The sequence below is a fragment of the Bdellovibrionales bacterium genome, assembly GCA_041662785.1.
Lineage (GTDB): Bacteria > Pseudomonadota > Alphaproteobacteria > UBA9219 > UBA9219 > UBA8914.
The window spans coordinates 112,591-207,865 of record JBAZRW010000003.1; the positions used below are offsets into that span (position 1 = coordinate 112,591).

81 protein-coding genes and 7 tRNA genes are annotated in these 95,275 nt (G+C 53.2%); 63 read left to right on the top strand and 25 right to left on the bottom strand.

The features are described 5' to 3' along the window. The first annotated feature begins 105 nt into the window (after nt 1-105). From purC to WC612_03965, 4 genes are read left to right on the top strand one after another with little or no spacing between them, the layout of a single operon-like run. A complete protein-coding gene (purC, locus tag WC612_03950) occupies nt 106-894 on the top strand; it encodes a phosphoribosylaminoimidazolesuccinocarboxamide synthase (protein ID MFA6279931.1) in 789 nt (262 codons plus the stop codon). A gap of 10 nt (nt 895-904) precedes the next feature. Next, complete coding sequence (gene purS / locus WC612_03955; GenBank protein MFA6279932.1) at nt 905-1,144, top strand: phosphoribosylformylglycinamidine synthase subunit PurS; 240 nt, start codon at nt 905-907, stop codon at nt 1,142-1,144. A 43-nt stretch (nt 1,145-1,187) separates the two neighbouring features. Beyond that, the gene (locus WC612_03960; GenBank protein MFA6279933.1) at nt 1,188-1,538 is read left to right on the top strand and encodes a hypothetical protein; all 351 of its coding nucleotides are present in this window, start codon (nt 1,188-1,190) and stop codon (nt 1,536-1,538) included. A gap of 3 nt (nt 1,539-1,541) precedes the next feature. Then, nucleotides 1,542-2,123 carry a YceI family protein gene (locus WC612_03965; GenBank protein MFA6279934.1) on the top strand — a complete coding sequence of 194 codons (582 nt, stop codon included), beginning with the start codon at nt 1,542-1,544 and terminating at the stop codon, nt 2,121-2,123. On the opposite strand, the gene WC612_03970 is transcribed toward WC612_03965, so the two are convergent. The 3 genes from WC612_03970 to WC612_03980 form a co-directional block, all read right to left on the bottom strand. Further along, nucleotides 2,097-2,909 (bottom strand): hypothetical protein, encoded by an 813-nt coding sequence (locus WC612_03970; protein ID MFA6279935.1) that lies wholly within the window; start codon nt 2,907-2,909, stop codon nt 2,097-2,099. The genes WC612_03965 and WC612_03970 overlap by 27 nt on opposite strands. A 29-nt stretch (nt 2,910-2,938) precedes the next feature. Continuing rightward, the gene (locus WC612_03975; protein ID MFA6279936.1) at nt 2,939-3,391 is read right to left on the bottom strand and encodes a hypothetical protein; all 453 of its coding nucleotides are present in this window, start codon (nt 3,389-3,391) and stop codon (nt 2,939-2,941) included. 223 nt (nt 3,392-3,614) lie between these two features. Next, a complete protein-coding gene (locus WC612_03980; protein ID MFA6279937.1) occupies nt 3,615-4,100 on the bottom strand; it encodes a hypothetical protein in 486 nt (161 codons plus the stop codon). 171 nt (nt 4,101-4,271) lie between these two features. Between WC612_03980 and htpG the strand changes: the two genes are divergently transcribed. The 5 genes from htpG to WC612_04005 all read left to right on the top strand — a co-directional run bounded on the left by htpG (nt 4,272) and on the right by WC612_04005 (nt 8,174). Continuing rightward, nucleotides 4,272-6,152, top strand: a complete 1,881-nt coding sequence (htpG, locus tag WC612_03985; GenBank protein ID MFA6279938.1) for a molecular chaperone HtpG — start codon at nt 4,272-4,274, stop codon at nt 6,150-6,152. 333 nt (nt 6,153-6,485) lie between these two features. Beyond that, nucleotides 6,486-6,561 (top strand) — tRNA-Asn (locus WC612_03990). Nucleotides 6,562-6,582: 21 nt separating this feature from the next. After that, the gene (locus WC612_03995; protein MFA6279939.1) at nt 6,583-7,053 is read left to right on the top strand and encodes a hypothetical protein; all 471 of its coding nucleotides are present in this window, start codon (nt 6,583-6,585) and stop codon (nt 7,051-7,053) included. Between the two features lie 78 nt (nt 7,054-7,131). Then, nucleotides 7,132-7,761 carry an NUDIX domain-containing protein gene (locus tag WC612_04000; GenBank protein ID MFA6279940.1) on the top strand — a complete coding sequence of 210 codons (630 nt, stop codon included), beginning with the start codon at nt 7,132-7,134 and terminating at the stop codon, nt 7,759-7,761. Nucleotides 7,762-8,084: 323 nt separating this feature from the next. Further along, nucleotides 8,085-8,174, top strand: a tRNA-Ser gene (locus WC612_04005). A 412-nt stretch (nt 8,175-8,586) separates the two neighbouring features. Here the strand turns inward: WC612_04005 and WC612_04010 are convergent. Further along, nucleotides 8,587-8,901 (bottom strand): hypothetical protein, encoded by a 315-nt coding sequence (locus tag WC612_04010; GenBank protein MFA6279941.1) that lies wholly within the window; start codon nt 8,899-8,901, stop codon nt 8,587-8,589. Between the two features lie 392 nt (nt 8,902-9,293). On the opposite strand from WC612_04010, the gene WC612_04015 reads away from it, so the two are divergent. The 4 genes from WC612_04015 to WC612_04030 all read left to right on the top strand — a co-directional run bounded on the left by WC612_04015 (nt 9,294) and on the right by WC612_04030 (nt 12,427). Continuing rightward, on the top strand, nt 9,294-10,073 hold the full coding sequence (locus tag WC612_04015; protein MFA6279942.1) for a 3-hydroxybutyrate dehydrogenase: 780 nt from the start codon (nt 9,294-9,296) through the stop codon (nt 10,071-10,073). Nucleotides 10,074-10,161: 88 nt separating this feature from the next. Continuing rightward, the gene (locus WC612_04020) at nt 10,162-10,527 is read left to right on the top strand and encodes a hypothetical protein (GenBank protein MFA6279943.1); all 366 of its coding nucleotides are present in this window, start codon (nt 10,162-10,164) and stop codon (nt 10,525-10,527) included. 1 nt (nt 10,528) lies between these two features. Continuing rightward, nucleotides 10,529-12,007 (top strand): hypothetical protein, encoded by a 1,479-nt coding sequence (locus tag WC612_04025; GenBank protein ID MFA6279944.1) that lies wholly within the window; start codon nt 10,529-10,531, stop codon nt 12,005-12,007. Between the two features lie 120 nt (nt 12,008-12,127). Beyond that, nucleotides 12,128-12,427, top strand: coding sequence for an NADH dehydrogenase ubiquinone Fe-S protein 4 (locus WC612_04030; GenBank protein ID MFA6279945.1), 300 nt, complete (start codon nt 12,128-12,130; stop codon nt 12,425-12,427). Nucleotides 12,428-12,952: 525 nt separating this feature from the next. Here WC612_04030 and WC612_04035 read toward each other — a convergent pair. Beyond that, complete coding sequence (locus tag WC612_04035) at nt 12,953-13,261, bottom strand: hypothetical protein (protein ID MFA6279946.1); 309 nt, start codon at nt 13,259-13,261, stop codon at nt 12,953-12,955. Between the two features lie 140 nt (nt 13,262-13,401). Here WC612_04035 and uvrC point away from each other — a divergent pair, with 140 nt between their 5' ends. Together uvrC and pgsA are read left to right on the top strand one after the other, a co-directional pair. Then, the gene (gene uvrC / locus WC612_04040; protein MFA6279947.1) at nt 13,402-15,288 is read left to right on the top strand and encodes an excinuclease ABC subunit UvrC; all 1,887 of its coding nucleotides are present in this window, start codon (nt 13,402-13,404) and stop codon (nt 15,286-15,288) included. Nucleotides 15,289-15,415: 127 nt separating this feature from the next. After that, the gene (gene pgsA, locus WC612_04045) at nt 15,416-15,967 is read left to right on the top strand and encodes a CDP-diacylglycerol--glycerol-3-phosphate 3-phosphatidyltransferase (protein ID MFA6279948.1); all 552 of its coding nucleotides are present in this window, start codon (nt 15,416-15,418) and stop codon (nt 15,965-15,967) included. Here pgsA and WC612_04050 read toward each other — a convergent pair. From WC612_04050 to WC612_04060, 3 genes are all read right to left on the bottom strand, one after another. Beyond that, entirely contained in the window at nt 15,964-17,124 is a 1,161-nt protein-coding gene (locus WC612_04050; protein ID MFA6279949.1) for an MFS transporter, read from the bottom strand. The genes pgsA and WC612_04050 overlap by 4 nt on opposite strands. A gap of 448 nt (nt 17,125-17,572) precedes the next feature. Continuing rightward, nucleotides 17,573-19,390, bottom strand: a complete 1,818-nt coding sequence (gene sppA / locus WC612_04055) for a signal peptide peptidase SppA (protein ID MFA6279950.1) — start codon at nt 19,388-19,390, stop codon at nt 17,573-17,575. A 42-nt stretch (nt 19,391-19,432) separates the two neighbouring features. Next, nucleotides 19,433-20,272 carry a prephenate dehydratase gene (locus WC612_04060; GenBank protein ID MFA6279951.1) on the bottom strand — a complete coding sequence of 280 codons (840 nt, stop codon included), beginning with the start codon at nt 20,270-20,272 and terminating at the stop codon, nt 19,433-19,435. A gap of 120 nt (nt 20,273-20,392) precedes the next feature. Here WC612_04060 and hisN point away from each other — a divergent pair, with 120 nt between their 5' ends. The 11 genes from hisN (at nt 20,393) to lpdA (ending at nt 30,481) form a co-directional block, all read left to right on the top strand. Continuing rightward, nucleotides 20,393-21,187 carry a histidinol-phosphatase gene (gene hisN, locus WC612_04065; protein ID MFA6279952.1) on the top strand — a complete coding sequence of 265 codons (795 nt, stop codon included), beginning with the start codon at nt 20,393-20,395 and terminating at the stop codon, nt 21,185-21,187. Then, the gene (locus WC612_04070) at nt 21,184-22,155 is read left to right on the top strand and encodes a flippase-like domain-containing protein (GenBank protein MFA6279953.1); all 972 of its coding nucleotides are present in this window, start codon (nt 21,184-21,186) and stop codon (nt 22,153-22,155) included. The genes hisN and WC612_04070 overlap by 4 nt, the downstream gene beginning before the upstream one ends. A 93-nt stretch (nt 22,156-22,248) precedes the next feature. Next, nucleotides 22,249-22,803, top strand: coding sequence for a Panacea domain-containing protein (locus WC612_04075; GenBank protein MFA6279954.1), 555 nt, complete (start codon nt 22,249-22,251; stop codon nt 22,801-22,803). Between the two features lie 5 nt (nt 22,804-22,808). Then, nucleotides 22,809-23,189 (top strand): hypothetical protein, encoded by a 381-nt coding sequence (locus tag WC612_04080; GenBank protein MFA6279955.1) that lies wholly within the window; start codon nt 22,809-22,811, stop codon nt 23,187-23,189. An 86-nt stretch (nt 23,190-23,275) separates the two neighbouring features. After that, a complete protein-coding gene (eno, locus tag WC612_04085; GenBank protein MFA6279956.1) occupies nt 23,276-24,553 on the top strand; it encodes a phosphopyruvate hydratase in 1,278 nt (425 codons plus the stop codon). Nucleotides 24,554-24,596: 43 nt separating this feature from the next. Continuing rightward, entirely contained in the window at nt 24,597-24,911 is a 315-nt protein-coding gene (locus WC612_04090) for a septum formation initiator family protein (protein MFA6279957.1), read from the top strand. A 113-nt stretch (nt 24,912-25,024) separates the two neighbouring features. After that, nucleotides 25,025-26,032 (top strand): pyruvate dehydrogenase (acetyl-transferring) E1 component subunit alpha, encoded by a 1,008-nt coding sequence (pdhA, locus tag WC612_04095; protein ID MFA6279958.1) that lies wholly within the window; start codon nt 25,025-25,027, stop codon nt 26,030-26,032. Between the two features lie 24 nt (nt 26,033-26,056). Then, complete coding sequence (locus WC612_04100; protein MFA6279959.1) at nt 26,057-27,427, top strand: pyruvate dehydrogenase complex E1 component subunit beta; 1,371 nt, start codon at nt 26,057-26,059, stop codon at nt 27,425-27,427. 132 nt (nt 27,428-27,559) lie between these two features. After that, nucleotides 27,560-28,423, top strand: coding sequence for a 2-oxo acid dehydrogenase subunit E2 (locus tag WC612_04105; protein MFA6279960.1), 864 nt, complete (start codon nt 27,560-27,562; stop codon nt 28,421-28,423). Nucleotides 28,424-28,538: 115 nt separating this feature from the next. Then, entirely contained in the window at nt 28,539-29,090 is a 552-nt protein-coding gene (locus tag WC612_04110; GenBank protein ID MFA6279961.1) for a GNAT family N-acetyltransferase, read from the top strand. Then, nucleotides 29,087-30,481: a dihydrolipoyl dehydrogenase gene (gene lpdA, locus WC612_04115; protein MFA6279962.1), complete on the top strand. Its 1,395-nt coding sequence runs from the start codon at nt 29,087-29,089 to the stop codon at nt 30,479-30,481. Before WC612_04110 ends, lpdA begins: the two co-directional genes overlap by 4 nt. 247 nt (nt 30,482-30,728) lie before the next feature. On the opposite strand, the gene WC612_04120 is transcribed toward lpdA, so the two are convergent. Further along, on the bottom strand, nt 30,729-31,442 hold the full coding sequence (locus WC612_04120; GenBank protein MFA6279963.1) for a Bax inhibitor-1/YccA family protein: 714 nt from the start codon (nt 31,440-31,442) through the stop codon (nt 30,729-30,731). Nucleotides 31,443-31,675: 233 nt separating this feature from the next. On the opposite strand from WC612_04120, the gene WC612_04125 reads away from it, so the two are divergent. After that, nucleotides 31,676-33,757 (top strand): mechanosensitive ion channel domain-containing protein, encoded by a 2,082-nt coding sequence (locus tag WC612_04125; protein ID MFA6279964.1) that lies wholly within the window; start codon nt 31,676-31,678, stop codon nt 33,755-33,757. Here the strand turns inward: WC612_04125 and trpA are convergent. The 4 genes from trpA to WC612_04145 all read right to left on the bottom strand — a co-directional run bounded on the left by trpA (nt 33,754) and on the right by WC612_04145 (nt 39,434). Continuing rightward, nucleotides 33,754-34,584, bottom strand: a complete 831-nt coding sequence (gene trpA, locus WC612_04130; GenBank protein MFA6279965.1) for a tryptophan synthase subunit alpha — start codon at nt 34,582-34,584, stop codon at nt 33,754-33,756. The genes WC612_04125 and trpA overlap by 4 nt on opposite strands. Further along, the gene (gene trpB, locus WC612_04135; GenBank protein MFA6279966.1) at nt 34,584-35,807 is read right to left on the bottom strand and encodes a tryptophan synthase subunit beta; all 1,224 of its coding nucleotides are present in this window, start codon (nt 35,805-35,807) and stop codon (nt 34,584-34,586) included. Before trpB ends, trpA begins: the two co-directional genes overlap by 1 nt. 168 nt (nt 35,808-35,975) lie before the next feature. Then, nucleotides 35,976-36,833, bottom strand: coding sequence for a transporter substrate-binding domain-containing protein (locus WC612_04140; protein ID MFA6279967.1), 858 nt, complete (start codon nt 36,831-36,833; stop codon nt 35,976-35,978). 21 nt (nt 36,834-36,854) lie between these two features. Beyond that, complete coding sequence (locus WC612_04145; protein ID MFA6279968.1) at nt 36,855-39,434, bottom strand: ribonuclease E/G; 2,580 nt, start codon at nt 39,432-39,434, stop codon at nt 36,855-36,857. Nucleotides 39,435-40,064: 630 nt separating this feature from the next. On the opposite strand from WC612_04145, the gene rpoB reads away from it, so the two are divergent. The 5 genes from rpoB (at nt 40,065) to WC612_04170 (ending at nt 50,349) form a co-directional block, all read left to right on the top strand. Continuing rightward, entirely contained in the window at nt 40,065-44,330 is a 4,266-nt protein-coding gene (gene rpoB, locus WC612_04150) for a DNA-directed RNA polymerase subunit beta (protein ID MFA6279969.1), read from the top strand. A 12-nt stretch (nt 44,331-44,342) separates the two neighbouring features. Beyond that, nucleotides 44,343-44,633: a GIY-YIG nuclease family protein gene (locus WC612_04155; protein ID MFA6279970.1), complete on the top strand. Its 291-nt coding sequence runs from the start codon at nt 44,343-44,345 to the stop codon at nt 44,631-44,633. Between the two features lie 184 nt (nt 44,634-44,817). Then, nucleotides 44,818-45,147 carry a hypothetical protein gene (locus WC612_04160; GenBank protein ID MFA6279971.1) on the top strand — a complete coding sequence of 110 codons (330 nt, stop codon included), beginning with the start codon at nt 44,818-44,820 and terminating at the stop codon, nt 45,145-45,147. A 26-nt stretch (nt 45,148-45,173) separates the two neighbouring features. Then, nucleotides 45,174-49,361, top strand: coding sequence for a DNA-directed RNA polymerase subunit beta' (gene rpoC, locus WC612_04165; GenBank protein ID MFA6279972.1), 4,188 nt, complete (start codon nt 45,174-45,176; stop codon nt 49,359-49,361). A 373-nt stretch (nt 49,362-49,734) separates the two neighbouring features. Beyond that, on the top strand, nt 49,735-50,349 hold the full coding sequence (locus WC612_04170; protein MFA6279973.1) for a hypothetical protein: 615 nt from the start codon (nt 49,735-49,737) through the stop codon (nt 50,347-50,349). 213 nt (nt 50,350-50,562) lie between these two features. Here WC612_04170 and WC612_04175 read toward each other — a convergent pair whose 3' ends face one another. Continuing rightward, on the bottom strand, nt 50,563-51,030 hold the full coding sequence (locus WC612_04175) for a carboxymuconolactone decarboxylase family protein (protein ID MFA6279974.1): 468 nt from the start codon (nt 51,028-51,030) through the stop codon (nt 50,563-50,565). Nucleotides 51,031-51,128: 98 nt separating this feature from the next. Here WC612_04175 and lipA point away from each other — a divergent pair, with 98 nt between their 5' ends. Together lipA and ung are read left to right on the top strand one after the other, a co-directional pair. Next, a complete protein-coding gene (gene lipA / locus WC612_04180) occupies nt 51,129-52,055 on the top strand; it encodes a lipoyl synthase (protein ID MFA6279975.1) in 927 nt (308 codons plus the stop codon). After that, the gene (gene ung / locus WC612_04185; protein MFA6279976.1) at nt 52,045-52,728 is read left to right on the top strand and encodes a uracil-DNA glycosylase; all 684 of its coding nucleotides are present in this window, start codon (nt 52,045-52,047) and stop codon (nt 52,726-52,728) included. Before lipA ends, ung begins: the two co-directional genes overlap by 11 nt. A 23-nt stretch (nt 52,729-52,751) precedes the next feature. Here ung and WC612_04190 read toward each other — a convergent pair. Further along, nucleotides 52,752-52,825: transfer RNA gene (locus WC612_04190), tRNA-Gly, on the bottom strand. 627 nt (nt 52,826-53,452) lie between these two features. Here WC612_04190 and WC612_04195 point away from each other — a divergent pair. The 6 genes from WC612_04195 (at nt 53,453) to rplA (ending at nt 57,018) form a co-directional block, all read left to right on the top strand. Beyond that, a tRNA-Trp gene (locus WC612_04195) sits at nt 53,453-53,528 on the top strand. A 42-nt stretch (nt 53,529-53,570) separates the two neighbouring features. Then, entirely contained in the window at nt 53,571-53,768 is a 198-nt protein-coding gene (gene secE / locus WC612_04200; GenBank protein ID MFA6279977.1) for a preprotein translocase subunit SecE, read from the top strand. A 12-nt stretch (nt 53,769-53,780) separates the two neighbouring features. Further along, entirely contained in the window at nt 53,781-54,311 is a 531-nt protein-coding gene (nusG, locus tag WC612_04205) for a transcription termination/antitermination protein NusG (protein ID MFA6279978.1), read from the top strand. Nucleotides 54,312-54,331: 20 nt separating this feature from the next. Continuing rightward, nucleotides 54,332-55,192 (top strand): transporter substrate-binding domain-containing protein, encoded by an 861-nt coding sequence (locus tag WC612_04210; GenBank protein MFA6279979.1) that lies wholly within the window; start codon nt 54,332-54,334, stop codon nt 55,190-55,192. Between the two features lie 680 nt (nt 55,193-55,872). Further along, the gene (gene rplK / locus WC612_04215; protein MFA6279980.1) at nt 55,873-56,304 is read left to right on the top strand and encodes a 50S ribosomal protein L11; all 432 of its coding nucleotides are present in this window, start codon (nt 55,873-55,875) and stop codon (nt 56,302-56,304) included. 3 nt (nt 56,305-56,307) lie between these two features. Beyond that, entirely contained in the window at nt 56,308-57,018 is a 711-nt protein-coding gene (gene rplA, locus WC612_04220) for a 50S ribosomal protein L1 (protein MFA6279981.1), read from the top strand. A 560-nt stretch (nt 57,019-57,578) separates the two neighbouring features. On the opposite strand, the gene fabG is transcribed toward rplA, so the two are convergent. Further along, nucleotides 57,579-58,325, bottom strand: a complete 747-nt coding sequence (gene fabG / locus WC612_04225; GenBank protein ID MFA6279982.1) for a 3-oxoacyl-[acyl-carrier-protein] reductase — start codon at nt 58,323-58,325, stop codon at nt 57,579-57,581. Nucleotides 58,326-58,348: 23 nt separating this feature from the next. Beyond that, complete coding sequence (gene fabD, locus WC612_04230) at nt 58,349-59,293, bottom strand: ACP S-malonyltransferase (GenBank protein MFA6279983.1); 945 nt, start codon at nt 59,291-59,293, stop codon at nt 58,349-58,351. A 112-nt stretch (nt 59,294-59,405) separates the two neighbouring features. Here fabD and rfaD point away from each other — a divergent pair, with 112 nt between their 5' ends. Together rfaD and rfaE1 are read left to right on the top strand one after the other, a co-directional pair. Next, nucleotides 59,406-60,389 carry an ADP-glyceromanno-heptose 6-epimerase gene (rfaD, locus tag WC612_04235; GenBank protein ID MFA6279984.1) on the top strand — a complete coding sequence of 328 codons (984 nt, stop codon included), beginning with the start codon at nt 59,406-59,408 and terminating at the stop codon, nt 60,387-60,389. Nucleotides 60,390-60,735: 346 nt separating this feature from the next. After that, a complete protein-coding gene (gene rfaE1, locus WC612_04240) occupies nt 60,736-62,193 on the top strand; it encodes a D-glycero-beta-D-manno-heptose-7-phosphate kinase (GenBank protein ID MFA6279985.1) in 1,458 nt (485 codons plus the stop codon). A gap of 10 nt (nt 62,194-62,203) precedes the next feature. Here rfaE1 and WC612_04245 read toward each other — a convergent pair whose 3' ends face one another. After that, entirely contained in the window at nt 62,204-62,824 is a 621-nt protein-coding gene (locus WC612_04245) for a GGDEF domain-containing protein (protein ID MFA6279986.1), read from the bottom strand. A gap of 111 nt (nt 62,825-62,935) precedes the next feature. On the opposite strand from WC612_04245, the gene purE reads away from it, so the two are divergent. Continuing rightward, the gene (gene purE / locus WC612_04250; GenBank protein MFA6279987.1) at nt 62,936-63,538 is read left to right on the top strand and encodes a 5-(carboxyamino)imidazole ribonucleotide mutase; all 603 of its coding nucleotides are present in this window, start codon (nt 62,936-62,938) and stop codon (nt 63,536-63,538) included. 1 nt (nt 63,539) lies between these two features. Then, nucleotides 63,540-64,628 carry a 5-(carboxyamino)imidazole ribonucleotide synthase gene (locus tag WC612_04255; GenBank protein ID MFA6279988.1) on the top strand — a complete coding sequence of 363 codons (1,089 nt, stop codon included), beginning with the start codon at nt 63,540-63,542 and terminating at the stop codon, nt 64,626-64,628. Between the two features lie 214 nt (nt 64,629-64,842). On the opposite strand, the gene WC612_04260 is transcribed toward WC612_04255, so the two are convergent. The 4 genes from WC612_04260 to WC612_04275 form a co-directional block, all read right to left on the bottom strand. Beyond that, a complete protein-coding gene (locus tag WC612_04260; GenBank protein ID MFA6279989.1) occupies nt 64,843-68,115 on the bottom strand; it encodes a DEAD/DEAH box helicase in 3,273 nt (1,090 codons plus the stop codon). Nucleotides 68,116-68,194: 79 nt separating this feature from the next. Further along, nucleotides 68,195-69,184, bottom strand: a complete 990-nt coding sequence (trpS, locus tag WC612_04265; GenBank protein ID MFA6279990.1) for a tryptophan--tRNA ligase — start codon at nt 69,182-69,184, stop codon at nt 68,195-68,197. Nucleotides 69,185-69,405: 221 nt separating this feature from the next. Beyond that, on the bottom strand, nt 69,406-70,980 hold the full coding sequence (murJ, locus tag WC612_04270) for a murein biosynthesis integral membrane protein MurJ (GenBank protein ID MFA6279991.1): 1,575 nt from the start codon (nt 70,978-70,980) through the stop codon (nt 69,406-69,408). 9 nt (nt 70,981-70,989) lie between these two features. Beyond that, nucleotides 70,990-71,766: an A24 family peptidase gene (locus WC612_04275; GenBank protein MFA6279992.1), complete on the bottom strand. Its 777-nt coding sequence runs from the start codon at nt 71,764-71,766 to the stop codon at nt 70,990-70,992. A gap of 108 nt (nt 71,767-71,874) precedes the next feature. On the opposite strand from WC612_04275, the gene WC612_04280 reads away from it, so the two are divergent. Next, the gene (locus WC612_04280) at nt 71,875-72,624 is read left to right on the top strand and encodes a fasciclin domain-containing protein (GenBank protein ID MFA6279993.1); all 750 of its coding nucleotides are present in this window, start codon (nt 71,875-71,877) and stop codon (nt 72,622-72,624) included. Between the two features lie 256 nt (nt 72,625-72,880). On the opposite strand, the gene WC612_04285 is transcribed toward WC612_04280, so the two are convergent. Further along, nucleotides 72,881-72,957, bottom strand: a tRNA-Pro gene (locus WC612_04285). Between the two features lie 182 nt (nt 72,958-73,139). Here WC612_04285 and WC612_04290 point away from each other — a divergent pair. Next, nucleotides 73,140-74,057 carry a hypothetical protein gene (locus tag WC612_04290; GenBank protein MFA6279994.1) on the top strand — a complete coding sequence of 306 codons (918 nt, stop codon included), beginning with the start codon at nt 73,140-73,142 and terminating at the stop codon, nt 74,055-74,057. Nucleotides 74,058-74,337: 280 nt separating this feature from the next. Here WC612_04290 and WC612_04295 read toward each other — a convergent pair whose 3' ends face one another. Next, nucleotides 74,338-75,357 carry a polyprenyl synthetase family protein gene (locus WC612_04295; protein ID MFA6279995.1) on the bottom strand — a complete coding sequence of 340 codons (1,020 nt, stop codon included), beginning with the start codon at nt 75,355-75,357 and terminating at the stop codon, nt 74,338-74,340. Nucleotides 75,358-75,417: 60 nt separating this feature from the next. Between WC612_04295 and WC612_04300 the strand changes: the two genes are divergently transcribed. The 16 genes from WC612_04300 (at nt 75,418) to WC612_04375 (ending at nt 94,595) form a co-directional block, all read left to right on the top strand. After that, entirely contained in the window at nt 75,418-76,188 is a 771-nt protein-coding gene (locus tag WC612_04300) for a methyltransferase (GenBank protein MFA6279996.1), read from the top strand. Nucleotides 76,189-76,258: 70 nt separating this feature from the next. Continuing rightward, nucleotides 76,259-77,803, top strand: a complete 1,545-nt coding sequence (gene guaA, locus WC612_04305; GenBank protein MFA6279997.1) for a glutamine-hydrolyzing GMP synthase — start codon at nt 76,259-76,261, stop codon at nt 77,801-77,803. 1 nt (nt 77,804) lies between these two features. Continuing rightward, nucleotides 77,805-78,410, top strand: coding sequence for a hypothetical protein (locus tag WC612_04310; GenBank protein ID MFA6279998.1), 606 nt, complete (start codon nt 77,805-77,807; stop codon nt 78,408-78,410). 70 nt (nt 78,411-78,480) lie between these two features. After that, nucleotides 78,481-79,365, top strand: a complete 885-nt coding sequence (locus WC612_04315; GenBank protein ID MFA6279999.1) for a F0F1 ATP synthase subunit gamma — start codon at nt 78,481-78,483, stop codon at nt 79,363-79,365. Nucleotides 79,366-79,367: 2 nt separating this feature from the next. After that, a complete protein-coding gene (locus WC612_04320; protein ID MFA6280000.1) occupies nt 79,368-79,871 on the top strand; it encodes a hypothetical protein in 504 nt (167 codons plus the stop codon). Nucleotides 79,872-79,912: 41 nt separating this feature from the next. Further along, nucleotides 79,913-81,346, top strand: a complete 1,434-nt coding sequence (gene atpD, locus WC612_04325) for a F0F1 ATP synthase subunit beta (GenBank protein MFA6280001.1) — start codon at nt 79,913-79,915, stop codon at nt 81,344-81,346. A 14-nt stretch (nt 81,347-81,360) separates the two neighbouring features. Next, entirely contained in the window at nt 81,361-81,750 is a 390-nt protein-coding gene (gene atpC / locus WC612_04330) for an ATP synthase F1 subunit epsilon (protein ID MFA6280002.1), read from the top strand. Nucleotides 81,751-82,703: 953 nt separating this feature from the next. Continuing rightward, entirely contained in the window at nt 82,704-84,713 is a 2,010-nt protein-coding gene (hyfB, locus tag WC612_04335; protein MFA6280003.1) for a hydrogenase 4 subunit B, read from the top strand. Further along, nucleotides 84,710-85,654, top strand: coding sequence for an NADH-quinone oxidoreductase subunit H (locus WC612_04340; GenBank protein ID MFA6280004.1), 945 nt, complete (start codon nt 84,710-84,712; stop codon nt 85,652-85,654). The genes hyfB and WC612_04340 overlap by 4 nt, the downstream gene beginning before the upstream one ends. A 1-nt stretch (nt 85,655) precedes the next feature. Continuing rightward, entirely contained in the window at nt 85,656-86,333 is a 678-nt protein-coding gene (locus WC612_04345) for a hypothetical protein (protein MFA6280005.1), read from the top strand. Further along, nucleotides 86,330-87,796 carry a hydrogenase 4 subunit F gene (locus tag WC612_04350; protein ID MFA6280006.1) on the top strand — a complete coding sequence of 489 codons (1,467 nt, stop codon included), beginning with the start codon at nt 86,330-86,332 and terminating at the stop codon, nt 87,794-87,796. The genes WC612_04345 and WC612_04350 overlap by 4 nt, the downstream gene beginning before the upstream one ends. Next, nucleotides 87,793-89,400 (top strand): NADH-quinone oxidoreductase subunit C, encoded by a 1,608-nt coding sequence (locus tag WC612_04355; protein MFA6280007.1) that lies wholly within the window; start codon nt 87,793-87,795, stop codon nt 89,398-89,400. Before WC612_04350 ends, WC612_04355 begins: the two co-directional genes overlap by 4 nt. Nucleotides 89,401-89,455: 55 nt before the next feature. Then, nucleotides 89,456-89,965, top strand: coding sequence for an NADH-quinone oxidoreductase subunit NuoB (gene nuoB / locus WC612_04360; protein MFA6280008.1), 510 nt, complete (start codon nt 89,456-89,458; stop codon nt 89,963-89,965). Nucleotides 89,966-90,237: 272 nt separating this feature from the next. Beyond that, entirely contained in the window at nt 90,238-90,780 is a 543-nt protein-coding gene (locus WC612_04365) for a hypothetical protein (GenBank protein MFA6280009.1), read from the top strand. A 47-nt stretch (nt 90,781-90,827) separates the two neighbouring features. Further along, nucleotides 90,828-92,855, top strand: a complete 2,028-nt coding sequence (locus WC612_04370; protein ID MFA6280010.1) for a TonB-dependent receptor — start codon at nt 90,828-90,830, stop codon at nt 92,853-92,855. Between the two features lie 168 nt (nt 92,856-93,023). Continuing rightward, nucleotides 93,024-94,595, top strand: coding sequence for a HAMP domain-containing methyl-accepting chemotaxis protein (locus tag WC612_04375; protein ID MFA6280011.1), 1,572 nt, complete (start codon nt 93,024-93,026; stop codon nt 94,593-94,595). A 72-nt stretch (nt 94,596-94,667) separates the two neighbouring features. Here the strand turns inward: WC612_04375 and WC612_04380 are convergent. Then, a tRNA-Leu gene (locus WC612_04380) sits at nt 94,668-94,754 on the bottom strand. A gap of 203 nt (nt 94,755-94,957) precedes the next feature. Between WC612_04380 and WC612_04385 the strand changes: the two genes are divergently transcribed. Next, nucleotides 94,958-95,034: transfer RNA gene (locus tag WC612_04385), tRNA-Arg, on the top strand. Nucleotides 95,035-95,275 lie beyond the last annotated feature (241 nt).

Below are 95,275 nucleotides of genomic sequence, written 5' to 3' on the forward strand. Positions count from 1 at the left end.
CCCATCATTGTCATCGGCCCCGTAGCCTGTTATACCTATCCTTGTCGGGGCTGCGAGTCGTTGCCCTGTTCCTATGGCTAAGTGGTTGAAAGTATGAATTTCCGCATGAGCAGACGCCGCCGCATCTTTGAGGGCAAGGCCAAGGTTCTGTTCGAAGGGCCAGAACCCGGAACCTTAGTGCAGTATTTCAAGGATGACGCCAGCGCCCATAATAACCAGAAAAAGGGCATTGTGACGGGCAAGGGTGTCCTGAACAACCGTATTTCCGAATATCTGATGACCAAGCTGAACGATATCGGCGTGCCGACGCATTTCATGCGCCGCCTGAACATGCGTGAGCAGCTGATCCGCCAGCTTGATATTATCCCGATCCAAATCGTCGTGCGCAACGTCGCGGCGGGCAGCTTTGCCAAGCGCCTTGGTATTCCCGAAGGCACGGCGCTGCCGCGCTCGATTGTCGAGTTTTATTACAAGCAAGCCGACCTGAACAACCCGATGGTATCCGAAGAACACATCACGGCCTTTGGTTGGGCCAATCCCTATGAGCTGGACGAAATCATGTCGCACACGCTGCGCGTGAACGATTATATGTCGGGGCTTTTCCTTGGCATTGGACTGCGGCTTGTGGATTTTAAGATGGAGTTTGGCCGCATCTGGGATCACGATGAAATGCGCATCGTGCTGGCGGACGAGATGACCCCCGATAATTGCCGTCTGTGGGACATCAAGACGAACGAGAAAATGGACAAAGACCGCTTTGTCGAGGATCTTGGTAAGGTTGAAGAGGCCTATCAGGAAGTGGCGCGTCGCCTTGGCATTTTGCCCGAAGGCCTGAACCCCACGGGCGATAATACGCCGACCAACAACAATATCACCTCATTCAACGAAAGATAGGTTGCTCCCCATGAAAGTTCGCATTGATATTATGCTGAAGAACGGCGTTTTGGATCCTCAAGGCAAGGCGATTGGTCATGCTTTGGGTGCGCTTGGTTTTGCGGGCGTTGAAGACGTGCGCGTCGGCAAAACGATTTTTGTCACGACCAGCGAAACGGACGCCGCCAAAGCCACCGAGGCCGCCAAGGCGATGGCCGAAAAGATCCTTGCCAACCTTGTGATCGAAGATTTCACTGTCACGGTTTTGTAAAGCCTTTGTTTAAAGAACACCCTTCAATGGTGGAGATTTCAGGATGAAAGTCGGTCGGTTTCAATTTCTTCTTCTTGCTCTTCTGGTCGGGGCTTTAGGCGCTTGTTCGTCCTATCAAGCGGGCAATGAGCAGCCGCCAATGGAACCTCAAGTTTTTCCTTTTGTCCGCCTTTCGCCTTCGCCTCCACCGCCATCGCCTATTGAGGTCAGGCCTGAAATGCTTAACCCGATGCAACAAGTCTGGCGGTCGGGCTACTGGTCTTATGATGGTTTTACCTTTAGCTGGGTTGAAGGCTCTTATATCTTTAAGCCCAACCCCACGGCGGCGTGGACGCCAGACCGTTGGGAGCATCGCACCTTTGGCTGGGCCTTTATTCCAGGCTATTGGCAATAGACCATGCGGACGCGTCTTGCCACCGTCCTGTTTCTGGCTTTTATCGGGATGATTTCTGCGCCTTCCGTCAGCGCGGCTGCGGGGACGTATTATGCGCCGCCCCAGCAGTGCAAGACGTCATTTGTTGTGACGGATATGGCCTCAAAACAGCTCTTTTCCGGCGACTTTCAGGATGCCACGGGCAGCTTTCACTATGACGAAGGCACTCACACCGTCAGCCGCCTGCGGTTTGCGATTGATGCGCGGAGCCTGCAAGCGCCCCAGACCTCGCGCAGCCGCAGCGCTGAGATGTTCGCGATCACCCAAAATCCCGAAATCAGCTTTGCCTCGGACGCGCCTGTGACGCTTAAGGATGGTGCGGGCGCGATTAAGGGAACCTTGACCCTGCACGGCAAAAGCCAAGCCGCGAGCTTTGACGCCACGCTTGCCAAGGCCGAGGGGAGGGGGCAGCTGCGTCTGACGCTTACGGGCAAGGTCAAGCGCGAGGCCTATGGCATGACCGTCGACCCCACGCCAGAGCAGCCGGAAACGGGCCTAGGCGACACGATCGCCTTAACCCTAGAGATGCAAGGCATCACGCCCTAAGGGGTGTGGAACGGACGGGGACAGCGGGCGGGTCGCGCTTGCTGCGTGCTTGGTCAGGATTTCTTTTCTGGCTTTCTTAAAAGCCAAACGGGCGGTTTTTGACTTTGCCCTAAAGGCCGCCTTTTCACCATTGCGCCAAGCCAAGAAGAAATCACGCTCGTTCTTGTAAAGGGCTTTTACCTCGTTGTCGTTGCTGGCTCGTGCATGGGTGCGAAGGTCAAGCAAATAGGTCGCGCACGAAAGGGCAAAAACTTCCTTTGCCCCCAGTTTGCGAAAATCACGAAACATGGCGGCATCGCGTTTGTTGACTATTTCAAGATGTGGGTTGTCCAACATGCCAAAGAGCTCTTTTGCACGAAAGGATGATTTTTCATGAGCGCCACAGGCCAGCGTCACCGCTTCTTTGAAAGGAGTTGTCCTTGAAAACTTATCAGAAACATAGTCCCATACTGGTTTTTCTATTAATGCCGCAAATCTCCGGCCAACAATTTTGACTGCATCTTTGATGAAATCTGTAGACCTTAGGTAGCTAAATAGAGGCGTATCATCTAAACGGTTTGCGTGAAGGCGCGTCGCTTCATTGGACGCCAGCTTCCAGTTAGGAATGGGTGAGAAGCTTGGGTCATTTCTATTGAGCCTTACGATTTTGACAATAGCTTCATCTGGTCCAGCATAGAACAATACGCAACCCAACACGGGCTTTTTAAAGGCAAAGCCCCCAGCATGTATTTTAAGGTCTATGATCTTTTTGCAAAAAATAGCAGCTAGCGCGTTCATATTAGGCATAGCGTTCCCCTAATGTTAGGTTGCTATGCTTAAACGAAGTCGTATTTGAAGCCTGCATGCGCCGAACGCAGGCACTTACCTATTTTTTTGATGAGTTTAGGAGGGGTCGTTAAGTTGTATGCTTTTTCTGATAGAGTAACTTCATTTTCTCCCCATATAGGATAGTAAAAATCATTGGTCTTATTTGGAATATCTGTGACAAGCTGAGCCGCACCCGCAAACACGCGAATTGATTTTCCGTCATCTGATTTTTTGATTTTTACAGAATACACACCATTAGGAACATTTTGGAAGTTAGACATACGAACAAGCCACACCCCATTGTTATCTTGGGGGTGACGTAACTTGTCCGGTTCCTCATTTACAAAGCCAACAAAGTCGACTGTTTCAGCCATATGAATACTGCTTTCTTGCACCCATGGCCTAAGGCCACCATAGAGCGCCGGATTAATTTCGTAATTCTCATCTCTTGCTTCTAACATAGAGGCCCCCTCTAGCTTTTCAAAATGGTTTCGTCATTCAAGAATGGTTGCGCTCATCCCTGCGCGTAGCGATAGAATAGCAAAAAGCCCGAGCAAAAACAATTTTGCTATTACTTTCAATATGTTATTAATATCTTGTTAAGCATAGAGAGGGCGTTTTTAAGAAAGACCCTTTGAAAAATCGTTCTTATTCAAAAAGCCGTTAACCACAAAACATCGCTCCCTAAGGGGTGGGGGATTGTTTGGGAAGGGATTCTTTCTGAACATTCAAAATGCGATGAGCGATGACAGGAAAGAACGGCAAAGCATCACTCCAATTCTCAATGGCCTTAATGGGGGTTTGTTGCTTGGCATGCTGAATGAATTGGGCGACTTTTTCTTTCCCATCAACCGAATGAATGGCGATCTTGGGTAGCGGTTTATGAACCTCTTGGCTAACAGCATGCAAATCATTTAACAAAGCCTCTGTTGCCCTTTTACCGTCCTTATCATGAATATAATCCAGAACGACAAGACATAATCCAGCGTCGCTTTTGTGGGCTTCTTGTACTTTGTGACGGAAATCATCAAAGCGACAGACAATAAGTTTGGAAAGTCCAGAATACTTCTCAGGAAAATTACGAGCCAAATCTTTTGAAATAATTCGGACACAATGCCGACCGGACAATTGATAAGATACATAGATAACTGAAGAAAATGGCTCGCTCATTTAAGATATCTCCTTTGTTTGCTCGCATGATAGTAAAGGAGCGCTGTGGCCGATGCAATAATATAGTGTTTCCCTATCAATATCCTCATAACTATGGTTAATATCGCTCTTGAAATTCTTATCATTGAGCCCCATATAAGCCTCATGTTTTTTGAATAAGGGAGATTCCTGATGACCGAAGAAAGAATGGCCTTTAAGGCCGAAGTCAGCCGCCTTTTGGATATCGTCGTTCACTCGCTTTACAGTGAGAAGGAGATTTTCCTGCGCGAGCTGATCTCTAACGCTTCGGACGCGTGTGACAAGCTGCGCTATGAGGCGCTTACGGTTCCGGAATTGACGGGCGAGGACACGGACTTCAAGATTACGATTTCATCCGACCCCAAGGCGCGCACCATCACGGTTGAGGATAACGGCATTGGCATGACTCGCGATGAGCTGGTGGACAATCTGGGAACGATTGCTCAGTCGGGTACGGCCTCGTTTATCAAGGGCATGGAGGCCGCTCAAAAAGGCGACATTACGCAAATTGGCCAGTTCGGTGTTGGCTTTTACGCCGCCTTTATGATCGCGCAGGAAGTGGAAGTCCTGAGCCGCAAGGCTGGAACGGAAGAGACATGGTGCTGGCGCTCGGACGGGCGCGGTGAGTTCGCTGTCGAGGAGGATACCAAGGCCTCGCGAGGCACGACGATCACGCTCTATCTGAAGCAAGGCGAGGACGAGTTCATCAGTCCCGAACGCCTGCGCGGCATCATCAAACTCTATTCCGACCATATCGCTCTGCCGATTTTTTTGAATGATGAGGAAGCGCCCGTCAACCACGCCAGCGCCCTATGGCTACGCGCCAAAAGCGATATCACCGCCGATCAATACAAAGAGTTTTATCACCATGTCGGCCATGCGTTCGAAGAACCCGCTATGACGATGCACTGGAAGGCGGAAGGCAAGATTGAATACACGGGCCTTCTGTATGTTCCGGGCATGAAGCCCTATGATCTCTTTGATCCTAAGCGCCGCCACGGCGTGAAGCTGTACGTCAAGCGTGTGTTTATCACGGACGAGGCCGAGGGTCTTGTGCCGCCGTACCTGCGCTTCCTACGCGGCGTGATCGATAGTGAGGATTTGCCGCTGAACGTCAGCCGCGAGATGCTGCAAAACAATCCTATGCTGACAAAAATCCGCCAAGGCGTCACGCGCCGCGTGTTGGGGGAGCTTGTCAAAGAAGCGGAGAAGGACAAAGAGACTTACGCCAAAATCTGGGACAATTTCGGCGCGGTTTTGAAAGAAGGCGTCTATGAGGACACCGAGCATCGCGAAACGCTGCTGAAGCTTCTGCGTTGCCGCACCACGCATGAAAGTGGCCTCACTTCACTGGCCGATTACGTTTCCCGCATGAAGGAAGGCCAAGACTCCATTTTCTATATGAACGGCGACAATTTAGAGAGCCTTGCCCGCAGCCCGCATCTGGAAGGCTTTAAGGCGCGTGGCATCGAAGTGTTGCTACTGACGGAAACCGTGGATGATTTCTGGCCGACGGCCGTGGCGACGTTTGAGGAAAAACCGTTCAAGTCCGCGACCCGCGCAGGGCAAGACCTCGACAAAATCGCCAAGACGGACAAAACTGACGAAGCAAAAAAAGAAGAAGCGCCTGCGGACTCGGTTAGCTCGCTGATCACAGCGATGAAGATGGCCTATGGCGAGCAGGTCAAGGACGTGCGCGTGTCTGACCGCCTGACCGATAGCCCCGTTTGCCTTGCGGCGGACGAGGGCGACGTCGATATTCATCTGGAGCGTTTCCTGAAACAGCACAACCAAATCCGCACCGCCAGCGCCCGCATTCTGGAGATCAACGCCAGCCATCCGCTTATCAAGAAGCTGGCCGATAAGGCCGCTGGGTTACTCGAAGGTTCTGCCGAAACGAAGGCAGGCGGAGCCTCCTTAAACGATATGGCGTGGCTGCTTTTGGATCAGGCGCGGTTGATGGATGGCGAGCCTTTGGCCGACCCCGCCGCCTTCGCCCGCCGCATGGCTGAGATGCTGGGCAGGGCGGTCTAAGGGTAATCGCGTGTCATCCCCGCGATTTTCCTTTAGCGTCATCCCCGCCCCGCATCAAGTGCGGGGCAGGCTCCAGCGGGGATCCCGTTTATTTTAAAAAGAACAAAATAGGCTTTGTCGAAGAATTTTAAAACCAAACGGGATCCCCGATCTTCGCCTTGCTGGCGCAAGGCTCGTCGAGGATGACGGAAAGGAGTAGGGGTGACGGGCGTGTCAAAACTGTTAGGCAAGGAGCCTAAAAAGCCTTGTTTTAACCTGTTTTAGCCCTTCTGCTCAAAAAAGGTAAGATTTGGGTTGCATGGCATAAAAACACCCATTATAGATTGCCGCGCTTCCCCGGTAGCTCAGTTGGTAGAGCAGGTGACTGTTAATCACCTTGTCGGCGGTTCGAGTCCGTCCCGGGGAGCCAGTTTTACGAGGAGATCATATTATGGCAGGCTTCTCATTCCTTTCGAAATTACGTGCGCGGCACGCCGCCAAAAAGGCTGCCCGCCAGATTGAAAAAGAAGCTCAAAATCTTCTTGACGCTGCCACTAAGGCTGAGGGAGGGAGTCCCTTTGATAATCTTCAGGCTTTCGTGCTTTGCTATCAGGCGATGGACGGTCGCGATCTTTTGGCCGAGGCGAACATAAATAAGTTTTATGCTCTCCCTGTCGAGGTTAGAAATAGCATGCTGACAGATAAAGAGTATGGCGAGTACGGCGCTACTTCCGTTGCCATGCGCGATGACGTTAATGTCATGCTGACTCTTCGTTTAGTGGCGCAAGAGATATGTCCCAAGGTCAAGGCCCTAAGAGATGGCGATCTTGCCCGTCTTTCAACTGAAGCAACGAGGGAGGCTATCAGCGCCCGTTATCCCTCCATGCCCCCACAACGAATTGACGCTATTCTCAAGCTTTAAGGCTTGTTGGCGCGAAGGGGTCTTGACATTCCTATGCTGTCAAGGTGTTGTCGGGGGGAACTTCCATTGTGAGCCGTTATGTCCGACAAAAAGTATGAAATCATTCACCGCGAGGCTCTGTTTCAGGGCTATTTTCGCGTGGATCGGTTCCATTTGCGTCAAGAGCTTTATGCAGGCGGCTGGAGCGATGTTTTCTCGCGCGAGGTGTTTGAGGGCGCACGCAACGCCGCCGCCGTCCTCCTTTTCGATCCCCATCAAGACAAAGTCATTTTGATCGAAGAGTTTCGCGCTGGCCCCATGGCCAAGGGCGACGATCCCTTCCTGATCGAGGTTGTCGCGGGCGTGATCGGCGCCGATGAAACGCCAGAGGTGACGGCCCGCCGCGAATCTACGGAAGAGGCGGGCTGTGAGGTGACGGATTTGCAGAAAATAGCCTCGTATTACCCCAGTCCCGGTTGTTTGTCGGAATACACGACCCTGTTCGTGGGACGCACTAAGGCCCCCGAAGATGGCTCTATTTATGGCCTCGCCCATGAGGGGGAGGATATCAAAGTTGTGGTTTTAGAGGCTATGCAGGCCATTAACCTACTGTATTCTGGAAAACTGCGCGATGCGTCCAGCGTGATCGCGATGCAGTGGTTTGCCCTTCACCATACGGAACTTCGCTCGCGCTGGCTGGTGAGCGACACCAGTACGATGATCATTTGATTTTTCTGTAAGGCCTCGGTATAAACAGCGCTCTTTTGGATTGCAGTCTTTTCTGAATTATGTTCAGAAGATGAAAAAAGGAAACGGGACCCCCGCTTTCCCCCTACGCTGCTTCGCAGCTTCGGCGCGACAGGTCGCGGGGGTGACGGTTATGGGGTGGAACTAAACATTAAACCCGTCATTCCCGCGAAAGCGGGAATCCAGTTTGTTTTCTTTTTTATGATCATTTTATCTGACATTAGGTTATATAGGTTACGGACGGACGGGTGGTCGAGTGCCCGCGAACGTAAGTGAGCAAGAGAGAAGATATTTTTGAGTTGTGCGGACGGGTGGTCGAGTGGTTGAAGGCTCCGGTCTTGAAAACCGGCGTGGGGGTAACTCCACCGTGGGTTCGAATCCCACCCCGTCCGCCATAAAGCAAAAGGCCCCTTTGGGGCCTTTTGCTTTATGAAGAACATGGTCGCGCTGAAGCACCTGCTCGGGTTCGACAGCCAATCATGCATGGTTCTGGGCACTTCAGATAAGCATTTGTCTGCCAGCTTTCGTGCAACGAATGCTTAAGTGCGCAGTTATGTTAAAATTGGTTGCACCACACCTTGGCTGACACATTTTTTGAACGTCGCATTTTAATCAAGATCAACGAGTCAGAGCGTGCACACGCGCTCTTGCCGATGACCATCGCTTGATGCGCGAAGCGCTTATTGCAATAGACATTCGCGACACGCAAGTGCTTGATGCGCATGGGCTGGCCAGCCGTCGCAAAGCCCAGAACCCGCGCGGAAATCTGCGCCGTTCGGCAGCTTGGCTAGGTTCCTCTCCAGCGACTTATGGAGTCAACTTACCCAAAGATATCTGGGCTCTTACGAGATTGGCAAAGGCATTGGCGTTTTGTGCCTTTCCATGATGGCTCTCGTTTTCTGTGGATCCCACAAAACTAGCTTGCTTTAATATTTCAATCTGTGAGTCTTTTGCCAAAATCGCGCCACCTTTGACTTCCGCTTCGACCGCAGTCAAATTTGCATACGCATTTATAGCAGCACCGCTCGCCACTTGACTTTCGCGATATTTTGCACTCTTAAGCATAGCCTCTTTGAGAATTCTGAATTTACCCAATATGTCTTCGTAATCTTCTTTTTCCATTTATCCTCTCCTCACAAATTGAAATTCTTGTCTGATCATTATAGCACGCAGTCATGAAACTATATAGATTAATTTCTAGGACAGTCCCTTAACCTTAATGATCCACTGGAGCCCAGGTTTACCGCCTTTGCTCCGCCTGTAAAGCAAAAGGCCCCCTAGGGGCCTTTTGCTTTATGAAGAACAAGGTAGAGCTGAAGAACCCACAAGGGTTCGACAAAACGCCAAAGGCGTTTTGGACGATGGAGCAAAGCGACATCGCCCGAAGGGGCAAAAACGCGAGAAGCGAGCGTTTTTGATCAATCCCACCCCGTCCGCCATTACAAAAGACCCTAATCAATTTTTAACCTCCTTTGCCTAGGCTTCGCCAACATTGCAGCAAGGGAGGCGTCGCTATGCTTAAGGGTAAAACAGCCATCGTTACAGGCTCCACCAGCGGTATCGGGTACGGCATTGCCCGCTCTCTTGCCAAAGAGGGCGTGAACATCATGCTCAACGGTTTTGCGGATGAGGCGACGGTAACCGCCGCTAAGGCCGAGATTGCCGGCTTGGGTGTGCGCGTTGAATACAGCGGCGCAGACGTTGGCAAAGTTGATCAAATCAACGCGATGATGGACGCGACGCTCGCGGCCTTTGGCTCTATCGATATCGTCGTGAATAACGCTGGTATCCAGTTTGTTGCGCCCGTCGATCAATTCCCCTTGGAGAAATGGGACGCTGTCCTCGCGACCAACATGTCGTCCGTGTTCTATACAACCCGCAAGACGCTGCCCCTTATGCGTGAAAAGGGTTGGGGGCGTATTATCAACATTTCCTCGGCACATGGGCTTGTCGCCAGCCCAAACAAAATCGCCTATGTCGGGGCGAAGCATGCTGTTTTGGGCATGACCAAGGTTGTGGCTTTGGAGGCGGCAGGCAGCGGCGTGACGTGTAATGCCATCTGTCCCGGATGGGTTCTAACCCCCTTGGTTCAAGCACAGATCGACGCTATCGCGCAGCGCGAGGGTCTGACGAATGAGGAAGCCTCGGCCAAGCTTTTGTCGGAAAAACAACCCTCTAAGCAGTTTGCTTCGCCAGAGGACATTGGGGCGCTGGCCGTATTCCTGTGTTCTGACGCGGCGCGACAAATCACAGGCGCAAGCTATACCATCGATGGCGGCTGGACAGCGGTTTGAGGGCGGGCGCGGTCTATAATTAAGCTTTTATCAACCAGTGTCCCCTATCCTTAAAGTAGGGTATTTATCTTAACGTTGGAGGCTTGTCATGCGTTTCGTATCTGTTCGTTTTTTGATGATTTCCGCTTTCGTGGTGATGGCCCTTGCGCCCTGCGTTGCGCAGGCAGCGGTCGCTTCGCCTGCTACTATGCAGATGTTGCCACCGACAAGAATGGATAAGGATGATGGCCAATGTGATTCTGGAAGTAAGCGTGTTTTGGTATGGGATGGAGCGCAAGGTCGTTCCATCAAATGTGCGACTGGTTTTATAGTCGAGGGAAATAACAATGTGAGTCCGGCAAAAGTAACTATTCAGGGGCTTACAACGGCAAGTGGCGGACTTGTTTTGACACCCGTGGCGGTTGATCCTCCTTCACCTGCTCTTGGGCAGATATGGGTTAGGTCGGTTCCATAAAATGAGCAAAACATCCTATAAATGGCTTCCGGTTCTTTTTCTCGCCGCTGCGATAATGCCGGCGGGGGAGGCTTGGGCTTGGGGCAATCTGACGGGCGGCGACCATGGCGGCGCGGCGTGGAATCCCGCGAACGGTACAAAAATCGCGGGCATTCACACCAACATCGGGGTGTTTACGGTGGCGGGTGGCGCAACCGTATCCGTTCAGCCATGGGATGGAGCCAATTATGGCAATGTGACAATTAACGCGACCAATATCACAATTGCGGGAACGCTGACGGCGGCAGGCGCAGGCTATGGTGGCGGCGGCGGTGGCGGCGGTGGCGTAGGTGTTACGGGACCCAGTGCGCCCCCTATTCAGTGCCGCCCCTACACTAATGGGGCAGCAGGCGTGGGTATACAAGGCGGCGCTAATGGGACATTAGGATCAAAGGGTTTTGGCACTTATGGCTTTTCTATCGGCGGAGCTGGAGGTGCGGGGGGGGGCGTCTATGGCGGGAATGGCGCCACGGCTGTTACCACGCCCGACACGGGCTTGGGGGCTCGTCTTAATGGATTGGCTGGCGGCAAGGGCGGGTATGCGCTTGCTGGTGGACAGGGAGACACAACGACCGATGAATCCTTGCGGATGGGATCAGGCGGTGGTGGCGGTTCGGGCGGCGCGAGTGCCCGTGAAATGGTGTTTTGCAGCGTTGGTGGATCGGGAGGTGGCGGCGCGGGTGGTTCCGGTGGTGGCTTTATCAAGTTGGTTGCTTCAGATAACCTGACGGTGACAGGAGCCATTCAAACCAATGGAAGGGGGGGTGGTAATGGTGGTTTGGCGACGAATGGACAAATTGACGGGACTGGTCTTACCACGACATTGGAGTGTGATTTGGTCGGCTCCGGTGGGGCGGGTGGAAACGCTGCTGCAAAGGCCTCTGGATCAGGTTCGGCAGGTATTTGGGGATATTATACAAGTACGGCAAAAATTCCTGCGAGTTGTTCTAACACTGGCTTAGTTTATAATTGTTCAGGCATTACTGGTAATCCTAACACCTCTGAAAGTCATCAAGGCGGCGATGGTGGCGCTGGCGGACATGGCGCGGGCGGTGGTCTCATGCTGAAGGCGGATACGCTTTCCGTGACAGGAACCCTGAATGGTCTTGGTAGTGGGAGCGATACGACGAATGCCGGAACATTGAAGGCCTTTTACTGTACGTTGGCAGCGGGTGTGCCCTCTGGCAATTATGGGCGTTATTATCACGCGGACGCCGCCTGCTTTAGCGACAGCGGCATTCGGTATCAAGACTCAACGCTTGGCAAAGTAAGTATCGCGGCCAAGAAAACGGGGACATCGCCCGTGAAGCTGTATAACACCATTGGTGGCGTGAACAAGGTCGTCAACGTCGCAACGGTGGCCACAACGGATTCAAAGGCCTCTAAATTGCGTGTTAAGTTGCCTGATGGTACGATCAAGGCGCTTCGCGTTTATCCGTGAGGTGTAATTGAGGCGATAAAAGAAAAGGGGGGGCTTTTAAACAAGTCCCCCTTTTCTCATAAAATCTTAACATTCTTTCTATAGCGTGCCCTTCACGTTAAATTATAACTGGGGTCGTCCTTGCGCGTCTTGATTTACAAACCCGCTAAGTCTGCCACACAGTCGCGCTGCGCCTTTGGTGAGCGCTGGCTGATTGAGCCGCTTAAGGAATCCCCGCGTGAGGTTGAGCCGTTGATGGGCTGGACCAGCGCGGGGGATCCGTTGTCCTCGCTGACGGGACGGCTGAGCTTTTCCTCGCCGCAGGAAGCCTCAACCTTTGCCGATCAGCAGGGCTGGAGCTTTGAGATTATAACGCCCCAGCAGCGCCGCGTTCGCCCCAAAAGCTACCTTGATAATTTCAATGCGGATGGGCATCGATAGGGGTTGAGACGCCCTTTAAAAAGTAACCATACTTCATGTGGAAAGTGCATCAACGTTAAGGCGGTTTTAAGCGTGCTGTGGGTGTGTCAATTTCCTGCGCTACCAGTGGTAGGAAAAACGCTTTAAGGCCATTCAGCGCTCACCCAAACGCAAATGCGGGGCTGTCTAAAAGCATATTGAGCTGACATAGGTATTTTGGCGGTCAAAAGGGGTGTTTTTGACTCATATCCGAACCATTTAATTTCCGTATTTCTCCCGCCGTCATCGCGAGCGGAGCCGCAGGCGGAGCGTGGCGACCTGTCGCGCCGAAGCTGCGAAGCAGCGTAGGGGGATCCAGCTGCGCGGCGTCCGCCGCGCATAAGACTCATACGCCGCGCTAGCCTGCCCCGTGCTTGACACGGGGCGCGGCGCTGGATTGCTTCCCCCCGCCTTCGCGGGGGTCGCAATGACGCGGGATATTATAAAAATTATTCGGTTTGACCTAATCTTTCCCCCTTTATCATTATCACGAGGGGCCATCCCGCGTTACGAGGGCCTAGGTTCCGATTTTGTCTTTGGCGGCTTGATGATAGGGGGGGTGGAGGAGGCAGTCGGGGCAGGGCTTTTGGGATGTTCGTTGAAGAGTTTATCCCACTTACCTTTTGCATAGAGACAGCCATACCCCAAGACAGTGCCACTGACTAATGCCCCGACGAGTATTGCCGCGTTCATAAAGGGGTGCGAGACAAAATCTTTTCCAACGGAAGTATCGAGTAAGAAGGAGCCCCCGATCACAACAACCGACATGCCTGCAAGCCAAAGACAGGTTTCCTTTGCGGCCTTTTTGAAATCCATGATCGCCTCCATTTTCAGTAAGGCTACACTGCGCTTCTTCTGCATAAATCTCAAGACCGTTAACCAATTGTTTTTAGTTTCATGCGGTGGGGAAGGTCGGTATGGTTAAAGGGATGGATTAAACCAAGGCCTTTTGTTGTATGACGGACTCTCTATCCTCTGACAGGTTGCGTAAGGGCGCGGGCGGCTATGAGCGCGGCGCGGTGGCGATCCGTGAGCAACTGAAAACCATGCCCGAAAGCGCGGGCGTGTATAGGATGCTCGCCGCCGATGGCGCTGTCCTTTATGTCGGCAAAGCCAAGAACCTGAAGCGGCGCGTTGTGTCCTATACGCAGCGCGCGCGTCTGCCCAACCGCTTGCAGCGCATGGTGGCGCAGACTCGCGGCATGGAAATCGTGGTGACGCACACGGAAGTTGAGGCTCTCCTTTTGGAAGCCAATCTGATCCAGCGTTTTATGCCGCCGTTCAATGTCCTTTTGCGCGACGATAAAAGCTTTCCGTTTATCTTTATTCCGCGCGATCATCCTTTTCCGCCGATGATGAAGGTGCGCGGCAAAGCCAAGCGCAAGGGTTGGTCTTTCGGCCCCTTTGCCAGCGGCGGCGCGGTGACGGAAACGCTGATCCTTTTGCAACGCGCTTTTATGCTGCGCACCTGCAGCGATGGCGTGTTCGCGCAAGCGCGTCGGCCTTGCCTTCAATACCATATCAAGCGCTGCACCGCGCCGTGTTGTGGCAAGGTGGGCGAGGCCGATTATACCCAGCAGGTGGCAGAGGCTTGCGCTTTCCTCAGCGGCTCTAGCCAAGCGGTGCAGGAAAAGCTGGCCGCGCAAATGCAAACGGCCAGCGAGGCGCAAGCCTATGAACGCGCCGCCGCCTTGCGTGATCGCATTCGCGTGCTGACCAGTGTGCAGACCAAGCAGGATATCAATGTCGCAGGCCTAGGCGATGCCGACGTGATCGCGATCCACAGGCAGGGCGGCATGACGGCGGTGCAGGTTTTCTTTTTCCGCGCGGATCGCAATTTTGGCACGCGCGTTTATTTTCCCGCGCACGATAAGGGCGTGGAAAGCGGCGAGGTTCTGGCCGCGTTTATCGCGCAGTTTTATGCGGAGAGGGAGCCGCCGCCGCAGTTGTTGCTTAGCGAAGTGCCGGATCAGGCGGCCTTGCTGGCGCAGGCGCTTAGCGAAAAAGCGGGACGCAAGGTTTCTTTGCTCGTGCCCCAAAAGGACAAGAAGAAAAGGCTTGTCGATCATGCTTTGGCGAACGCGGCGCAGGCTTTGGCGCGGCATCAGGCGGATAGCGCGGAGCAGAAAAAGCATCTGGCGCAGGTGGCCTCCATCTTCAACCTTAAAAAACCGCCGCAGCGGATTGAGGTTTATGACAATTCGCATACCTCTGGGACGTATGCTGTTGGCGCGATGATCGCGGCGGGCGAGGCGGGGTTCCTCAACAAAACCTATCGCAAGTTCAACATAAAAACCGCGCAAAGCAACGACGATTTCGCGATGATGAGCGAGGTTCTCACGCGGCGCTTCGCCCGTCTTTTGGATGAAGACCCGCAGCGGCAATCGGGGCTATGGCCGGACTTGCTCCTCATCGATGGCGGCGCGGGGCAGGTGGGCAAAGTCCGCGCCGTGTTGGCGGAGCTGGGCGTTACAGATGTCGCGCTGGTCGGCATTGCCAAAGGGCCTGACCGCAACGCGGGGCGCGAGCGTTTCTTTGTGGAAGGCAAAGCGCCGTTTACGCTGCCCGCCGATGATCCGACCCTCTACTACTTGCAACGCCTGCGCGATGAGGCTCACCGCTTTGCCATTGGCACGCACAGGGCGCGGCGGGCGAAGGCCTTTACCGCCTCAGGGCTGGATGAAGTCGTGGGCATTGGTGCAGCGCGAAAACGCGCCCTTTTGAACGCTTTTGGGTCGGCAAAGGCCGTCTCTGGCGCAGGAATCGACGACCTTTCACGCGTTTCCGGCATCAGCCCCGCCTTGGCCAAGAAAATATATGACAGTTTTCATGAAAAAGGGTAGGGTGGAATCAAGCGCGTCATCCCCGCGAAGGCGGGGATCCCATTTGTTATTGCAATTGTAGAAGAAACCAAATGGGATGCCAGCCTGCGCTGGCATGACAGAGATACTTTTACGGTAGCCAGTGACTATGTTCAATTCTCTCGCCAATAAGCTCACCCTCACGCGGATCGTGTTGATCCCGTTGATCCTGCTTTTGCTTGTCTTGCCCTATGGCTGGGCGGCGTGGGCGGCATGGTTCTTCTTTACGATTGCGGGAGTCACGGACTTTCTAGATGGCTATATGGCGCGGCGCGATAATCAGGTTTCGCGCATCGGGCAATTTCTCGATCCCATCGCTGATAAGCTTCTTGTCTCTGCCGTTCTGCTGCTGCTGGTCTATAATCAAAAGATAACAGGATTCACGGTTCTGCCTGCTGTCATTATCTTGCTGCGCGAGGTCGCGGTGTCGGGTCTGCGCGAGTATCTGGCGGGTCTGAGCGTCAGCGTGCCTGTCAGCCAATTGGCCAAATGGAAAACGACGATCCAGCTGGTTGCGTTGGGCTTTCTTATCATCGGGACAGAAAACTCGCCGTTTATGATTCCTTCGACGCTGATTGGCGACACACTGTTGTGGATGGCGGGAGGCTTGACCGTCATCACGGGGTATGACTACTGGCGCGCCAGCCTGAAGCATTTTTAAAGAGCGCGGCGGCCTAGTCCCTTGCGCTTGGGGCGCATGCCAAGGACAAACAGGCCACTAAAGGCCAATCCCAAAGCCGGATACAAAACAGGGCATAGAAAACTGACAAGGATGCTGGCTCCATAAGCAGGAAAACGTCCCGACGCGATCACCACTTCGCGTGCCATTGTGGCGGCGGCCGAGCGGCGTTTTTGCCAGCGACCGACTTCCATCGGACTGACAAAATTGCTGCCAAAGGTCAGGAGCGCCATACCAAAGGCTAGAAGCCACGGAAACGGCTGTGCCGCGGCAAGGAAAAGCCAGCCTGCGATCATCGCGCCGCCGCCCAGTTGTCCTGCCTTGATGCCGCCTTTTTGAATGAGCCAGCCTGCGATGGGCGTGAGCAACATGCCGATCATGGGGCGCAAGGACATATTGATGCCCGCGCCCAGCGGCGAGATTCCCATCACTTCCATCCAAATGGGCATTGTGCCGTCGCTCATAACCGTGAACAGGCCATTGAAAAAACTAATGCGCGTTGAAGGCTTGTTATAGTTGATCAGGCTGCGAACTTTTGCAAAATTGTCTTTTGAGGTGATGGGATAATACAGAAAGAAAGCGCCAAGGATCGTAGACAAACTGCCAAGTAGGACGGCGGGATAATAGTATCCGTATTGCAGCGCAAAGCCGCCGATAAGCAGGCCGATGGAATAGCTGAAGATAATGATGTAGCTGTTCAACGCAACTTCATTGCCGCGATTGTCGCGCGTCTGGTTTTTGGCGAAGCGGTAATTGTGAAGCGCCATAAAGGGCGAAAAGGCAACCGTAATAGCCAGCGCGTTGACAAGGCCAGAGCTTTTATCCACGAAGAAAAGACTAAGCCCCACAAGCTGGATAATCATCAAAAGCCAGCGTGAGCGATAACGCTCCAGAAACCAGAAGACAAAAGGAATAGCCAGAAAAGCCAAGAGAGCCGTCCGCGCCATCTGAAAGGCGAGACTGTGAACCAGCCCTTCGGTTGCCATCGCGTAGTTGAGCGTAAAAGAAAGGTTGCCATAACCAAGGTTAGCCAGAAAGCCAATGATCATGATCTTCGCCCGCGTCTTATCATGCCACGGCGTAAGATAGGCTCCCTTGGCCATGCCTCTGGCTTTATGATAAAAACGGCGGGCGTTCATGGGGTAGGAATCTTTTTCATGTGTAATTAAAAATCCTGCTTAGTTAGCCTTTTTATACCAACGGATATAATTAATGACACATGGACGGACAAACCCCCTTTCGTCATCCCGCTGAAAAGCGGGATCCAGCGCCGCGCGTCTGCGCGGCATAAGACTCTTATGCGCCGTGGACACGGCGCGACTGGATACCGGCCTTCGCCGGTATGACGCTAAAGGAAAAAGCTTTCCATAAGAGTCAGTATTTATAGCCGTTGGTATTATATCCCTTTTTTTTCTTCAAGAGTTGGGATAATCGGACAAGAAAATCAAAAGAAAACGGGATTCCCGCTTTCGCGGGAATGACAGGAGTTGTGTTTATTTTTAACCTTCTATCGTCATCCCCGCAACACCTTACCATAGTGTTGCACTTCGTTTGTGAACTTAGGGAATCCCGTTTGTTTTCTTTGCATCAGTTATTCAAAAATGACCGAGGCAGCTTGGCCGTGATCGCGCCGTGATCGTCCAACGCGCCGATGACGGGGTGAAGGGCCGCGCTGACGCGCTGGAAGTCTTGCATAAAGCTGAGCACCATCGCGCCGCCAAAGCGCAAATTGTGCAGAATGCGGATCGCCAGCGTTTCCGGTGTTTCGGGCGCGGGGAACGGCTTAAGATAGACTCGGTCGGTTTCTTGTAGCCCCATCGTTTTCTTAAGGCTGGCGATGGTGAAGTCCATCCCGCCCAGCTCATCCACAAGGCCGACCTTGACGGCTTGCTCACCCGTAAACACGCGGCCCTTGGCAACATCGGGCATTTTCTCGAGCGGGATTTTCCGCGCTGCCGCGACGTTGTCCGTAAAGGCCTTATAGGTTTCATCGAGCATAACGTTCATACGCTCACGCCCCTTGGCATCAAACGGCGTGCGCATCGACCAAAGCGAGGCGTTTTTATCCGCGCCAACGGTGTCGATTTTAACCCCAAGTTTGTCAAGGAGTCCGCCGATCACAAACTTGCCCGCGATGACGCCGATAGAGCCCGTAATCGTCGCCGGATCCGCCATGATACGGTCGGCGTTCATACTGATCCAATAGCCGCCAGAGGCAGCCATGCCCCCCATCGAAACATAAACAGGCTTTTTGGATTCCTTGGCCTTGATCATAGCGCGGCGAATGGATTCCGACGCGACGGGCGAGCCGCCCGGACTGTTCACGCGAAACAGAATGGCTTTGACATCCTTATCTTTAGCGGCATCTTCAAAGGCCGTGACAAGGGATTGCGTGTCGATCACTTCCTCTTGCGCAAGGCGATAGGGGCCTTCGGGCGGCGTGTCCACAATCATGCCTTCGGCATAGATAAGAGCAATCGTGCCCTTGGGTTCGTCCTTCAGCTCTTGGTTATGGAAGTAAAGGTAATAGGACGGATCAACCGAGGTCGTCTCTTTGCCCAATTTGTCATCCAGCTCTTTGAAAAACTCGTCCTCATAACCGATCTTAGTGACAAGCCCCTCCTTCAGGGCTTCGTTGGCTGTATAGGGGCCGTTCGCCAAAAGCGTCTTGGCCTTGGCGGGATCGACCTTGCGACCTTGCTCTACCATCTTGGCGACTTGATCGTTCAGGCTGAACAGCATGCTTTCCATGTTGGCGCGAACGGGCGCTGAGAAATTATCGCGGGAGACATTTTCCATAAAGGATTTGTATTCCTCGCGGCGCATAAAGTCGGCCTCGATGCCAAACTTGCCCAAAGCGGTCTTGCCAAAGGGCGCTTCGATAGACAGCGGCGACAGCGCCACCGCGCCGATAGGCTGCAGCCAGATGTTGTCGAAATGGCTGGCGAGGGCGTAAAGGCTGCGTCCCGGTGCAAAGTCGCCATAGCTGGCGGCATAGGCATAGGTGGGCTTGCCGCTGGCGCGGAAATGATCCAGCGCGACAGCAATCTCCTGCGCGTGGACAAGCTCTGGCGACTCCGCTGGACCAAACTGCGCGATGACGCCTTTGACCTTGGGATCGTTCTTGGCGTTTTCCAGCGCGCGCACAATCGTGAGAAGGGGCGTTTCATTGTTTTCGCTAAGGAGGGCGGGGAGCGATAGGCTGAAATCACGCGCTTGCTCAACGATGGGCGCGTTAAAATCAAGCGATATCACCATGGCTTTCGGCGCTTCCGGCGCTTTCTTTTTCGGATGGAAAAAGTTCCATGTCGCATAAGTGCCTGCGATCAGTACTATGACGGCGATGACTCCCAGCGCGGCAAAAAGACGTAAAAGGAATTGTTTGACGTTGTCGTTGAGGGTCATGGGACAGCCTGCTTGGGGTGAGAAAAACGATAGAAGGGAATTTTATCCCTTTTTCCTAAACGCGCTGGCGGGATAGGTTCCAAGGATTTTCGTTTCATGCGCAAAAAAAGCCAATTCCTCTAATGCGTTTTTAAGAGGCGTTTCTTCGGGATGCCCTTCGACATCCACATAAAACTGCGCGGCGGTAAAGCGGCCATCCACCAGATAGCTTTCCAGCTTGGTGATGTTCACGCCGTTTGTTGCAAAGCCGCCCAGCGCCTTATACAACGCCGCTGGAACGCTGCGCACGCGAAAGAGCAGCGTGGTGACGCAAGGAACAGTATGTGGCGCCGGAACTTCGGGCTTGGCGGCAAAAATCAAAAAGCGCGTCGTGTTGCCTTCTTTATCCGCGATGTCGGCGGCAAGGCTTTGAAGGCCGTTAATCTGGCCCGCCAGCTCGGACGCAATTGCGGCGATGCTTTTATCGCCCAGCCTTGGAAGCTCAGCCGCGCTGCCCGCCGTGTCCGATTTGTGGACGGGGGTCATGCCGCGCTCACGCAGCCAGTTGCGGCATTGGCTAAGCGCCTGAACATGGCTATGGACTGTTTTAATGTCGCTCAATTTTGCGTCCGGCAAAGCCAGCAAGTGATGCACGACGGGCTGGTAATGCTCGCCGATGATCGACAGTGTGCTGTGCGGTAATAGGTAGTGGATATCCGCCACGCGCCCCGCTATGGCGTTTTCGACGGGCAGCATGGCCAGCTCGGCCTTACCATCGTAAACAGCCGTAAAAACGTCCTCGAACGTGTCACAGGGCAAGGTTTCGTAGTCGGGCGTTGCCGCGCGGCAGGCCAGATCGGAATAGGCGCCATAATCGCCCATAAAAGCAATGCGTTTGGTCATGGCTTTCAGGTGCTCTCTTTTGGCCTTTTCGTCAAGAGACGGCGGGCTTTTTTTACGGCTTTTCTTTCCATGAGAGGGGCTGTAGTCTTTCATAACAAACGTAGAAGGACTCTTCCCCCCATGCCCCTTTCTTTCTGTCCCCCCGAATTGCTGGCTTTGGCGCATCAACTGGCCGATGTCAGCGGCGATGTGATTCGCAGCTTTTACCGCACGTCCATGGCCGTTGAGGGGAAGGTCGACCTTTCCCCCGTGACGGCTGCGGATCGCAAGGCCGAGCAGGTTTTGCACGTTATGCTGGCGCAAGAACGCCCCAACGACGGCATTATTGGCGAGGAGTTTGGGGTTGAGCGTGAAAACGCCGAATATGTGTGGGTTATTGACCCCATTGATGGGACTCGCGCCTTTGTCTCTGGCAAGCCTTTGTTCGGGACTTTGATCGCCTTATTGCATGAGGGTGTGCCCGTCATGGGCGTGATCGATCAGCCTATCTTGAAGGAGCGCTGGATCGGCGCGGCGGGGCATGAAACAACGCTGAACGGGCAGCGTTGCCGCACAAGGCCTTGCAGCCAGCTGCATGACGCGATTGTCTGCATGGGGCCGCAAGCCTTTCCGTTCGGTAATGCCGTGTCGTTGGATGCCTATCGCCGCGTGGCGAAGAAGGCCAAGACGACGACGGTGGGTGGCGATTGCTATTCCTATGGCCTTATCGCGTCCGGCCATATTGATTTATGTATTGAACATGATTTGAGCCTGTATGATTTCGCCGCGCTTGTTCCCGTGGTGGAGGGGGCAGGGGGCTGCATAACGGATTGGCAGGGGCAAAAACTAACCCGCGAGTCCAAAGGTCAGATCCTTGCCGCCAGCGATAGCCGTCTTATCGAAGAAACCGTCACGTTGCTTGAAGGCGTTTTATGATCCGATTGGCGTCGTTTTTGGGGCTGATCGGGCTTGTCATTGCAACCTGTGTGATCGCTTGGTCGGGCTATGATCAAGTCCTGCAAGCGCTGCAGCAGGCCGGCTGGGGCATTGTCTGGACAAGCCTTTTCCATATTGTGCCGATGATGGCCTGCGTCCTTGGCTGGCAGGCCTTGCTGCCCGGACGGATTAAAGCGGGCAAACTTTTCTTCCTCTATGTCCTATGGATCCGCGCTTCCATCAACAATTTGATGCCTGTCGCCCGCATCGGCGGCGAGATCGTCTCGGTGCGCGTGATGATGAAACACGGCATGCGCAAATCGCCCGCTATCGCTTCCACCGTCGTCGAAATCACAACCTCCGTCATCGCGCAATTCGTCTTTGTTTTGCTGGGCGTTTGGCTGTTTTTGATGCGTGTGGCGGATCAAAGCGTGACCGCGCAATTGCTGTGGGGTCTTGTGATTACCGCGCCCGTCATCGGCGCGTTGCTTTATGTGCAGAAAATCGGCTTTTTCGGTCTGTTTGAGAAGCTTTTTCGCGCGCTTTTTCGTGACAAATGGGCCCGTTTTGCGGGCAGCGCCGCACGGCTGGATCACGCCGTCCGCACGATGTATCGGCGGCGCGGCAAGGCCTTTTACTGCTTTGTGATGCAGCTTATCTCATGGGCCTTGTGCAGCGTCGAGATTTGGTTGGCCCTGCATTATCTAGGACATCCGCTTTCGCTTTTGGAAAGCATGATGATCGAGGCGCTGATCCAAGCCACCAGCAGTGCGGCCTTTGTCGTGCCCGGCGCGTTGGGCGTGCAGGAAGCGGGATTCCTTTTGTTCGGCTCTATGCTTGGGCTGACGCCGGAAATTGCCGCTGCGCTCGCCGTCATTCGCCGCTGCCGTGATCTTCTTCTTTACGTTCCGGGCCTTATCGTCTGGCAGGTGCAAGAGGGGCGCTGGCTGCTGGAGAAGAAGAATTAATATAAGCTTTTGTTAACTATAGCCTTGTTACGCTATCATATCGACTTTGTTTTGTGATACAATGATGATTCTTAAGTCATAGGAATGAATACAATGAAACCATGGTTCAACGCTAGAAAAGCCGCTCAAGTGGCCGCCTTTTTTGCTCAAAAGGAGGGTGGGAGAATTAATGTCCTCAAGTTGACAAAGCTCGTTTACTTGGCCGACAGAACCCATATGAAAGCATACGATTATCCAATTATTGGCGATGAGTTTGTTTCAATGCCTCATGGGCCAGTTAATTCAATGACATTGAATTACATTGATGGGTGTGTGTCTGAAAATAGTGGATGGGATGAATTCATAACAGATCGTGATAGACACTGTGTTGGATTGACTAATATAAACACTACCGTTGATGATTTAGATGAGTTGAGTGAATCTGAAATAGCCACGCTGCAAGCCGTGTGGATTGAATTTGGCCATATGGGGCAATTCGAAATACGGGATTGGACGCATAAAAATTGCCCCGAATGGGAAGATCCTGACGGTTCGTCGAATCCAATCCCCTATGAACGTGTTTTTAAATATCTTGGAAAAACAAATGTTGAGTATTTGGGAGAGCGAATTAGGGAGGAAAGATGTGTGCGTGAAGCTTTTGTGGAATAAGCACGATGAGTTATTTCCCACAGAAAAAAGGAACCTTGCTGGTTCCTAGCGGTAATAAGAACCATTTGCACGTTATTATGACAGATTCATGCGCTGAGCATAAACATTTACTCGTCAATGTTTCAACAATCTATCCTGAAACGTATTATGACAATGCCTGTGTTATTGAGATAGGAGAACATCCCTTTATCAAGCATCCAAGCTATGTCGTTTATCGTCAGGCAAGAATTGATAGAACTGAACATTTGATCAAATGCGTCAATGGGTGGGTGTTCAGACCAAGTCAGCCAGTGAGTGACGCTCTTTTGGAAAGAATTTTCGAAGGCTTTTTTCTCTCCCCCCATGTTTCAAGGTTGATCAAGAATTATCTTAGACAAACTTCTTAATTTTTCCCTCCTCCTTGTCTTTTGCGGGCAAGAGTGGTTAACTCTCCTTCTCATTCAAAAAATATCTCAACAGGGAGTCCTTACCTATGTCCACCATTCTTCATGTTCATGGCCGCGAAATTCTTGACAGCCGTGGCAACCCCACGGTGGAAGTCGATGTAGAGCTGGAGTCTGGCGCTTTTGGTCGTGCCGCCGTTCCTTCGGGCGCATCGACAGGCGCGCATGAGGCGGTTGAGCTTCGTGATGGTGATGCCGAGCGTTATCTGGGCAAGGGCACGATGCGTGCGGTTGAGCATGTGAACGGCGAGATTGCGGATGCCGTGATCGGCTATGATGCTCTTGATCAAATTGGCCTTGATGGCGTGTTGATCGAGCTGGACGGCACACCCAACAAGTCGCGTCTTGGCGCAAACGCCATTTTGGGCGTGAGCTTGGCGGCTGCGCGAGCCTCAGCGATGGAATGCGATCTTCCCTTTTACCGTTATGTTGGAGGGACGGCGGCTTCCTTGCTGCCTGTGCCCCAGATGAACATCATGAATGGCGGCGCTCATGCCGATAACCCCATCGATATCCAAGAGTTTATGATTATGCCCGTCGGCGGCGAAAGCGTCACCGATGCGATCCGTATGGGCGCGGAAGTTTTCCATAGCCTTAAAAAGCTGTTGAAGGACGCGGGTCTGAACACCAACATCGGCGACGAGGGCGGCTTTGCGCCGAACCTGCGCTCAGCCGATGAGGCGCTTACCTATATCATGCGCGCCATTGAAAAGGCCGGCTATGCGCCGGGTGAGGATATCATGATCGCGCTGGATGCCGCCTCAAGCGAGTTCTTTAAGGACGGCCACTATGCCTTGACGGGCGAGCGCAAGACCTTAACGGCTCAGCAAATGGTTCGTTATTATGCCGATCTTTGTGACAACTTCCCCATTATCTCCATCGAAGACGGCATGGCCGAGGATGATTTTGAGGGCTGGGAGATGATGACCGAGGAGTTGGGCGAGCGTATCCAAATTGTTGGCGATGACGTTTTTGTCACGAACCCTGTCCGCATCGCGGAAGGCATTGAACGCGGCATCGCGAACGCCGTTTTGATTAAGGTCAACCAGATTGGCACGCTTAGCGAAACGCTGGAAGCTGTCGAGATGGCGCACAAGGCGGGCTATCGCTGCGTGATGTCCCATCGCTCGGGCGAGACGGAAGATTCAACAATTGCGGATCTGGCTGTGGCGACGAATTGCGGGCAGATTAAGACCGGTTCGCTCTCACGCTCGGATCGCTTGGCCAAGTACAACCAATTGATGCGGATCGAAGAGCAGCTGGGCAAAATCGCCCGCTTTGCCGGAACGTCCGTCTTGATGGGCTGACGCTGCGCCCCCCATGGTCAAGCGCCGGAAAAAACATAAGTGGGTGGGACAGCTTTTTTGGTCGTTGATCGGGGCCTCCTTGGTGGGGTATTTCCTTTATCATACGGTGCAGGGCGACCGTGGCTGGTTCGCCATGCTGCGCGTTCAAAACGAGATTAAAATCGGCGAGGCTAACCTTGCCCGTTTGACGAAGGAGCGGGAAGAGCTGGAACACCGCACGACGTTGCTCCGTGATAAGAGCATGGATCCCGATTTGCTGGATGAAAAGGCGCGTGAGCTTCTTAACTATTCCAAACCCAATGAAATTATCATCCTGACGCCACAGGATAAATCACCTGATTTACCAAAATCTCCCTGACCTTTTGCTGCATTGCACACTCAGGGGTTTGCTTTTTTGGGTAAGACTGGCTAATCCCTTGTCTGTGAATAAGTTATAGTTTTGGAGCCTTAATGAGTCATAGGAAACAAGATATGAAATCATCTGCCAGTCTTAAAACTGTTGAGTCCACTTCCAGCCCAGCACAGAAGCTGGATCTCATTCGCTCATGGCGCGAGATGTTGCTGATCCGCCGCTTTGAGGAAAAGGCCGCGCAACTGTACGGCATGGGCCTGATTGGCGGCTTCTGCCATCTGTACATCGGCGAGGAAGCCGTGACGACAGGCGTTCTTTCTGCCATGAAGGAACAAGATTCCTGCGTCACCTCGTATCGCGATCACGGCCAAATGCTAATGATGGGTATGGACCCCAAGGGCGTGATGGCTGAGCTGACGGGCCGCATCGGCGGTTATTCCAAAGGCAAGGGCGGCTCGATGCACATGTTCAGCGTCGAAAAACATTTTTACGGCGGCCACGGCATTGTGGGCGCTCAGGTTCCCATTGGTACGGGGCTTGCGTTTGCCCATCGTTATAAGAAGGATGACGGCGTCTGCGTGACCTTTATGGGCGACGGCGCGACCAACCAAGGGCAGGTGTACGAAAGCTTTAATATGGCGGCTTTGTGGAAGCTGCCTATCGTGTACATCATCGAAAACAACCAATACGCCATGGGAACATCCAGAAAGCGTCATGCGGCGGGCGATCAAAGCCAGCGTGGCGAGGCCTATGGCATTCATGGTCATAAGGTCGATGGTCAGAATGTCGCCCAAGTCTATACGGCGGCGCTTGAGGCTATTGAACATGCCCGCTCTGGCAAAGGCCCTGTTTTGCTGGAGATGGACACCTACCGCTATCGCGGTCACGGCATGTCCGATCCTGCCAAATACCGCCCGAAAGAAGAGGTTGATGACTGGAAAGAAAACCGCGATCCTATCGACACGCTTCGCGCAAGGCTTTTGAAAGACAAGCTGGCGTCCGAGGACGATTTGAAGAGCATTGAGAAAGAGATCAAAAAGATCGTGACCGATGCCGCCACGTTCGCGCAGGAAAGCCCCGAGCCTGACCCGTCCGAGCTTTGGACAGACGTTTTGGCTGACGCGTAAATTAAAGGGAAAAGGAATAACGGTATGACCATTGAAATTCTGATGCCTGCCTTGTCGCCTACGATGACCGAGGGGACTTTGGCGCGTTGGGTCAAGAACGAAGGCGATAAAGTCCGCAGCGGCGATGTGATCGCGGAGATCGAAACCGACAAGGCGACGATGGAAGTCGAAGCCGCCGACGAAGGCGTGATTGGCAAGATTTTAATCCCTGCCGGATCGCAAGGTGTGGCGGTGAATACGCCTATCGCGCTTTTGCTGGAGGAGGGCGAGGACAGCGCCGCGATGGCCCAGCATGAGAGCAAGGCTGCGCCTATGGCTTCTGCTGCTGACTTTGCATCCGCTCCCGCCGCTGTTGCTGCTGCGCCTGCCGCTGCGCCGATTGCTGACGATAGGACTTATGCAAAATACAAAACGCTGACGGTGCGTGAAGCCTTGCGCGAGGCGATGGGCGAGGAAATGCGCTGCAATGAAAATATCGTGTTGATGGGCGAGGAAGTGGCCGAGTACAACGGCGCTTACAAAGTCTCGCAAGGTTTGTGGGATGAGTTTGGTGATAGACGCGTGATCGACACGCCGATTACCGAGATGGGTTTTGCCGGCCTTGGCGTTGGCGCGGCCTTTGGCGGCCTAACGCCGATTGTTGAGTTTATGACCATGAACTTTGCGATGCAGGCGATTGACCAGATCGTCAACTCTGCCGCCAAGACGCGTTATATGTCCGGCGGCCAGATGGGCTGCCCCATCGTGTTTCGCGGCCCCAACGGCGCGGCGGCGCGCGTCGCGGCGCAGCACTCGCAGTGCTATGCCAGCTGGTACGCGCATATTCCGGGCCTTAAAGTTATCGCGCCTTATGACAGCGCGGATGCGAAAGGCCTTTTGAAGAGCGCCATTCGTGATCCTAACCCCGTCATTTGCCTTGAACATGAAATGCTGTACGGCCAAAGCTTTGAGCTACCCGATGATGAGGACTTCACGGCTCCCATCGGCAAGGCGCGGATCATGCGTGATGGCAGCGACGTGACCATCGTGGCTTTCTCGCGCATGGTTGGCCATGCGTTAGAGGCGGCAGAGGTTTTAGCCGCCGAAGGTATCTCGGCAGAAGTCATCAATATGCGCACGTTGAGGCCCTTGGATACGGACACCATCGTGCAAAGCGTGATGAAGACGAACCGTCTTGTGGCCGTTGAGGAAAGCTGGCCCTTCGCGGGGATTGGCTCTGAAATCGCGGCGCAGATGATGGAACACGCGTTTGACTATCTGGATGCGCCGATGGTGCGTGTCCATGGCGCGGATGTGCCGATGCCCTATGCTGCCAATCTTGAAAAGCTGGCGCTGCCACAGCCTTCGGACATCGTCGACGCTGTCCGGCAGGTTTGCTATAGAAAGGCGGCGTAAATCTGTTCCCTCCCCCTTGCGGGGCTTGACGCCGAAGGGAGTCAAGGCCGCTTGGCTGGTTAGGGAGGGGGGGGAGGAAAAGTCGAGAGCCCTTGCTCTGCATGAAGGGATATTTAAAGGAGACTATAGAATATGGGATCACCTGCAAAAGACCGCATCATCGCAAGCCCTCTGGCCAAACGTATCGCCGAGCAAAATGGCGTTGACCTGCGCCTCATCATGGGATCGGGGCCTAATGGCCGTATTGTCCGTGCCGACGTGGAAAGCGCTGGCGCTGGCCGTTTGTCTCTTGTGGCCGCGCCGATCACTGGCGAAGCGCCTTATGACGCGATCCCCAACAGCGGGATGCGCAAAACCATTGCTAAGCGCTTGTCTGAATCTAAACAAACCGTTCCGCATTTTTACCTGTCGGTCGATTGCGAAATTGACGATCTGCTGGCGCTTCGCGCCGCAGCGAATGAAGCCTCCGGCTCCAGAATCTCGGTCAACGATTGCGTAATCCGCGCGGTGGCTTTGGCGCTTAAAAAAGTGCCGGATGCGAATGCCAGTTGGACGAATGACGCCATCTTGCGTTATCGCCGCGCCGATATTGCGGTGGCCGTGGCCACGCCTTCGGGTCTGATCACGCCGATCATCAAGGGTGCGGAAGGTAAGCCGCTCGCGGCGCTTTCGGCTGAGATGAAAGACCTTGCCGCGCGCGCTAAGGAAGGCAAGCTTCGCCCCGATGAGTATCAGGGTGGTGGCTTTACGATTTCGAACCTTGGTATGTTTGGCGTGCGCGATTTTGCTGCCATCATCAATCCGCCACAAGCCTGCATTCTGGCCGTCGGCGCGGGCGAGCAACGTCCCGTTGTGAAAAACGGCCAGCTGGCTGTTGCCACCGTGATGACCTGCACACTGTCCGTGGATCATCGCGCGGTCGATGGTGCGGTGGGCGCTCAGTTCCTCGCGGCTTTCAAAACACTCATCGAAAAACCCTATGGGTTGGTAGTGTAGGGAACAATTAAACGGGATCCCCGCTTTCGCGGGGATGACGCTAAAGGGGAATTTTTCCATAAAAACCCCGTCATTCCCGCGAAAGCGGGAATCCAGTTTTTTTAAAGGAACAACCATGCTTCGTCTTATTCTTCCTGACACGCGTTATCTCGCCTCGTACGTTGCGGCGCTGAGGGAAGGTTTTCGCATTGGCGTTCGTGCTATTCCCTCTGAAGAGGAAATCCAAAAAATAGAGCAAGACCCTTTTGATCATTTGGAAGGGATCAATAGTCAAGGTGGTTTTTTTACGCCTCCCGATGGGATCGAGCGCAAGCGCGTGCCATATAATGATTATTGGCTAGTTAATGAGACGGATTTTATCGGCGCGATCAGTCTTCGTTATGAGCTGAACGACTTTCTTGAAATACATGGCGGCCATATTGGCTACGGCGTGCGTCCCTCCATGATGCGGCAAGGTTATGCAAAGAAGATGCTGGCGTTGGGTCTCTTAAAAATGAAGGCGCTTTGCATCGAGCGCGTTTTTGTTACTGCGGATGATGACAATCCCGCCTCATGGAAAGCAATTGAATCGAATGGAGGCTTCTTACAAGATAAAGCTCCTTCGATTTTTCACGAGGGACACGTAAGGCGTCGGTATGCTATCGACTTAACAAAGGAAAACTCATGACAACATCGGACATTATCATTATCGGCGGCGGGCCCGGTGGCTACGTTACCGCCATTCGCGCCAGCCAGTTGGGCATGAAGGTCACGCTGATTGAAGCGAACCATTTGGGTGGCATTTGCCTGAACTGGGGCTGCATCCCGACCAAGGCTTTGCTCCGCAGTGCTGAGATTGTCACGAACATCAAGCATGCCGCCGAATATGGGATTCAGGTCAAGGACTTCGGCTTCGATCTTAAGAAAATGGTTGAGCGTTCTCGCGGCGTGTCGGCGCAGCTGTCGGCGGGCGTCAAACACTTGCTCAAAAAGAACAAGGTTGAAGTCGTGGATGGCTTTGGCAAGCTGATGGGTAAGGGTAAGGTCGAAGTCACCAAGGACGGCAAGCGCGTCGCTGAATTGACCGCCAAACATATCGTTATCGCGACGGGTGCGCGACCTCGCGTGCTGGCGGGCCTTGAGCCTGACGGCAAATTGATTTGGACGTATAAGGAAGCGATGGTTCCCGATGCGTTGCCAAAATCGCTGCTGGTTGTCGGCTCTGGCGCGATTGGGATTGAGTTCGCAAGTTTCTATAACGCGCTGGGCGTTGCCGTCACGGTGGTGGAGGTGATGGATCGCGTCATGCCCATAGAGGACGAAGAGATTTCTGCCTTCGCGCATAAGGCGCTGGAGAAACGTGGCCTTAAGATCATTACGAAGGCCGTCGTCAAGAAGTTAGACAAGGCCAAGGACAGCGTGACCGCCACCATCGAAAAAGACGGTCGCGCGACGACGCAAACTTTTGATCGCGTGATCATGGCCGTCGGCATCGTGGCGAATATCGAAAACATTGGCTTGGAAAACACAAAGGCTGTGATTGAAAAAGGTCATATCAAAATTAATGAGTGGAGCGCGACGGACGAAGCGGGCCTCTACGCTATTGGCGACGTAACCGCGCCGCCTTGGCTTGCGCATAAGGCCAGCCATGAGGGTGTGATCTGCGTTGAGAAAATTATGGGCGCGAAGGATGTTCATCCGCTTGATCTTGGGAACATTCCGGGCTGCACCTATTGCACGCCGCAGGTTGCCAGTGTCGGCATGAGCGAGGCGAAGGCCAAGGCCGCCGGGTATCAGGTTCGCGTTGGGCGTTTCAATTTTATGGGCAACGGCAAGGCGATTGCGACGGGCGAGCCGGAAGGCATGGTCAAGACCGTGTTTGATGCCAAGACGGGCGCTTTGCTGGGCGCTCATATGGTCGGTGCGGAAGTGACCGAAATGATCCAAGGCTTTACGATTGGCCGCGCGCTTGAAACCACGGAAGCTGAGCTAATGCACACGGTCTTCCCGCATCCGACCATTTCGGAATCCATGCACGAAGCGGTGCTGGATGCCTATGGCCGCGTGGTGCATATGTAATACCAACAGCGATAAGAAAACTGACCCGCGAAGAAAAAAAGAAAACGGGCCCCCCGCTTACGCGGGAATGATGGGGTTTGTGTTTAGTTTTCTCCCCATAACCGTCACCCCCGCGAAAGCGGGGGGCCCGTTTGTTTTTCTTCCTACGCGAGTCATTTAATAGGCCCGTTTGTAAAAGCGTCCCCTTAAAAAAGGACACAAAAAAGGGGGCCACGCGCCCCCTTTTTCATAAGTTGTATCTCATCCGTTAGCGGCGATCCCCTGTCAGGCTGAGAAGGAATTGGAACGCGTTGATGAAGTTAATGTACAGGCTCAGCGCGCCGATGACCGCGAGCTTGTTGTTCGCCTCATCGCCCCAGCTGGCGTTATAGGTCTGCTTGATCCTTTGTGTGTCATAGGCGGTGAGGCCTGTGAAGATGACAACGCCCGCGACCGACACAATCCACTGCATCATGCTCGAGCCAATAAACAAATTGACCAGCATGGCGATGAACAGACCCATCACGCCCATCATCAAGAACGCGCCAAAGCTGGTGAGGTCTTTCTTAGACGTATAGCCCCACAAAGCCATACCACTAAAGGTCGCCCCTGTGATAAAGAAAGCCCGTGCGACACTGGCCCCCGTGAAGACCATGAAAATAGCGGCCATGGACAGGCCCATCGTGGCGCAAAAGAGCCAGAAGAGCGTTTGGGCTCGCGCTGCGCTAATTGTGGCCATCTTGAAGTTTAGATAAAAAACAAAGCCGAGAGGCGCAAGCATCGCTACCCATTTCAGCGGTGAGCCGAAAATGATCTGAGCTAGAGCCGTGTTGGCAACGATAAAGGCGACAAGACCTGTTAGGACAAGACCGCCCCCCATATAGTTAAACACACGCACCATATGCGCACGCAGCCCTTGATCAAACGTCATGGCGCGTGAAGGCGCAGAAGCGGTAGGATTACTGAAGAATGGATCGACCATAGTGATCAGCCTTTCAAAAATAAGTTGGTGACAGTATTAATATGGGCGTATTTTTCAGTTTTTCAAGAGAAATCGAAAGGAATAAGGCGTATCAATAGGTTGCAAAAGAAATAAGGACGTTTTGCCTTTTTGGTGGCGCATTTTCGCCCACTTTGTATGATGGTTAGGAGCGGCCTCGCCGGATTCCGAATCCTTATACCTAATACTATCGTTTTTAATACAGGATGCTTGCTATGAAGATGTTATCACGCTTTTTTCTGATCGCGCTTATCGCGCTGACCCCCTTGCTGGCGCAGGCCATGCCTTACCGTGAGCCGCCGATTCCCGTACGGAAGGGCATTACCCCTATCGCCGCAGAAATCGGGCAGCAGTTGCAGGCTCTTGTGACGGGCGATCCTAATGCTGTCGATATTGAGCCAGAGGAAACCTTTGGCACGCGCGCGTTGGGACTTGTTCTTAATGCGTTCAAATTGGTGGGCAGCGAAGGCGCGACCTTCTTTGATAATTTTGCAGCGTTGCCACAATTAGCAACATGGCTTGCCCAGCAAGCTAATGACCCGATCCTGCAAGCGCGGTGGATCGATACGGGCGCTCTGTTGCTGCTTGTCATCGGCGCGTCTTTTGCTGCCGGATGGCTGGCCGATCTTGTCTTTCTGGCCCTGCGTCACAAGATATATCACGCGACCTTTAAATCGCCGTGGAGGCGCTTTGGCGCCATCATGGGCTGGCTGGGGATTTCGCTTATTCCCGTTGTTCTATTCATTGCTGTGGCGGTCTTTCTGATCGACGCGCAAGATCCCACCAAGCTTGCGCGCTATATCGTGATGACGGTTGTGTACGCGTTGGCCCTATTGCGCTTGGTGCGCGTTTTGTTGCGCTTTTTCCTTGCGCCGCACGCGATTTCCTTGCGCTTTTTGCCGATCACGACAGAAGTGGCCTTGACAGTTCAAAGCTGGATCACATGGCTGGCCTCGGTCATGGTCACGGGTTTCTTTACGGCTGAGATTGCCAAGACGGTCAAGGTTCCGATGGCCGCGATTTCCGGCTTCACAAACCTTGTTGCCCTTATCGTCGTGGCCATGACGGTAGCGGTGATCGTGCGCAAAAGGGTGGCGATCTCGGCCTTTATTCGCGGCGATTTGACGGCGACGGGGGCACGCCATTCCCTGACGGGTGGTATACGCCTGTGGTTGGCGCGAACGTGGCATGTTCTGGCTATCTTTTATCTTATTGTCGGTTACATTGTAACGATGCTTGGCGCTGGCGGCGGTTTTACACTGTTGCAAAAGGGAACAATTGGCACGCTTCTTTTCCTTCTGGCGATGCGTTTTGCTTTTTATTGGATAGCGAAGCTGAAGTACCGCAAGGCCAATTCTTCGATTAATGCTGGCCTTTATCGTCCCGTCATGGGCGTTTTGCTGAAGATTGTAACGTGGGCTTTGGGGATGGCGGGTATAGCAGCTTCATGGGGCGTGGATGTTCCCGCCCTAGTCGCTAGCCCGTGGGGGCAGCGCGTTTTAGGCTCGGTCTTTTCTATCACCTCGATGTTGCTAATTGTTGTCTTGGTCTATGAGCTGTTGCACGCAGCCATTGAGCGCAAGCTGAACAAGCGCGATGCGCATGGCCGTGCTGTTCAAGCCAACGCGCGTGCAAGAACAATTCTTCCCATGGTTAAAATAGCAGCGGTGATGGTTCTGGCTGTCATCGTCGGACTTGTGACGTTGTCCGAGCTTGGCATCAACATCGCGCCCCTTCTGGCGGGCGCTGGTATTCTTGGAGTCGCCATTGGTTTTGGCTCACAAACGCTGGTGAAAGATTTTCTGACGGGTCTTTCGATTATTCTAGAGGACAATCTGGCCGTTGGCGATTGGGTGACCATTGGCGGGAACAGGGGCGTTGTCGAAAATCTGTCTATTCGTACGGTGCGGTTACGAGATATCAACGGATCGCTTCATATCATGCCTTTTAGTGCCATTTCGGTTATCACTAATGAATCGAAGATATTCTCCTATGCTATGATGGATGTCGGCGTTTCCTATGACAGCGATTTGGATAGAGTGATGGAAGTTATTCGGAAAACGGGCGATGTGTTGCAGGTTGATCCTGCTTTTCAAAGCATCATCTTAGAGTCAATAGAGGTGTTAGGCGTTGAGGCGCTAGGCGACTCCTCAATCGTGATCCGCAGCCGCATCAAGACGAAGGCGGGCAAGCATGCTGTTGTTCGCCGCGCATTCTTGCTGGCAATCAAAAAGGCCTTCGATGCCGAAAAGATTGAGATTCCGTTCCCGACAGTCAAGCATGTGAATGCGGATTAGCAGCGCTTATGCGCGCCTTGGGCAAGGGCGGCGGTAAAGGACAGAACCTCGCGCACAAGACCTTCGCGGGGATTGCCTGCGCCGTCCAAGCGCTTGGCGATATGCGTCATGATGGCGCTGCCTACGATCACGGCATCGGCGGCGCTTGCCATTTCATGGGCTTGCTCTGGCGTGCTGACACCAAAACCAATTGCGATGGGGAGCGTAGATTTCTCGCGCACACGCCCGATCAGATTGCCAAGGGAGGCGGCGGTTGCGGTGGCCGCCCCCGTAATGCCCGCAATAGAAACGCAGTATAAAAAGCCTTGAGCGTCTTTAAGAACTGTCGGTAAGCGTCCCGCGTCTGTCGTTGGCGTCACAAGACGGATCATCAACATATCGCGCTGAGCGGCGGGAAGGCGGAACTCCGCATCCTCTTCGGGAGGCAAATCGGGGATGATAAAAGCGTCCACGCCCGCTTTTCTGGCATCGTCCAGAAAGCGCATGATGCCATAGCTGTAAATTGGGTTGTAATAGCCCATCAGGATGATCGGCGTTTCGTTATCCGTTTTACGGAAGTCACGCACCATGTTCAAAATCTTAGGAACCGTGATGCCCGCTTTAAAGGCTTGCAGGTTCGCGGTCTGAATCGCAGGGCCATCCGCCATCGGGTCGCTGAACGGCATGCCGATTTCGATGATATCCGCGCCAGCCTTGGGAAAGCCTGCGAGGATCTCAGGGTAAAGCTCAAGGTTCGGGTAGCCCGCCGTGGCAAAGGGGATAAAGGCCTTTTGCCCCGCTTTTTTCAAGGTGGCGAACCGTGCGTCGAGGCGATTGATTGTGTCCATTAGATTATGACTCCAAGGCGGTCGGCGACAGTAAAGATATCCTTGTCCCCGCGTCCTGACAGGTTGATGACCATAAGATGATCTTTAGGGAGCGTCGGCGCGATCTTGGCGACATAGGCCAGCGCATGCGAAGGCTCTAGCGCTGGAATAATGCCCTCTAACTTGCTGCAAAGCTGGAAGGCCTCAACGGCTTCATCATCGGTGATCGAGACATAGGACACGCGACCATTATCGTGCAGCCACGCATGCTCTGGCCCTACGCCCGGATAATCGAGGCCTGCCGAGATGGAATGAGCCTCTTGAATCTGGCCGTCCTCGTTCTGCAAGAAATAGCTGCGCATGCCGTGAAGGATTCCAGCGCGACCCCCTGTTAGGGCGGCAGCGTGCATGCCCGTCGCAATGCCATGACCGGCGGCCTCAACCGCATGAATGGCGATGCTGGGTTCATTTAAAAACTCGTGGAAGAGGCCCATGGCGTTCGATCCGCCGCCAACGCAGGCGACCAGCGAGTCCGGCAGGCGGCCTTCGGCCTCCATCATTTGCTCACGCACTTCGCGTCCGATGATGGATTGAAAATCGCGCACCATGGCGGGGTAGGGGTGAGGCCCGCCGACCGTGCCGATGATATAGAACGTGTCATCGACATGGCTGACCCAATCACGCAAGGCTTCGTTCATCGCGTCCTTGAGCGAGCGTGAGCCACTTTTGACCGCGCGAACCTCTGCGCCCAGAAGGCGCATACGAAAGACGTTGGGGCGCTGACGCTCAATGTCCAGCTCGCCCATATACACAACGCAAGGCAGGTTGAAGAGCGCGGCGACGGTAGCCGTGGCCACGCCATGCTGACCCGCGCCTGTCTCGGCAATAATGCGGGTCTTGCCCATCCGCTTGGCCAGTAAGATTTGCCCCATGCAGTGATTGATCTTATGAGCGCCTGTATGGTTCAGCTCTTCGCGCTTCAAGTATATTTTCGCGCCGCCAAACTTTTCCGTCAGGCGCGGTGCGTAGTAAAGAGGCGAGGGACGGCCAACGTAATGCTTCAAGTAATAATCCAGCTCTTTTTGAAAGGCGGGATCGTCCTTGGTGGCGTTATAGGCTTTCTCAACCTCTAACACCAAAGGCATCAGAGTCTCGGCGACAAACCGCCCGCCATAGGGGCCGAAATGACCTTGCTCGTCAGGCACGCTGTGCAGTGTTTCCGTATCGGATAATATGTTTTTCATGGACGGCAGATTAGACAAAAGGAATGGAGAAAGAAAGGGTTAAAAAGAATAGGGGCGCTTGTGAAAAGCGCCCCTATTCTTTTTCTGTCTGCTGTTGCGCTCTATTGTCCGCTACCACCCGTTAGGCGTTTCCACCAGCCGCCTTTGGGCTGATCGCCACCGGAGGGGTTAATTATTGCTGTGTCGGTAGGGGGTGGAGACACGGGGAAAAGCATCTCGAACGGGCTCGTATTTCTTAAGAATACGATCCATCTGACCACTGTAGACAATCTCCTGCATTGCGTAATCAAGAAACTCCTTTGTTTCATAATCGCCTTTTTTGACGACCAAGGCGTTTCCAAAAATCCGTAATGGTTTGTCGATGCCGAGGGAGCGAACTGTCCCCGGATTCTTTTGCAAAAACTCGGCAGCCATGGAAGGTTCGGCAAAAATAACATCAGCTTTCTTCGTCACAACATTCTCAAAGTTTTGTGAAAACTGAGCTGTGTCAGGTAATGAGACACGCTCTAGCTCTGAAAAATCCGCACGGGCGATAGAATCCTCCATCGCGCCATCGACGACCGATAACCGCGCCTTTGCCGTTCTAAGATCATCAAGCGTGTGAAACCGATTATCATCTGAACGAACCCACGCTTGAATGGTGCTGTAAAAGGCTGGCTGAGAGAAGGAAGCAGCCAAAGCGCGGCTAGCATTCGGCCACAGTCCGCCGCAGAAAACATCAAAACGACCCGCATCCAATCCGGGCATGATGTTCTGAAAACCGACTTCTTCGGCCCATCGAATGCGCAAATCGGCATTACGACCAATTTGCTCCATGATGTCATAGAAAATGCCTGACAACTTTCCTGTGTTGGGGTCGAGGCGAATATACGGGGAATAGACCAGATATCCGCAACTGATCTCATGTGATGCGCGGATATGGTGCAGCGTTGAGGCGTTTCCATTTGCGTTTTGCTCTTGCGGTTTGCATCCACCAAGGAGTGAGATGCAAACGATAACTGCAAGTGATGCTTTACGAAAACTCATGTCCCCTCCTGTTAAAGCATCTTATTGTCCGCTACCACCCGTTAGGCGTTTCCACCAGCCGCCTTTGGGCTGATCGCCACCGGATGGGTTAACAACTTCATAGGATGAAGAGCCTTGTCCGACGGGTCTTGGTGTTGTGTCAAGATCATGAATGCTGGTTGGAATGAACGGCTTTGGCGCAGCGGCGCGTTCATGAGAGGCGCGTGGAGGGCGGCCTCCGCCATTCCCATTCCCCGTTGCGGGTGCAGCAGCGGCTTCGCCTGCTTCACGAGGCTCCCCGCCATTGCGGCGGCGACCACCGCGACGACCACGACGGCGACGGCTCTTGCCATCAGGATCAGTATCCTGCTCTTGCGCCGAGGGGCGAGGCGATGATTGCAAATCTTCGCCCAGATCAAGGGAGGACGTGTTCGCTTCAGGAGAAGCAAAAGGATCATCCGTGGATGCACGCGGCGTTTCACTGCCTCGCCCTCCACGACGGCTTGTGCTGGGGCGGCCCGCGCGATCATGTTTGCGGAAACGGCTGCGGCCCCCGCGGCGGCCTGTTCCTTCGGTTGAGCCTTCCTCTTGCGAGGGTGAGGGCGAGGAGTCCCCCTCAGTCTCATCACGGGACTCGTCATGCGAGAAGAGTGGCATATCGCGTTCGGTATCAGCAATGACCTGATCCGCGTTCACAGCCGGTTCGGCGCGGCGAGACGTGGGGCGACCCTTGGCGCGTTCCAACTTATAACCCGGAGGCGGGATCGCGTCGTCGTTTTGAATGACGATGGTCAGACCGTAGCGCGATTCTAAGGAGCCAACTGCGTCGCGCTTGTGGTTAAGGATATAGACGGCGACGTTGGTCGGAATTTGAACCGTGATCTCATTCGTGCGTTGCTTGATGGCTTCTTCTTCAATAGCGCGAAGAATGGATAGCGCCGCCGAGTCAGGCGAGCGAATATAGCCAGAGCCGGAGCAATGCGGGCATTTCTCAAAGTTGATTTCAATCAGGCTGGGGCGCAGACGTTGGCGCGACAGTTCCAGCAAACCGAAGGGTGAGATGCGGCCAATTTGCAAACGCGCACGGTCATTCTTCATCGATTCTTTGATGCGGCGTTCGACGGCGGCGTTATTGCGGCCATCTTCCATATCGATGAAATCGATAACGACTAGACCTGCCAGATCGCGAAGGCGCAGTTGGCGTGCGATTTCTTCGGCGGCCTCAAGATTGGTTTTAACCGCCGTTTCCTCAATATGGCGTTCACGCGTGGCGCGGCCAGAGTTCACGTCGATGGACACCAGCGCTTCGGTCGGGTTGATGACCAAATAGCCGCCAGAGCGTAGCTGCACAATCGGGCTGTTGAGCGTATCAATTTGGTTTTCCACTTGGAAGCGGATAAACAGCGGCGTCGGATCGTTATAGAGCTTAACCTTGTCGGCCTGATCGGGCATGACGGCGCGTATAAACTCGTGCGCTTTTTCAAAGCCCTCTTGGCCTGCAATCAAAATCTCGGCGATGTCTTGCGTGTACAAATCACGCACCGAGCGCTTGATTAGGTTCGCTTCCTCATAAATCAGCGTCGGTGCGCTGGAGGCCAGCGTTTGTTCGCGGATGCTGTCCCACATGGACAAAAGATATTCCAAATCGCGCTGAATGTCGGGCGGATCCTGTTCCATGCCCGCCGTGCGCAAGATGACGGCCATGCCTTCGGGGATTTCCAGTTGATCCAGAATCTCCTTCATACGGCGACGGTCTTGGTGATTGGTAATTTTGCGTGAGACGCCGCCACCGTGATCTGTGTTGGGCATCAAAACACAATAGCGTCCGGCAAGTGACAGGAAGCTGGTCAAGGCTGCGCCTTTATTCCCGCGCTCTTCCTTCACAACCTGAATGAGCATGACTTGGCCGCGCTTTAGGACTTCTTGAATCTTATAGCGGGGGCGATGCTGGCGCACGATGCGCTCGGTCACTTCGCCGCCAACGCTTTCGGGCGGCGCTTCGGGCATTGCGACCTCGGTCAGCGACCCCCCCCCGATAGCGGCGTTGCCAAAATCTGTGATCAGGCCGACGCTTGTGTCCTCATCGCCAAACGCATGAGCCAAGCTGCTAATAGGGGCAGACGACGGCTGGGCGGTTGGGGCTGCGGAAGACTCCTCCGCCAAAAGAGCTTCCTCAACGGGAGCTTCATCCTCGGTTGGAGACGTTGTGGCCTTATCTTGCGTGTAGTCTTTGTCGTCGTCATCGGCCTCATCAGGAGCGGAATCGTTCCCGTTAAGCTCAGAGTCGATATCCGTATCCTCTTGGTCTTCTTCGTCCATAGAGTCGTCGTCCGACTCTTCCTCATCATGGGGGCGATCCGCCATGGGGATGCGGAAGTAATCGGGATGGATTTCGCTGAAGGGCAAGAAGCCGTGGCGGTTGCCGCCGTACTCGACAAAAGCGGCCTGCAAGGACGGCTCAATGCGCATGACCTTGGCCAGATAGATATTGCCCCGCAAGATAGGCTTGCTGGCCAAACTAAAGTCAAGATCTTCTAATCTATTGTTATCTCTATAGCTTTCGACAATTGCTATACGAGTCTCTTCGGGATGCATGGCATCCACCAACATTCTTTTCGTCATTTATTTCTCCTACCGGCTTGTCGCGATAGAGCTTATAAAAGCATCTTACGCGCCAGCGTCCGGCAAATTCGTTACCCAAAAAACACAGGCGCCTTCTGACATCGGGGATTGGGAATACCCAAATCAGGGTTATAGGAGCGCCTATGAGCGCTTTGGCCACCGACATCTTGTTCATGCGCTTTGAGTTATTGTTTTGACTCTATTAAAGGGTCAACGCAGAAAAAGGTTCCGGCTTTCTTAAGCACTTTTTTGATCATAAACACAAAAGAGCCTTGACGCAATCGCTTATTGGGCTAATTTTTCCCGTTCCGCAAATAACGCTAATTCTTTGATTGTAAACGAAGAAATATCAAAGGCTTCATATATAGGAATATATGGCTATGTTTTTATGATAATATGACTATATGCCTAAAAATAATTTTTTAAAGTCCTAAATAGGTTGAATTTTATAAAATAAATTCCTTGAAAAAGGCTTAAAAAGCCGCCATACCCCCTTGACAATATCCTATAGGGTAGGAGGACATCGCCACGCACTCTTATGAGAGTGGGGCAAGTGTCCTTTATTTTGTTTTTGTTTAAGGGCGCTCCCATTTAAGGCGACGCGCCCGTTCGATGAAGAAAGAGGATACCATGGCGCAGAGCAATCCTGTCGTTTCCGCAAAAACCACCAGCGGCGGCATTAGAATTCGCAAAAGCTTCGGTCGCATTCCCGAAGTGGCTGAGATGCCCAACCTTATTGAGGTTCAGCGCCGCTCTTATGAGTATTTCTTGCAGATGGATGTTCCTCCTGCAAAACGCGACCGCGTTGGTTTGCAAGAAGTCTTGCGTTCGGCTTTCCCGATCCGCGACTTTGCAGAACGCGCCGTTCTGGACTTTGTCTCCTATGAACTGGAGCAGCCCAAATATGACGTTGAGGAATGCCAACAACGTGGCATGACTTTCGCCGCCCCCTTAAAGGTGACTTTGCGCCTGACGGTTTTTGATGTTGATGAGACTACGGGCGTCAAGTCCATCCGCGACATTAAAGAACAAGATGTTTACATGGGCGATATGCCTTTGATGACCGCCAACGGCACGTTCGTCGTGAACGGCACTGAGCGCGTGATCGTCAGCCAAATGCATCGCAGTCCGGGCGTGTTCTTTGACCATGATAAGGGCAAGACGCATGCTTCCGGCAAGTATCTGTTCGCCGCCCGCGTCATTCCTTATCGCGGTTCGTGGCTGGATTTTGAGTTCGACGCCAAGGATATGGTCTATGTCCGTATCGATCGCCGTCGCAAGCTGCCCGTCACCACGCTTCTCTATGCTTTGTATGGCGACGAGACGGAAAAGCTGCGCGTTAAGCGCGAGAAGGCTGGCAAGCCTTTAGAGCTTCATGAGATTCAAGGTATGGGCAAGGAAGAGATTTTAAGCTCTTTCTATGATCTCGTTCCTTATAAGAAGGTCAAGAATGGCTGGACGACTGCCTTTAATGCCGAGCGCGTCAAGGGTCAGAAGTTGGCCTCCAAGATTGTCGATGCCAAGAATGGCAAGACGGTTGCGGAAGAGGGGACTAAGATGACCCCGCGCCTAATCACCAAGCTGGTTGATGCGGGCCTGAAGGAAGTTTTGGTGCAGGCCGAGAACCTGATTGGTTCTTACCTTGCTACCGATATGATCGACGAGAAGACGGGCGTTGTCTTGTTTGAAGCGGGCAATGAGCTGACCGCCGAGATCCTTGAGCAGATCGAAGCGACGGGCGTGAAGGAAATCCAGTTGCTGGGTATCGATCACGTCAATGTTGGCCCCTATATTCGCAACACGATGGCAGCGGATAAGAATGTCTCACGCGAAGACGCGTTGATCGACATTTACCGCGTTATGCGTCCGGGCGAGCCCCCCACCGTTGAATCGGCAGAGGCTTTGTTCCAAGGCTTGTTCTTTAACCTAGAGCGTTACGATCTGTCGCCTGTGGGCCGCGTGAAGATGAACTCGCGCCTTGGTTTCAAGACCGACGATCAGGTTCGCGTTTTGCGCAAGGAAGACATCCTCAAGATCGTCAAGATCATGTGCGAGCTGAAAGATGGTCGCGGCGAGATTGACGACATCGATCACCTTGGCAACCGCCGCGTTCGCTCAGTCGGCGAATTGATGGAAAACCAATATCGTCTTGGTCTGCTCCGTATGGAACGCGCGATCCGCGAGCGTATGAGCAGCATCGAGATTGACACGGTCATGCCTCATGACTTGATCAACGCGAAGCCTGCCGCTGCCGCTGTGCGTGAGTTTTTTGGCTCCTCGCAGCTCTCGCAGTTTATGGATCAAACGAACCCGCTGTCTGAAATCACGCATAAGCGTCGCGTTTCGGCCCTGGGGCCTGGTGGTTTGACGCGTGAACGTGCGGGCTTTGAAGTCCGCGACGTGCATCCCACGCATTATGGCCGTATCTGCCCGATTGAAACACCGGAAGGTCCGAATATCGGTCTGATCAACTCGCTGGCCACCTATGCCCGTGTGAACCAATATGGCTTTATCGAAAGCCCCTATCGCCGCGTGAAGAGCGCCAAGGTCACGAACGACGTGGTCTATCTCTCCGCGATGGAAGAAGGCCAATATACGATTGCTCAGGCGAACTCAGAGCTTGATAAGAACGGCAAGTTTGTTTTGGAAATGATTGTTTGCCGTAAGAACGGCGAAGTCATTGTCGCCGCCGCCGAGGAAATCGATTTCATCGACGTCTCGCCCAAGCAAATCGTGTCCGTCGCCGCCGCGCTCATCCCGTTCCTTGAGAACGATGACGCGAACCGCGCTCTTATGGGCTCGAACATGCAACGTCAAGCCGTTCCCTTGTTGCGCAACGATGCGCCGCTGGTGGGTACGGGTATGGAAGGCGTTGTGGCACGCGATTCCGGCGTGGCCGTTGTGGCTCGCCGTTCGGGCATCGTGGATCAGGTTGACGCGACGCGCGTTGTTGTGCGTGCGACAGAAAATCCCGATCCAACCGCGCCGACGGTTGATATTTACAACATGTTGAAGTTCCAACGCTCGAACCAAAGCACCTGCATCACGCAGCGCCCGATTATCAAGGTCGGCGATCAGGTTCAGGCGGGGCAGATCATTGCCGATGGTCCTTCCACGCAGTATGGTGAGTTGGCCTTGGGCCGTAACGTGCTGGTCGCGTTTATGCCTTGGAACGGCTACAACTTCGAAGATTCGATCTTGATTTCCGAACGTATCGTCAGCGAAGACGTGTTCACCTCTATTCACATCGAAGAGTTCGAAGTGATGGCGCGTGACACCAAGCTGGGTCAGGAAGAAATCACACGCGACATTCCGAACGTCGGCGAAGAAGCCCTGAAGGCTCTTGACGAAGCGGGCATCGTGTATGTCGGCGCGGAAGTCAATCCGGGGGATATTCTGGTCGGTAAAGTGACGCCCAAGGGCGAAAGTCCCATGACGCCGGAAGAAAAACTCCTTCGCGCCATCTTTGGTGAAAAGGCTGCTGACGTGCGCGACACGTCGCTTCGTCTTCCGCCGGGTGTGACGGGAACCATCGTCGAAGTGCGCGTGTTCTCGCGTCGCGGCGTCGAGAAAGATCAACGTGCCATTGCGATTGAACGGAGCGAAATCGAACGCCTCGCCAAGGATCGCGATGATGAGCGTCTGATCATCGAGCGCGGCTATTTTGAGCGTTTGCGCCATCATCTGGTTGGGCAAAAGGCTTCGGCGGGTCCCAAGAATTTCCCGACGGGCAAAGCCATCACGGAAGAAATGCTGGCCGAGTTCACCAAGGGTCAATGGCGTCAGGTTAGCGTCAAGGACGACAAGGCGATGGAAAAGGTTGAAGCCATCGGTAAGGTCTTTGATGAACAGTTGAACGCTTTGAAGAAACGCTTTGAAGACAAGGTTGGCAAGCTGCAACGCGGCGACGAATTGCCTCCCGGTGTCATGAAGCTGGTCAAGGTGTTTGTGGCCGTGAAGCGCAAGCTTCAACCGGGTGATAAGATGGCCGGTCGTCACGGGAACAAGGGTGTCGTTTCGCGCATCCTGCCTGTTGAAGATATGCCTTATCTGCCCGATGGTCGCCCTGTTGACATCGTCCTCAATCCTTTGGGCGTGCCTTCGCGTATGAACGTCGGACAAATCCTTGAAACGCATTTGGGGTGGGCGTCGGCCAACCTTGGCCGTCAAATCGGTCAAGCGCTGGATGCCTATCAGCTTCAAATCGAGCAAGAGAAAAAGGCGTCGCTGGGCGATGTTCGCACTAAGCTTAAGGCCGTTTATGGCGATGACCTTTACAAGGCCGAGATTGCTGGGCTTTCCGACGAAGATACGGCTGGCCTTGCCAACAATCTGCGCGGCGGCGTTCCCTTTGCCACGCCCGTCTTTGACGGCGCGCGCGAGGCGGATATCGAACGCATGCTAGAGATGGCGGGTCTTGCCACATCGGGTCAGGAAACGCTGATCGATGGCCGTACAGGCGAAGCCTTCGACCGCAAGGTGACGGTTGGGTATATCTATATGCTCAAGCTGCACCATTTGGTTGATGACAAGATCCATGCGCGTTCCATCGGGCCTTACAGCCTTGTGACGCAACAGCCTTTGGGCGGTAAGGCGCAGTTCGGCGGCCAACGCTTCGGTGAAATGGAAGTCTGGGCGCTGGAAGCTTACGGCGCGGCGTACACGTTGCAGGAAATGTTGACGGTCAAGTCGGATGACGTGACGGGTCGTGCGAAGGTCTATGAGGCCATCGTGCGCGGTGACGACAACTTTGAATCCGGCATTCCTGAATCCTTCAACGTGTTGGTCAAGGAATTGCGTTCCTTGGGTCTGAACGTTGATCTGGACCAAAAGAAGCTGTTGGAGCTGGCGCAGGCTGAAGAAGATGCGGATGCCGCAGAAGCAGCAGCGGAATAGGACTATAATACAATGACTGGCGGATATTTTTATATTCTTGCCAGTCAGAGAAACGGGACACTTTATGTTGGCGTTACGAACGATTTAGCAAGACGCGTGGCGGAACATAAGGAAGGCAAGATAAAAGGGTTTTCGACGCGTTACGGGATTAAGACGCTGGTTTATTACGAAGTTTATGATCGCATTCTTGATGCGATTGCTCGTGAAAAAGGCGTCAAGGAATGGAAACGCGCTTGGAAGTTGGAATTGATCGAGAGCACGAATCCGGAATGGAGGGATTTGTATCTTGATCTAAACAAATAGCGTCATTCCGGCGCAAGCCGGAATCCAGCGCCGAGTGTCCACGAGGCGTATGAGTCATAAGCGCCGCAGACGCGGCGCACTGGATCCCGACTTTCGTCGGGATGACGCAAGGGATGAGGTTTGGCGAAATAGAGCGAGAGTTGTTATAACGAATACGATGCAGAGGAATAGGAGAATAATCGCGATGCCAATGACAAAGCAAATGCGTTTTGATGTGAGCAAACTGCCAGAAGGCAAGTATACGGCCTTTGTGCAGGCGCGTCTTGTTTCTGATTGGCAGCGAGTGGCCGAAGAGCTTGAGAAAGTTGGGGGTGGCATTTATGCGACGAATAATGTTTCGCGTATCGTGGATGTCAGGGGATGCAATAAAAAGGATCTTCTGGCAATAGCTGCTAGCGATTCCGCATGGCGAATTCTTCCCGTTCGCGAGGATAACAAAATTTTGGTGATGCGCGCACATGTTCACCATTTGGTACAAGGCAACAACCTACCTTCGAAATTGAATATCGCCTAAGCGAAGCGTCTTATCGGGAGCGACAAATGAACGATCTTATGAATATCTTTAATCAGCAAGCAGCGCCAGCCGCGTTTGACCAGATGCGTATTTCGATTGCATCGCCCGAGCGTATTCGCTCGTGGTCTTTCGGCGAGATCAAAAAGCCGGAGACGATCAACTATCGCACGTTCAAACCTGAACGCGACGGTTTGTTCTGCGCGCGCATCTTTGGCCCGATCAAGGATTACGAATGTTTGTGCGGCAAGTACAAGCGCATGAAGTATCGCGGCATCATCTGCGAAAAGTGCGGCGTTGAAGTCACGCTTCAAAAAGTTCGCCGCGAGCGCATGGGCCATATCGAGTTGGCAAGCCCCGTCGCGCATATCTGGTTCATGAAGTCGCTGCCTTCGCGCATCGGCCTTTTGATCGATATGACGCTCAAAGAAATTGAACGCGTTCTGTATTTCGAAAACTACATCGTGACCGAACCCGGCTTGACACCGCTTAAGCCACGTCAGCTGTTGTCCGAGGAAGACTATCTGACCGCACAAGACGAGTATGGCGAGGACGCCTTCACCGCCATGATCGGCGCGGAAGCGGTCAAGCACATGCTGTGCGGCATCGATCTGCATGAGGAAAAAGTCGCCCTTCGCACCGCGATGGGGGAGACAAGCTCAGACGCCAAGCGTAAGAAGATTGTTAAGCGTTTGAAGTGCATCGAGTCCTTCATTGATTCCGGCGCGCGTCCTGAATGGATGATTTTGGACGTTGTGCCTGTCATTCCGCCTGAATTGCGTCCTCTCGTTCCTTTGGACGGTGGCCGCTTCGCGACATCGGATCTGAACGATCTATATCGCCGCGTGATCAACCGTAACAACCGCTTGAAGCGCCTGATCGAGCTTCGCGCTCCCGATATCATCGTGCGTAACGAAAAGCGCATGTTGCAAGAGTCTGTCGATGCATTGTTTGACAATGGTCGTCGTGGTCGCGTCATCACGGGCGCGAACAAGCGTCCGCTTAAGTCGCTGTCCGACATGCTTAAGGGCAAGCAGGGTCGTTTCCGCCAAAACCTTTTGGGCAAACGCGTCGATTATTCGGGGCGTTCCGTTATCGTCGTCGGCCCAGAGTTGAAGTTGCACCAGTGCGGTCTGCCTAAGAAGATGGCGCTAGAGCTGTTCAAGCCGTTTATTTATGCCAAGCTAGAGCTGTACGGCATGGCCTCCACTATCAAGGCCGCCAAGCGCCTTGTTGAAAAAGAACGCCCTGAGGTTTGGGACATTCTTGAGGAAGTTATCCGCGAGCATCCCGTGTTCCTTAACCGCGCTCCGACGCTTCATAGACTTGGTATTCAAGCCTTTGAGCCGACCCTTATCGAAGGCAAGGCGATCCAGCTTCATCCGCTCGTTTGTACGGCTTTCAACGCCGACTTCGACGGTGACCAGATGGCCGTCCACGTTCCGCTTTCACTGGAAGCGCAGTTGGAAGCTCGCGTCTTGATGATGTCGACCAACAACATCCTGTCGCCTGCGAACGGCAAGCCGATTATCGTGCCATCGCAAGATATCGTTTTGGGTATTTACTACATCACGATGGAGCGTAAGGGCGAGAAGGGCGAAGGCATGGCCTTTGCCACGATTGGCGAGATCGAACAGGCTATCAATGCTGGCGTTATCACGCTGCATTCCGCGATTAAGGCTCGATATCATGGCGTCAATGCCAAGGGTGAGCCCGAGATCACGCGCGTCGAAACGACAGCGGGTCGCATGATGATGTCCGAGATTTTGCCTCGTCATCCCAATTTGCCATTCAGCCTGATCAATCGTCTTTTGACCAAGAAGGATTTGACGAACGTCATTGACGCCGTCTATCGCCATTGCGGTCAGAAGGAGACGGTTATCTTTGCCGATCGCATGATGGGGCTTGGCTATCGTAACGCTTGTCGTGCCGGTATTTCGTTTGGTAAGGACGATTTGGTTATCCCCGCCGCCAAGCCCAAGTTGATTAAAAAGGCGCAGGATCAAGTCAACGAATATGAACAACAGTATCAAGATGGTTTGATCACACGCGGCGAAAAATACAACAAGGTCGTTGACGTTTGGTCGTCTTGCACGGAGCGCGTCGCCGAAGAAATGATGAAGGGCATCTCCGACACCGGTCATGGCCACATCAATTCGGTTTACATGATGGCTCATTCCGGCGCTCGCGGTTCTGCTGCGCAGATCAAGCAGCTGGCCGGTATGCGCGGGCTGATGGCCAAGCCATCGGGCGAGATTATCGAAACGCCGATTATCTCGAACTTTAAGGAAGGCCTTTCGGTTCTTGAATACTTTAACTCCACTCACGGAGCGCGTAAGGGCCTGGCCGATACCGCTTTGAAGACTGCGAACTCTGGTTACCTGACACGCCGCTTGGTCGATGTCGCCCAAGACGCGATCATCACTCAAGATGATTGCGGTGCGACGGGTGGCCTGACAGTCAAAACAGTGATTGAGGGCGGCGAAGTGATTGCACCGCTTTCTGAACTGGTCTTGGGACGTACGACAGCGGAAGACGTTGTTGACCCTGAAACAAACCGCGTGATCGTTCCCAATGGTACGCTCATCGACGAGCCGTTGATGGAGAAAATCGACAAGGCGGGTGTTGATACCATGCTGATCCGCTCGGTACTGACATGTAAGTCTGAAACGGGCATTTGCGCCAAGTGCTATGGCCGCGATCTGGCTCGTGGCACAATCGTGAACATCGGCGAGGCCGTCGGCGTCATTGCCGCGCAATCGATTGGTGAGCCTGGAACACAGCTTACCATGCGTACCTTCCATATTGGTGGCGCGGCGCAACGTGGTGCGGAAGTCAGCTCGGTCGAAGCTTCCTTTGACGCGAAGATGACCCTGCACAACGCGACGCTCGTCACCAACAGCGAAGGCCGTCAGATTGTGATGAGCCGCAATTGCGAGCTTGTCTTGATCGATGAGCATGGCCGCGAGAAGGCTCGCCATCGCGTGCCTTACGGTACAAAACTGCTGGCCAAGGAAAACAGCAAGGTGACCAAGGGGCAGAAGATTGCCGAATGGGATCCGTACACGCTGCCGATCATCACCGAGAAGGAAGGTATCGTCAACTACGTCGATCTGATCGAAGGGTTGTCGGTACGCGAAGTGATGGACGAGGCGACGGGTATTGCCTCGAAGAAGGTCATCGACTTCCGTCAGCAAACGCGTGGCGCTGATCTGCGTCCCCGCATTATGCTGCAAGACGCGAAGGGCGAGCCGATCAAGCTGTCCAGCGGTGTGGATGCTCGTTACTTCCTGCCTGTCGATGCTATCTTGAACGCGCCGAATGGCTCGAAGGTTAAGGCGGGTGAGATTCTGGCGCGTATCCCACGCGAAGGATCGAAAACACGCGACATCACGGGCGGTCTGCCGCGCGTGGCTGAGCTGTTCGAAGCCCGCATGCCTAAGGATTTCGCGATTATCTCGGATGTTGAGGGTCGCGTAGAGTTTGGTAAGGATTACAAGACCAAGCGTCGCATCATCATTCGTCCCGTCGACGAAACGCTGGAGCCTCGCGAGTATATGATCCCTAAGGGCAAGCATCTTGCGGTTCAAGAGGGCGATTTGATTGGTCGTGGCGATCTTTTGATCGACGGCAATCCTGTGCCGCATGACATTCTGGCCGTGATGGGCGTAGAGGCTTTGGCCGCCTACATCATCAACGAGATTCAAGAAGTCTATCGTCTGCAGGGTGTGAAGATCAACGACAAGCATATCGAAGTGATCGTGCGTCAAATGCTGCAAAAGGTCGAGATCACAGAGCCGGGCGACACCACCTTCTTGCAAGGTGAGCAGGTTGATCGCATGGAGTTCCTTGATGTCAACAACAAGGCCGTTTTGGAAACCTTGCGTCCTGCTCAAGGCCGCGCGGTGCTGCAAGGCATCACAAAGGCCAGCTTGCAGACTCGCTCGTTCATCTCAGCCGCTTCGTTCCAAGAAACGACGCGCGTACTCACCGAGGCTGCCGTTGGCGGCAAGGTTGATACGCTCGAAGGGCTGAAGGAAAACGTGATCGTTGGTCGCTTGGTTCCTGTCGGAACTGGCTCGGTTGTCAATCGCTTGCGTCGCATTGCGGCCGCTCGCGATTTGGAAGGCGATCGTATGGATGCGCAGCGCGCCACTTTGCGTCAGGCTGAAGAAAAGGCTCGCGTCATTGCCGAAGTCGATGTGACAGAAGCGTAAGTTTGAATAGATAGACGTCGTTATCAAGAAGGCGGAAAAGGACAGGATTCTTTTTCCGCCTTTTTTGTAGGCAAAATGACTATTTATACCAATGAGCTTATGAACTGACGCGTAAAGAAAAAAGAAAACGGGATCCCCGCTTTCGCGGGGATGACGATAGCAGGATGAAATTAAACACAAAACCCGTCATTCCCGCGCAAGCGGGAATCCCGTTTGTTTTCTTTCTCAACGAGTCGTTTCATGAGCCGTTTGGTATTACTCACAAGCCTTAACGCTTGAAAGTAATAAAATTATGCCTCAAAAAGTCAGAAACAAGCTACAATGATTGAGCAATATGAGTGTTCAAACGATTTTGAAAGAGAGGAATTTTATCATGAACATCATTCAAGAAGATAAGGCGCCAACCGCTTTTCAAAAAGCTGCCAACGCGGTCACCCGTGTGGTGGAAGTTATTGGTTGGGATTTTACAACTATTGCTGCCGCGACAGGAGCAACTGCTGCTCTGACGGGAAGCGCTGCTGCTTCATGCGTTGCTATGTGTGTCGCCTCATTTTTTACTGATACTGGGCCTTATAATGATAGCTTTAGTCGGTATCTGATTAAAGCGAGTCTTTGTATTGGCGGTTTCATTTTTGCTGTGGGGGGAACACTCTTTAGTTCTTCCGCTGAAATGACTCGAAAAGCTGGAGAGGCGGCGCTTAATCAGGTTATTGAAACGGGCGCACCAAGCGTTTCTGTCCCCCTATCAACAAGAGATTTCATGACAGGCTTTGGTAAGAAGATTTCTGTGACGGGGACGGCTGAAACATTACGTCAAAATGACTCAGCGACATTTCTTCTGGCATCAGTCAACGGCAAACCGCACTATTATTTTATTCACAGAAATGCTGATGGCTCTTTAGTAAGAGATTTCTCCGGCCGTCCCAAAAGAGAAGAAATCCCCTTGCGTGCGCACGATTACAAGTATTCGACCCACGATCCAAGATAGATGGAAAGAAACCAAACGGGATGCCCGCTTTCCCCCTACGCCCTTCGGGCTTCGGCGCGACAGGTCGCGGGCATGACGATAGAGGGTTAGATTTAAACACATATCCTGTCATTCCCGCCCCGTATCAAGTACGGGGCAGGCTCCAGCGGGAATCCAGTTTGTTTTCTATCTTAATGAGTCACGTCATCGTGCCATTTGTATAAAATAGGTGGTTTACCCCTGTGGTGGGTCAGAAAAACGAAGGCCAACGCCAAGGCGGTTCCAACTGTTGATTCCGCCGACGGCAAGCGTCAAAAAGACGATTTCTTTTTCGGAAAAGTTCTTTTTTAGATTTTCATAAAGGGAATCTGATGCTCCTTGCGTGGCGACGTTTGTTAGGGACTCTGTCCAAGCTAACGCGGCGCGTTCTCTTTCCGAGAAAACTTCGGCATCATGCCAAACCGCCGTTAAATCTATTTTTGTCGCGTCCACACCCAATTTGCGGGCCATCATTAGGTGATGTTTGACGCAAAAAGTGCAGCCGTTGATTTGCGAAGCTCTCAGTTTGACAAGCTCCAAAAGGTCTTTGCCTAAAACACCGGATTCATCGATAGCCTTGACAACGGACATCATGGCCCCCAGCGCCTCTGGCGCCAGTTTGCAAAAAACATCGAAATCAATGCGGGCATTGGGGGAGGACATGGATATTTCCTTTCATAGGACATATTTTTTGCATCAAGATGACGAACAGGATAAGCTCTTTTTCTTAAAATGAAATTAATGAACAGGCAGGCTTTTTGATGAGTGATCGTTCGCTGCGCCATCCAGAGAAACAAAAGAATACGGACAGCTTTGGCCCGCCCAAGCCAGAGTGGCTGCACGTGCGTGCGCCAGCTGGGTTTAATTATGCCAAGACGCTGGAGCTTATGCAGGGGCAAAAGCTCACCACCGTGTGCCAAGAGGCGGCTTGCCCCAATATCGGTGAGTGTTGGAAGCGTAAACATGCGGCCTTTATGATCATGGGCGATATTTGCACGCGGGCGTGCGCATTTTGCAATGTTGCGACAGGCAAGCCCAAGCGCCTTGATAAGGGCGAGCCGGAAAGGCTGGCCGCCGCCGCCGCGCAGATGGGCTTGAAGTATGTCATCGTGACATCGGTGGATCGTGATGATTTGTCCGATGGCGGCGCGGCGCATTTCGCGAATGTGATCGCGGCGCTGCGCGCGGGCGTGCCGGACTGCGTGATTGAAGTATTGACTCCCGATTTCAAGAATAAGGAGGGCGGGGCGCAGACCCTCGCCGCCGCACGTCCCGATGTGTTCAATCATAACCTTGAAACCGTGCCGCGTTTGTATCCAGCGATCCGGCCCGGAGCGCGGTGTTTTACTTCGCTGCGGCTGTTGCAGCAGGTCAAGGAAATTGACGCTTCCATCTTTACCAAGTCGGGCTTGATGGTTGGCCTTGGCGAAACGAAGGAGGAAATAGGGCAGGTGATGGACGACCTTCGCGCCGCTGGCGTGGACTTCCTAACCATCGGCCAGTATTTGCAGCCAACGCCCAAGCATGCGCCGCTTGATCGCTATGTCACACCGGACGAGTTCGCCGCTTATGCCAAGATGGCCAAGGCCAAGGGCTTTTCGCTGGTGTCTAGCTCTCCGCTCACGCGATCCTCGTATTTTGCGGATGAGGATTTTAAGAAACTAAAGGCCTCCCGTGATGAACAGTAATGCGATTAAACTCGATCCCTCATGGCTTGCCGTGATTGGCGGCGAGTTCGACCAACCCTATATGCAAAAGCTGAAGCAGTTTTTGCTGGAGGAGAAAACGGGGCGGCACATTGTCTATCCGCGCGGCGACCATATCTTTAACGCGCTGAACGCGATTCCGTTTGATCGCGTGCGTGTTGTTATCATCGGACAAGACCCCTATCACGGCGAGGGGCAGGCGCATGGTCTTTGCTTTTCAGTGCAGGATGGCGTGGCGCTGCCGCCCAGCCTTATCAATATCTATAAGGAAATTGCGGCGGAGTATGGCTGCGCGATGCCCAAAAGCGGCGACCTTACGCGCTGGGCAAAGCAAGGCGTCTTGCTGCTTAATGCAACGCTGACCGTGCGGGCGGGGCAGGCGGGCTCTCATCAAAACAAAGGGTGGGAGACATTCACCGACGCCGTGATCCGCGCCGTGAATGACCAGCGCGAGCATGTCGTGTTTTTGCTGTGGGGGGCCTATGCCCAAAAGAAGGGCGCGATGATCGACCGCACGCGCCACAGCGTTCTAACCGCGCCGCATCCCTCGCCGCTTTCCGCGCACAGAGGGTTCCTAGGCTGCGGACACTTCCGCGCCGCCAACGAATACCTTGTCCGGCAGGGGCAAGAGCCGATTGATTGGGTGGGGGAGTAAGGCGCAGTCGCGCCCAAAAGAAATGGAGCGGGTGAAGGGAATCGAACCCTCATAGCCAGCTTGGAAGGCTGGTGCTTTACCACTAAGCTACACCCGCTCATGGGTGGTTGTTCTGTATCATGCCGTTTTTACGGCGGCAAGCCGCCGTGGGTGAAGGGAATGATCAAAAACAGGCGGAACGCGCCTGTTTTTGCCCCTTCGGGCGCCCCCGCTTCGCGGGATGCGTCCAAAATGCTTTCGCATTTTGTCGATCCTCATAGCCAGCTTGGAAGGCTGGTGCTTTACCACTAAGCTACACCCGCTCATGGGTGGTTGTTCTGTATCATGCCGTTTTTACGGCGGCAAGCCGCCGTTAATTCCTGCCGTCATCCCCGCGAAAGCGGGGATCCAGCTGCGAGCGATAGCGAGCGTGTGAGTCGAACAAGACAACAAACAGCACTTCCCTAGACCTTTTTTGAGTCACGTGGCCCGCAGACGCGGGCCGCTGGATCCCCGCTTTCGCGGGGATGACTGGAATAGGTAACAATAAGGCATCATCCTCTATCACGAGCCTTTTATTACAGCAAGATAGAAGTGTAAGAAAGGTATAAAATCCTCTTTCTTTTTCTGTACAAATGGGGTAAAAAGCACCGTTCCCAACAAATCAATAAGCTTTGTCCGACGTGATCGCCGGACGGGCGATTCTGGGTTCAAGGACAGTTCTTAATGATTGTATGAGGCTTTTAGGAGTGTAGCTCAATTGGTAGAGCGTCGGTCTCCAAAACCGAAGGCTGCGGGTTCGATCCCCTCCACTCCTGCCACCTCATAATGGCCAAGAACTTGAAAAAAACAAGGAGCCTACAATGGCAAAGTTAGTTGAGTTTTTTAATGAGACCAAGCGAGAGATCGGCAAGGTGACTTGGCCGACGCAAAAAGAAATCGTCATGACGACCGTGTTGATTGTGGCCATGGCCTTGGTCGCTGGGTTGTTTTTCTTTTTCGTCGATAACGTCTTGGGTTTCGCAATTAGCAAGATTTTGGGCATGAGAGCCGGTTCATAAGGAGCATTCACGATGGCACTTCGTTGGTACGTTATTCACGTTTATTCGGGCTTTGAAAAAAAGGTCGCGCAGACCATTCGCGAAACCGCGATGAAAAAAGGTCTTGAAGATTTCTTCTCGGAAATCCTTGTCCCCACTGAAGAGGTGATCGAGGTTCGTCGTGGCAAGAAAGTCGGGGCCGAGCGCAAGTTCCTTCCGGGCTATGTCCTGATTAAGATGGACCTGACGGACGAGAGCTGGCATCTGGTCAAGAACACGGCCAAGGTCACGGGCTTTTTGGGCGGCGGCGGCAAGCCTTCGCCTATCTCGGAAAAGGAAGCCCAGCGCATCCTTAACCAAGTCCAAGAAGGCTTTGAACATCCCAAACCCTCTATCACCTTTGTGGTGGGTGAGCAGGTTCGCGTGGCCGAAGGGCCGTTTGCCTCATTTAATGGCGTTGTTGAGGACGTGGATGAGGGTAAATCGCGCTTGAAGGTTGCGGTGTCGATCTTTGGCCGCGCTACGCCAGTTGAGCTGGAATTCACGCAGGTGGAGAAGATTTAGATCAACTAAGGAGTAGTTACGTGAAAACTGTTGGTCTGTTCGTTGCCGCCATTCTAATCGCGTTATCGTCCGTTTGGCTTCACGATAAAAATGTGCACACTGTCAATGCAACGCAAGAGACAGCCTATGATCGCGTGTTGCACACCAAGACTTTGCGGTGTGGATACGCTGATTGGCCTCCTCATGGACTTGTAAAAGATCCGAATACGGGAAAAATTTCCGGCGTCATGTACGATATCCTTGAAGAGATTGGACGTCGTTTGAGTCTTAAGATTGACTGGAGCGAGAATACGGGGTGGAGCAATATTGTAAGCAGTCTTCAATCAAAGCGCATTGACGTTTTCTGCGCTGGTTTGTGGGTGAATGCCGAGCGTGGTCGTTCCTTGACATATTCTATGCCACTTTTTTTCAACGCATCGTTCCCCTTTGTCAGAATCGATGATCATCGGTTTGATAAGGACATCAAACGTGCCGATTCATCGGACATTCGTTTTTCTTCCATAGAGGGTGAGTTATCGGATGCCACAGCACGCCTTCATTTCCCGAAAGCGCAGAAAATACCGGTGAGCCAGATGTTGCAGGCTTCCGAAGCCCTGAACAACATTGCAGTTAACAAAGCGGATATTATTATTCTGGATTACAGCATGGGGAAAGGGTTCATAGATTCTAACCCTTCTACCTTGCGTAAATTAGGGGACAAACCTTTTCAGGTTTTCCAGAACTCCCTTGGCTTTGATATTCATGAAAACACGCTGCGCGATATGATTAACAATGCCCTTAATGAGATGCACAATCAGGGGGTTATTGCCAATATTGTTGCGAAACACAGTAACGATCCCAGTGAGTTTATTCCAGTCGCTCCGTCTTATTTGCAGCCGTAGCTATAGTTTTTGTAATGGTCTTATTGGCCAGAAAAACACGTTGCTTTCCCTTCTGTTAACCTCTATAAAACCGCTTAAGCAAAAGGTGTGGGAGGTTCTCCCCGAAAAGTTCCCTTGGGGAGCCGGACCACGCCGCCGCTGTTTTTTGAAGGTGATTATCGACGGTTTTGGCCTGCTTTATCCTATAGCCGTCACTCCCGCGTAAGCGGGAGTCCCGTTTGTTTTAACAAGTAAACGGGATCCCCGCTTTCGCGGGGATGACGAAAATGGAAAAGATTGGAAACAATCGATAAGATTCTTCAAGAAGTTGTGGTTTAAGGGGGATGAAAATCCTTCGAATACAATGGTTGTCATGGATGGCTTTTGGCTTTGGCCAAAGGTTGTTTATGGCGTTGTGAAACGTTGGCGTTTAGTCGGTTCTTGTGTGCCCGTCTATACTTTAGCGTCATTCCGGCGAAAGCCGGAATCCAGAACTTTTATGCCGCGCAGACGCGCGGCGCTGGATCCCGCTTTCCCGTCTACGCTGCTCCGCAGCTTCGCCGGGCTAAGCTTCAGCCCTGCGAAGCTCGTCAGAGCGAAGCAGGGTCAGCGGGATGACGTGATGGAATAAGGGCGCGTCCGATCTAACTAAACTCCAGAATCAAACATCCAACCGATAGGGGTTGGAAGGAGAGAGCAAAATGGCAAAGGAAATTGTCGGCTATATCAAGCTGCAAGTACCGGCTGGATCGGCGACACCGTCTCCGCCAATTGGCCCCGCTTTGGGTCAACGCGGCCTAAACATCATGGACTTCTGCAAGCAGTTCAACGCCAAGACGCAAGGCATGGAAAAGGGTATGCCCATTCCTGTCGTGATCTCAGCCTTTTCGGATCGCACGTTTACGTTCGTGACGAAGAAGCCCCCCAATACCTATTGGATCAAGAAGGCGATCAAGCTTGAGCATGGTTCCAAGACTCCGGGTACAGCGATGGTTGGCAAGATCACGATGACGCAAATTCGTGAAATTGCAAAAGAGAAAATCGTTGATATGAACGCGAACGATATCGAAGCGGCGGCCAAAATGCTCGTCGGTTCGGCTCGTTCGATGGGCCTTTTGGTAGTGGAGGAATAAGCCATGAAACAAGGAAAAAAACTCCGCAAGGTTCTCCCCGCTGTTGATCGCAAGAAGCTGTATGCTCTTGAAGATGGCGTGAAGCTTGTCAAGAAGAACGCGGGCGATCTATCGCGCAAGTTCACCGAGACTCTGGACATTGCCATCAATCTTGGTATCGACACAAAGCAATCGGATCAGTCTGTGCGTGGCATGGTGCAATTGCCTCATGGTACGGGCAAAAGCGTCCGCGTGGCCGTGTTCGCCAAGGGCGAAAAAGCGGATGCCGCTTTGGCCGCTGGCGCGGATGTTGTCGGCGCTGACGATTTGGCTGAAAAGATTATGGGCGGTTTTTCTGCCTTTGATCGCGTCATTGCGACCCCTGACATGATGGGCGTTGTTGGCAAGTTGGGTAAGGTTCTGGGGCCTCGTGGCCTTATGCCTAACCCGAAGCTTGGCACTGTGACCCCGAACGTCGTGGAAGCGATCAAGTCGGCCAAGGCTGGCTCGATTGAGTTCCGCGCCGAAAAGGGCGGTATCATTCATGCTGGCATCGGCAAGATCAGCTTTACCGAAGAGCAGTTGATCGAGAATGCTCGCGCCTTTATCAGCGCGATCGCCAAGGCTCGTCCCGCTGGCGTGAAGGGCACTTACATCAACCGCGTGGCGTTGTCCTCAACCATGGGCCCCGGCCTGAAGGTTGATCTTTCGACAATGCTTGGCGAACAGGCCTAACGCTTGATCGTTTAAAGACTAAAAAAGCCCCGCTTATTGCAAGGTCAGCGGGGTTTTTGTTGCCACTTTTTTCATCATTATTGGCGCTGTAAATGGCTCTAAAATTGGGGTTCGGGATTTGTTTATTATCAAGGCGTTAGAAAAAAAACATCGATTTACAGCCCTAAGAGCGTGGGATAGTGCCACTCAGTCGCCTTCCGCTCAAAGTTAATGCGGTAAGCCTTTGAAATATAATAAAACTGACTCGATTTTTTGGCATGGCTAACCAATTGATTTTACATGGTTTTATGAACTTCGTCCGATTTTGGATCGCCAAAAGCAAAAAAAACGCAGGATTGGGGGCGACTCTTTTCGTCATCCCGCACCCCTCTACGCCCTTTGGGCTTCGCGGGGCAGGCGAAGCCTTGCGCGAAGGCGGGACGATGATGCGGGACCTAGGGGACTGGGCGACGAATGAATGATAGAGAGGGCGGAGAGAGCGGCTTGATCCCAGATCAACTTTCTTTCGTCTCACAACGGTGAGCCGAAAAGAAAGTTTTCTGGGATGGCGGCAGGTGGCCTTACACCATAATCATGCCGCCGTTGATATGTATCGTTTGGCCCGTGATATAACGTGCTTCCTCGCTGGCCAAAAAGACGATGCTGGCCGCGACATCTTTCGGCTCACCCAGATAACCCAACGGAATGTTGGCGAGCATTTTGTTCTTTTGCTCGTCATTCAGCTTGTCGGTCATGGCCGTGACGATAAAGCCCGGTGCGACGCAGTTGACGGTGACGCCGCGTGGCGCCATTTCCTGCGCCAGCGATTTGCTCATAGCGATCAGGCCGCCTTTGGACGCCGCATAGTTGGCTTGACCTGCGTTGCCCATCACGCCGACGACGGACGCCATGTTGATGATGCGGCCCCAGCGGCGTGTCATCATGCCTTTCAGCGCGGCACGCGAGAGGCGAAACGCAGAGGACAAGTTCACGTTCATCACAAGATCCCAGTCTTCATCCTTCATGCGCATGGCAAGGCCATCGCGCGTCAGGCCAGCGTTGTTGATCAGAATATCCACGCCGCCGCCCAATTTCTCCTCGGCTTCCTTGATAAGGGTCGGGGGAACGGCGGGATCGGTCAGGTTGCCAACAATAGTCACCGCATGCGCCGCGCCGCCAAGTTCGGCTTGCAGCGCTTCGATGCCTTCGGGGCGAATGTCGGTCAGGGCAACGCGTGCGCCTTGCGCCACCAGCATCTTGGCGATAACCGTGCCTAGGCCGCCTGCCGCGCCCGTAACCAGAGCGTTCTTTCCATTCAGTGACAACATGGTCTTTCCTTTCGTGTTTTTCTTTATAAGGATTGTTTGAGGTAAGCGTCGATATCTTCGGGAGTTTGCAAAGATACCGCCGTAATTTCTTTATCGATGCGTTTGGTCAGGCCCGCCAAAACAGCGCCAGAGCCGCATTCGACCAGCTGATCGACGCCATGCGCCTTCATAAACAAAACGGACTCGCGCCAACGGACAGAGCCAGTGATTTGCTGCACCAACAGATCGCGGATAACATCGGGGTCGCTTGTTGCCAACGCCGTGACGTTTGAGACGACAGGCACGCAAGGTGGCATCAGATGAACTTGTGCCAAGGCCTCCCTCATGACATCGGCGGCGGGCTGCATAAGGGGGCAATGAAACGGCGCGCTGACGGGCAGCTTGATGCAGCGTTTCAGGCCCTTTTCAGCGGCCAGCGCGATGGCGCGATCAATCGCGTGGTTGTTGCCGCTAATGACGACTTGGCCATCCGCGTTATCGTTGGCGGCCACGCAAATGTCGCCTTGTGATGCAGCAGCGGCAATCTCTTTGGCGAGATCGACATTCGCGCCCAGCAAAGCCGCCATGCCGCCGATCCCCGCAGGGACGGCCTTTTGCATAGCGCGGCCACGCTTGCGTAAGAGGGTCGCGGTGTTCGCCAGCGTCAGGCTTTCCGCCGCGCAAAGCGCCGCATATTCGCCAAGGCTATGCCCCGCTACAAAGGCGGCCATTTCGGGCAGTTTCAGTCCACTTTGCGACATTAAAACGCGCAAAACGGCGATGCTTACGGCCATCAAGGCGGGCTGCGTGTTTTCTGTCATTTTCAGCTCATCTTCCGAGCCGTCAAACATAAGGGTCGAGAGTTTCTGTTCCAAAACCTCATCAACCTCTTGAAAAACCATGCGAGCCTCAGGGAAGGCCTCAAAAAGAGCCTTGCCCATGCCGATCTTTTGGCTTCCCTGTCCGGGAAATACGAATGCTTTTGTCATTTTTTCTCCTTAGAGCCCGAAACTGCCACGCTTGAAGCCGCTTGTCAAAGCCCCTCCAAGCCGCTTTAATGCGGCAAGTTAAAGCGGTTAACCAACTTTTTGTGGGCGTTTTATGATTTTGATTACTGGCGGAGCGGGCTTTATCGGCTCTTACTTGGCGGCAGCGCTTGAGGCGCGGGGCGAGCGTGTGGTGATTTGTGACTGGCTTGGCACGGATGACAAGTGGCGCAACATTGCTAAGCGCGACCTTGATAATCTGATCGCGCCCGAAAAGTTGTGCGATTATCTGAACGATCACAGTGGCGATATCGAGGCGATCTATCACATGGGCGCGATCTCGGCCACGACCGAGGCTGACGCCGATTTGATTGCTGAGAGCAACTTTCGCCTGACCCGCACCTTATGGCTGTGGTGTCGCGATAATGGCTCGCGGCTTATTTACGCGTCATCGGCGGCGACGTATGGCGATGGCAAGGCTGGCTTTGACGATGTCGAGAGCATCGAGGGGCTTAAGGCCTATCAGCCGCTTAATGCCTATGGCTGGAGCAAGCACCTAACTGACCGCTGGATTGCGCAGCAGAAAAAGAAGGGCGACCGTGGTCCCGCGCAGTGCGTCGGCCTGAAGTTTTTTAACGTCTATGGCCCCAACGAGTACCATAAGGGTGGGATGCGCTCGGTCGCGCACCAGATTTTCCCATTTGCCAAACGTGGCGAGGCCTTTTCGCTCTTCAAGTCGCACCATCCCGATTACAAGGACGGTGGGCAGCTGCGTGATTTCGTGTGGGTCGGCGATTGCGCCAACGTCATGCTGTGGCTTTTGGATCATCCTGCCGTCAACGGCTTGTTCAATATGGGGTCGGGGAAGGCTCGCAGCTTTGCAGATATGGCGGCGGCGGTTTATGTCGCTGCGGGCGCGACGCCCCAGATCACCTACCGCGATATGCCAGAGGTTTTGCGTGACAAATACCAGTACTTTACGCAAGCCAACATGGATAAGCTTCGCGCCGCAGGGTATGATGCGCCCATGACTCCGCTAGAGGAAGGTATTCGCCTTTACGTCCAAAACCATTTGGAAAAAGAAGATCCGTATGTTTAGCTTTAGGTTAAACGAATAGAGAAAAAAGAAAATGGATGCCAGCCTTCGCTGGCATGACAAGGGGTAGGAGGTAAAGTTAATCCTAATCCGTCATCCCCGCGCAGGCGGGGATCCCATTTTTTAATTTTTCCACTGCAATAGGGGAGGAGATATCTATGCCAAATGAAGGAAACAAGACCAGCGCATCAAAATCACCTACAGGAAGTACATTCACGATTGATCTTGATACGATCCCCAATGGTCACCGCAAACCTGTCGAGTGTTGTAAAAGAAGCCATCTAACGCGGCTGTGGCGGGAGAGATCAGCCTCCAGCCAACTTGTTTTTGATTAAGGAAAAACCATATCATGTATGCCCATCTTCATACGCAACTTGAAAAACTTATAGGTCACCGCGTTTTGTGCGTGGGTGACGTGATGCTGGATCGCTTTATCTATGGCGAGGTGGATCGTATCTCGCCCGAAGCGCCCATTCCCGTCCTTCGCATTAAGCGCGAGCTTCTGGCCATGGGCGGCAGCGGCAACGTCGTGCGCAACCTTGCCACCATGGGGGGCAACGTCGATATGGTGGCCGTGATCGGGCATGATCAAGCGGGCCATGACCTTGCCGCGCAGATGGAGGCGATGAACAGGATTACGCCTCACTTGCTGACCGATGCTTCGCGTCCCACGACGATCAAGACGCGCTATATCGCGGGCAGCCAGCAGCTGTTGCGTGCCGACAGAGAAGATGCCGCGCCGTTGTCCACCTTGATGGAGGAGCAGCTTTTGGCGCGCGCGCAAAGCGTGATCGATGGATGCCAGATTGTGATCCTTTCGGACTACGCCAAGGGCGTCTTAACGAACCATGTGGTGCGCGAGATCATTACGCTGTGCCGTGAGCATGGTAAGCCAATTTTGATCGATCCCAAGGGGAGGGACTTTGGCCGCTATCACGGTGCGACGATGCTCACTCCCAACCGTAAGGAACTCGCCGAGGCAACAGGTCTGCCCATTACGACGATTGATGAGGCCGAAGCCGCCGCGCGTAAGCTCATCATCGATTTTGATATTGGCGGCGTGCTGGCCAAACTGGGTGGCGACGGCGTTTGCCTTGTGATGAAGGATAAGCCCGCGCGTCATTTCCACACGGTCACCAAGGAAGTGTTCGATGTTTCCGGTGCGGGCGACACCGTGATTGCGACGATGGCGATGGCGATGGCGGGCGGGTTGTCTTTGGACGATTGCGCGGCTTTGGCCAACATCGCGGGATCGATTGTCGTAAGCAAAATTGGGACGGCGACGATCACGCTGGAGGAAATCGAAAAGGAAATTCTGCGCGATCAATCGCGCATGGGCGAAGACAAAATCATGACGTCCGCCGAGGCGGCGGATAGAGCCGAGCGTTGGCGCGGGCAGGGGCTAAAGGTCGGTTTCACAAACGGTGTATTTGATTTGCTGCATCCCGGGCATTTGTCGTCGATCAACCAGTCCCGCGCTGCGTGCGATAAACTGATCATTGCGCTTAACAGCGATGCGTCGGTAAAAAGGCTGAAGGGTGAGGCGCGGCCTGTGCAGAACGAAAACGCCCGCGCTGCTGTTTTGGCAGCGCTAGAGGCCGTGGCGGGCGTAGTGATTTTCAGCGAGGACACGCCGCTGGACCTTATCAAAACCATCCGCCCCGATACGCTGGTGAAGGGATCGGATTACACCATCGATCAAGTCGTCGGCGCGAAGGAAATGGAAAGCTGGGGTGGCCAAGTCATCTTGGCCGACCTTGTGCAGGGCCACAGCACCACGGCGCTTATCGAGAAGCTGACACGATAAGGGGAGGACTCTAACGTCTCTCTAGCTTTGTCAGATCGGCGGCGGCTTGTTTCAAGCCTTGGGCGAGGTCTTCCTTTTCTTGGAAGGTGTACGCGCCGTAATTAATTTGCGGCTTCAGGTTTGGCCCCCAAAGGTTCGCCAGTGTATCGTAAAGGACGGACGCGATATGCTCGCCCTTTTTCCAAGCCGAGGTGTTATCGCAACGCGGTAGCAAAATCCCGAACTCGTCGGGTGCAAGGCGGCCTAGAATATCGCTGCGGCGGATCAACCCCGCCAGCGTATCGCCAAGGCAACGCAGCGCGGAGTCCACCAGCGGCATGCCGTGGCGGATACGGATATTTTCCAGATTCTCGATGTTGATATAAAGAACGCTGGAGACGCCGCCATAACGCTCATCAAAGGCCAGCATGCGGGCAACCTCGCGGTTAAACTCAGGCCGGTTAAGAAGCTGATGAGCGGCGCTATCCGCTTCTGGCTGGCGCTCAAGGGTCTTTAGGCGCGTTTCCAACTCTTGGATACGCACGCGCGCAAGCACAAGCTCAGCACACAGATCGCGCCAAACCGTCCTTTGCGCGTCGGTCAGGGGCGCATCGGCCAGAAAATCGGTTAAAAGGTCAAGCGGTGCGCTCAAAAGACGGTTTCTTTCATAAAGGAAGTGATTCTAAACTTTCTCAACAAGACTCTAGGCTTTTTCTAAAAAAGTCATTAACTTGCTTTTTTTCCTTTCCAACAGGGGACTTTCATGGCGCATTTGAGCAAGACAATGACAAAAAAGGTGACACCCAAGGCAAAAGCCGCTGCGCCGCAGCCTTTGGTCGGTATCATCATGGGCAGCCAATCCGATTGGGCGACGATGGAAAACGCGGCCAACGTGCTGGATAGCTTTGGCGTGACTTATGAAAGCGCGGTCGTTTCCGCCCATCGCACGCCTCGTCGTTTGTTTGAATACGCGACCAGCGCGGCCGAACGCGGCCTGAAGGTCATTATTGCGGGCGCAGGCGGCGCGGCGCATTTACCGGGTATGACGGCCTCGCTCACGCCGCTACCTGTTTTGGGAGTCCCCGTGATGAGCCGCTCCCTAGAGGGACTGGACAGCCTTCTGTCTATTGCGCAGATGCCTGCGGGCGTGCCCGTTGGTACGCTGGCCATCGGCAACGCGGGCGCGATTAACGCCGCGCTTTTGGCTACGTCCATTCTGGCTTTGCAGGATAAGGCTTTGGCTAAAGCGTTTGCGCAGTGGCGCGACGTGCAAACGACCTCGGTCGCGATAGAGCCGGAAATGCCAGTCAAGAAGAAGGCCGCGAAGAAACCCGCCGCCAAGAAAATCGTGAAGAAAACGAAGTAAGATGAGAACCCTGACAGCTGGATCGACGATAGGCATTTTAGGCGGGGGGCAGCTGGGGCGCATGACGGCCATGGCCGCCGCGCGGCTTGGGTTTCCTTGTCACGTTTTTTGCCAAAATGAGGACGAGCCTGCGGTTGCTGTTTGCGCCGCCCATACGCTTGGCGCGTGGGACGATGCGGACGCCCTGACGCGCTTTGCCAAGGCCACCGATGTTGTGACGCTGGAGTGGGAGAACGTGCCTCTCGCCGCGCTGGATGTAGTAGCGCAGCATACGCCTTTGTTTCCCAGTGCGACGGTTCTGCGTATCGCACAGGACAGGGGGCTGGAAAAACGCTTCACCCGCGAGATTGGTGTGGGCACGGCAGAATTTGTGATTGTGCGCTCGGCTGCCGAGCTAGAGAAGGCTTTGGAGTCGTTTTCCCGTCCGGCCATTTTGAAATCCACGCGCATGGGCTATGACGGGCGTGGGCAGGTTAAAATCGTGGATGGTATGGCGGCGCAGGATGCATGGGCGCAAATGGGCAGCGAGGAAGGAATCCTTGAGGCCTTTGTCGCTTTTGAGAAGGAAGTGTCCGTGATCGTCGCGCGGGGCGAGGACGGCGCAAGCGTCGCCTTTCCCGTTATGGAAAACACGCACCGCAACCATATTTTGTTTGAAACGCAAGCGCCCGCGCTGGTCGATCCCGCAGTTGCCAAAGAAGCGATAGACATCGCGCAGCGTATGGCCACGCACCTGCATGTGGTGGGCTTGCTGACGGTTGAGCTGTTTGTCTTGAAAGAGCCAAACGAAAAAGGCCAAAGCGTTTTGGTGAACGAGATCGCGCCGCGTCCCCACAATTCTGGCCACTGGACGATTGATGCTTGCCTTTGCAGCCAGTTCGAAATGCTGGTGAGGGCTGTTGCGGGCTTGCCGTTGGTTGAGGCCACACCGCATAGCAAGGTCGTGATGCGCAATATCCTTGGCGAGGATTTAGATCGTTGCCCTGCCTATGTCGCCGATCCGACAGCCGCCTTGCACCTGTACGGAAAGAAGGATCCTCGCGAGGGCCGCAAGATGGGCCACGTCACGTTCTTGAAAGGCGCGTGGTGAGCCTTTATACCAACGGCCTCATGAAATGATTCATAAAACCTTGACGGGATTTCCTCCTGTCCCATTCTTCGTCATCCCGCACCCCTCTACGCCCTTCGGGCTTCGCGGGGCAGGCGAAGCGACGCGTGAACATCGCGTAGATGCGGGATGACGAAATAGTGAATGGCCGTCCATGGTAAAAACCAACGTGATAATTCACGGGGTGATTGATCTTTTACCCCCCCATTAACCACTTGATATCGTCTTGGGTAAGGGAAGCGGCAGCAGCGGGTTTATCACCAAACAGCGCGGCGGCAAGGCCAGCCTTGCGGCCTTGAAGCTCCACTATACGCTCCTCCACAGTGCCTTCCGCGATCATCTTGTATACAAAGACGTGCTTCGTCTGGCCGATGCGATGGGCGCGATCCGTAGCCTGATTTTCCACGGAAGGGTTCCACCATGGATCATAATGAATGACAGTATCCGCCGCCGTCAGGTTGAGTCCCGTGCCGCCAGCCTTAAGGCTGATAAGGAACAAGGGAACCTCTCCAGCTTGAAAACGTTTGACGGGCGTGGCGCGATCTTTGGTCGTGCCGCGAAGCTCAACATAGGGAATGTCCAGCTTCTCGACCTCTAGCTTGATCAGATCGAGCATCGAGGTGAATTGCGAAAAAAGGAGAATCTTGCGGCCTTCTTCGATAAGGGTAGGTATCATCTCCATCAGCTCATCCAGCTTGGCGGAGGATTTCACCTTCCGCGCAGCCTCTAGCTTGACAAGGCGCGGATCGCAGCACGTCTGGCGAAGCTTTAGCAGCGCGTCCAAAATAACAATCTGGCTTCGCGCAAGGCCTTTGGCTGCGATTTCATCGCGCACCTTGTCGTTCATGACGTGACGCACGGCTTCGTACAGGTCGCGCTGATCGTCGGCCAGCGTGACGTGACGGATAATCTCTGTCTTGGGCGGCAGGTCTTTTTCAACTTCGGATTTCAGGCGGCGCAGAACGAAAGGCCGCAAGCGCCGCGCGAAAAGATTCTTGCGATCATTATCACCGTCTTTTTCAATCGGTGCGCGATAATGCTTGGTGAACTTTTTATGATCGCCCAAAAGACCCGGCATCAGGAAGGTGAAGATAGACCACGCCTCGCCCAAATGGTTTTCGACAGGCGTACCCGTCAGGCAAATCCTTTGCTTGGCTTTCAGGGAACAAGCCGCCTGAGTCATCTTAGCCGCTGGGTTCTTGATGGCCTGCGCCTCGTCAAGGATCAGAAGACTCCATTTCTGCCCCGCCAGCTTTTCGCTGTCACGCGGCAGCAAAGGATAAGTTGTCAGAACAACATCATAGTGTTCGGTCTTACTAAATCGGGTGAAGCGCTCTTTGCCATGAAGGGTCAGGACTTTAAGGGAGGGCGTGAACTTGGCCGCCTCCGCCTGCCAGTTGGCAATTAGGCTGGTCGGCATGACAATCAGGCAAGGATCTTCAAGCTTTTTGGATTCTTTAAGCGACTGGATATAGGCGAGGGTCTGGATGGTTTTACCCAGTCCCATATCGTCGGCCAGAATGCCGGACAGCCCGTATTCGCCAAGAAAGTGCAGCCAGTTGTAGCCATCGATTTGATAGGGCCGCAGCGTGGCATCCAGCTTTTTAGGTAACGCGCGTTTTTTGATGCCTTCAAAGTTGCCCAGTTTTTCAATCAACTTGCGAAGGCCGCCTTCGCCAAGCCAACGCTTGCTGGTGATTGCCTCTAACTTCAAGAACGCAGCGGTCAGATCCATCGACACGCGCAGCGTGCCGTCTTTGTTCAGCGCTTTGTCGTCGAACAGCTCAACCAGTGTTTTCAAAATCGTGCGGATACGATCCGCAGGCAGCGCGATCATGCGACCATCGGGCAGTGGCGCATAGCATTTGCCGCCTTCGGTCAGACGATCAATATCGGCGTGCGCGTTCAGCTTCTTGATCATGGCGACAAGGATGGGCAAAAGGGGGATGCGCTCCCCCCCTATTGTAATGCCCAGATCCATCGAAAACCACCAATCGCCCGTTTGCTCAAACGACGCGTCGATGTCCTCGCTATCCGGCTCAAGGATGATGGCGGGCTGCGGCGCGTTGTCGCTGATCACAAAGCCTTCGGCCTCAAGCAATGCGCGACCCGTGTGACGTATATCCAGCCAAAACCAAGGTGAGGCCGTTTCATCGGGCAAGAGAAGGGAAGGCTGCGCGGAGGCAAAATCGCCCAACGGATGGGGGGCGGGCATCAGATGATGCTGCTCAAGCTTCTTTAGAAGTTTTTTCTCTGCCGCCCCATTACGTTTATAGAGGCGAATTTCATCGTCCTTGACCGCTGTATAATGTGTTGGCGTAAGGGTAGAGGCCGTCCCTTCCTCACCATAGGTAAAGGAAAGCCTAGCCGTTTGCTCACCCTTGGGTGTTTGCACTAGGTTCAGATGCGCGGACGGAGTCTCAAGCTTGTCTTTCATGTCGCGGATTTTAAAGGGCGCGGGTAAAGGCGCGTCAATTTCCTTCATGGCCTTGCGTACCGCGGGCGTTTCATTTTGTGTGATGGGCGGCGCTTTAAGAAAACGCGCTACGATCTGCGCTTCTTCACGGCAGACAAGCCGACCCATCGCGCCATTGGCCACGTTGACATACCACGGGCTAGGCAGGAAAAGGGGCGTCAAATCACGCCCAGCAGGGGCGATGGTCGGGCGTTGCCGCATGTCGGGCAAAAGCGTCCATGACAGATGACCTTCTTCGTCTTTGCCCCTTATAAGCGGCGAGGTGTTTTCATGATCCAGAAAGGCGCGACCCGTGCTTAAAATACGGGTTACGATAAAATCAACATAATCGCCATCGGTATCAAACGACCACGCTATATGGGGCAACTGACTCCCATAATGGTCTTTTAAAAGAAGAAAGATGCCCTTGTCTTGCTCATGATAAAGGCTGCCTTGCTGACGCATCATCGTGGCTTGTCCATAACCAACATTTTTCTTACCGCTCCACCCACCGTCGCGCAGCTTGTGCTGAGAGTAAGGTGTTACGATAAGGCTACCGCCCCCTTTTTCGTCCTGTGCAAGAATATAGATGAGGCGGCTGTCTTGAAGGGAGGCGTTGTTTTCACCTGCCTTCAGATTTTTAAGCCAGCCAAGCGTTTGCGTTGATAGCGCAGCGGCCGCGCCCTTGCGACCGGCCAAGGTAAAATCGCCGATGCGTTCGTGCTTGCGACTATCCTGCGCAATGGCTTCAAAAAGCGTCGCCGCGCCGTGCTTGCACATATAACCGACAGGGCACGAGCAATAGCTTTGGATTGTTGCGCGGCCACCCCGTTTGCCGATTTCGATATCGACGCGATAGGGCGAGTTCGCCGTGCCTTGAACAAGGGCACTGAGCCGCGCGCCTTGAGTGTCAAGCTGAACGTCTTTGACGTGGCCTTGGGTTTGATAGGTGTGACCGCGCACGCGATCACGTGCATCAAACAGCCTTGCAATATCCTGCGCATTAAAAAGCACTGTGTTTCTCTATTCCTGAAAAGGGTGAACGGCGCAGAATACAGCCCCGTTCACCTTTTTTCAAGAGAAGAGAAGTGCTTTACAAAAATCCGACCCGATCTTTGACATCGCGCAGGTGCTTTTGGGTGAGGTCATTGGCTTTGTCCGCCCCTTTGGCAAGAATCGCGTCGATTTCAGCTTGATCGGCCATCAGCTCACGCATGCGGTTTGTGATGGGAACTAGCTTAGAGATCGCCAGATCAGCCAAATCTTTCTTAAAGGTCGAAAACTGTGCCCCCGCGTGGGTTTTTAGAACCTCGGCCACTGTTGTGTCCGCCAATGAGGCATAAATGGTCACAAGGTTATTGGCCTCTGGCCTTTCCGCCATCTCCTTGGCCGTTTCCGGCAGAGGTTCAGGGTCGGTCTTCGCCTTGCGGATTTTCAGCATGATCGTGTCGGCATCGTCCGTCATGTTGATGCGCGAGTAATCGGATTCGTCCGACTTGCTCATCTTCATCTTGCCATCGCGTAGCGACATGATGCGCGTCGCCTCGCCCATGATCAACGGTTCAGGAATGGGGAAGGTGTCGCCATAGGTGTTGTTAAAGGCAATCGCGATATCGCGCGTTAGCTCAACATGCTGCTTTTGATCCTCGCCGACAGGGACGTGCGTCGCCTTATAGGCCAGAATGTCAGCCGCCATCAAAACCGGATAGCTGTAAAGGCCCAACAGTTGCTTGCCTTGATCCTTGCCCGCCTTGTCCTTGAATTGCGTCATGCGGTTCAACCAGCCAAGCGGAACCTTCGTGCCCAAAATCCATGCCAGCTCAGTATGCGCGGGCATCATGCTTTGGACGATCAGTGAGCTTTTGTTTGTGTCGATGCCCGATGCCATATAGGCACACGCGACTTCACGCGTTGCTTTGCGTAAAGCTTCAGGGTCTTGCGGTAGCGTGATCGCGTGCAAATCGACGACGCAGTAAAAACACTCATAGTCGTCTTGTAGCTTGACCCAGTTTTTCAAAGCGCCAAGATAGTTGCCAAGGTGAAGATTGCCCGTAGGCTGCATGCCAGAGAAAATGCGTTTCATTGTGGGACTCCTGATTGATGTTTGCAAAGCTAATTCGTCTGTTTTAACTTGTGTCATCCCCGCGAAGGCGGGGATCCAGCTGCGCGGCGTCTGCCGCGCCTAAGACTCATACGCCTCGCGGACGCTCGGCGCTGGATTCCCGCCTTCGCGGGAATGACAAAACGGGTAAGGACTAACGCCATCGCCCGTCTTGGCAGAAAATCGATCTTAATGAAATAATCCTAAACATCGCTCTTGCCTTTTTGTGCTGGCGCGCCTTTGAAACGCGTCAGGATCTCTCCTAGTTGCATTGCGCCCGTTATATGTAATAGCACAGCATAGAAGACGGACGAAAGCCCCATTATAAGGAGAAGCCCCCCCATTTTGCTTAAAAGAGGCGTGGAATCGAATAAAAACGCCGTCCAGCGGCAGGTTAAAAAGGTCAGGACACTCATGCCGCCTGCGCTTATGAAAAGGCGCGGTAGGCGCTTTTTCAGCGTTTCATCGGCAAGGCTCTCACCGCGCTTTTGCAGCTTTCTGTAAAGGAGGATGACGTTAAGCCACGTGGCGGCGCTTGTCGCCAATGCCATGCCAACATGCTCAAGCCAGTTCATCAGAAGAACCGCGAGGGTGACATTCGCCACCATGCACACAATGGCGATTTGAACGGGGGTCTTTGTGTCTTGGTAGGAGAAAAAGCGCGAGGCGAAAATCTTAGCCAGCAGAAAGGCGGGAATGCAAAGGCTATAGGCCGAAAGGGTCGCCGCCGTCTCAACCGTGTCTAGATGCGTAAACGCGCCATGCTCAAAGAGCGTCTGGACAATTGGCCCCGCAGCAAGGCCAAGGCCAACAGCCGAAGGAAGGCCAAGAACAAAGCTAAATTCAATCGCGCGGCTGATGGTGTGGCGGATCGCGCCGCTATCGCCGTTCGTTTCATGCTTTGACAGGATGGGCAAAAGGGTTGTGGCGACGGCCACACCAATGATGCCAAGCGGCAATTGGTTGAGCCGATCCGCATAATAGAGGTACGACACCGCGCCCGTCGGCAGCATGGAAGCCAAAATGGTGGTCAGCAGCAAATTGATCTGCGTTGCGCCTGCACCTACCGCTCCTGGGCCGATGTTCTTGAACAATTTGCGACCCGCCTCAGACAGATGCGGCCACATAAGGGGAATGTTAATCCGTGCATTACGGCAACTGATCGCAAGCCAGAGCGCCTGCGCCGCGCCAGAAATCACCATGCCCCAAGATAAAGCCTCGGCCACGTTCCAGCTAAAAAAACTGCTGAAAAGGAGGGCGGAAATCATCACGATGTTGAGCATAATGGGCGCGGCGGCTCCGGGGCCAAAACGGCCATGCGCGTTCAAAACGCCGCTTTGCAAGGCGGTAATGGAGATCAAAAGCAGATAGGGAAAAGTGATGGTGCTGTATTTCACGGCTAGCGCGAATTTAATCGGCTCATCATGAAAGCCCGGCGCGATCAAGCGGAGCGCCCATGGCATCAACAGCATGATGAGGATCGTAAAGGGAACCAGCAGCGCGATCATAAGCGCCAGAGCCTCACCTGCAAAAAGCTTGGCAGCTTCATCGCCGTGACGCTCTTTCTCTGCCGTGTAAAGCGGGACAAAGGCGGCCGAGAAAGCGCCCTCAGCAAACAGGCTGCGGAACAGGTTGGGGATACGCTGCGCAACAAAGAACGCGTCGGCCTCTGTCCCTGCCCCTAAAAACATGGCTGTCAGCGTATCACGAACAAAGCCCGCGACGCGGCTTAGCATCGTAAAACCACTGACAGTGACAAGGGCGCGGGCAAAGCTCATGAAGGCTCGTTATAAGTAAGCGTAGACAAACAACTGATAATACAGACATCCGGCCAAAGCCAGACACAAAGCAGGGGCAAAGGGAAACTCTTTCGCGCCGCTGATATGCTTCCAAAGAAGCCCCATCACCGCGCCTAAAAGGCCTGATATGACTAAAAACCAAGGGATCATGACGACGGGAAGCCACAGACCTGTGGCCGCGAAGAATTTGACGTCGCCCAAGCCTAACATCTCACGCCCGCGCCACTTGCTGTAAACGATAGCGAGTAAAAGCCCCATGCCCAAAAGGCCTGCTGACCCGACAAGCCCCATAAACAGGTCGCCTTGTCCGACAATAAGCCCCATCACGCCTAAGAAGCCGAGCGTTATATTCAGGCCATCGGGGATAATGCCAAAGGCCAAATCAATCATCGCAATGGCGGGGAGCAGTCCTAGCGCCAGACAAAGCGGGATAAGAATGGGCGACCAGCCCGCGATGGCGACGGCGATCACACCCAGCAAAAAGCCCGCCACTTCAACAACAGGTTGCATCCACTGCCCTGTTTTTTTACCGCAAGGGCAGGGGAATGTTTTGAAGGCAGGCCTTAAGAGCCACCCGAATAGAGGAAAGTATTCATGCAGTTGAAGGGGCTTTAAGCAAAAGAAGCAATGGGGTCTGCGGCTTTCTCCCGGCAATCTATCGGCTGAGCGATAGCCAAAATGCGCCGCGAGAGAAGCCGAGACGAGGCCAAGCCCGCCTCCGGCCAGCAGATTGAAAAGAATTGTAAAAAAGTTGTTTTCTTCCATTGTGAATCACCTGATTGACCATTGGCGCGAATACATATAAATCTAAAAAGAGCAAATGCCTATCAAAATGCCCGATTCTGGGACTTCCGCGATAACTGGAGAGAAAACATGAACAAGACTCGTACCTTTGCCTTCTTGTCTTCACTGCTTCTTGGTTTTTCACTTTCATTTTCGGCTCTTGCAGCGACGCCACCCGCCAAGCCGGAAAACGTCATGAAGATTCTGAAAGAGAATAAAGACCTTAGCAAATTTGCCGATCTTGTGGAAAAAGCGGGCCTTGAAAGCGAACTCACCAGCAAAGATGCGCGGCTTACCATTTTCGCGCCTAATAACGCTGCGATGGATAAGCTTTCGTCTGATGTTCTGGATCGTGCCAAAGAAACCAAGGACGGTCTTAAAAACCTTGTTCATTATCATATGATCAACGGCAGCGTCGTGTTTGCTACGAATATCAAGGGCCGCCGCGCTTCGCCTAGCTCGGCCAGCGGCGAGATGATTGGTTTTGACGGCATGGGCAAAACACTCAAGGTTGGCGAGGCGACCATTACGACTGAAGATTTAGGTTCTAATAATGGCGTTGTTCAGGTTATCAGCGCTGTGCTTGTTCCTGACTCGCTCAAAGATCCCAAGATTAAAGAAGCTCAAAAGGAAAAAGAAGAAGCTGCGATGAAGAAAGAGATGGAGGAACGCGAAAAGGAGACCGCCAAGAAAATGGAAAGTTCGGCTCCCGCTGCCGTTGCTCCTGTGAAAGGGGAAACGCCAGCTACTGCCCCTAGCGTTGCTGGATCCGCGCCCGTGGCCGCTCCTGCCCCCAAAGAGGAAAAGAAAAGTTTCCTGAAGGGCTTGTTCGGACGTTAAGTGAGGTTCTTAGTTATCAATAAAAAGCGGGGCTTATGCCCCGCTTTTTGTTTGGTCGGAGAGAGAGGATTGATCAAAAACGCTCGCTTCTCGCGTTTTTGCCCGTCAAGCGGCGCCTCGTCAGCCTCCGTTCTTTCAGAACTACGGCGTGACTGCGGCGTCCAAAACCGCCTTCGCAGTTTTGTCGAACCTCCTTCTTCGGTTCGAAATGCTAATCTTTGACCATTAAAAAAGCCCCCCTATGGGGCTTTTTTAATGGTCGGAGAGAGAGGATTCGAACCTCCGGCCCCTGCCTCCCGAAGGCAGTGCTCTACCGGGCTGAGCTACTCTCCGAACATGTACTAAAAGCTTAGGCGCGTGGTTATAGCGCTGTACGCCCTAGTGTGCAACGGTTCTTAAGCTCTATCGCGCCCGTAAAGCAAGAGCGCATGAAACCATTAACTATAATGATATGTTTCCTTATTCCTATGGTGTTGTTAAAAGCAGTCAAAGATCAACACGAGGAGCATATTCATATGGGTAAAAACAAGAAAGTCAGCCCGAAAGCGATTGCCAAGCTTAAAGAGCAAGGAGAAATTTTAGGCGCATTTGTCGACAACGCCCATGCTCTTTTAAGTAAAGTGGCGAAGACGAAGGATTTTGCCGCGCTTAAAAAAATTATCCCCATCCTAAGCCAAGCCATTAGGGCAAGCGGTCAAATGGGCGCGTTTAAAGAGCTCCCTTCTGCCCTAAACCAAAGGGGCTTCATCCATGAATCATTGGCTTTAGATAATGCGTACATCAGCACGCTCCCGCGTGACAGCGCCCTTTGGAGTGGGATTGTTTTGCGCTACGCGACGGGCGCTGTAAATCTACTGCCAAAGGGTGAAAGCCCTCTTCCTTATCTTTTTAGCATAGCCCCTTATCTTAGACGAAGTGCGTTGTTATCTCAAACAAAACCTCTCGTGGCTCAATGCTTTTTGCAGGCGGCGCGTCAGGCGACAGAAAATGGTCGCGTTTGTATGGAAGAAGTCGCGCATAGGTTATATAGGGGGGACACGAAGAGACAGAACAGAATGGCAAGAAGGTTGGCGTGCGACACGATCAAATTTGCCGCTGATAATTCTGTTGCCTATAAGGCTTATCATGTGTCCTTATCGTCTGTTGTGAACGAAAGAAAAAAACTACGTGATGCCATGAAAACAAAGGAGCAATTGGGCCTTGTTTGTTCTGGTCGCGAAAAACGCCGAGAGAATCTCTTGCTGGATATTCAGAAAAAAGCGGGCGAAGATTTGATGAGGCGCATGGCCAAGGATCCCGCCGTCCACACGGAACATCACTCTGTCCTTATCGCTGATGATGTCTCACGCGACATTCCCATCTTGCGGAAACGATTCAATCAGATGATGAATAAAATACAGCAATATGATGTCCAAGACTTAGACTGGGGTTAAACCTACGGCAACGAACGTATAGCCTGCGTCAGATAAACTGAATAAAAAAAACGGGATCCCCGCTTTGCCCTTTCGCCCGCCGCAAGAGCGGCGGGACGAGGGCGCGGGGATGACGATAGAGGGTAAAACTTAAACAAAAACCCGTCATGCCCGTGAAAACGGGCATCCCGTTTGTTTTCTTTTTACATGATCGCTTTATCGGAGTTAGGCTATAGGTTGACGGACTCTATAAAAACACACTCGGCTTGCGGCAGGTGATTTAACCAATTCGGATTTTGTTCTAAAACCCGCGTTGGATTGTAAAATCAACGACGTTCAGCAACGCCGCCTTTATCGCACCATCGGGGAAAAGCCCCAAGGAATCGTGGGCAATTGCGCCGTAATGATTGGCGCGGTCCACGCTGTCCCGCAAAGTCCCATGGCGGCGCATGATGTCAAGAGCATGGTCAAAGTCGCCGTCTCGTTGGATTTGATCCCCCATCGTGCGTTTGAAGAAAGCGCGTTCAGCCTCGCTGCCGCGATGGATCGCTAGTATGACGGGCAGGGTGATCTTGCCCTCGCGGAAATCGTCGCCTAGGGTTTTGCCCAAATCCTCTTGCGCTGCATCGTAATCCAGCACGTCGTCAATAATCTGAAACGCAATGCCAAGGTTCAGGCCAAAGGTGCGCAAGGCTTCCTTTTCCGCTGCGGGCCTTGCCGCGATCACCGCGCCAATTCGGCAGGCGGAGGCGAACAACTCGGCGGTCTTGGCGCGCACGATTTCAAGATAGGCTTGCTCACTGGTCGCACTGTCGTTCTTGGCCGTAAGTTGAAGAACCTCGCCTTCCGCAATCACGGCTGTTGCCGAAGCCAGAATCCGCAGCACGTCAATTGAGCCGTCCTCAACCATCAATTGAAAGGCGCGACTGAACAGGAAGTCGCCGACCAGAATGCTGGGCTGGTTACCAAACAGAGCGTTGGCCGAGGGCAGGCCGCGTCGCAGATCGCTGGCGTCCACAACATCATCATGCAGCAGCGTCGCGGTGTGAAGAAGCTCAACCGCTGCCGCCAGTTTACGCTGACGCTGGCCTTGATAGCCGCACAGCTTGGCCGCCGCGAGCGCCAGAACAGGCCTTAGCCGTTTTCCGCCCGCCGCAATGATATGGCTGGCCAGTTGGGGGATAAGGGGAACCTGACTTTCCATGCGCTGCACGATAATCTGATTTGTCGCGGCCAAATCATCGGCAACCAGCGCCGTCAAATCGGCCAGCGCATCACGGCGCGGCTCGTGGGGCGTTTTAAGAGGAATAATGGTAGCCATAAGGAACCCTGTTGTCGTAGCGTGGCCAAAGAAAAACGGTCAGGAAAAGACTATCAGCGAATGATGGATACGACAACAGACAAGCTCCTTAACAGTCGCATAACGGTGCAGCAGCCTGCGAGCGGCTATCGCATTGCCGTGGATACACTGCTGCTCGCCAGCGCCGTTCCGGTGCAGGCAGGGCAGGGCGAGAAGGTGCTAGAGCTTGGCTGCGGTGTTGGCGGCGCTATGCTGGCTTTGGCGGCTAGGGTTGGCGATGTTTCCATTACGGGGCTGGAGCTGCAAGAGCCAATGGCCGCGTTGTGCGCCTCGAACATAGCGCTTAATGGCTTTGAAGATCGACTTAAGGTCGAGCACGGCGACGTTGCTGCGCCCGCGCATGAAGGCGCCGGACAATTTGATCACGTCATGATGAATCCGCCTTTTCACCACGGCAAGACCCACAGCGCCTCGGCCAATCCGTCCAAAAGGATGGCCAACACGGAAAGCGAGGAGGCGGATTTGTCTGTGTGGCTGATGCGTGCGGCGCAGGCCTTAAAGCAAGGCGGGTGCATGACCATGATCCACCGTGCCGACAGACAGGACGAGATTATCATGCTGGCCAGCACGTCCTTTTCCACAATTATCATCAAGCCCATCTGGTCAAAAAAAGAGGGCGGAACGTGCAAACGCATCATCATCTGTGCTCTAAAAGGGGAGGGGAAGGACGGAACCTCCGTGACAATTGCGCAACCCTTCATCCTCTATGGCAACGACGGACTCTACACCTCTGATGCTAATGGGATATTGCGCGAATCGGGTGGGATGCAGGTTAAGGCAGAAAATCGATGATTTAACGCTCTAGCCCGTGTATAAGCTCGTTGTACGTCGTTCTGGTTACCAATATAGGATCTTACTCTCTATGGACAAAATTCTTATTCTCGATTTCGGATCGCAAGTCACGCAGCTGATTGCGCGGCGCGTGCGCGAAGCGGGGGCGTACTGCGAGATTCACCCCTTTAACCGGACGGATGAGCAGATCAAGGCCTTTGCGCCCAAGGGGATTATCCTCTCCGGCTCGCCCGCCTCGACCACGGAAGACGGCAGCCCGCGCGCGCCTCAAGCCGTGTGGGATTTGGGCGTTCCCGTTCTGGCCATCTGCTATGGCCAGCAAACGCTTTGCATGCAGCTGGGCGGCCTTGTGGAAAGCGGCCATACCCGCGAGTTTGGCAAAGCGGAATTGCAAATCACCGAAAGCTGCGCGTTGTTTGAGGGGCTGTGGCCCACCGGCTCAACGCAGCAAGTCTGGATGAGCCACGGCGACCGCGTGACCAAGATCCCCGAAGGCTTCAAGGTTGTGGCAACCAGCACAGGCGCACCGTTCGCCTTCATTGCGAATGACGAGCGCAAGATTTACGCAACGCAATTCCATCCTGAAGTCGTTCATACGCTGGACGGTGCGAAGCTTTTGGGCACCTTTGTGCATAAAATATGTGGAATCGGTGCGGATTGGAGCATGAAGGCCTTTCGCGAGACGGAAATCGCCAAAATCCGCGCTCAAGTCGGCACTGGCAAGGTTATTTGCGGTCTTTCGGGCGGCGTGGACAGCTCCGTCGCGGCGGTGTTGATTCACGAGGCGATTGGTGAGCAGCTGACCTGCATCTTTGTCGATACGGGCCTGATGCGCGAAGGCGAGGGCGAGGAAGTCGTCACGCTGTTCCGGAAACATTACAACATCCCGCTTGTCCATGTACAGGCACAGGATATGTTTTTAAAGGCTTTGGCGGGCGTCAGCGATCCGGAGACCAAGCGCAAGACCATCGGCAAATTATTTATCGATGTGTTCGAGGCCGAGGCGCGCAAGATCGGCGGCGCAGGTTTCCTAGCACAGGGGACTTTGTATCCCGATGTGATCGAAAGCGTGTCCTTTACGGGCGGGCCGAGCGTCACGATCAAGTCGCATCACAATGTCGGCGGCCTGCCAGAGCGCATGAACATGAAGCTGGTTGAACCTTTGCGCGAACTCTTCAAGGATGAGGTGAGGAAACTTGGCAAAGAGCTTGGTTTACCTGAAACTTTTGTCTCTCGGCATCCTTTTCCGGGGCCGGGTCTCGCAATTCGTGTCTTAAGCGATATAACCGAGGAAAAACTGGCTATTTTGCGCAAAGCAGACGTGGTTTACCTCGATGAGATCCGAAAAGCGGGTCTTTATGACGAAATTTGGCAGGCTTTTGCCGTTTTGTTGCCCGTTCGCACCGTGGGCGTCATGGGTGATGGCCGTTCGTACGATTATGTGCTAGGTTTACGCGCTGTCACGTCCGTTGACGGGATGACGGCAGAGTCCTACGCTTTCGATCATGCGTTTCTGGCCAAGGTGGCGACTCGTATCATCAATGAGGTGCGCGGCGTCAATCGCGTCGTCTATGACGTGACCAGCAAACCGCCCGGCACAATTGAATGGGAATAAGATGAAGCATTCAGGATTCAGGATTCGGCATTCAGGGAAAATCCTGCTTGTCCTGATAGCGTGTTTTCTTCCCCAAGCCGCTGCTCATGCCGCGAACCACTGCTATGCGCCGGAAGAGTTAAAGGCGGAGCAGCTCTTGCGCCTGCATTCCGAGCTTATGGTCATCACGGTAACGTGCAAACAGGGATCAACAGGCCGTGATTTGGTTCGACCTTATGTAGGTTTCACAAAACGTCACACCAAGGCTATCCAAGAGGCGGAAGCGACCCTTATCAACTATTATGCGAAAGCCTTTGGGGGCGATGGAATCCCTAAGCTGGATAAGCTTCGCACCAAGCTGGCCAATGAGTTTGGGCAAACAATCGCTGACGAATCAGCTCCTGCCTTTTGCGCCCGCGCCCGCGACAAGGTGTTGAAAATGTATGACGACCTCTCGCCAACGATTCTTGAGGACAACATACGATTATATCGTAGCTCTTTGAGCTATGTGCCTCAGTGCGCCCATAATGAGATTCAGACCGCCTCTGCGGATACTGAAATCGGAGACGAATCCCCCAGAAAGAAAGAGAAACGGGCCGAAAAGGCCACGAACAAAGAAAACCGTTAATTCTTCTTGACCGATGGCTCGTAATCGGCCAAAAACCACACCAAATCATGTCGCATGAAGTGTGTAGGTTATGCCCAGTTTAAAAGACCTCAAAAACCGTATCGCCAGCGTGAAGTCCACGCGCAAAATCACGTCCGCTATGAAGATGGTGGCGGCCAGCAAGCTGCGCCGTGCTCAGGACCAAGCGGAATCGTCGCGGCCTTACGCCAAGTTTATTTTGCGCATGACGCAGGACTTGGCGCGGACGATTGAAATCAGCCCCGAATCGTCCCCTCTTTTGGTTGGACGTGAAAAACAACAAACCGTGTTGCTTGTCGTTCTCACTTCGGATCGCGGCTTGTGCGGCGCTTTTAACGGCTCCATCATTCGCGAGGCGCGCCGCCGCATTGTGGCGCTAGAGAAAGAGGGCAAAACCGTTCGTTTGATTTGCGTCGGGCGTAGGGCTTACAACCTTTTGCACCGTGAGCATGAGGCCAAGATTTTGCACAAAGTCGAAAGCGCCGCGAAGAAGCAGATTGATCTTGCGGATGCCCAAGAATTAAGTGATCGCCTGATCGCGTTGTTTGAAGAGGGCGCGTTTGATGTCGCCCACATCATTTTCAACCGCTTTAAATCTGCTATCTCACAAATTGTGTCGGTAGAACAGCTGATCCCGTTCGGCGTACCTGAGGCCAATGACAACGATGCCGAGGGTCGTTTAGCCTGCGAGATTTTTGAGCCAGAGCAGAATACCTTGATGGCCGCGCTCTTGCGCCGCAATCTGACCGCGCAGCTCTTCGCCGATTTGATGGAAAGCTCGGCGGGCGAGCAGGGCGCACGTATGACAGCCATGGATAACGCGACCCGCAACGCGGGCGATATGATCGACCGCTTGACTCTCAACTATAACCGCTCACGCCAAGCCTATATCACCAAGGAGCTGATCGAAATCATCTCTGGCGCGGAGGCTGTGTAAGAATGTTTACGTCAGCAAAACTGTCCCGTGACGAATTGATCGGTATGTATGAAATTGCCGAAGGTACTATTTGTGTTCATCTACAGGAGTTGGAACGGGCAGAAAAACAAGGTCTGATGTCTTTCCCAACAAACGCTGTCACGATTGATCAGACAGATTGTGACAAGGTGTTTGAGGCTGAATGCAGAGTGCAACGTGTCCTTACGCAGCATGCTACGGTTCTTGGAAGCTCATGTTTTGTCTTTAAAGACTTGCTGCTTGATGGAGGGAAACCAAGAGAACAACAGGATTTTCCGTTTAATGCTTATCAAAACACAGAGTGGTTGGGCGACTTGTTGTCCATAACACCGAAGGTAGAAGATTTGGCGGTTAGATGGGGATTCCATAAAGAGTTGGCCGCCATCAAAGGGGCGCGGATAGGACTGGAAGAAATGTTGGATGCCTGCCGACCTTTGCAAGTTGAGGAGCGGGGTATCCCAAAACTAGAAACGCTTAGAGCCGCTTAATTTTTTTGAGAACACACTGAGAGAAACAGGGGAAACAAACGATGACGACCAAACCAACCACCAGCGAAGGCCACATCACTCAAGTCATGGGTGCCGTCGTTGACGTGCAATTTGATGGCGTTCTTCCGTCGATTTTGAACGCTTTGACCACCAAGATTGAAGAGCGCACGCTCGTTTTGGAAGTGGCTCAACATTTGGGTGAAAACACTGTTCGCGCCATCGCCATGGACACGACGGACGGCATGGTGCGTGGCCAGAAAGTTGTCGATTTAGGTTGCCCGATCATGATGCCTGTTGGCCCCGAAACGCTGGGTCGCATCTTGAACGTCATCGGCGAGCCGGTTGATGAGCGTGGCCCCATCGTCACCAAGCAAAAGCTTCCCATTCACCGCGATGCGCCCGAGTTCACCGAGCAATCGACGGAAAAGCAAGTTCTGGTCACGGGCATTAAGGTCGTTGATCTTCTCGCGCCTTACTCACGCGGCGGTAAAATCGGTTTGTTCGGCGGCGCTGGCGTCGGCAAGACCGTTCTGATTCAAGAGCTGATCAACAACGTCGCCAAGGCGCACGGTGGCTATTCCGTGTTTGCGGGCGTGGGTGAGCGTACCCGCGAAGGCAACGATCTGTATCACGAAATGATCGATTCCGGCATCGTCAAGACCGACGGGCCCGGATCGAAAGTGGCGCTGGTCTACGGCCAGATGAACGAACCCCCGGGTGCGCGCGCTCGTGTGGCTTTGTCCGGTTTGACCTTGGCCGAGTATTTCCGCGATGAAGAAGGCCAAGACGTTCTGTTCTTCGTGGATAACATCTTCCGCTTTACGCAGGCGGGTTCGGAAGTGTCGGCCTTGCTGGGCCGCATTCCTTCGGCGGTGGGTTATCAACCGACCCTCGCCACGGACATGGGCGCATTGCAAGAGCGCATCACGACGACGAACAAAGGCTCCATCACTTCGGTGCAAGCCATTTACGTTCCGGCGGACGATCTTACCGATCCGGCTCCGGCGACGTCGTTTGCCCACTTGGACGCCACCACGGTTCTTTCGCGTCAGATTGCCGAGCTTGGCATTTATCCCGCCGTTGATCCTTTGGATTCGACCAGTCGTATTCTTGATCCGTTGGTTGTGGGTGAGGAACACTACAACACCGCCCGCGCTGTGCAGAAGATTTTGCAGACCTACAAGTCCTTGCAAGACATCATTGCCATCTTGGGCATGGATGAACTCTCCGAAGAAGATCGCTTGGTCGTCGCGCGTGCACGCAAGATTCAGCGCTTCCTCTCGCAGCCGTTCCATGTTGCCGAAGTGTTTACGGGCAGCCCAGGTGTGTTCGTCAAGCTTGAGGACACGATCAAGGGCTTTAAGGGCATCGTGGATGGTCAGTATGACCATCTGCCTGAATCGGCCTTCTACATGGTCGGAACGATTGAAGAAGCCGTCGCCAAGGCCGAGAAAATGGCCAAGGCAGCAGCATAAAGGCGGGTATCATCATGGCTAACCAACTGCAATTCGAATTGGCCTCACCGCAAAAGCTGGCGTGCAGCAAGCCTGTCGTGATGGTGACGGTTCCGGGCGGCGAGGGCGACTTTGGCGTCATGCTTGGACATGCGCCTATGGCCACGACTGTGGCGATGGGCGTTGTTGAAGCCTATGAGCATGACCAAACGACTGTGACAGAGCGCTGGTTCGTTGCAGGCGGCTTTTGTGAGGTTGTGGGCGACCGCTGCACCGTGATGGCCGATCAAGTCATCGCGATAAAAGATTTGAAGAAAGATATTCTTGAAGAGGAAATCGCCAGCTTAGCCAAAGAAGCCGCCAACGATTCTGACGCGGCACAGAAAATGGCCATCGCTCAAGCGAAGTTGCAGGTGATTGGCTAGAGCCGAACCGTTTAGTTTCCTCATTTCCCCCACCGTCATCGCGAGGGGGCGTCTTGTCCGGCGTAGCTGCGAAGCAGCGAAGACGGAAGCCCCCGTGGCGATCCATCTCCTGAATTTAGCGAAGAGCAATTCTAGTGGAAGGTTGAGGAGATGGATTGCCGCGCTCCCGTTGGTCGCTCGCAATGACGTGGGATATCATGAGAACCATCCAGAATAGCTATAGTCCTTTTTTCTGGTCAATTAGCTCTGTTTTTTGCCCCCGAAAAGTCGGCCATCGACATGCTTTGTTATCAAATACTTAGCGCAAAAACATTCGCCACGGTCGAGCAGAGCGTGGAATAGTGCCACTCAGTATCCTTCCGCTCAAAGTTAACGTCGTAAGTCTTTGATATACAACGAAACTGACTCGAATTTGGGTCTATGCTAACCAATTGATTCTAAAGGGCTTTGTCAACTTCGCCCGATTTTGGATTGCCAAAAGCAAAAAATCAGGAGTCAGGGGGTGAGGTTCAGAGTTGGTCTCTCCTCTTTCGTCATCCCCGACCCCTCTGCGCCCTTCGGGCTTCGCGGGGCAGGCAAAGCGACGCAGCAGCGGAGCGGAGATACAGGATACATCTTCTGAAATGACCAAGAGCGACTCAGGTAGAAATTTCAGGTGATGGATCCCGCCTTCCGGCGGGATGACGGGAGGGGGGCTGGCATCCCTTTTTTTTGAATCATTTTATCTGACGTAGGTTATAATGGGTTACGCAAGAGGTCTATTTCACAAGATCGCTAATCTCTCTAAAATTTTCAATTTTCAAATTGACTTCCATTTTCATTCATTCTATGCCACGGCAGCGTTGCACACCGCGTTCAAGGTGGGCCTCGTCGTGAATCCTTCTTAACGTATGCAATGAAGGTATTCGCTTCGCAAAACCAACTTGCTCGTCTACATAACGATGGATCCTTTCATGTCTTTGACAATGGCTCAGCTGGCGGTACTTTTAACCCTCATGTCTTCGGTTGCGGCGCTCGTTTTCGCGAGACAGCCCCGTTTTATGATCAGCTTGTCGTTCTTCTTGCTTGGCCTATCCGGCCTTGTAGCCGTTGCAGCGGGCGGCATGGCCTTGCTAGGCAATCAGGTTGAGCAAACCATTCTCCCCATCGGCCTTCCTTGGCTGCATGTTTGCCTTCATATCGATGCTCTTGCGGCTTTCTTTCTCTTCATTGTCGGGTTCGTCACTTTCGTCGCATCCTGCTATGGACCATCCTATATAAGTCGTCACGCCGATGATGGCGTGCATGCTGTTGGCACGCTAACCTTTTTCACGGGTCTTTTTGTCGGCGGTATGTACCTTGTGCTTTTGGCGGCGGACGCTTTTTCCTTTATGATTGCTTGGGAATTGATGTCGGTCGCAAGCTATTTTCTTGTGGCCTATCAGCATGACAGAGCGGAAAATCGCAGCGCCGCCTTTATCTATCTTCTTATGGCCGTTGTTGGTGGGGCGTTTATCCTTCTTTCCTATGGCGTCCTAGCTGGCTTTAGCGATGGGTTTAGCTTTGCTTCTATGGCAAAAGCGAACCTTACCCCCGCATGGGCCACCATCGCCTTTTCGCTCGCCTTTGTCGGGTTTGGGCTTAAAGCCGGTATCGTTCCGTTGCATGTTTGGTTGCCTCAGGCGCATCCTGTCGCACCTTCCCACATCTCAGCCTTGATGTCTGGCGTCATGCTTAAAGTCGCCGTCTATGGTTTTATCCGTTTTGTCTTTGACCTATTAGGGGGCATCCACTGGCAGTGGGGTGTTCTGGTTCTTCTGGTCGGCGCGATTTCGGCTCTTATGGGCGTTTTGTATGCCCTTATGCAGCACGATCTTAAACGCCTTCTCGCCTACCACAGCGTCGAAAACATCGGGATCATCTATATCGGCCTTGGCCTCTCCATGATTTTCACGGCAACCAACCATAAGGAAGTTGCCGCTATTGCCTTGGTCGCCGCTCTTTATCACTGTCTCAATCACGCCTTGTTCAAGAGCTTGCTCTTTTTGGGGGCGGGCGCGGTTTTAGAACAAAGCGGCCAACACAATATGGAGCATATGGGCGGTCTCATCAAAAAGATGCCCGTCACAGCGGCTTGCTTTTTGGTCGGATGCGTCAGTATTTGCGCCCTTCCTCCCTTTAACGGCTTTGTCTCAGAATGGCTGATTTACCAAGCCGCTTTGCAAGGCACGGTTTTAAAGAGTGGCATTTTGGGAACGGCTCTTCCCATCACGTCCGCCATGCTGGCGTTGACAGGGGCTTTGGCTATTGCCTGCTTTGTCAAGGTCTACGGGGTCGTTTTCTTAGGGCTTCCCCGCACCGAGAAAATCCATGAAGCGCATGAAGTTCCTCGCGGCATGCAATTTTCCCAAATCATCCTGTCCATCAGCTGCTTGGTTTTTGGTATCTTCCCAACATGGACAGCAAACGTCCTTAACGTCATCCCGCAAAAACTTCTGGGCACAGGGTTTGCGGGAGCCAATGGCGACAGCTGGTTGTGGTTGACCCCCATCAGCAAAGAGACAGCCTCGTATGGTGCGCTTCCTGTCCTGATCGGTCTTTTGATCAGCTGGGTCGTCGTTTACTTCTTCCTTCACCCGCCCACACGCGACAACAGCATCCGTATTGCTCCGGCATGGGATTGCGGGTTTGGGCCTTTGAACGCACGCATGCAATACACAGCCACGTCCTTTGCCATGCCCATTCGTCGGATTTTCTCCTTCGCTTGGCATGTTTCGGAGAAAGTCGAGCCCGCGCATATGGGCAAGGGGCCTCACTATTTCCTTCATGTTAGTGACTGGGTTTGGATGTACGCGTATGCGCCTATTGGCAAAATTATCCATAAGGTTGCCGAAAGAACGGCGCGCATTCAAGGGGGCGATCTTCGTATTTACCTCTGCTATTCCTTCTTTACCTTACTCTTTTTGCTCTGGGTGATCGTATGACGGGCTGGATCTTTGCGCTTGTTCAAACGCTTTGCGTTGTCCTTTTTGCTCCCTTTTTGGCCGGTTGGGTCAAATGGGTAAAATGTAAGTTGCAGAACAGGCAGGGGCCTGCTCCATGGCAACCCTATCGTGATCTGCTGCGCCTTTCCAGAAAGCAGGTTGTGCTGGCGGATGTGGCTTCGCCCATTTTCCGTGCTGCGCCTTATATTGTTTTCGGCGCCACTGTCGTCGCCGCCTCTGTTTTGCCCATCGTCTCGACGCAGCTGCCCACAGCGGCTTTGGCGGATGTTATCGTTTTGGTTGGGATTTTCGCTCTTACGCGCTTCTTCCTCGCCTTGGCGGGCATGGATGTCGGCACGTCCTTTGGCGGTATGGGTTCTTCGCGTGAGGTGACTCTATCCTCTCTTGCCGAGCCTGCGCTTTTGATGACCTTCTTCACGTTGGCGATGAACGTATCCAGCACCAACCTGTCCTCTGCCGTGTCCCATCTTGCTCAGGCTAACTTTACCTTAGCGCCGTCGCTCATCTTTTCTTTTATGGCGCTGCTTCTTGTCGCCGTGGCAGAAACAGGGCGCATTCCTATTGATAATCCTGCCACGCATCTTGAGCTTACCATGATTCATGAAGCCATGATTCTGGAGTACAGTGGCCGCCACCTCCTTTTGATGGAGTGGGCTTCCATGCTCAAGCTCACGCTCTATTCGATTTTGATCGTCAACCTGATCGTTCCATGGGGCGTGGCAATGACGATGGAGCCGAAGGATGTTGCGTTTGCCGCTATCACCGTGTTGGGCAAGTTAATGGCGCTTGGCATTTTGCTGGCGGTTTCAGAAACGTCTCAAGCCAAAATGCGTTTGTTCCGCGCCCCCCAATATCTTGGCATGGCCTTTATTCTGTCCCTTCTTGGGATGATGAGCCATATTATCCTAGAGGTTCGATAACATGCTTATAGCTTCTCTCTCGATGCCTGAACAGGTAACGCTGACGCTGTCAGCGCTGATCTTGCTTTCCTCTTTTCTTCTGCTGGCTCAGGTGCGTGTCGACAGCTTGATCAACACCTTTGCGCTGCAAGGCCTGCTGTTGTTTTCCGCAACGCTTGCCATTGCGTTTATATCAGGGAAGTATGACCTCCTGATCTCGGCGGCTCTGACCCTTGGCCTCAAGGTTATTTTTATCCCCTCGCTGTTACGCAGACTTATTATTCGGTTGGATATCCATCGCGAGATTGAGGTTCTCGTTAAGCCTTCCTTGGTCATGCTTTTTGGCGGGGGTCTTGTTCTTTTCAGCTATTATGTCTCGCTGCCCATTACCGAGTTGTCTCTGTTGTCCACGCGAAACACGATTGCCATTTCCTTGGCCGTTGTTCTGATCGGCATGCTGATGATCATCTCTAGGCGCAAGGCCATCTCGCAAGTTATCGGCTTTATGTCGATGGAAAACGGCCTTTTCTTTGCCGCTGTCGTTTCCACGTTCGGTATGCCCATGGTCGTCGAGCTTGGGATTGCCTTTGACGTGCTGGTAGCCGTTATTCTGTTTGGCGTCTTCTTCTTCCACATTCGTGCCGAAATCGGCAGCCTAGATACGGACCGCCTAAATCGTTTGAATGAGGTCGATAAATGATTGCTCTTTACTTTACCCTTTTGTTTCCTTTTTCAGGCGCACTTCTCTTGGGATTAATAGGCCATTGGAAGTCGGCCAAATATGTGAACATGACCATCTGCTGGGGGACGCTTATCGCCGCCTTCTTGTTGGCCCTAGATGTTTTTGAAAAAGGCCCCATCTTGTCCTCTGGCAAGCTCTTTTATATCGATGCCTTCAACGTCTATCTTATCTTGCTCAATGCCTTTGTCGGCCTGACAACCTCTATTTTTTCTGGCCCCTACATGAGCCATGAAAGGGATATTGGACGCGTTGGTGATAAGCGGATGAGGCTCTATCACTCGATGTTTCAAGGCTTCCTTTTCACGATGCTAGCCGCGCTATCGACCAATAACCTTGGCATCCTTTGGGTGTCTATCGAGGCCGCCACCTTGACGACTGTCCTGTTGGTTAGCCTTTACCGCACCCATGAATCGATTGAGGCGGGCTGGAAGTACTTTATCATTTGCGGCGTCGGCATTTCGCAAGCCTTGTTCGGCACGATCCTCGTCTATTTCGCTTCGGCAAAGGTTATTCCGGGGCATGAAGACGGCCTGCTCTGGACAGTATTGCAAACCTACGCCGCTCATATGGACAAAGGCGTGATGGCCTTGGCTTTTGTTTTCCTCCTTGTCGGTTACGGAACAAAGGTTGGTTTGGTTCCTTTGCACAATTGGCTTCCTGACGCGCATTCCGAAGGCCCGACTCCTATGTCGGCCATTCTCTCCGGCCTTCTTCTGAACGTTGCTCTATACGCGCTTGTTCGCTTTAAAATGCTGGCGGATCCGTCCCTCGGCAACCATCTGGCGGGTAATTTGATGATGGGCTTTGGCATGCTGTCGTTCTCTGTCGCAGGCATTCTGCTTCATCGCCAATACGACATCAAACGGATGTTCAGCTATTCCTCGATTGAGCATATGGGACTAATGACCTTTGCCTTTGGTATTGGCGGACCCTTGGCCACGTTTGGGGCGCTTTTGCATATGATCGTTCACTCCCTGACGAAATCGGCTATTTTCGTCACGGTAGGGCACGCCTCTCAAATTGCGGGCACGCAGGTGATCAGCAAAATACGCGGCCTTGTTCGCTCTAACCCTGCTGTGGGGTGGAGTCTTTTGCTGGGAACCTGCGCTATTGCGGGCTTCCCACCCTTCGGCGTCTTTACCAGCGAGTTTCTTCTCTTTACGGCCACGATCAAAAGTTATCCATGGCTTGTCTTGCCGCTTCTTGTTGGCTTGGCGGTCGCTTTTGCCGGACTGTTTCGGAACATTCAGCCCATGGTCTTTGGCGAGCCGCCAGAGAACCAGCGCAAAGTGCCCGTTAATATGTGGCCTGTATTCATTCATCTGGCCTTGGTGCTGTGGCTCGGTCTTGCTATTCCGACCGTCTTGGCTCAATGGCTTAATCAAGCAACCATCATGATCGTTGGACAGGGCGTGCTATGACAAAATCAGTACATAAAGGGCAACTTGAATCCCCCGTTGTGGCTTCCCTTCCGACATTGCTGAACGAAGCAGGCATTCCGACGACAGAAATGCCCGCCGTCAAGGGCGCTGCCCGCGCGCTGTCCATCGACTCCCGTTTCTGGGCCAAAGCCGCTTCCGTTATGGCTGAAAACTATGTGCGTTGGTCAGCCGTATGGGGTGAGCATGACTCTCCCAACATTTTGATCAAGGCCGTTTTCGCCGCTCGTGATGGGCATGTCTTGCTTTGCACAAGCGTTCAAGAAACAGGCGGCGTGCTTCCGTCTCAAACACCATTCTTTCCGGCTGCCAATCGGCCAGAACGCACACTTCAGGATATGTTCGGTATTCGTTTTTCCGATCATCCCGATCAGCGGCGCTGGCTGCGCCATTTGGCGTGGGGCGAAGATCAGTTTCCTCTCCGCAAGGAGTTTCCGCTGGCGGGAACACCGCAACAGGAAACGCCGCCTGATTGCCAATACGCGTTTATTCCGGCTGAAGGGGAGGGGCTCTATGAAATTCCTGTTGGCCCCGTCCATGCTGGCATTATCGAGCCTGGGCATTTCCGCTTTTCGGCAATGGGCGAGGATATCCTCAACTTGGAACAGCATCTAGGCTATGTCCACAAAGGCATAGAAAAATGCGCCGAAGGCCGTGATGTGCAGGGGCTTCTTCGCCTTGCTGCGCGCGTCTCTGGAGACAGCACCGTCACCCATTCATGGGCCGCCTGTCAGGCTTGCGAAAATGCTGTTGGCCTTAAAGTTCCCGACCGCGCCCTTGTCATCCGCGCCATCCTTTCTGAAAGAGAGCGCATTGCCAATCATCTGGGTGACATTGGCGCTTGCTGTAATGATGTTGGCTTTGCCTTTGCTCTCGTGCAATTTGGCCGCCTGCGTGAGCTTTGGCAGCGTGATAACGCAACCGTTTTCGGTCATCGCTTTATGATGGATGTTGTAACGGCGGGCGGCGTAACCCGTGACATCTCGCCAGAGCACGTTGCCTTGCTGCAAAAATCCATCGTTCAGTTACGCAAAGAACTGAAAGAGCTTATCCCCATGCTGTGCGAATATCCTTCGTTGCAAGACCGCTTCCGCACGACGGGTATCCTATCGCCCCATGTTGCAAGAACCATTGGCGCTCTGGGCTATGTGGCTCGTGCCAGCGATGAGTGTTGGGACATGCGTCGCGATGCCCCCTATGCTCCGTATCAAAATGTTACAGTCGCCGTGCCTAACTGTAAAGAGGGCGATACGGCAGGACGCGTGCGCGTGCGTGGCGAGGAGCTTTTCATTTCTCTCGATCTGTTGGATAGCTTCCTATCAAACATGCCGTCAGGCAAAATCAGCGCGGACTTCCACGCCCCCCAAACAGACTGCTTCGGCGTAGGCTTGGTTGAAGGGTGGAGGGGCGAAACCATCGCCTACGTTCACTTGGATAGCAACGGAACCGTGGCTCGTTATTTCCCGCGCGATGCAAGCTGGCTCAACTGGCCTGCTCTTGAGGCCCTGATTGGAGGTGTGATCGTTCCCGATTTCCCTCTTTGTAACAAATCCGTCAACGGCTCGTACTCAGGCCATGATGTTTAAGACAGGGTCGTTTCACCTTTTCGCAGTTTAACTCTTAGCTCATCGGATTGCTTCCATGTTTCACGTTCTTTTCAAAAGCTTCAAAACGGGCTGTTTAACAGAAAAACTGCCCCCCCGTGATGAGTCTCTCGATCAAGTCGGTGAGGCTTGCCGCGAAGAGATTGCGCGTCTCTTCGGCAAAAGCATGGCCGTTCGCATGGTTGATGCGGGATCCTGCAATGGATGCGAGCTTGAAATGCACGCGGTCAACAACGGTTTTTACGATATTGAGCGTTTTGGTATTCACTTCGTCGCCTCCCCCCGTCATGCCGATCTTTTGTTGGTAACGGGGCCTGTGTCGCGTCACATGCAAGCTGCGCTGAAACGCACCTATGACGCAACCCCTTCGCCCAAGGTCGTAATCGCGATGGGGGATTGCGCCGCATGCGGCGGCGAGTTTGGCGTGTCCTATGCTAGTTGTGGGGCTGTCTCGAACGTCATCCCCGTGGATGCCGTTATTCGCGGCTGTCCTCCGACCCCTCTACAACTCCTTCAGGGAATTTTGGAAGTTCTTAAGGCTCGTTGATAGCTTTTTGAGTCGGCTTTTCAGAATCCCACCCCGGTGGACACCTCTTGTTGCATAAAGGCAAAAAAAGGGGGGGGCAAAAAATTCGTTTACACTTATTTTACTTGTAATCGAATAAGGTTTGAATACTAATCATTAACCATGATTTCTTCCTCCGTTTTCGTCGTGGATGCCTGTAATCTTGTGGTTTTCCTGAATGAATCCAGCCCCCTTGATTCTGTTTAATGTGTCAAATCCTTGTCTCACTTCTTAAGCTTTTGCAGGAGTTCCCAATGAAAAGAGTTTTCCTTACACGCGTTCTTGTTTGTGCTGGTTTCTTTGCCCTTGTTTGTGGCATGGCGGCTCCAGCACAAGCTGTTGATCAAGCGGATTTGATGGTTGCGCTTAAAACCACACCGCTTCTAACGAATAAACTATCGGGCAGTGCCGTTATGGCGGTTGTGTTTGATCCCGCTGATGCAGCATCAAAAGCAGAGGCTGATTCGCTTAAAGCACTTCTCGATGCAGGGATCGACGCACCAGGTGGTGTTAAAATCACGGGGATGATGGTTCCTGTCGCCGAGGTTGGCAGTAAGCTTTCTTCCGCCAAGCTGGCCTTCATTACAAAGGGGGCTTGTACGGCTCCAGTGAGCACAGCGGCAAACGCGGCGGGTGTGTTGTCGATGTCAACCGATCTTGACTGCGTAAAAGGCAATAAGTGCATTCTAGGTATCGTCACGAAGCCAAGCGTTGAAATCTACTACAGCAAAACGGCAGCCGATGCAGCCAAAGTTGGCTTTGCGCAGGCGTTCACCATGCTCGTCAAACAAATCTAATATCTTTATCTGACAACGATCCAGAAAATACCCAAAGGAGTTACACTATGAAAAAATCATCTCTTTTCCTCTGCTCCATGTGCGCTTTTGCTGTAGCCATGTCATGCGGGACCTCAAGTCGTGCGAACGCTATGGACTATGGTTCATTAGAGGCGTTGTTCGGTGAACCGGTTACCACAAACGCCACGGGCACACCCCAACGCGCTAGTGAAGTTGCAGCGAACATGACCATCATTACGGCCGATCAAATCCGTCAATCGGGAAACCGCAGCATTCCTGAAATTATTGGTCAATATGTTACTGGTGTCGATGTTTTAAGAACCTCTTTAGGTGATTATGATGTTGGCGTTCGTGGACATCAGATGGTTTTCCAATCACGCCTTCTCGTTCTCGTTGATGGCCGTCAGGTTTTTATTGATGACTATTCCCGCACGGTCTGGAACAATCTCCCCGTCAACATTGACGATGTGCGTCAAATTGAGGTTGTGAAGGGGCCCGCTTCGGCTCTCTTTGGCTCAAACGCCGCCAGTGGTGTTGTCAACATCATCACCTATAGCCCCGTCAGCGATAAAAACAACGTTGCGGCTGTAAGCTTGGGGACGCAGAATTCGCTAACAGGCGATGCAACGGTTACCAAGAATGGGACGTGGGGTGGCACTAAATTCTCGGCGGGTGGGTTAAGCGCCGATGAGTTTAAGACCGGCCATGCGGCAAACGACTCTTCCATCATTTATTCGCCAGAACGTCGTTTTGCCTCCAACAGCTCTGTGTTTAATTTAACGCCTGATCTGACAGCCAACATGGAAGTGACGGCATCGGAGAGTAAGCAGAATGTGGCTTTGTCTGCTTTCAACTCCGTAGGTGCGGAGGATACGGCGACGTATTCGGCGCGTGGTGGGTTCAATTGGCAGACAGATTACGGCATGATCACGTCCGACACCTACTTCAATCACGCCTATGACACCATCTACTCATCGATATCGACCACCATTCCTTTTGGTCTGACAACCGACTTAGTTGTTAGCAGCTTGAACGACCAGTTCAAGGTTGGCTCTGATCACACGTTCCGTACTGGCCTTGAATATCGTCATAAAGACTTTAGGCTGACAGCCTACCAGATCGCACCCGGATCGCCCGCGTATCATGAGGACAACTATGCGGCAAGCGGAACATGGTTATGGCAGATCGCTAACAACTTATCGCTGACCAATGCGGTTCGGTTTGACCATCTGGACATGAACATGACGGGACAAATCCCGACTGTGACTATGTTCTCGGACTCTGACTATAGCCATGCCATCAATACATGGAGTGCGAATTCCGCTCTGGCTTATAAGATGACGGATCTTGATACCTTCCGTTTGTCCTATGGGCGTGGCGTGCAAATGCCCAGCTTGCTGCAAAGCGGCTCTAACTTCCATACTTTGAACGGGGCCACCCCTGTTTCTCTGGAAGGGAGCGGGGATCTTAAACCAACGATTACGCAAAGCTATGAGGTTGCCTATGATCGTAAGATTGCCCCCATCTACTCGACAGCAAAACTGGCGACCTTCTATGTTATGTCGCAGGATGTAGCCTCTTTCGTCAACAACGGCATGCAAAATGTCAACGGTTCTGTGGTTGATTTAATCAAGGCCGAAAACATTGGCGAGAGTCAGTCTTACGGTGGCGAAATTGCTTTAACGGGTAATCACAACGGGTTCCGTTGGGATGCCAGCTATAGCTTAGCTAAGGTGATCGATTCAGCCAGTGTTCTTGCTAATCAGGATTACCAAGGCTCTTCGCCAGAGCATCACTTCCGCTTTGGTCTCGGTTATACCTATAAGGATTGGGAGTTTGACGCGAATAGTCAGGTTATGTCCTCAACAAAAATCTTGCGTGACGCAACGGGTGCTGGTGCTATCCCCATTCCTGTTTCGGAATACATGACGGTTGGGGCGCGGGTTGGCTACAACCTGATGGACAACCTGAATGTCGCGGTTTCTGGAACCAACCTTAATCGTCACACAATTGGAACAAGCCCGTATCCAGCTGTTGAGCGTCAGGCTTTTGTCACGCTTACGGGTAAGTTCTAAACTAACGGACGTACAATAAATAAGGGGGTAGGGATGGCATCGAACAGGTTCTCAACGGTCAATTGGCCTTTTGCGGTTAAGTTTGCCATCCCCGCTCTTCTTGTTTTTGCACTACTTATTTTTGTCGAGTTTCTTGGCCTTAACACCATTGGGCTCCTCAAAAATAGTATGGAAGACATTACGGAGCATAAATTTTCTTCAAATGTTCTTTTGTCGGATGTTGTTCAACAGTTCAGAGATGCCAATGGTCAGCTGCAGCAGATGCAACTGAACCAAGCCGCTGAAATTAAGCAGGATGTTACAAAATCAGCAAAAGATATCGGTGATAAACTTGATGGCGTTGTCGCATCGCTTGAGCTTTACAAAAATCAGTATGCAGCCAAAGAAAATATCGCAAAAATAGATGACGCCATCGTCAACGTCAAAACGTACAAAGATGCCGTTGCTTTTGTCGCCAGCATGCTGGACGTTGATTTTAAAACGACGGTCAATTTTCTCGTCCCTATCTCAAAAGCCTACAATAAAACGCTTGAGGACATTAACGTCATCGCCGCCACGTGCCTTAAAGATTCACAGGTTGTTTCTAAAGAGGCTATTCTGACCGTGTCAGAAGAAAAACAAACAATGTTTCTAACAAGCGTTATAGCTGTTATTTTTGTTCTCCTCGTTACATTATTGATTGTTCTTTCAACCGTTCGCTCAATTCAGCGTTTATCCAAGGCAACGCGACAGCTTGCTGATGGGGAAATGAACATTGATATTAATGGGCTTAAACGTAAGGACGAACTTGGACAATTGGTCGATGCCTTATCCATATTCCGCGACAATATGGAGCGGGTTAATGCGCTGAAAGGCGAACAAGAACGCGCCGAAGAGAAAGCGCGCGAAGCTAAAAAACAAGCGCTCATGTCCTTGGCCCAAGATTTGGAACATGATGTAGGCGGCCTTGTTAGCGAAGTCGCCGCGACGACAAAGACGATGATGGATGAAGCTATTTTGTTGGCCAAGTCAGCGGAGGCCATGTCTGCACAGGCCAATGAAGCATCCTTGATTTCAGGTCAAACCATGGAGGAGGCTCGTCACACAAGTGAAGTAACGCAGAATCTGACAAAATCTAGCCATGAGATTTCAGATCAGGTTTCCTCAAGTGCCACCATGGCCAAAAGCGTTTCCCAATCTGTTGATACAGCACGACACAAGATTGATACCTTGTCAGGGGTGACGGATCAAATTAGTAAGGTTACGGACGTCATTACATCCATTGCCAGCAAAACAAAGTTGTTGTCACTCAATGCCACCATTGAGGCAGCACGAGCAGGCGAGATGGGGAAAGGCTTTGCCGTTGTCGCCTCGGAAGTCAAGCAACTGGCTAATCAAACAGAGGTCGCGACGGGCGAAATCTCGACGAACATCGCGCAGGTTCAAACGGAAACACACACCACGGTATCCTCCTTTGTTTCTATTCAGGAAATGGTCAGAAAACTAAGTGAATCGTCCGCCATGGGCGCCTCTGCCGTCGCTGAGCAGCTGACAATTACGCAGGAAATCACACAAGCTGTCGAAAGAGCAAGCCAAAGTGCAGAATCGATCAACAGGATTCTAGAGCAAACTAAACACGATGCTGAAAGTACAGGGGCTTCGGCTCAATCAGTGAGCAAGGGGCTTAACTCATTGCATGCGAAGGCTAACCAACTGCGTGAGAGCGTAGGCGCCTTCATTCACCAAATTAGCAGTTATTAATTTAGATTGCGCGCTTAGCTGAAGCCCCCTTCAGTCATTAGAGCTGGGGTTGTCTCTCTTGCAGAGGTAATTTGGTGCGGGCGGGGGGAATTGAACCCCCACGGGCTTACGCCCAACGGATTTTAAGTCCGTTGCGTCTACCGATTCCGCCACGCCCGCTTTAGCGCCTTTCTTATAACGATAAGGGTGCTTTTTGCCAAGCACGCTCTTTTCAAAGGCAGTCCCAATAGCATGAAAAGCTGTAAGAGCTGGGGGAGGGTAGCCTTTCCTCAATAAAAGGCCTGTTTTAGCCTATTTTTCTCTGGCCTATTGCTGGGTAAGGAATTATTAGAAATCCTCGATTATACTATGCTTCCTTCTATGTGCCCTTAGCTCAGCTGGATAGAGCAACTGCCTTCTAAGCAGTAGGTCAGAGGTTCAATTCCTCTAGGGCACACCAATTCATCAAGCAATATCAAATTGATACGAAGCAAAAGGACGGGATGAAAATCCCGCCCTTTCCTTATGTCAACACTATGTCAACAAAACACCTTGATTTTGTGGCGGCAAAAGGGGCTCTACCCCAAAGGATGGGGCAAGGGATGATGAGATCATAGCGAGGCCGCCTTCAGGTGGCCACATAAAACAATCACACGCAGTCTGTAGTTCTCGAAGTTCCTGAAGCCATAGGCGCGGCGCTG

What these genes read in the sequence shown, in the direction of transcription:
- WC612_03960 (MFA6279933.1), top strand. Translation starts at nt 1,188, where the DNA reads ATGAAAGTCGGTCGGTTTCAATTTCTTCTTCTTGCTCTTCTGGTCGGG.
- ung (MFA6279976.1), top strand. Translation starts at nt 52,045, where the DNA reads ATGAACAGTAATGCGATTAAACTCGATCCCTCATGGCTTGCCGTGATT.
- WC612_03965 (MFA6279934.1), top strand. Translation starts at nt 1,542, where the DNA reads ATGCGGACGCGTCTTGCCACCGTCCTGTTTCTGGCTTTTATCGGGATG.
- hisN (MFA6279952.1), top strand. Translation starts at nt 20,393, where the DNA reads ATGCCCCTTTCTTTCTGTCCCCCCGAATTGCTGGCTTTGGCGCATCAA.
- fabG (MFA6279982.1), bottom strand. Translation starts at nt 58,325, where the DNA reads ATGTTGTCACTGAATGGAAAGAACGCTCTGGTTACGGGCGCGGCAGGC.
- WC612_04060 (MFA6279951.1), bottom strand. Translation starts at nt 20,272, where the DNA reads ATGACCAAACGCATTGCTTTTATGGGCGATTATGGCGCCTATTCCGAT.
- WC612_04020 (MFA6279943.1), top strand. Translation starts at nt 10,162, where the DNA reads ATGCGTTTCGTATCTGTTCGTTTTTTGATGATTTCCGCTTTCGTGGTG.
- WC612_04010 (MFA6279941.1), bottom strand. Translation starts at nt 8,901, where the DNA reads ATGGAAAAAGAAGATTACGAAGACATATTGGGTAAATTCAGAATTCTC.
- WC612_04170 (MFA6279973.1), top strand. Translation starts at nt 49,735, where the DNA reads ATGAACATCATTCAAGAAGATAAGGCGCCAACCGCTTTTCAAAAAGCT.
- pgsA (MFA6279948.1), top strand. Translation starts at nt 15,416, where the DNA reads ATGTTCAATTCTCTCGCCAATAAGCTCACCCTCACGCGGATCGTGTTG.
- WC612_04315 (MFA6279999.1), top strand. Translation starts at nt 78,481, where the DNA reads ATGCCCAGTTTAAAAGACCTCAAAAACCGTATCGCCAGCGTGAAGTCC.
- WC612_04255 (MFA6279988.1), top strand. Translation starts at nt 63,540, where the DNA reads ATGAGAACCCTGACAGCTGGATCGACGATAGGCATTTTAGGCGGGGGG.
- WC612_04345 (MFA6280005.1), top strand. Translation starts at nt 85,656, where the DNA reads ATGCTTATAGCTTCTCTCTCGATGCCTGAACAGGTAACGCTGACGCTG.
- murJ (MFA6279991.1), bottom strand. Translation starts at nt 70,980, where the DNA reads ATGAGCTTTGCCCGCGCCCTTGTCACTGTCAGTGGTTTTACGATGCTA.
- WC612_04160 (MFA6279971.1), top strand. Translation starts at nt 44,818, where the DNA reads ATGCCAATGACAAAGCAAATGCGTTTTGATGTGAGCAAACTGCCAGAA.
- WC612_04145 (MFA6279968.1), bottom strand. Translation starts at nt 39,434, where the DNA reads ATGACGAAAAGAATGTTGGTGGATGCCATGCATCCCGAAGAGACTCGT.
- WC612_04035 (MFA6279946.1), bottom strand. Translation starts at nt 13,261, where the DNA reads ATGGATTTCAAAAAGGCCGCAAAGGAAACCTGTCTTTGGCTTGCAGGC.
- WC612_04355 (MFA6280007.1), top strand. Translation starts at nt 87,793, where the DNA reads ATGACAAAATCAGTACATAAAGGGCAACTTGAATCCCCCGTTGTGGCT.
- WC612_04080 (MFA6279955.1), top strand. Translation starts at nt 22,809, where the DNA reads ATGAGTTATTTCCCACAGAAAAAAGGAACCTTGCTGGTTCCTAGCGGT.
- WC612_04365 (MFA6280009.1), top strand. Translation starts at nt 90,238, where the DNA reads ATGAAAAGAGTTTTCCTTACACGCGTTCTTGTTTGTGCTGGTTTCTTT.
- WC612_04320 (MFA6280000.1), top strand. Translation starts at nt 79,368, where the DNA reads ATGTTTACGTCAGCAAAACTGTCCCGTGACGAATTGATCGGTATGTAT.
- WC612_04155 (MFA6279970.1), top strand. Translation starts at nt 44,343, where the DNA reads ATGACTGGCGGATATTTTTATATTCTTGCCAGTCAGAGAAACGGGACA.
- eno (MFA6279956.1), top strand. Translation starts at nt 23,276, where the DNA reads ATGTCCACCATTCTTCATGTTCATGGCCGCGAAATTCTTGACAGCCGT.
- WC612_03980 (MFA6279937.1), bottom strand. Translation starts at nt 4,100, where the DNA reads ATGAGCGAGCCATTTTCTTCAGTTATCTATGTATCTTATCAATTGTCC.
- rpoC (MFA6279972.1), top strand. Translation starts at nt 45,174, where the DNA reads ATGAACGATCTTATGAATATCTTTAATCAGCAAGCAGCGCCAGCCGCG.
- WC612_04140 (MFA6279967.1), bottom strand. Translation starts at nt 36,833, where the DNA reads ATGAGTTTTCGTAAAGCATCACTTGCAGTTATCGTTTGCATCTCACTC.
- atpC (MFA6280002.1), top strand. Translation starts at nt 81,361, where the DNA reads ATGGCTAACCAACTGCAATTCGAATTGGCCTCACCGCAAAAGCTGGCG.
- WC612_04280 (MFA6279993.1), top strand. Translation starts at nt 71,875, where the DNA reads ATGAACAAGACTCGTACCTTTGCCTTCTTGTCTTCACTGCTTCTTGGT.
- rfaD (MFA6279984.1), top strand. Translation starts at nt 59,406, where the DNA reads ATGATTTTGATTACTGGCGGAGCGGGCTTTATCGGCTCTTACTTGGCG.
- WC612_04105 (MFA6279960.1), top strand. Translation starts at nt 27,560, where the DNA reads ATGGGATCACCTGCAAAAGACCGCATCATCGCAAGCCCTCTGGCCAAA.
- trpB (MFA6279966.1), bottom strand. Translation starts at nt 35,807, where the DNA reads ATGAAAAACATATTATCCGATACGGAAACACTGCACAGCGTGCCTGAC.
- WC612_04015 (MFA6279942.1), top strand. Translation starts at nt 9,294, where the DNA reads ATGCTTAAGGGTAAAACAGCCATCGTTACAGGCTCCACCAGCGGTATC.
- rplA (MFA6279981.1), top strand. Translation starts at nt 56,308, where the DNA reads ATGAAACAAGGAAAAAAACTCCGCAAGGTTCTCCCCGCTGTTGATCGC.
- WC612_04290 (MFA6279994.1), top strand. Translation starts at nt 73,140, where the DNA reads ATGGGTAAAAACAAGAAAGTCAGCCCGAAAGCGATTGCCAAGCTTAAA.
- WC612_04375 (MFA6280011.1), top strand. Translation starts at nt 93,024, where the DNA reads ATGGAAGACATTACGGAGCATAAATTTTCTTCAAATGTTCTTTTGTCG.
- pdhA (MFA6279958.1), top strand. Translation starts at nt 25,025, where the DNA reads ATGAAATCATCTGCCAGTCTTAAAACTGTTGAGTCCACTTCCAGCCCA.
- trpA (MFA6279965.1), bottom strand. Translation starts at nt 34,584, where the DNA reads ATGGACACAATCAATCGCCTCGACGCACGGTTCGCCACCTTGAAAAAA.
- WC612_04370 (MFA6280010.1), top strand. Translation starts at nt 90,828, where the DNA reads ATGAAAAAATCATCTCTTTTCCTCTGCTCCATGTGCGCTTTTGCTGTA.
- nuoB (MFA6280008.1), top strand. Translation starts at nt 89,456, where the DNA reads ATGTTTCACGTTCTTTTCAAAAGCTTCAAAACGGGCTGTTTAACAGAA.
- WC612_04340 (MFA6280004.1), top strand. Translation starts at nt 84,710, where the DNA reads ATGACGGGCTGGATCTTTGCGCTTGTTCAAACGCTTTGCGTTGTCCTT.
- WC612_03970 (MFA6279935.1), bottom strand. Translation starts at nt 2,909, where the DNA reads ATGCCTAATATGAACGCGCTAGCTGCTATTTTTTGCAAAAAGATCATA.
- lipA (MFA6279975.1), top strand. Translation starts at nt 51,129, where the DNA reads ATGAGTGATCGTTCGCTGCGCCATCCAGAGAAACAAAAGAATACGGAC.
- guaA (MFA6279997.1), top strand. Translation starts at nt 76,259, where the DNA reads ATGGACAAAATTCTTATTCTCGATTTCGGATCGCAAGTCACGCAGCTG.
- lpdA (MFA6279962.1), top strand. Translation starts at nt 29,087, where the DNA reads ATGACAACATCGGACATTATCATTATCGGCGGCGGGCCCGGTGGCTAC.
- WC612_04050 (MFA6279949.1), bottom strand. Translation starts at nt 17,124, where the DNA reads ATGAACGCCCGCCGTTTTTATCATAAAGCCAGAGGCATGGCCAAGGGA.
- rfaE1 (MFA6279985.1), top strand. Translation starts at nt 60,736, where the DNA reads ATGTATGCCCATCTTCATACGCAACTTGAAAAACTTATAGGTCACCGC.
- WC612_04025 (MFA6279944.1), top strand. Translation starts at nt 10,529, where the DNA reads ATGAGCAAAACATCCTATAAATGGCTTCCGGTTCTTTTTCTCGCCGCT.
- purC (MFA6279931.1), top strand. Translation starts at nt 106, where the DNA reads ATGAGCAGACGCCGCCGCATCTTTGAGGGCAAGGCCAAGGTTCTGTTC.
- WC612_03975 (MFA6279936.1), bottom strand. Translation starts at nt 3,391, where the DNA reads ATGTTAGAAGCAAGAGATGAGAATTACGAAATTAATCCGGCGCTCTAT.
- WC612_04110 (MFA6279961.1), top strand. Translation starts at nt 28,539, where the DNA reads ATGCTTCGTCTTATTCTTCCTGACACGCGTTATCTCGCCTCGTACGTT.
- WC612_04125 (MFA6279964.1), top strand. Translation starts at nt 31,676, where the DNA reads ATGAAGATGTTATCACGCTTTTTTCTGATCGCGCTTATCGCGCTGACC.
- htpG (MFA6279938.1), top strand. Translation starts at nt 4,272, where the DNA reads ATGACCGAAGAAAGAATGGCCTTTAAGGCCGAAGTCAGCCGCCTTTTG.
- purS (MFA6279932.1), top strand. Translation starts at nt 905, where the DNA reads ATGAAAGTTCGCATTGATATTATGCTGAAGAACGGCGTTTTGGATCCT.
- WC612_04275 (MFA6279992.1), bottom strand. Translation starts at nt 71,766, where the DNA reads ATGGAAGAAAACAACTTTTTTACAATTCTTTTCAATCTGCTGGCCGGA.
- purE (MFA6279987.1), top strand. Translation starts at nt 62,936, where the DNA reads ATGGCGCATTTGAGCAAGACAATGACAAAAAAGGTGACACCCAAGGCA.
- WC612_04075 (MFA6279954.1), top strand. Translation starts at nt 22,249, where the DNA reads ATGAAACCATGGTTCAACGCTAGAAAAGCCGCTCAAGTGGCCGCCTTT.
- hyfB (MFA6280003.1), top strand. Translation starts at nt 82,704, where the DNA reads ATGTCTTTGACAATGGCTCAGCTGGCGGTACTTTTAACCCTCATGTCT.
- WC612_04350 (MFA6280006.1), top strand. Translation starts at nt 86,330, where the DNA reads ATGATTGCTCTTTACTTTACCCTTTTGTTTCCTTTTTCAGGCGCACTT.
- WC612_03995 (MFA6279939.1), top strand. Translation starts at nt 6,583, where the DNA reads ATGGCAGGCTTCTCATTCCTTTCGAAATTACGTGCGCGGCACGCCGCC.
- rpoB (MFA6279969.1), top strand. Translation starts at nt 40,065, where the DNA reads ATGGCGCAGAGCAATCCTGTCGTTTCCGCAAAAACCACCAGCGGCGGC.
- WC612_04120 (MFA6279963.1), bottom strand. Translation starts at nt 31,442, where the DNA reads ATGGTCGATCCATTCTTCAGTAATCCTACCGCTTCTGCGCCTTCACGC.
- uvrC (MFA6279947.1), top strand. Translation starts at nt 13,402, where the DNA reads ATGACGGACTCTCTATCCTCTGACAGGTTGCGTAAGGGCGCGGGCGGC.
- atpD (MFA6280001.1), top strand. Translation starts at nt 79,913, where the DNA reads ATGACGACCAAACCAACCACCAGCGAAGGCCACATCACTCAAGTCATG.
- WC612_04070 (MFA6279953.1), top strand. Translation starts at nt 21,184, where the DNA reads ATGATCCGATTGGCGTCGTTTTTGGGGCTGATCGGGCTTGTCATTGCA.
- WC612_04300 (MFA6279996.1), top strand. Translation starts at nt 75,418, where the DNA reads ATGATGGATACGACAACAGACAAGCTCCTTAACAGTCGCATAACGGTG.
- nusG (MFA6279978.1), top strand. Translation starts at nt 53,781, where the DNA reads ATGGCACTTCGTTGGTACGTTATTCACGTTTATTCGGGCTTTGAAAAA.
- WC612_04310 (MFA6279998.1), top strand. Translation starts at nt 77,805, where the DNA reads ATGAAGCATTCAGGATTCAGGATTCGGCATTCAGGGAAAATCCTGCTT.
- WC612_04100 (MFA6279959.1), top strand. Translation starts at nt 26,057, where the DNA reads ATGACCATTGAAATTCTGATGCCTGCCTTGTCGCCTACGATGACCGAG.
- WC612_04000 (MFA6279940.1), top strand. Translation starts at nt 7,132, where the DNA reads ATGTCCGACAAAAAGTATGAAATCATTCACCGCGAGGCTCTGTTTCAG.
- trpS (MFA6279990.1), bottom strand. Translation starts at nt 69,184, where the DNA reads ATGAAACGCATTTTCTCTGGCATGCAGCCTACGGGCAATCTTCACCTT.
- WC612_04295 (MFA6279995.1), bottom strand. Translation starts at nt 75,357, where the DNA reads ATGGCTACCATTATTCCTCTTAAAACGCCCCACGAGCCGCGCCGTGAT.
- WC612_04175 (MFA6279974.1), bottom strand. Translation starts at nt 51,030, where the DNA reads ATGTCCTCCCCCAATGCCCGCATTGATTTCGATGTTTTTTGCAAACTG.
- rplK (MFA6279980.1), top strand. Translation starts at nt 55,873, where the DNA reads ATGGCAAAGGAAATTGTCGGCTATATCAAGCTGCAAGTACCGGCTGGA.
- fabD (MFA6279983.1), bottom strand. Translation starts at nt 59,293, where the DNA reads ATGACAAAAGCATTCGTATTTCCCGGACAGGGAAGCCAAAAGATCGGC.
- secE (MFA6279977.1), top strand. Translation starts at nt 53,571, where the DNA reads ATGGCAAAGTTAGTTGAGTTTTTTAATGAGACCAAGCGAGAGATCGGC.
- sppA (MFA6279950.1), bottom strand. Translation starts at nt 19,390, where the DNA reads ATGACCCTCAACGACAACGTCAAACAATTCCTTTTACGTCTTTTTGCC.